Origin of the sequence: Streptococcus suis (genome assembly GCA_022354845.1) — a bacterium.
Classification (GTDB): Bacteria; Bacillota; Bacilli; order Lactobacillales; family Streptococcaceae; genus Streptococcus; species Streptococcus suis_AA.
Genome location: CP031970.1, coordinates 1,268,773 through 1,384,115, shown reverse-complemented (window position 1 = coordinate 1,384,115; position 115,343 = coordinate 1,268,773). Strand labels below are relative to the sequence as shown.

Here is a 115,343-nt window from a genome sequence, read left to right as displayed (position 1 = left end):
GGAATTTCCCGTAAGGAAGCCAAAAACTATATCGACACGTATTTTGAACGTTTCCCTGGTATCAAAGACTACATGGAAACCATTGTGCGAGAAGCCCGTGATAAGGGCTACGTAGAAACGCTCTACAAGCGTCGTCGAGAATTGCCAGATATCAACTCTCGGAATTTCAATGTCCGTAATTTCGCGGAGCGGACGGCCATCAACTCACCGATTCAGGGTTCGGCCGCAGACATTCTCAAAGTAGCCATGATCAATCTTGATAGGGCACTGACAGAAGCTGGTCTTTCGACCCGTATGCTCTTGCAGGTACACGATGAGATTGTCTTAGAGGTGCCAATGGCAGAGCTGGAAACAGTAAAAGCTATGGTCAAGGAGACCATGGAGTCGGCCATTCAGTTGTCAGTTCCCTTGATTGCGGATGAAAATGAAGGTGAGACTTGGTACGAAGCCAAATAAGTTAAAGGAAGTAAATCGATGAAGAAATCACTTGTACTGATGGGATTACTGAGTTTGTTTCTCACTGCATGTGGTGTTAAGGAACAAACGAGTTCAAGTCAACAGTCGAGTTCATCAGGAGAAGAATTCTCAGCCACCTTGCCTATTTTACAGGAGAAAGAAGATACAAGTAACGAAAAGTTAGATGTCTTGGCCAACGCAGAAATCAATGTCGTCAACCCAAATCCTCCAGCGGATGAGACGCAAAAAGGCCACAAGATTCATGCGGCCAACAATGGTGTAGCGGAACAGGATGAAAATGGAAATATTAAAGAGTATTTTCGTTATTACGATGTTCCATCAACATGGACGATTAATGTGGAAAACACCGAAGATGAGACTCTTTTGGCTGTCTATGATGTGAAAGAAGGTGCCAGTACCTTTATGGTTCAGCTTTATACTATCAACACCTTCAATCAATCTCCATTAGAAGATGGCCGCAATATGACCATGGATGAGCTGGCCGAACGCATGAAAGAGACCAATCACGATTTTTTAGAAGATACGGTTGTGACGATTGCTGGGCAAGAGTGGCAGGTTGGACGCCAGATTCTCAGTGACCAAAAATTGGCTCGTTTAACCTTTTACCGTATGGAATCTACTGGTTCTTATGATGATTCTGTTGTGGTTGGTGCAATATATTATTCGCTGGATCCTGGACTTGATACGGATCGCACTTTGTTGAAAAAAGCTATAGGTCAATTGAAGGATGTTGTGTATCAGATTTCTAAAAAGTAAGATGGCTTTGAAAGTTATTGATAATCTTTCAGATTAAGGAGAATTATATGACGTACGCATTTCAAAATCCTAGTCAGGATACTATTTTCGACTTTCTTAAAGAAGCTAAAACCATCGCAGTTGTTGGATTATCCAATCGGGAAGAAACAGCAGCCTATCGGGTTTCTAGGATCATGCAGGATGCTGGTTATCGGATTATTCCAGTAAATCCACGGTCTGCTGGAGAAACAATTCTTGGTGAGACTGTTTATGCAAGTCTCAAAGATATTCCTCTTTCCATCGATATTGTTAATGTCTTTAGACGGAGTGAATTTCTCCCAGACGTTGCTCGTGAATTCGTTGAAACAGATGCTAAGATTTTCTGGGCTCAACTCGGTTTGGAAAGTCAAGAAGCTGAGGAAATCCTTCGTCAGGCAGGTCGAGACCAGATTGTCATGAACCGATGCATTAAGATTGAATACCAAAAGATGATTGGAGAATAAATTCATACTCTTCGAAAATCAGAAAAAGACCTTGTTGACTTATTTTCGTTGAGTATCAGTTTCGGTGATAAAAATATAGTCGAATGAATTAGCTTTCAGACAAGGAACTGAGGTGCAGGTAGCTAGAACAGCCTAAAGGCTGTTCTAGGTTGGAAATAAGACTTGCGAAGCAAGTCACTTTCGCAGAGTACGGCAAACCGAAAGTGACGATGTATCAAAGTTAATTCAAAAGACTACAAAAGCTATAGAATCTTGGTGAATCCCTCTTAAGGGGAGGAGGCCAGTTCTATAGCTTTTTCACTTTTTCATTGCAAAAAACCGAGCACGTTGGGCTCGGTAGGTGGTTTATGATTGCCAGATGGTTTTAGTTGATTGCTGCAAGAAGGGCATCTGCTTGTTTTGCAAGTTGAGCTTCATCAACAGGTGCACCAATTGTTGCAAGAGTGAATTCATCAACCAAAGAAGTACGGATAAATGGAAGTAGTTTGCGGTATTCAACAGCTGCTTCGTCTTGGTGTGCAAATGATGAGATAGATACAGTAACAACTTTTTCGTTGATTGCTGAAACACCAGTTGTGTCAGAAAGATCGAGTGCACGGCTAAGCCAGTCAAGAAGGTTTCTTACTGAACCTGGAATGCCAGCGTTGTATACTGGTGAGAAAATCCAGATAGCATCAGCAGCCAATACTGCTGCACGAGCTGCTTTAACAGCTGCAGGTGCATCAGCTTCAAGATCTTGTGAGAATACGGGAACATCTTTCCAATCTAAGTAAGAAACAGTTGCTTTTCCTTCAAGTGCTTTTTCAGCAGATTTTGCCAATTCAGCAGAGAATGCACCCTCACGAAGAGAACCAACTAAAAATAATACGTTTGCCATAATGAAAATAGCTCCTTAAATAATGTGATGGTAATAGTATACATCATATATCACTAGTTAGCAATAATTATGAACCTAATTTTTAAATTTTTTTAAAATCTCAGCTAGCTGAACTTGTTCTTCTTGACTGAGTACAGAAAAGAGTTCCCCTACATGAGCATAGTGATCAGGTAGGATTTTCTCAATGGTTTCTCGTCCATAAGGTGTCAGACCAATTCGAAAGGCTCTTCTATCCTTGCAATCGATGGTTTTGGAAATGTAGCCTTCTCGAATCATATTTTTGATGACCACTGTCATGTTTCCAGATGTGCTCAGCAATTTATCGATTAGGTCCTGAATTCTCAAGTCGCCCTTGTTGTAGAGTGCCTCCAATACTCCAAATTGGGCAACTGTCAGTCCATATTTTCTGATGGTTTCCATTTCTTTTTTTGAAATAGTATTTGCTGCTCTCCGAAAAACGACAAGGCTGTGTAAGGCATGTTTATTTTCGTTTAATGATTTTTCTACGCTATTCATACGAATATTTTAGCAATATTTACATTGATTGGCAAGTGATTTCCTATAAAATAGAAAAGTATACTTGAATATTTTTTGTAAAATTTCCATTTGAATTTCTAGAAAAAATAGCATTGCAGGGTGATTTGTAGTATAATAGGGCTACTATGGAAAAAAAATTCAGCCGTCTCTTGGCATTTGCTAGTGGCCGTTTGGGTCAATATCTTATTGGTTTTTTTGTTCTTGCATTCAGTGTTATCTTTTTAATCCTCTACGTTTGGGAGCAGTCTTCTCGTCCTTTTGAGGAGGCTAGAGTTGGGGCGCAACAGATTGCACAGCAATATGCGGATGTGAGTCAGGTGGATGACTTTGCAATCTATAATGGTACGGAAACTTATTATAGCTTGAAAGGTAAGGATAAGAACGGAGATGAGGTATATGTGTTGATACCAAGTTCTTCGTCCTCTATCTATGTCTATCCAGTTGGGGCAGGGATTACAAAGGAAGAGGCGCAAGCGATTGCTCAAGAAAATGGTGCAAAAACGGCTGATCGAACTATTCTAGGCTATAGGGATGGCAAACCGATTTGGGAAGTCAAATCGGGGACAGCCTATTATTTGGTGGATTTTGAAACAGGTGACTTTGTCAAGATGGAGGGATTATGAGCAAGTTATCAAGACGTGTCTTAGAGATGGAAGAAAGTGTGACCTTGGCTGCTGGGGCGCGTGCGAAAGCACTCAAGGCTGAGGGCCGCGATATTTTAGAACTAACGCTGGGGGAACCAGATTTTGTTACTCCTAAAAATATTCAAGAAGCAGCTATTCAAGCCATCGAAAATGGCAAGGCTAGTTTTTATACAGTAGCTTCTGGTCTTCCAGAGTTGAAAGATGCGGTAAATACTTACTTTGAGAAGTTCTATGGATACTCTATTCAACGCAATCAAGTAGTAGTGGGTACGGGTGCTAAGTTTATTCTCTATGCTTTCTTTGCAGCAGTCATCAATCCAGGTGACGAGGTTCTCGTTCCAACGCCTTACTGGGTTTCATATGCAGACCAAATCAAGATGAATGAAGGGGTGCCAGTCTTTGTAACTGCGACGGAAGAGCATCATTTCAAGGTTACAGTTGATCAGCTAGAAGCAGCTCGGACTGACAAGACCAAGGTCCTCTTGCTCAATAGTCCATCCAATCCTACGGGTATGATTTATAGTCGCGAAGAATTGGAAGCTATTGGTAATTGGGCTGTAGAACATGATTTGTTGATCTTGGCGGATGATATTTACGGTCGTTTGGTATACAACGGTAATACCTTTACACCGATTTCTAGTATTTCAGAGAGCATTCGTCAACAGACCATTGTTATCAATGGTGTTGCAAAAGCCTATGCCATGACGGGTTGGCGGGTTGGTTACGCAGTAGGTAATCCAGAAATAATCGCGGCTATGGGTAAAATTACCGGTCAAACGACTTCAAACCTGACTACTGTTGCCCAATATGCGGCCATTGAAGCCTTCACAGGTCCCCAAGATACGGTAGAGACCATGCGTCAAGCTTTTGAAGAACGACTTAATACCATCTATCCCTTGCTTGCTGAGGTGCCTGGATTTGAAGTGGTCAAACCTGAGGGAGCCTTTTATCTCTTCCCAAATGTGAAAAAAGCTATGGAAATGAAAGGCTTTACAGACGTAACGGAGTTTACGACAGCCATTTTGGAAGAAGTCGGTGTGGCTTTGGTAACTGGTGCAGGTTTTGGTGCTCCTGAGAATATTCGTCTCAGCTATGCGACAGATATGGATACGCTAAAGGAAGCGGTCGCTCGTTTACATACATTTATGAAAAAATAAAAAGAGGAAATAGAATGTCTAGAAAATTGATTACGATTAACCAAGTGAAAGATTACGTGGGTCAGGAAGTGACCATCGGTGCCTGGGTTGCCAACAAGTCAGGTAAAGGGAAATTGGCCTTCTTACAATTACGTGATGGAACAGCTTTCTTCCAAGCAGTTGCTTTCAAGCCAAACTTCATTGAAAAATTCGGTGAAGAAGCTGGTACAGAGAAGTTTGATGTGGCGAAACGGTTGAGCCAAGAAACTTCTGTATATGTGACAGGAATTGTGAAGGAAGACGAACGTTCTAAGTTTGGTTATGAGTTGGATGTGACAGACCTTGAAGTGATCGGTGAGTCACAAGATTATCCAATTACGCCTAAAGAACATGGTACAGACTTCCTTATGGATAACCGTCACCTTTGGTTGCGTTCTCGTAAACAAGTAGCCATCCAACAAATCCGTAATGCCATCATCTATGCAACCTATGAATTTTTTGAAAAAAATGGCTTTATCAAGTTTGATAGCCCAATCTTGTCAGGAAATGCGGCAGAAGATTCGACAGAATTGTTTGAAACAGATTACTTTGGTCAACCTGCTTACTTGAGCCAATCAGGTCAGCTTTACCTTGAAGCTGGTGCCATGGCTCTTGGTCGTGTCTTCGACTTTGGTCCTGTTTTCCGTGCGGAAAAATCAAAAACTCGCCGTCACTTGACAGAATTTTGGATGATGGATGCGGAATACTCATTCCTCAGCCATGATGAGTCACTTGACTTGCAAGAAGCTTATGTCAAAGCTTTGATTCAGGGTGCCATCGACCGAGCTCCTCAAGCCTTGGAGACTCTTGAGCGTGATGTAGATGCCCTTAAACGCTACATTGCAGAACCATTCAAACGCTTAGCTTATGATGATGCTATTACCCTTCTGCAAGAGCATGAAGCGGATGAAGATACAGACTACGAACACATCGAGCATGGTGATGACTTTGGTTCACCTCATGAAACATGGATTTCAAATTACTTTGGTGTACCAACCTTTGTTGTGAACTATCCAGCTAGCTTTAAAGCTTTCTATATGAAACCAGTTCCTGGCAACCCAGAACGTGTGCTCTGTGCAGACTTGCTTGCTCCAGAAGGCTACGGTGAAATCATTGGCGGTTCAATGCGTGAAGACAACTATGATGCCTTGGTAGCGAAAATGGAAGAACTAGGTATGGACAAGTCTGAATATGACTTCTACCTTGATCTTCGTAAATACGGTTCCGTACCACACGGTGGTTTCGGTATTGGTATCGAACGCATGGTAACTTTCGTAGCAGGTACAAAACATATCCGTGAAGCGATTCCGTTCCCACGTATGTTGCATCGCTTGCATCCGTAAGTAATTTAATAGATATACAGATATAGACTCCTTTAATCTAATGGGGATAGACAGACTACAAATGTAGTCTGTTTTTGATTTTCATTGAGTATCAATTGACATTTTGAACGAATTGTTTTACAATGTATTACAATAAGAAAGTAGGTGGAATGATGGGAATTGTTTCTTTGCGATTAAATGAAACAGAAGAAGAAATTTTCAGAAGCTATGCCATTCATACTGGAAAAAGCCTGTCTGAGTTATTCAAATCAGCACTTATTGAACAGATAGAAGACCAGTTGGACTATGAAATTGGTATCAAGGCTTTGAAGAAATTCCAAGAAAATCCTGTTACACACTCGATTGATGATGTGCTTGCGGAGTTAGAAGATGGCTTATAAACTTGTTCTCAGCGATGATGCTTTGAAGCAGTTGAAAAAAATGGACAGGCATGTAGGGATGATGCTTGCTAAGGATTTGAAAAAAAGATTGGACGGTTTGGAAAATCCAAGACAGTTTGGAAAGGCCTTTGTAGGAGACTATAAGGGCCTGTGGCGGTATAGAGTGTGGAATTATCGTGTAATTTGCGATATTATTGATAACAAAATGGTCATCTTAGCTCTTGAAATGGGGCATCGGAAAGACATTTATCGGAAATGATTGATTATTATCCGTGTCAACTGGCACGGTTCTTTTTTATTTTTTATTTTTTATTTATTTTGAAAAGAAAACATACAGAACGAATATAGTTTGTGTATATTTATTTAAAATGATATAATATAGTTATCATCTATACACAAGAGAGGGCTTAGTTATGCCAACAGTAATAAGGGATAAACAAATCAACTTCAAAGTAAATTCAGAATACTTTGAATTAGCGAAAGTGGTCTTTCAGGAAAACGGACTGGATATTACATCAGCATTCAATGAATTTGTACAAGAGGTCGCAATTTCCAAAACACTGCCTTTTAAGACAGTAGAGGAAAAGGAGAGAGAGAAGTTAATTGCTCGACTTCAAGAAGAAGTTTCCACTAGCTATGAAGCGCTAAAAGCAGATAAAGGGTTGTCGGTTGAGGAAGCGAGAAAGGCAGTACTAGGATAATGGAGAAATATAGAGTCATTATTTCGCCAAAGCTTATTGAGCAAATCAAAAGTATTAGGGATTATGTTGCTAATGTGAAACTGAGTCCAGAAACTGCAGAGCGTTTAGTAACGGCAATTTTTGATGAAATAGAGAGCCTAGAACTCTTTCCAGAGCGTGGATTCGATGCTGATGAAAAAATTGGAGTTAAGATTGATAAGAATGGCCGTAGTAGCCGAGGAATAACCATTCAAAATGGAAAATATATTGTCATCTATACTGTAAACCAGGAAGAGCATTTAGTTGAAGTTGCTTTCCTATTCTCATCAAAGACTGATTATGCTAAACTTTTTCGATAATAGTGGATATTTATCTATCGATTATGTGGTTGATTCAAAAGAATTCGGGCAAAGTAGCCTTCCTACAACTGGTGAGAAAGAAACAAATTTCATGAATTTCATTGGATTAACGGTATTAGCGACAAGCTTTGCTTTTGCTACTCTGCTCGTCAGCGACGTGGAGAAAGAGTTGATTGATTATTGAAATTTTATAATTTGCTTACATTTCCTTTATAGACTCCTTTAATCTAATGGGGATAGACAGGGAGTGGGAAAGAACTCGACTGGTCAAAAAAAGAGTTCGTCTTCCCACCCCCGCACAGTTGATTAGGTCAGATTTGGAGTGTAAAACACGAACAAATCTGCCAATCAACCACTGCGCTGAGATGTTGACACGAACTCTGAGTAGTGGAGCTGGGCTTTTTGCCCAGCCTCTGTTTTTCTTGCAATTTTTTGTATTTTTATTTATAATAATTCTAAATAAAATAGTGGAGTTCGTATGAAAAGTAAGCGTTTAGGAAGCGAGATTATTCGCTTGGCCCTACCGGCAACAATTGAAAATATTTTTCAGACCTTGGTCGGTTTTTTCGATACCCTTTTAATTGCTCAGTTGGGCCTTGTTGCTGTTACAGCTGTGGGGTTGGCTAATACGATTTTGAATGTCTATTTGGCGGTATTTTTAGCTATTGGTGTTGGTGGGACGGCGCTTATTGCTCGAAGTCTGGGAGCGGGTCAGAAAGAGAAGGCTAGACAATATGCTCGCCAAACACAAGAATTGTCAATAGCAGGTGGTATTGTATTTGGTTTTATTTCTATCTTCTTTGGGCGGTGGATGTTACAAGCCATGGGAGCAAGCGGTAGTGCTTTGGAGGATGCTCAAGTCTTCTTTTACTGGGTAGGTGGTTTTTCCCTACTTCATGCTAGTATGACTAGTTTGGGTACGATTTTGAGGGCGACTGGCGATACGGTCACACCCATGAAGGTGGGAATTATTACCAATGTCACTAATGTTTTACTGGATTACTTCTTGATTTTTGGATTTGGTTCGTGGGATGGTCTTGGGATATTAGGTACAGCTCTTGGAACTATTTTTGCGCGACTTCTTGGCTGCTATTTGCTTACTAGAGAGGTTCAAAAGTCTGAGTTGGCTTTATCATTTCAAAAAAGTAGACTTTGGAAAGACTATCAGGAACTGGTGCATTTGACCATTCCAGCAGCCTTGGAACGCTTGGTGATGCGGTTGGGACAGGTTATCTATTTTAGTTTGATTGTTGCACTCGGAACGACCGTATATGCATCCCATATGATTGCAGGCAATATTGAAAGTTTTACCTATATGCCTGCCTATGGACTTGCGACTGCAGCGGCGGTCTTAATTGGTCAATCTTTGGGAAAAGGAGATATCTCTACAGTACGAAAAGTCGCATTTCTGAGCTCAGCCTATGGGGTAGTCATCATGTCCCTTCTTGGTATCGTTTTATACTTCGGAGCCCCGAATTTTGCTCAGCTATTCACCAAAGACCTTGAAGCAATTCATCAAGTCGTCATCGCCCTGAAAATCGATGTGTTTAACCAACCTGGGCTTGCGGTTTCCTTGATAATGGCTGGCGCACTGCAAGGGTTGGGCGATACCAAGTCGCCTCTTTATTCCACAGCCATTGGAATGTGGGGGCTGCGCGTGGTTGGGGTAATTGTTCTCGGTCAGATTTTGGGTTGGGGAATCGCAGGGGTATGGCTGTCGATTTTGATTGACCTTTTCTTGAGAGCGATCTTCCTCACATGGAGATTTATGGTAAAAACACGAAAACTAGCTGAATAGGCTGGTTTTTTGGTATAATAGTATGAGTAAATAAAAAGGAGATTGACAGATGAAAACGATTCATACAGATAAAGCACCAGCGGCGATTGGACCATATGTACAAGGAAAAGTGGTAGGAAACTTCATATTTGCTTCAGGTCAAGTTCCTCTTTCACCAGAAACTGGTGAAGTTGTTGGGGAAACCATTCAAGAACAGACGGAACAAGTTTTAAAGAATATTGGTGCGATTTTGGCAGAAGCTGGGACAGATTTTGACCATGTGGTGAAGACAACTTGTTTCTTGAAAAACATGAATGATTTTGTAGCATTTAATGAGGTCTACAAAACTGCTTTTTCAGCTGAGTTTCCAGCTCGTTCTGCTGTTGAGGTGGCTCGTTTGCCTCGTGATGTAAAGGTTGAGATAGAAGTAATAGCAGTCATTGGAGAATAGAGAAAGAACAGGAGGGACTGCCATGTCAGACAAACTCCATTTGGTCATTGTGACAGGGATGTCGGGTGCGGGTAAGACTGTAGCCATCCAATCCTTTGAGGATTTGGGTTATTTTACCATTGATAATATGCCACCGACTCTCTTACCAAAATTTATAGAATTAATTCGTCATAGTCAGGATAACAACAAGATAGCTCTAGTGGTTGATATGCGGAGCCGATCTTTCTTTTCTGAGATTCGGGAAGTGCTGGACGAAATTGAAAACGCAGAAGATCTCGACTTTAAAATCCTTTTCTTGGATGCGACCGATACAGAGTTGGTTGCACGGTATAAGGAGACACGTCGTTCACACCCTCTGGCTACAGATGGACGAGTATTGGATGGTATTCAGCTTGAGCGTGAACTCTTGGCTCCATTGAAAAATATGAGTCAAAATGTGATTGATACTTCGGAATTGACTCCACGTAATTTACGGAAGGAGATTTCCGAACAATTTGCCAGTCAAGAAAACCAACCGTCTTTTCGGATTGAAGTGATGTCCTTTGGCTTTAAATATGGCCTGCCACTAGATGCGGATTTGGTTTTTGATGTCCGTTTCTTGCCAAATCCTTATTATAAACCAGAGTTACGGCAACTGAATGGCCTTGATCAGTCTGTTTATGATTACGTGATGGAGCATGAGGAATCAGAAGAGTTTTACAAGCATTTGCTTGGTTTGATCGAACCAATTCTGCCAGGCTATCAGAAGGAAGGAAAATCTATTTTGACCATCGCCATTGGATGTACTGGTGGTCAACATAGAAGCGTAGCTTTTGCCAAACGTCTTGCCGACGATTTAGAAAAAAACTGGATTGTCAACCGTAGTCATCGCGACAAGGATAGACGGAAGGAAACGGTCAACCGCTCATGAGGAAACCAAAGATTACAGTGATTGGTGGCGGTACGGGGATTCCTGTGATTTTGAAGAGCCTTCGTGCCAAGGATGCCGATATCACAGCGATTGTGACTGTTGCTGATGATGGAGGTTCGTCAGGCGAGATTCGTCAGGCCTTACAGGTTACTCCTCCGGGTGACTTGCGCAATGTCCTTTTGGCCATGTCAGATACGCCTAGGCTTTATGAAAAGATTTTTCAGTATCGATTTGCTGAATCGGACGGTCCCTTGGCTGGTCATCCTCTGGGAAATTTGATTATCGCGGGTATTTCAGAAATGCAAGGGTCTACATATAACGCCATGCGTTTATTGACACGTTTCTTTCATACGACTGGTAGGATCTATCCATCTAGTGAGGAACCTTTAACGCTTCATGCTGTTTTTACAGATGGGACAGAAGTGGTTGGTGAAAGTAAAATTGCGGACTACAAGGGGATGATTGGTCATGTTTATGTGACGAATACGTATAATGATGGGGAACCGAAAGCCAGCCGTCAAGTAGTACAATCGATTATGGACAGCGACTTGGTTGTCCTTGGTCCGGGCTCCCTATATACGTCCATCCTGCCAAATATCATGATTCCAGATATTGGAAAAGCCCTCTGTGAGACGGAAGCTCAAGTCGTCTATATCTGCAACATCATGACCCAGCGTGGTGAGACAGAGTCTTTCACAGATGCCAATCACGTCAGTGTGTTGAATGCACATCTGGCCTGTCCATTTGTGGATACGGTGTTAGTGAATATTGAGCCTGTTCCAAAAGAATACATGAATACCCATGCTTTTGATGAGTATTTGGTGCAGGTCAAGCATGATTTTCGTGGCTTAGAGGAACAGGGCTGTCGCATCATTTCTTCAAACTTCTTGAAACTAGAAAACGGTGGTGCCTTCCATGATGGGGATTTAGTCGTGGAAGAGTTATTTAACATTCTGCAGGTGCGAACATGAGTTTCACAGTGCATGTCAAAGAAGAATTACTGCTTCAATCCAATCAAAACAAAAGTGAACTGTCCGCCATTATCAAGTTGGCTGGTAGTCTTGGTCTTGCTTTCTCAGGGCTGACTCTTTCGATTAGCACTGAAAACGCCAAGATTGCTCGTCATATCTATGAATTGTTCTTTCACTTTTACCAGATAAAAGCAGAAATTCGGCATCATCAAAAGTCAAATTTAAAGAAAAATCGTGTTTATTCGGTTTTTGTGGAAGATGGGGTCAACGAGATTCTCAATGATCTCCATCTGGCTGACAGTTTTTTTGGTTTGGATACAGGGATTTCACCAAGAGTTTTGGAAAATGATTCGTGGAGTCAGGCTTATTTACGTGGAGCTTTTTTAGCAAGTGGTTCTGTAAAGGATCCTGAAAAGGGCAAATACCAATTGGAAATTGCCTCTGTCTATAGTGATCATGCCTATGACTTGGCTAATTTGATGCAGAAATTTTTATTGGATGCAAAGGTTATAGAGCGGTCAAAGGGAACCATTACCTACCTGCAACGGGCAGAAGATATTATGGACTTTCTTTTGGTGATTGGGGCAGAAGATGCAAAGACTGAGTTTGAAAACGTGAAATTGTTACGGGAAGCCCGGAATGATTTAAATCGTGCCACCAATGCTGAAGCGGCCAATATTGCCAAGACAGTCACTGCTAGCATGAAAACCATTAATAATATTATTAAAATAATGGACAAAATCGGTATAGACCAGCTATCGGGTGATTTACAGGAAATTGCCCAATTGCGCATTCAACACCCTGATTATTCGATCCAGCAGTTAGCTGAAAGCCTGTCACAGCCCATCACCAAAAGTGGTGTTAACCATCGTTTACGTAAGTTAAATAAAATTGCAGAAGAATTATAGGTGAAATTGTGAATAATCACTTCTTGCCCTGTTTCAGTTCTCATCTAGGAAGGAGCTGTGGGAGTAGGTGATTATTTTTTTGTTTACAGTGATTTTGTATGCGCTCCCACAAATGTTAGGTTTTATCGATTCCGTATGGTAAAAGATACATAGAAGATGGTCGTGATTGGAGGTTTCTGAATGATTAGTAATGAACAGTATGATTATCTCAAAACACATCAGACATTTGCACAACTTACCAGAGAAGCTTTTGATCAGTTAGCGAGGCATATCCGTTTTAGAAAGATTGCTAAGGAACAGGTCATTTATTATGCACAGGACCCAAGAGATTACTTTTGGTCTACAATCGAGATGAAACCACACGTATTGAGGGTGGCTTCATCTCGATTTGTCTAAAGATGTATTAGCTGTCGGTATTTCGCAACGAACTGATGCTGCTTCTATTGAAAAACTACTCGTCAATATATTTGAAAGAGGCGTTGGCTTTAAGAAGGTCCTTGCATTTGAATTTGCCAATAGTCGGAAATTCATGCATTTGGACACTGTTTTCACTATGGTAGATTATGATAAATTTACCATTCACCCAGAAATTGAAGGCAGTTTGCGTGTCTTCTCCGTTATTTATGAAAATGAAAAGCTTCATATCGAAGAAGAACATGGTGATTTGGCTGCATTACTAGCTGCAAACTTAGGCGTTGAAAAAGTTGACTTGATTCGTTGTGGTGGTGAAAATATTGTAGCTGCTGGTCGGGAACAATGGAACGATGGTTCCAATACCTTGACCATCGCACCTGGGTTGTCGTGGTGTACAAACGAAATACCATTACCAATGCTATTCTGGAATCAAAAGGTCTTCGGTTAATCCAGATTAGCGGTAGTGAATTAGTTCGGGGTCGTGGTGGACCACGTTGCATGTCTATGCCTTTTGTCAGAGAGGATATCTAAATGAATGAACCAGATGTTGAACTGGTTATCGGAAGTGAGCCTTTGCATCGTGCATGTTCTATGTACGTAAGATATCGTGTCTTTGTAATGGAAAAATCCATCGCACGAGAAGATGAGTTTGATCAATATGACGAAGTTGGACGTGTCTATCCCAATCTACTCATTCATGGCGAGCCAGTTTCTACCGGCTGTTTCTTACTAACAGAATCTGGAACTGCAAGATTGACTCGAATTGCTACCCTGGCCCCACACCGTGGGAAGGAATATGCTCGGGAAATTATCCAAAAACTGGAAAAATATGCCAAAAATACGAATGTTTTATGTATAAATATACATTCTGAGTTGACAGCTAAAACATTTTATGAGATGCTTGGTTATCAGCCAACTTCCGAAATCTATTTAGAAGATGGTGAATGGTGTAAGACTCTGACCAAAAATGTAAGGTAATACTCTTCGAAAATCAAAATTATCCGTTGTCAACTTGCCTTGATGAACTCTAGTTCTATCTTCGGCTTAATGTCGCGAACACAGCTCGCAATATTTCCAGCCTTCAACTATCTCCCAGATAGTTGAAGCTAGGCTACTTTTGATTTTCATTGAGTATAAAGAACAGGAGAAGGATAATGACAAATATTTTTAAAGGCAGACATTTTTTAGCGGAAAAAGATTTCACTCGCGCTGAATTAGAATGGTTGATTGATTTTGCAGCTCACTTAAAGGATTTGAAAAAGCGCAATATCCCTCATCGCTATTTAGAAGGTAAAAATATTGCCCTCTTATTTGAAAAAACATCCACTCGTACGCGTGCTGCGTTTACTGTTGCGGCGATTGACTTGGGTGCACATCCTGAATATCTAGGCGCTAATGATATTCAGCTTAGTAAAAAAGAATCCACAGAAGATACAGCTAAGGTATTGGGACGTATGTTCGATGGGATTGAATTCCGTGGTTTCAGTCAAAAGATGGTGGAAGAATTGGCAGAATTTTCAGGTGTTCCTGTATGGAATGGTCTGACAGATGCATGGCACCCGACTCAAATGTTGGCTGACTATCTGACTGTGAAAGAAAACTTTGGCAAGTTAGAAGGATTGACCATGGTTTACTGTGGTGACGGACGCAACAATGTGGCGAATTCCCTCTTGGTAACAGGGGCTATTCTTGGTGTCAACGTGCACATCTTTTCACCAAAAGAACTCTTCCCAGACGAAACAGTGGTAGCCCTAGCAGAAGGATTTGCTAAAGAATCTGGTGCGCGTGTTTTGATTACGGACAATGCTGACGAGGCTGTTAAAGGCGCAGATGTCCTATATACAGACGTTTGGGTATCAATGGGTGAAGAATCTAAATTTGAAGAACGTGTGAAATTATTAAAACCATATCAAGTAAACATGGATTTGGTGAAAAAAGCAGAAAATGAGAATTTGATTTTCTTGCACTGCTTACCAGCCTTCCATGACACTAATACTGTTTATGGTAAAGATGTTGCTGAAAAATTTGGTTTAGAAGAAATGGAAGTAACAGACGAAGTATTCCGTAGCAAGTATGGTCGTCACTTCGACCAAGCTGAAAATCGTATGCATACCATTAAAGCAGTGATGGCAGCAACATTAGGTGATCCATTTGTACCACGTGTGTAGCTTAAATGGTCAGTGAAGTCATCATGTTTGGGGACCGGATTCAATTTTGACCCTGTCCCCAGTTTGAAAATCAAAAATGTAAGCGATTTCTTTGCAGGAAGGAGGGAAGAGAATTAATATGAATCATCGTAAAATTGTTGTTGCTTTGGGAGGAAATGCCATCCTAACGTCAGATCCATCAGCCAAAGCCCAAAAAGCTGCCCTGGTACAGACTGCTAAGCACCTTGTCAAACTGATCAAAAATAGGAATGATTTGATCATCACTCATGGTAATGGTCAGCAAGTTGTTCAAGGGGATGAATTGTTGGCAATTCTTTGTCATTTAGATGTCTTTCCAGCTGGGGACCTCTCGAATTGGGAAACTTCCTCTTTTGAAGTAACCATAAAAAATGATCATTTGGTTGGCCGATGGGTTCAATATGATAAGGGTCCTTCCATGGCAGCTTTATTTGCGGTCAAGGCCTTAATGGCAGTCTACCAGGAAAAAACGGGTGATACCCTTAGTCAGTCTATCTCATCAGGTGGTGTAACCTTTGTTCGAATTATGAAAAACTGTGTGGCCTTCGGAGCCTGTTTCCCAGATATGGAACAAACCGAGCATCAGGAAAATGAACGGATGCCGTTGAAGGATTTAGATAAACGATGGATATCTACGCAGAAGCAGTCTATCGCTTAGCTGGAGAAATGCAATAAACTGTAAAACATCTCGTGTTGAAAATACGAAGTGTTTTTTCAGAAACTGTATTCACAAGTAAAGTACTGTAATATAGGTGATGGAAATTCAGAAATGGGAATCCTGATTATTGGTAATTGGCAGATTTATCATTACCAGATGATTATTGACGTTTATCATACTATTCTTGACAAATAGCTAGAAGTGAGCTACACTAGTAGAAATTGTTGATAACTTTAAACGTGTCCCGTGAGACAAGAAAGTTAGCAGTTTACACAGAAACATCTCTTCCTAGAAATTTGTTAGAGATGATCTATTAACTACTATCGATAACAGGCGGGATTGGATATTTTTTCCAATCCTTATTTGTTTGAAGTTTTTCTCAATTTAATAAAGACATCCAGAGAGCTGTCATTAAAAGGAGATTCTTATGTTACATCTTTCACTCGATAAAAATAATCGACGTGCCCTTGCTTCTGCCATTGTTGCCTCCGGAACGGATGATTTAAATGTCATGTTCCTCTCGTTTTCCATGGCCAGTATTATCAAAGAGCTTTCTATTTCGAGTGCTCAAGCAGGATGGATAGCCACCATTACGAATTTAGGAATGCTTCTAGGAGGACTAGTCTTTGGTGTCCTAGCTGACCGTTATAATAAGTTTAAAATCTTTAAGTGGACCATTGTAATCTTTGCTATTGCAACTGGACTCATATATTTCACAACCAGCTTGCCTTATCTTTATATCATGCGCTTTATTGCTGGTATAGGTGTTGGTGGTGAATATGGGGTAGCGATAGCCATCATGGCAAGTATTGTACCCAAGGAAAAAATGGGACGGATTTCTTCGCTAAATGGGATTGCTGGTCAAGTTGGTTCCATCACATCGGCCCTACTAGCAGGTTGGTTAGCACCAACATTGGGTTGGAAAGGGTTATTTCTCTTTGGATTAGCACCACTCTTGTTGGTCCTTTGGATGCAATTTGCAATTGATGATGAAAACATTAAGGACCATACTGAGGGAGAGGATCCAGTAGATACTGAAGTTGCCCATGTAGGTCAACTCTTCAAGACACCTGATCTCGCTAGACAAACGCTGGCTCTAATGGTGATGACAACTGTGCAGATTGCTGGTTATTTTGGGATGATGAACTGGTTACCGACTATTATTCAAACTAGTTTAAAGATTAGCGTGAAAGATTCATCACTGTGGATGGTGACCACCATTTTAGGGATGTGCATAGGAATGTTAGTATTCGGACAAATTCTTGACAAATTTGGCCCTCGTCCTGTTTACAGCGCCTTTTTACTGTCGTCAGCAGTTTGTGTATTCTTATTCCAGTTTGCAAATTCACAAATAACGATGATCTTGGGCGGTATGATTGTTGGTTTCTTTGTAAACGGAATGTTTGCTGGTTACGGAGCTATGATAACACGGCTCTATCCGCATCATATTCGCTCAACAGCCAATAATGTGATCTTAAATGTTGGACGTGCCATTGGCGGATTTTCTTCTGTCATCATTGGGATGATTTTAGATGTATCCAGCACAGCTGTTGTCATGATTTTTCTCTCAAGCCTGTATCTAATTAGCTTTGCAGCGATGCTCTCCATCAGGAATTTAAAGAAAGAAGCATACAATCAATTTCGATAAAAAACAAAATATCCTAGGCAATCATGTAACCTAGGATATTTTTTTCTTATTCCTTTGATAAAAAGAAAGGTGGGGTAAATTGGGTCAGGTAGTCATAACAAGTTTGAGCTGCCTGATTATCCTGACAAATAATGAGACAGACATTGTCTCCACAAAGCGTCGCGACAATCTCAGGAATTTCCATGGCATCAAGAATTGAGCCGATGGTGCTGGCCAGTCCTGGAAGTGTTTTTAATACAACTTGGTGCTGTACTGGTTTGAGCATAATGAGAGCATCTTCCATATACAGACGGAGGCGTTTTTCCCAACGGGTTGGTACAATCGGGTTGACCATGTAATAAGAGGAGGCATCTTCATTGACCTTTACTAAATTTAATAATTTGATATCACGAGACAAGGTTGATTGGGTAACGGTGACACCGTTTAATTCCAGCAATTCTTGCAGTTCTTGTTGTGTGTGAAGTTTTTTTTCTTTTATTAAGGAAAGGATTAATTTATGGCGACTTTCAATCTTATTCATGGGGGTGTCCTCAATTAAAAAGTTTTATTGGATAAACATGGCATCTCCAAAGCTAAAAAAGCGGTAACGTTCTTCAACAGCATGTTTATAAGCTTCTAATGTAAATTCTCTACCTGCAAAAGCTGAAACAAGCATGACCAAAGTGGATTTTGGAAGATGAAAATTGGTCGAAAAGGCATCGACAATTCGGAAGGTATAGCCTGGTTTGATGAAAATATTTGTCCAACCAGAATCTGCTTCTAAACGCCCATCAAATTTGTTTCCAATGGTTTCCAGCGTGCGAATAGAAGTGGTTCCAACTGCAACGATACGTCCACCATTTTCTTTGACTTGATTGAGGGTTTGAGCGGCTTCAGAGGTTAGGTTGTAAAATTCTGAGTGCATCTCATGCTCATCAACGTTTTCGACAGAGACTGGGCGGAAGGTTCCAAGACCAACATGAAGTGTCAGATAGACTAATTTCACACCTTTGGCTTCAATTTTTTCAAGTAGTTCCTGGGTAAAATGGAGGCCGGCAGTTGGAGCTGCGGCAGAACCATTTTCTTTGGCATAAACAGTTTGGTACCGCTCGCGGTCTTCCAATTTTTCATGAATATATGGAGGGAGTGGCATTTCACCGAGGCTTTCTAAGACTTCTAAGAAGATTCCATCGTAAGTGAATTCAACGATTCGGCCTCCGTGTTCCAATTCCTCTACAATAGTAGCTGTCAAACGGCCATCTCCAAAGGCAACTGTCGTACCGACTTTCAAGCGCTTCGCTGGTTTTGCAAGAACCTCCCACTGATCACCTTGGGTATTTTTCAAAAGTAAAAGTTCTACATGTCCGTTTGTTTCGGGCTTGTAGCCGTAGAGGCGGGCAGGCAGAACGCGCGTGTTGTTCATCACAAGGGCATCACCTGGGTGAAGCTGGTCAATAATATGGTCAAAATGGCTATCAACCACGCTGTGCTTCTCGCGGTCGAGAATGAGAAGTTTTGAGCTGTCACGCTTCTCAAGCGGTACTTGGGCAATCAGTTCTTCTGGTAAATCAAAATCAAAATCTGCAGTATTCATAGACTCTCCTTGTTTCTAAAAGGCGATGGTGATTAGATAGATCAAAAGTGCTATTGGTAGAACCATTAATAGTACTCCCAGTAGCATCATTATCACTCTTAGACTTTTGGGGTGAGGGATCAGATAACCAAGGAGGCAGAGAGCAATTCCTGTAAAAAATAAGATCAATAATTCTAATATCATTCCTCCATTATATCATAATTTCAATCAAACGTGGTGTGGATCGATGAGGAAATTGGTATATATCAATTGACAAAAATTGGTATATACCATATAATATACTTAAGAAATAGGTATGAGGTGAATCATATGAAAATTCATGTTGTAAACAATCAAGCTGATGGTGCGGTACTAGCTGTAGATTTGTTGAGAGAAAAGTTGGCAAATGGTGCAAAAGTGCTTGGTTTAGCTACTGGTTCTAGCCCGTTGGAATTTTATTCGGTCCTTCGCGAATCAAATTTGGACTTTTCTGATGTGACTTCTGTCAATCTGGATGAGTACGTGGGATTGGGTGAAGATAGTGACCAGTCTTATGTTCACTTTATGAAAGAGAATCTTTTCAATGCTAAACCATTCAAACAATCATTTTTACCAAATGGCTTGGCAAACGACTTGACCGAGGAAATTGCCCGTTACAACCAGATTTTGGCAGACCATCCGGTAGATTTCCAAATTTTAGGAATTGGCCGCAACGGTCATATCGGTTTTAATGAACCAGGAGCGTCATTTGATGCTGTTACTCGTGTGGTTGATTTGGCACCATCAACCATTGAAGCCAATGCTCGTTTCTTTGCTCATTCAGAAGATGTTCCAAAACAAGCCATTTCAATGGGGATTGCCAATATTATGGCAGCCAAGACCATTGTCCTTATGGCTTATGGGAAAGAAAAGGCAGATGCGATTAAAGCTATGGTAGAAGGAGAAGTTACGGAAGAAGTTCCAGCAAGTATCCTCCAAAAACATAACGATGTAGTGTTGATTATTGATCAAGCAGCTGCGAGTAAATTAGGATAACAGAAAAATACCACAAGGGGTCGTTCTATCCGATAGAAATGCCTGTTGTGGTCTTTTGATTTTCTCCCCATCATCAGAATAGGAATGGATGCTATTTAATAATTATTATTTCTTTGCTTTGTATTGTCAAAGGCACCAGCTTTCAGACAAGGAAACGAGGTACGAGTAGCAGTAAAGTATGCGTAGCCGAATGTGAGAATATCATTAGGTTCATTTAAATGTACTCAAATAAACAACGCGACAGGATTATAGATTGCTTGCCTGAAGCAAGCAAAAAAACACCCATAGGTGGCCATCGTGGGTGTCTTCAAATGCTTTTTTTCCTGAACATTTAAGCATTCTTAGTATTATGTACTTGTTCCTTGTTTTAGATTGCCCAATCCAAGTCTGGTCCGACTGGCACAATTCCAGTTGGGTTTATGGTTTTATGACTACCATAATAATGCTGCTTGATATGGTCGAAATCCACAGTTTTAGCAATTCCAGCATGATTGTAGAGACGTTTTGTATAATCCCATAGGTTTGGATAGTCGACTAAGGCCTTTATATTACATTTGAAGTGCCCAAAATAGACAGCATCAAAACGAACCAAGGTCGTGAAGAGACGAATATCTGCTTCGGTTAATTGGTTTCCTACTAGAAATTGCTGATTTGCCAACTGTTCTTCTAATTTATCCAATGCAGCAAAGAGCTTTGTTACCTCTTTTTCGTAGACAGCTTGATTGGTTGAAAAACCTGCCTTATACACCCCATTGTTAATATTTGGATAGACAAAGTCATTCATGGCATCGATTTCAGATTGCAGGTGTTCTGGATAGTAGTCATCATAGTTGCCTGTAATGTTATTGAAAGCAGTGTTGAACATGCGCATGATTTCAGCGGACTCGTTATTGACAATCGTGTTTGTTTGCTTATCCCAAAGAACTGGAACAGTCACACGACCAGAATAATTTGGATCAGCTTTCAGGTAAACTTGATAGAGATAGTCACTGTTAAAAAGGGAGTCCTTAATGACACCAGGTCCGTCAGAGAAGGTCCAACCATTTTCCAACATGAGGGGGTGGACGATAGAAATGGAAATGTGATTTTCCAAGCCTTTCAATTTTCGCATGATCAATGTCCGACTGGCCCAAGGGCAGGCAAGAGAGATGTAGAGGTGATAGCGTCCTGATTCAGCTTTAAAACCCCCATGTCCTGTAGGACCTGCCTGTCCATCAGGCGTAATCCAATTACGGAATTGTGTCACTGTACGAACAAACTTCCCGCCTGTTGATTTGGTATCATACCATTGGTCTACCCATTTTCCTTCAACTAAAAGTCCCATAACATCCTCCTGAATGCAAAAGCAGGAAATCCGCCTATTAAAAGAGGATTTCCTTTGTAAAAAAATATATCACTAACTAGTATTATAAAGCTTTTTTAAAAAGAGTCAAGCAAAATGATTTATGGTAAAATAGTCTCATGAGATTGGACAAGTGTATGGAGGCGGCTCGGATTGGCTCCCGCAAGCAGGTGAAAAAAATATTTAAGTCCCAACAGATTGTCATTGATGGTCAACCCGCTCAAAGCCTAAGCCAGATTGTTGACCCAGAGTTGCAAACGATCCAAGTCTCGGGTAAAAAAGTTGTATTAGAAGGCGCTGCCTATTATTTACTTCACAAACCAGCAGGAGTCGTTTCAGCTGTGAGGGATAAAGACCATCAAACTGTCATCGACTTGATTACTCCACAAGATAGTAGGGAGGGGCTCTATCCCGTTGGTCGTTTAGACCGTGATACGGAAGGACTGGTCCTTATCTCCAATAATGGTCCGCTCGGCTACCGGATGCTCCATCCCAGCCATCATGTGGACAAGATTTATCAGGTTGAGGTAAATGGCTTTTTAGCAGATGATGCGCCAGAATTCTTTGCATCAGGCATTGCATTTTTGGACGGAACACGGTGTCAGCCAGCGGAATTGACGATATTGGAAGCTTCTTTGGACCATAGCAGAGCGATCATCAAGCTGGCTGAAGGCAAATTTCACCAGGTTAAGAAGATGTTTTTAGCCTATGGTGTTAAGGTCACTTATCTTAAGCGGATTTCCTTTGGTGGTTTTGAGCTGGGGGATTTGGAACGAGGTGCATACAGACAACTCACTCCGAATGAATTGGAACATTTGTTAACTTATTTTGATGAATGGAGGAAATGAGAATGAACATTTACGATATTACAGTTCGAAAACAAGATGGGACAGACCAGTCCATGCAAGATTTTCAGGGTCAGGTTCTTTTAGTAGTCAATACGGCGCCAGGTTGTGGGTTGGCACCTCAATATGAAGAATTACAAGAGTTATATGATACTTATAAAGACCAAGGTTTTGTCGTGCTAGACTTTCCATGTAATCAATTTTTAAATCAGGCTCCTGGTTCTGATGAAGAAATCAATCAGACCTGCAGTTTGAATTATGGTACAACTTTTCCTCGTTTTGCAAAAATTGCTGTAAATGGAGCTGAAACCAGTCCACTATATCGCTATCTCAAGAAAGAAAAATCTACCTTACTTGGCGGTCGAATTGAGTGGAATTTTACAAAGTTTTTGGTCGATAGACAAGGGCGCGTGGTCAAACGGTATTTACCAACGACTAGTCCATTAAAACTGAAAGAGGATATTGAACTTTACCTAGAAAAATAACAAGAAGGCTGGATTCATCTAGCCTTCTTGTTTTAGTAACCAAAGAAAATAGGGTGCACCGATAAGGGAAACGATAATACCAGTTGGAATGCCTGTTCCAACAAGTAGTACACGGCCAATTGTATCAGCAATGAGAAGTATGAGACTCCCGACAATCATGCTAGCAGGTATGATGATTCGATGATCATTTCCCAACCACTTGCGAACAATGTGACCAGCAATGAGGCCAACAAAAGTAATATTTCCCACCAAAATGACACTGAGGGAAGCAAGAGCAGTAGCCAATATCAAGACGATCCGTCTTTCGCGTTGTAAGTGGAGTCCCAAAGCCATGGCTGTCTGGTCATTGAGATTCATAATATTGAGGGAACGACAGCGACTATATGTTGCTAGCCAAACGATGAGAAGAAGTGGCGTATAGATGGCGATAGTCTTCCAATCTCCACCATTTACTCGACCGCTGAGCCACTGGACGATGTATTCCATTTTGAAATCATCCAAGCGACTTATTAGGCTGACCATGATGCCAGATAACATGCTCGAGATACCGACTCCAGTGATAATCAAGCGGGTTGGATGGATACCATATAGTTTCTTGCGAGCAATCCAGTAAACGATAAAAATGGTTAGTCCACCACCCAACATAGCAAAAAGTGGCAGAGTATTCATTAAGTCAGGACTAATCTTTGAAGAAAGGCCAACAAAGAGTGCTACAACAAGACCAGCCCCAGCATTAATTCCCAATATGCCAGAATCAGCCAGAGGATTTCGAGTTAATGTTTGCAACAAGAGTCCAGCTAAAGCCAGAGAAGCCCCTCCAATCATTGAGGCAAATATTCTCGGTAAACGAATTCTACCAATGATAAGGAGAGTTGAGGAGCTAGCTCGTCCTCTGACGACATCCATCACATCTGAAAAGGATGAGTTGGCGTATCCAATGGATAAGGAGATGAGAAAACCAGCAGAAAGGAGGATGAAGAGGAATGAAAAAATCTTAAGATAGTTATGACGTCTTATCAAAGGTGTTTCTCCTTTCGAATCAACCATAGGAAACAAGGTAAGCCGATGATACTGATTACTGCACTAATAGGTGTTTCAGCAGGTGGGTTGATTGAACGACAAACCAAGTCTACCCAGATCAGGAAACTTGCTCCAGCAAAAGCTGTTAAAGGTAAGAGCATTTTGTAATTTTTTCCTGTAAACATGCGGATAAAATGTGGAATGATGAGCCCAACAAATGAGAGGGAACCCACCAGTGCCACTGCAGCAGCTGAGAGCAAAAGGACGATACCCAACAATACCATGGTCATTAGTGCGGTTCGTTGCCCAAGATTTTTAGCAACAGTCTCGTTAAGACTCAGGATGGTCAGCTGATGTGAAAAGAGTTGGGCAAGGATGAGGCCAACAATGATAAGTGGACCAATAATAGTTAACATTTTCCAATTGACCTGTACTAAGCCCCCTGCTTGCCAACCGATGACAGCTGTTGATAGATCGAAATAGATGGTAATGGCCTGCCCTATTGCGGAAAATAAGCTGGCTACCATTGCACCCGACAAAATCAAACGGAGTTGATTATAGCCTTTTTGCACTTGATAAGACAGACCGAAGACTAGACCAGCTGCTAGGCAAGAGCCTAGTAAACAGATCACTAAAATTTGACTGTAATGCAAGCTACCAAAAATGGCATAGCCGAGGATGAGGGCGAGGCCTGCTCCAGCATTGATTCCTAATAAGCCAGGATCTGCGATTGCATTTCGCGTTATTCCCTGCATCATCGCTCCTGCTTGTGCCATAGCAGCTCCAACCAAGATGGCAGCCACCATTCGAGGCAATCGTAAATCAATGACAACATCCTGTACAGGTGAATCTGTCATCGGATGGCGTAGTGTTTCTACGAGTTGCTGATGACTGTAAGAAATAGCACCAAATCGTAAACTCAAATAGGCACCTATTACGAAAAGCAGGCTAATGATGAAAAAAATAAGAAGAGGCTGGACTAGATATCCAGCTCCTCTCCTTGAAGAATGAGAACGTATTACTCTATTCATAGTTCATTCCTTTTACTGAATCTCTTTTAATGCAGAGACAAAGGCGTCTATTTGCAAATCAAGTGACATAGGATCTGAGAAGTAGAAGAGGTTATAATCTACTTCAAGGATATGCTCATTTTTCACAGCTGGTAAATTTTTCCAAATGTCGCTTTCTTTTAGCGATGATGCGGCGTCTTTGGTTGTTTCATTGACATTGACCAGGAGGTAGTCACCAACATAGTCTGGTAGGGCTTCTTGCGAAATGCCAAACCAGCCATCTTTATTGATGACATCTTCTTGGACTTTAGCAGGAGCAGCGAAACCAAGCGCTCTGTAAACCAATTCACCACCACGGCCAAAGTTGTTTCCGTAGAGGAAGATATTTTTATCAAAGAAGTCCATTACTGTAAATGTCGCACTTGTATCTACAACTCCACTGAGTTCTTCCTTGGCTGCGGCAACTTTTTTATCCCACTGGTCAAGCCAAGCTTGAGCCTCTTTTTCTTTTCCGAAAATTTGTCCCACATCCGTCAGCATTTTCAGGTAATCACTCTTTCCATAGGTGATTTCAATAACTGGCGCGATTTCTTTTAGTGTTTCTATGTTGTCATCACCAGCAAAAACAAGGATAAGGTCTGGATTTTGAGCAGCGATAGCTTCTGTATCTGCTGTTGTTAATAATGGTAGGTCTTTTAATTGGTCACCAAATGCAGGGCTGTCTTTTTCTAGATCCAGACTATAACTGGAAACCTTGATCCCCAATTGCAGGAGATAGCCAGTGTAAGAATAGGCAAAGTTAACAACTTTCTTAGGATTTTTTGGAATATCTCCATAGTAGGTAATGCCTTCAATTTCAGGCATGCTAGACAATTCTACGTCTGTTGAAGAGGAAGAGGTAGAACAAGCTGTTAAGAAAACCAGCCCAACAAATAAACTAAAAATAGCTAAAAACTTTTTCATTTTTTCTCCTTATTATTTTTTAAATCGTAAGTTAGCAAAATAGGATACTCTTGACCAGGAGCCTGTATTAATTGAGGTTTGATGTTGAAAATATCACTCAGTATCTCAGTAGTCATGATACTGGACACGGATCCATTGTAGCGAATATTTCCCTCTTTCATGGCAATCATGTGGTCTGAAAAACGAGCGGATAAATTAACATCATGGAGAACCATCACAATGGTTTTCTGTTGGCTCAGGTTGAGGTCTTTCAAGAGCTCTAAAACTTCCAATTGATGATTGAGGTCAAGATAGGTCGTTGGCTCATCTAAGAAAATGGTATCGGTATCTTGGGCAAGAGCCATGGCAATCCAAACTCGTTGTCTCTGTCCACCAGATAAATCATCAACTGGAAACCTGGCGAAAGGAGCGGTTTGGGTCGCTTCTAGAGCCCAGTTGATCTTCTCCCTATCCTGATCGGTGAGATAGCCGAGTCCATTTTGATGGGGGTAGCGCCCATAAGAGACCAATTCATAGACAGAAATCCCTTCTGTCGCTTCCAATACCTGAGGAAGTAGGGCAAGTTTTTTTGCAACTTCTTTAGTTGGTAATTGGGCAATAGCTTGACCATCTAAATAGATAGCTCCTTCTTGAAGTGGAAGTATCCGAGTCAACGCCTTGAGTAAAGTGGACTTTCCACAACCGTTGGCGCCAATAATAGTGGTTATTTTTCCACTGGGAATTCTGGTGGATAGTTTTTCTATGATCACTCGATCATCATATGCCACTTGGATGTTTTCTGCTTGAATGGAAGACACATATTTCTCCTTTCCGATTGTATAGTCGAGTGAATAAGCTGTCAGACAAGTAACGGATGTCCAGGTAGCTAGAACAGCCTAAAGGCTGTTCTAGGTTGGAAATAAGACTTGAGAAACAAGTCACTTTCGTAGAGTAAGGCAAGACTAGAGTGACAATCTTTCAAAGCTCATTCAAATGACAGATATTGCGCGTTAAAAAAACGGTATGACTTGTATTATATCAAAAAAAGTCTTCAAAACAAAGAGTTTTCTGAAAATTTTAATTTAATAAAAATCGTTATAAAAAACCCTTGTCGGCAACGAACGACAAGGGTGGAAACTATAAGTATTTTTTGGCGATTTCTAAATCACCATCATAAGTTGTTTTTTTACCGTTCACAATCTGGTAGGCATCGGCCCCTTTACCGGCTATAATAACAGCATCTTGCGATGAAGTTGTTTGCCTCATCGCGATGCGAATAGCTTCTTCACGATCCAAGATAAAGGTGCTCGGACGGGTCATATATGAACGAATTTGCTCAGCAATAGTAGCTGGGTCTTCATGATTGGGATCATCAGCTGTTAGAAGAACATCAACCTGTGGATAGTCATTAAGTAGAAGTCCGAAGTCTTTACGGCGACTTTCTCCCTTATTACCTGGGGCGCCTAAAATCAGGATGACCTTTCCTGATTGATGTGTGAGGACAACATCAAGCAGTTTTTTTACGCTATCGCCATTGTGAGCGTAGTCAACGAAGACTTTAGCCCCGTTTTGCTGGGTCAGGACTTCCATGCGACCAGGGACATTGGTCTGGGCAATCCCAGTTTGAATATCTTCTAGGCTTGCACCTAAGCGAAGACAAGCTAGTCCAGCAGCGATGGCATTCTCTTGATTGAAATGACCAATGAGCTGAATAGCGTAGTGCCCAGCTAATTTCCCAGTCGCTGTGAAGTCGAATCCTGCTGACTGGGTAATTTCATTCTCAGAAGACGGACCATAGAAGTCATGGTCTTTGAAGATCACTTGGTCTCTCACGACTTCAAAATGATCCATTCCAGCGTTGACAATAACTGCTCTGCTATTGTCCATCAAAAGACGCTTATGGTAGAAATAGTCTTCAAATGTCGGATGCTCAATGGGACCGATATGGTCAGGACTAATGTTGAGGAAGACGCCTACGTCAAAAGTAAGGCCATAAACACGCTTGACAAGATAGGCTTGGCTAGAGACTTCCATTACAAGGTGAGTCATACCATTTTTGACTGCCTCCGCCATCATGGCAAAGAGGTCCAGACTTTCAGGGGTGGTCAGTGTTGATTTGAAAAATGTCTCCCCATCCAGTGTTGTATTCATAGTTGACAGCATGGCAGGTTTATAACTCTGTTTGAGAATATTATAAGCAAAATAAGCTGCGGTTGTTTTGCCTTTGGTGCCTGTGAATGCCAGGAGTTTGAGTTGGTTCTGTGGGTTACCGTGAAATTCCATTGCAATCAGACTCATGGCTTGTTTGATGTCTTTAACAAGAATGGCTGGAATGCTGACTTCGTAGTCTATTTCTGATACATAGTAGGCCAAGCCGTTTTCAATTGCTTTTTCTAAAAATTCCTTTTTAAAGGCTAAGCCCTTGGCGAAGAAAAGGGTTGTTGGACTTACGGTTCGACTGTCATAACTCAAAGCGTCGAATTCAATATCTGTAGGCTCATTCCTTGTAATCGAACGAAAATTTGCATCTGTCTTTAAAATTTTAATTATACGGTCAAATGTTATCATGCTTCTATTGTAAACTTATGAAAGGAATTTGACAAGTGTGGGGAAGACAACTCATCTAACAATTAGGAATATGCTTTTGCTAGTGATTGCGGATTCATTCGTTTCCTAAATAAAAATAAAGAAACAACCCATAATGGTTGAAAAAATGATCCAGATAGCTAATTGCCAATTTTTAACGAGATTATAGTTGGGGCGGAAAAAAGCATTATAATATTGAATTGGTAGTAATAGGAGGAATAGCACACCGATTGGACTACGGTCAAATTGCTTTACTGTCACAATTGACCAAACAGGTGCATGATAAAAATAAAAGTTTCTATTATACTGTAATACTGTTGATTGAATGACTTAAACATTGTAAAACCTGCTTCTGATAGTCTAAACTTACTATTATTGTAAATTATTTATATCCAAAAAGCAATGATAAATAGGTTGTCATAGTTTTTACTTATACCATTTGTTAAAAAAATTATATCAGTCATTTTGGATATTTTTTTAACAAAAGTAGACTATTCATGCTAGACTATTTAATAAGTTAGATTGGAGTTTTCGTTATGACAGATTATAAAATTGATACGATTTTAGCCCATGCAGGTATTAACAATGATGAGAAAACAGGTGCCTTGATTTCTCCTATTCACCTTTCGACCACTTATCAGCACCCTGAGTTTGGTCACTCGACCGGTTTTGACTATACGAGGACCAAGAACCCGACACGCGCCGGTTTGGAAGCGACCTTGGCAGCGATTGAAAAAGCAGATCATGCCCTTGCGACGAGTTCAGGCATGGCTGCGCTTGTCTTGCTTTTTAATGGTTTCCCTGTTGGAAGCCAAGTAGTTGCGGCGCGTGATTTGTACGGTGGCTCATTCCGCTGGTTCAACGAGCAGGAAAGTCTAGGCAGATTTCAGTTTACCTATGCGAATAGTGAAGTGGAGCTGATTGCAGCAATCACAGACCAGACGGACTATGTTTATTTGGAAACTCCAACTAATCCCTTGATGGTGGAGTTTGACATCGCTAAGGTTTCGGCTATCGCCCATGCCAAAGGTGCCAAGGTGATTGTCGATAACACTTTTTATAGCCCTATTTATCAAAATCCTCTTGAATTGGGTGCGGATGTCGTTCTACATTCGGCGACAAAATATTTGTCAGGTCATAATGATGTCTTGGCTGGTGCTTTAATGACCAATGATCAGGACTTATATGATAAGCTTTTCTATGATCAAAACACAACTGGTCCAACTCTTTCACCACTGGATTCTTATTTACTCATGCGTGGTTTGAAAACTCTTTCGCTTCGAATGGAGCGGGCGACTCAAAATGCTCAGAAAATTGTCGCCTTTTTGAAGAAGAGTCCTGCAGTCAAGCAAGTATATTACACAGGTAAAGGTGGAATGATTTCATTGAAGGTGGTTGATGAGAGTAAGATTCCACACATTCTAAATACCTTGAAAATCTTTACATTTGCGGAAAGCTTGGGTGGGGTAGAAAGTTTGATTACTTATCCAGCCACACAGACTCACGCAGACATTCCAGTGGAAACCCGTCATTCTTACGGTTTGACAGATGATCTGCTTCGCTTGTCTATCGGTATTGAGGATGTGGATGATTTGATTGCCGACTTGGAAGTAGCCTTGGAGGGATAAGATGACCAGATATGATTTTACTAGTAAACCAAATCGCTTAACGCACCATGCTGAAAAATGGAAAAAAGTGGAAGCTGATCCGGAACTCCTACCTTTATGGATTGCGGATATGGACTTTGAGCCACTTCCAGAAATTCGCCAAGTGATCCGTGACTATGCAGATCATCACATTTTTGGTTATCCCTATGCTAGCGACAGTCTTTATCAGTCTATTATTGACTGGGAAGGTAGACAGCATGGCTACAAGATTGAAAGAGAGTCCATCCTGCTCATCGAAGGTGTTGTCCCTGCCTTAACTGTGGCTATTCAATCTTTGACAGAAGAAGGGGATGCAGTCCTAATTAACACGCCAGTCTACCCACCCTTTGCACGGACTGTCAAATTAAACAATCGCCTGCTTGTTACCAATTCACTTGTAGAAGTGGATGGTGTTTTTAGGATTGATTTTGACCAGCTTGAAAAGGACATTGTAGAGAATCAAGTGAAACTCTATATTTTCTGTAATCCACACAATCCAGGTGGTAGGGTTTGGAGCAAGGAAGAACTCTTAGCTATTGGACGTCTCTGTCAGAAACATGGCGTCGTTCTTGTATCAGATGAAATTCATCAAGATTTGGCTTTATATGGTCACAAACATGATACCTTTAATACGGTAGATGAAAATTTCAAAGATTTTTCAATTATCTTATCATCTGCAACTAAAACATTTAACATTGCTGGAACGAAAAATAGCTTTGCTATTATTGAGAATCCAAGCATTCGCAAGACTTTTGCTAAGCGTCAATTGGCAAATAATCAGCATGAAGTTCCAACAATTGGTTTGTTAACCACAGAAGCCGCCTTCACTTATGGAGATGAGTGGTTGACAGAGTTAAAAAATGTTTTAGAAAAAAATATTGACTATGTTGAAGAGTATTTGACTTCCCATACTCGGATCAAGGTCATGAAGCCCCAGGGAACCTACCTTATCTGGCTTGATTTTTCTGACTATCAGCTGGGACATGACCAATTGTTCGAATTGTTGCAACATCAGGCAAAATTGATGTTGAACGATGGTTTAAGCTTTGGTAAAGAGGGCAAACATCATGCGCGTCTAAATGCGGCAGCCCCATTTGATGTCATTGAAGAGGCCTGTCAACGACTTAGAAACGTTTTTGGATAAAAGAAATAAGGACTAGGTGGAGTAAAATCACCTAATCCTTATTTTTTTGTGTTTTTCGAAATTCTGTCGGGCTCATATGAAAATAATTTTTAAAGGCCGCGCTGAAGGTGAGAGGATCTTGGTAGCCGACAGAATAGGAGATTTCAGTGATACTCCTAGAAGCATCTTCTAAGAGTTGACAAGAACGATTCATTTTTACTTGTAAAATATAATCTTTGATAGAATAGCCTGTTTCCTGCTTAAAAATCTTATAGAGATAACTTCGGCTCAAGGCCAAATAGTCCGCTATTTCAGAGACCTTAATTGGATGCGCATAGTGGCTATGTATCATTTTGATGGCCTGCTGAACATAATATTTGGTTTGTGTTTCGTGTTTCATCAGTGTTTCACTTGGAAATTCCTCGATGAGCGTAGCCAAGAGTTGATTGAGGTAGCCAATTAAGACTAGTTCAGTGATAGAGGGGATGGGATGCATCTGAACATGGTTAATCTGATGCATATAGTCTAGAATTGGGGACGCTAGACTGGAGTGGAGATAGTAGTTTTCTAGCAGTTGACTTTGATTCAGTAGGTCTTTTGCTCGTGAACCACTAAAACCAACCCATAAATAGGTCCACGGATCTATATCGTCAGCTTGATAGAAAATGGAAACATCCTTTGGCAGAATAAACAAATCACCTGCTGATAGATAAATTGTTTTTCCGTCAACAAGAATTTTCCCTTTTCCTTTTGTAATAAAATGCAGGACAAAATTATCACGGATAGTAGGACCGAAGGAATAGCCCTTGTCACATTGTTCGGCACCGTAATGGTCTACATTTAGGTCAAAATTATGACTATCCAATTCATTATAGATATTTAGAATATTCATTTCAATCCTCCTAGGAAACATTATAACATGTTTTAAATACAAAAGGTTATTAAATAAAGCGTTTACATTTTGTACAATAAGACCATAAAGAAGAAATGAGGGAGATGAATGTGATTGAGATTCATGAAATAAAACAGATTTTTCACCTGAAAACAAGAGAATTCTCTTATATCATTCAAGTATTAAAAACTGGTGATTTGGTTCATCGTTATTTTGGGAAAAAAATCGAAAAATTTAGTGATGGAAACAAAATAACATATTTAGATCGAGCGTTTTCTCCTAGTCCAATTACTGGAGACAGGACATTTTCGTTGGATGTCCTCCCTCTCGAATACTCTAGCAGTGGTCTGGGAGATTTTAGGACTACTGCATTAGATGTTCGAAATGAATTTGGAACGACCCTAGATTTAAAATTTAAATCGTATAGAACCTATAAAGGAAAAAAAGAGTTAAATGGTTTACCAGCAAGTTTTGGAAATCAAGAAGAAGTAGAGAGTCTTGAAATTGATCTTTATGATCAGTTGACAGATGTTACTGTAACACTTCAGTATTCTGTTTTTGAAGAAGCTTCCTATCTCGCACGGTCAGCTACAATTCAAACTGGCAAATATCCATGTAAACTAGAGAAGGCCTTATCTGCAACGGTTGATTTTCCACATCAAGATTTCATTGTTCACAGCTTGACTGGACGTTATGCTTATGAAAAAGAGTGGACACAGACTCCACTGACAAAAGGTCAGTATTCGATTGGTAGCATTCGAGGTGCCTCAAGTCACTCAAGAACACCTTTCTTAGCACTTGCCTCACCCGATGCAGGTGAGGACAAGGGCGATGTATATGCAGCTCACCTTGTCTATAGTGGCAATTTTTCAGCCTTTGTCGAAACGACAGCCATGGAAACCTGTCGTTTGGGACTAGGATTGGAAAGTCACTATTTCTCATGGCAATTGGATAAGGATGACCGGTTTCAAACCCCAGAAGTTCTCTTATCATATACTGATAAAGGATTTACTGGCATGACACAATATAGTCATCACTTTATTACAAAACACCTCATTCGATCATCGTTTGTAAACAAACCAAGACCTGTTTTAATCAACAACTGGGAAGCGACCTATTTTGAATTTACAGAAGAAAAGATTTTACAGTTAGCTCAGGTTGCAAGTCGAGCTGGTATTGAATTGTTTGTTCTGGATGATGGTTGGTTTGGTAAACGAAACAATGATGAAAGTTCATTGGGCGATTGGAAAGTCAATTTGGATAAGTTGCCAAATGGTTTGAATGGTTTAGCAGAGCGAATAAATGAGCTTGGCATGAAATTCGGACTGTGGTTTGAACCAGAGATGATTTCTATTGATAGCGATCTTTATCGTGAGCATCCTGATTGGGCAATTCACATAGAAGGACGCTTACCAATCTACAGCCGAGAACAATTAGTTTTGGATTTGACCAAACAGGAAGTCTGTGACTATATCATAGATAACGTCTCTTCGATATTAGAATCAGCCAACATTACTTATGTAAAATGGGATATGAACCGTAATATCACCAATATCCCTGAAGGTTTAGCAAATGACCAGTGTTTTGAGTTCCACCATCGTTACATGCTAGGTCTGTACCGTGTATTAGACCACCTTACCAAGCGGTTCCCAGATATTCTTTTCGAATCCTGTGCAGGCGGTGGAGGTCGTAATGATTTGGGAATCATGTATTACATGCCGCAAGCTTGGGCAAGTGATGATACAGATGCGATTGAGCGCTTATCTATTCAAGAAGGTACTAGTTTGATTTATCCCCCTTCCTCAATTGGCGCACACGTTTCTGCCGTTCCGAACCATCAGGTTGGTCGGATCACACCTCTTGCTACACGAGGCAATGTGGCTATGATGGGAGGAGCATTTGGTTACGAGTTGGATTTAACGAAACTTTCGGAAAAGGAATTGGATGAAATCAGTCAGCAAATCGAAACCTATCACTCCATTCGTGAAACTATACAATTCGGTCAGCTCTACCGTCTGAAAAAGACGACCAATACCTGGGCTGCCAATTATGTTAGTCAAGATAAGAATCAAGCGGTCTTTACATTTATAAAAATTCTTGCCAAGCCAGAAGCGCCTTTGCTTCATGTTCGGTTGAAGGGGCTAGACCCAGATGCCTTGTATGAATGCCCTCAATTAGGAGAAACATTCTACGGAGATGAATTGATGAACATTGGTCTCATAATGCCACATGTTCAACAAGATTATTTTAGTGTACAATATATTTTTAACAAAATCTAGGAGGATTTTATAATGAAAATGAAAACATTTTTAAAATGTGCGTCAGTGTGTGCTTTTGCTAGCTTCTTGGTTGCTTGTGGGAATGCAAGTAGTAGCGATAAGGTAGAAATTGAATATTTCTCACAAAAACCTGAAATGCAAGCGACTCTGCAGGAAATGATTGATGATTTTGAAAAAGAAAATCCTACGATTGATGTTAAATTTTCAAATGTACCAGATGCAGGAACTGTTCTGAAAACCCGTATGGCAAATAACGAAGCGCCAGATGTCATCAATATTTATCCACAAAATGCGGACTTCAAAGCATACGCAGCGGATGGTCGTTTCTTAGAAATTGGTGATGATGCAGGTCTCAGTCATCTAAAAGATGGTGCTGTAACGCCTTATCTTGTTAACGAAAAAAATTACACCCTTCCTTTGACAGCTAATGCCTATGGTATTTACTATAATAAAGATAAGTTCAAAGAATTGGGTCTTGAAGTTCCAACTACCTATGCAGAATTAGTGGCTTTGGTAGACAAAATCAAGGCTGAAGGCAGTGTAGCACCGTTTGCTCTTTCATTGAACGATGCTTGGTCATTGAATGGCTACCATCAGTTAGCTTGGGTAACTGTTGCAGGTGGATTTGATGGCGCTGAAGATATTCTGATCCGCAGTGCAAAGGGAGCAATTCAAGATGACGCTACAACAAAAGCTGTCTTAGAACGCTTGGAACTGTTGACAGATAATGGTCAAAAAGGTGCAACAGGCGCGCTCTATGCAGATGCAGTGGCAGCTTTTGCGGCAGGAGATGCTCTCATGCTTCCACAAGGTACATGGGCAGCTACAGCTGTTAACCAACAAGAACCTGAATTTGAATATGGTATGTTTGCCTTCCCTGGTGATAAAGAAGGTGGCGACTATACCATCGGTGCAGCAGACCTTGCTCTTTCAATTTCTGCTGATACAGAGCACCCAGAAGAATCTAAAAAATTCTTAGAATACCTCTCACGTCCAGAAGTGATGCAAAAATACTATGATGTAGATGGCTCACCAACTTCAGTTGAAGGAGTAGACACTGAAGGCAAGTTTGAAGAAACTGCTGGAGTTACACAATATGCCTTCACTGACAAACACGTAGTTTGGTTGCAATCTGAATGGGAATCAGAAGAAGAGTTTTGGAATATCACAGCTGAAATGGTTAAAAATCCAAATTCAGCAGAATTAGTGAAAAAACTGAATGCATTCTTTGACCCAATGAAAAAATAATTCAGAAAAACTATAAGCAGAGGCTAGTTGCAGCCTGGCCTCCTTATAGTTGCCTAGTGTCAGTTTTAGTAACCCTATGGGATTCCTTGAACTGAGACTAAGTAACTATAACTTTATCAAAAAGGAGTACCATGATGAATCAAAAAGGATTTATTGCTAAATATTGGCCCTATCTATTTGTTGCCATACCAATCGGTCTACAGTTAATCTTTTTCTTCTATCCGCTGTTTACAGGGATTTACTATAGTCTAACAGACTGGAATGGATTAACCTCTGATTTTGACCTCATTGGTTTTCACAATTATCTGGATATTTTAAAAAATCCTGATTTTTACACATCAATGACCTTCACGATTATCTTCACCATTGGTTTGGTCATTGGTGAGATAGTGATTGGGATTTGGTTGGCCACCCTGCTCAATCGTAAGATTAAAGCAGTTGGTTTCTTTAGAACCTGGTATTTCTTCCCAGCTGTCTTGTCAACTGTTACTTTGGGTTTGATTTTTGTTCAGCTCTTTAACTATGGTTTTACCCAAATTGGTGAAGTCTTAAATATTGATTGGTTGAAGGAAAACTTGTTAGTGAATGAGAAAACTGTTATTCCTTCTGTCTTATTTGTTGCTTTGTGGCAAGGATTAGCTATGCCGGTCATCATCTTCTTGTCTGGTTTACAAAGTATACCAGTAGATGTCAAAGAAGCAGCAGCGATTGACGGGGCAACACGGTCTCAGCAATTCTTTAATATTGAACTTCCATTTTTACTACCTTCCATTAGTATGGTCTTTATCTTGGCGATGAAATCAGGTTTGACCGCTTTCGACCTTATCTTTGCCCTGACAAGTGGTGGTCCAGATGGCAAGACAGAATCACTTGGTTTATTAGTCTATAACTATGCCTTTGTTGATAATAAGTTTTCGTATGCGAATGCTTTAGCGGTGGTCCTCTTTATCTTTATCATTGTGATTTCGTTGATTCAGATGAAGATTTCTAAGAAATTTGAAGTATAGGAGAATAAATATGAACAAGCACAAACAGAAAAATTGGTGGGTTTACTTAGTTCTCTTTAGTGGGATATTGTTCATGTTTATTCCACTATTGGTGACCATTATCAGTTCTTTTAAACCAACAAAGGAAATTACAGGAAATTTCTTTGGTTTGCCACAAGAGTTTACATTGAGCAACTATGAACGCCTGTTTAATGATGGAATTGTTCAATATTTTAGCAACTCAGCTATTATTACAATTGTATCAATTGCCCTCATTTTATTGGTTATTCCAATGGCAGCTTTCGCTGTAGCCCGTCAAATGAAACGCCAGACAGTATTTAACTTTATCTACTTTTTCTTGATTATTGGGATTTTTGTACCTTTCCAAGTGATTATGCTCCCAATGACCAAATTAATGTCAAGCCTTGGTTTGAACAATGTTGTCGGTTTGATTATTCTATATTTGACCTATGCAGTTCCTCAGGCCCTCTTCCTCTACGTCGGCTATATTAAGACCATTGTTCCTGAAGAAATGGATGAGGCGGCAGCTATTGATGGCTGTGATAAGTTTACCATGTATTGGAAAATTATTTTCCCTCTGATGAAACCGATGCATGCTACGGTATTGATCATCAATGCATTGTGGGTGTGGAATGACTTCCTTTTGCCACTCCTAGTATTAAACAGAGATCAAGCTATGTGGACTCTGCCCTTGTTCCAGTATAATTACAAAGGAATGTACTTTAGTGACTACGGTCCATCATTTGCTTCCTATGTTGTAGGAATTATCCCAATCCTACTTGTCTACCTAATCTTCCAAAAACATATTATTTCAGGTATGACGAGTGGTTCTGTCAAATAAATCTAAAGGTTGACTTGTTCAACCTTTTCTAACAATGAAAAAAGAAAAGGCTTACGAGGAGAAAATCTATGAAAATTAAAAATCAAGCTATGTTGATTACTTATTCGGATAGTTTAGGAAAGAATCTCAAGGATTTGAAAAATGTTCTTGAGGGGCCATTAAAGGATGTTGTGGGAGGTATCCATATTCTGCCGTTTTTCCCATCATCAGGTGACCGTGGTTTTGCGCCAATGGATTATACAAAGGTAGATCCTGCATTTGGAGATTGGTCAGATATTGAAGCATTGAGCAAGGACTATTATCTGATGTTCGATTTTATGATCAATCATATTTCTGCAAAATCTCCTTATTTCCTTGATTTTCTTGAAAAGAAAGATGAATCAGCTTATGCGGATTTGTTTATTCGCTATAAAAACTTTTGGCCAAATGGAGAACCAACACAAGAAGATGTTGATTTAATCTATAAGCGTAAACCTCGTGCTCCATATCGAATTGCAACATTTGCTGATGGTAGCGAGGAGAAGGTATGGTGTACCTTTGATGAGCAACAGATTGACTTGGATGTGACTACTGAGACAACACGCCAGTTCATCCAAGAAAATCTGGAACAGTTGGCAGAACATGGTGCTTCGATCATTCGTTTGGACGCCTTTGCTTATGCTAATAAAAAAATAGGAACCAACTGTTTCTTTGTGGAGCCTGATATTTGGGAAATGCTCCATTTTCCACGTCAGTTATTGGCACCGAAAGATGTAGAAATCTTGCCAGAAATTCATGAACACTACACCATTCAGCAGAAAATTGCGGAACAGGATTATTATGTTTATGATTTTGCCTTGCCAATGCTGGTTCTCCACGCTTTGTATTCTGGTCATGTCAATCGCCTGATTCACTGGATGGAGATTTGCCCTCGCAAGCAATTTACAACTCTTGATACACATGATGGAATAGGTGTTGTGGACGTTAAAGATTTGCTGACGGATGAGGAGATAGAGGAAACGCGTGAAGCCTTGTATGCACAAGGTGCCAATGTGAAGAAAATTTATAGTACAGAAGCCTATAATAATTTGGATATTTATCAGATTAACTGTACTTATTATTCTGCCCTTGGCAATAACGATCAAGCTTACCTATTAGCGCGTGTTCTACAATGTTTTGCACCAGGTATTCCACAGATTTACTATGTTGGTTTACTTGCAGGCGAAAATGATATTGAACTTTTAGAATCAAGTAAGGAAGGTCGCAATATCAATCGCCATTACTATGATTTGGATGAAATCGAGCAGCAAGTGCAACGTCCTGTGGTACAATCCTTGTTTAAACTCTTAAAATTCCGTAATACAAGTCCAGCTTTCGACGGAGAGTTCTCTGTTAAGATGTTGGATGAAACAAGTATGGAAATTTTCTGGAATAATCAAGATGCAGGGGTATCTGCTCGCCTAACAGCAAATCTAAAAGAAAAATCCTTTGAAATTGTTGAAATAGAAGAGGACAAAATTACTACAATTGAGTTATAATATGATTATATAGAAAGAGGGGAATTCCCCTTTTTCTTGCGTAAATTAGATTGTACAGAAAGGTTCAATACATGTCAGAAATACAAAAAACAGATTGGTGGAAGAAGTCCGTCATTTACCAAATTTACCCTCGTAGTTTTCAAGATTCAAATGGAGATGGAGTAGGGGATATTCGAGGGATTATCAGCAGATTAGATTATCTTCACGAGCTTGGAATTGATGCTATTTGGCTCAGTCCTGTTTATCAGTCCCCCATGGATGACAATGGTTACGACATCAGTGACTACCAAGGAATTGCTCCAGAATTTGGGACCATGGAAGATATGGAAGAGCTGATTGCAGAAGGCCATAAGCGCAATATCAAAATAATCATGGATTTGGTGCTCAATCATACCTCGGATGAACATTTCTGGTTTCAAGAAGCCCTCAAAGGACCAGATAATCCCTACTATGACTATTATGTTTGGGCTGATGAACCGAATGAATTACGCTCGACCTTCTCTGGCTCTGCTTGGGAATACGTTCCACATCTGAACAAATACTATCTCCACCAATTCTCTGTTAAGCAACCGGATTTGAACTGGAAAAATCCTGCTCTGAAACAAGAAATCTGGGATATGATCAATTTTTGGATTGAAAAAGGTGTTGGCGGTTTCAGGCTAGATGTGATTGATTTGATTGGAAAAGAACCGGAAAAATTAATTACAGCCGACGGACCGACTCTCCATCCTCTTATTCAGGAATTAAATGAGAAAACCTTTGGTGCTTACGACTTAGTGACTGTTGGGGAGACATGGAGTGCCGATCCAGAAAATGCTCAGTTATATTCACATCCTGATCGAAAAGAATTTTCGATGATTTTCCAATTTGAACATGTAGGACTTGATCAGCAGGAAGGGAAAGAAAAGTGGGATTTGGCACCGCTTGATCCAGCTCGTTTGCATAACGTTCTATCCAAATGGCAGACTGAACTGGTTGGTAAAGGCTGGAACTCACTTTTCTGGAATAATCATGATTTACCTCGTGCCATTTCTCGCTTCGGTGATGATCGACCTGCATTTCGTGAGCTAAGTGGTAAAATGTTGGCTATTTATCTTCATTTTATGTCAGGGACTCCTTATATCTACCAAGGTGAGGAAATCGGTATGATTAATACGCCAATTACAGATATTAACCAGGCTGATGATATTGAAACACGTCGCATGTATGCGGAACGGATTGAAAATGGCTTTACCAAGGAGGAATTGATTACTTCTATAAATGCCAAAGGTCGTGATAATGCTCGCCGTCCAATGCAATGGACAGGAGCAGAAGGAGCAGGCTTCAGTACAGGTCAAGCCTGGCTGGCTTTTGGAGATACTGTCAAAGACATCAACGTTGAAAAAGCACTTGCAGACAAACAATCGCTTTTCTATACCTATCAAAAATTAATCGCTCTTCGGAAAGAGTATCCTTGTATGTCCGAAGGAAAATATGAAGTGATGGAGACTGGAAATAGCTCGGTAATGGCCTACCGTAAATATGATGAACAGGATGATTTCATCATTCTGGTGAATTTCACAAGTGATGAGCAAGCCTTCGAAGTATCGAGCGAGGGATATTCCCTGTTTATGCATAATTACGAAGAAGATGCATTTTTGGCTGGACAATTATTGAGACCGTATGAGGCAATCGTTCTCAAAAAATAAGATAATTTTCAACATTCACGAGCTTTTTTCATGAATTTTTGGTAAAATAGAAAAAACAAAAAAGAGAGGTTTCATCATCATGGGTAAATTCCAAGTCATTTCACACCCACTCATTCAGCATAAATTGTCTATCCTCCGTAGAACAACAACTTCTACAAAAGATTTCCGTGAGTTGGTCAATGAAATTGCCATGTTAATGGGCTACGAAGTATTGCGTGACTTGCCACTTGAAGATGTGGAAATTGAAACACCGATTACAAAAACAGTTCAAAAACAAATTGCAGGTAAGAAATTAGCTATTGTGCCAATTCTTCGTGCTGGTATTGGTATGGTCGATGGTTTGCTTAGCTTGGTTCCGGCAGCTAAAGTTGGTCATATTGGTATGTACCGCGATGAAGAAACCTTACAACCAGTTGAATACCTTGTGAAATTACCAGAAGATATTGATCAACGCCATATCTTGGTAGTAGACCCAATGTTAGCAACTGGTGGTTCAGCAATTCTTGCAGTGGATTCCTTGAAAAAACGTGGAGCTTCAAATATTAAATTTGTTGCCTTGGTATCCGCTCCAGAAGGTGTGAAAGCACTTCAAGATGCACATCCAGATATCGATATCTTTACAGCAGCCTTGGATGAAAAACTCAATGATAAAGGCTATATCGTTCCAGGTCTTGGAGATGCTGGTGATCGCCTTTTCGGTACTAAATAATCTCCGTTAGAAATCAGTTAAGCTGATTTCTTTTTTTCTGGTTTTAAATCGTGTTTTTTATTTGACCAATTTTGACTATTCCTATATAATGGGAAAAGAAAATCTCGAAAAGGAGTAAATTTATGATTCCAGTAGTTATTGAACAAACTAGTCGCGGTGAGCGCTCGTATGATATTTATTCACGTTTGCTGAAAGACCGCATCATTATGTTGACAGGTCAGGTTGAGGACAATATGGCCAATTCGATTATTGCCCAATTGCTATTCCTAGATGCACAAGATCCAACAAAAGATATTTATCTCTATGTAAATACACCTGGGGGTTCTGTTTCTGCAGGTCTTGCCATCGTGGATACAATGAACTTCATTAAAGCAGACGTACAGACAATTGTAATGGGTACTGCAGCAAGTATGGGAACAATCATTGCTTCAAGTGGTACAAAAGGCAAACGTTTCATGCTTCCTAATGCAGAATACCTGATTCACCAACCAATGGGAGGCACTGGTGGTGGCACTCAGCAAACTGACATGGCAATCGCAGCAGAACACCTCTTAAAAACTCGTAACAAGTTAGAAAAAATCTTGGCGGACAATTCTGGTAAGACAGTCAAACAAATCCATAAGGATGCAGAACGTGACTATTGGATGTCTGCTGAAGAAACCTTGGCATACGGCTTTATCGACCAAATTATGTACGATACAAAGACTAAGTAATGTTGTTTCTATAAGATTATTCTTACATGCTCCGATGATCGACTTGATTGTTGGAGCTTTTCATTTTTAATTGAAAGCGGTATAATATAGGAAGAATCAATTTTAGAGGAGTTGACATGTTTGAGAAGAAAGATCGGATTAGTTTAACAGTATATTTACATTATAACCGTGATGCCCGTAAATTAAACAAATACGGAGATATCGTCTATCACTCCAAACGCTTACGGTATGTTCTTGTCTATATGGATAAAGATAAAGTAGATGTGGCCATTACAAAACTAAAGAAGGAGAAGTTTGTTAAAAAATTAGTTCCTTCATATATAAAAGAATTGGATCATAACTTTGTAGGGAGTCTATGGCGTGAATCGATTGATAAGCCAGAGCCAGCCCGCATATCGTCATAATGGTAATATGGAGTCATCAGTAATGATGGCTTTTTTTTGTGAATTATTTGGAGAATTATTAAAATTTTAATTTTTTTAAAAATTTTGTTCATTTGTATTGACAATTTTCAGATAATTCTGTATATTAGATACATGTTAAATTTAAGAAAGTTTTAAGGTATTTTCATGAAAACAAGAAAATTTGCAGTAGCAATCGCTACATTTGCTTCAGCAGCTCTCCTTGCTGCCTGTGGCAATGTTTCAACAACCAATACATCCGCAGCTGGTTCAACTGTTGGGGAAACATTTAAAATCGGTTATAACTTAGAGTTATCTGGTGCTGTTTCATCTTATGGTCAAACAGAAGAAAATGGTGCCAACCTTGCAGTAAAAGAAATCAATGCTGCTGGTGGTATTGATGGCAAAAAGATTGAAGTTATCACAAAAGACAATAAATCTGAAACTGCTGAAGCTGCAACGGTTGCAACAAGCTTGGCAAGTGAGGGTGCAAACGTCGTGATTGGCCCTGCAACATCAGGAGCTTCAGCAGCATCTATTCCAGCTTTGACTTCAGCAGGTGTTCCAATGATTTCTCCTTCAGGTACACAAACAAACTTGGTTGAAAATGATAAAGGTGAGGTACAAGAATATTTCTTCCGTACAACCTTTACAGATGGATACCAAGGTGAAATCATGGCTAAGTACGCTACTGAAAACTTGTCAGCTAAGAAAGTTGTTCTTTACTTTGACAACTCATCTGATTACGGTAAAGGTGTAGCTGAGGCCTTCAAGAAAGCTTACACAGGAGAAATTGTTTCAGAAATTACATTTGCTTCTGGTGACAAAGACTTCCAAGCTGCATTGACAAAATTGAAAGGCAAAGAATTCGATGCTATCATTATGCCTGGTTATTACAATGAAACTGGTACAATTGTGAAACAAGCACGTAGTCTTGGTATCGAACAGCCAATCCTTGGTTCAGACGGTTTCGACTCTCCACAATTTACTGAGTTGGCAACTGCTTCAGCAGCTTCAAACGTTTACTACCTTTCAGCATTTGTAACATCAGCAAGTGAAAAAGCACAAGCATTCTACGATGCATATGTGAAAGAATACAACGAAGAGCCATCAATGTTCTCAGCTCTTGCATATGACTCAGTTTATATGGCAGCAGAAGCAGCAAAAGGTGCAAAAGATTCAGCAGCTGTGAAAGATAACCTTGCAGCTTTGAAAGACTTCGAAGGTGTTACTGGTACCATGTCTATTGATGAGAATCATAACGTTGTGAAATCAGTTTATGTTGTTGGTTTGACAAATGGTGAGCAATCTTCAGTGGATACAATTTCAGTTGACTAATAAAAAGATAGAAGAGGGATTTCCCTCTTTTTTCAAATTATGTTATCTTTGCTACATCGCTTAAAAAGTGTTTATTCTTCTGTTTGTACAAATTGATCATACGAATTTTAAGGAAACAATGCAGACTTTTGAGTGGACATAACTGTTTGATTAGCTCAGATTGATTTTACCCTTTTTGTGGCTGATGAGTGGCAATCGAACTTGATTGTTTTCAGAAAATTTTGTATAATGTAATAATGCTTACTGAGCTTGAAAAATATTTAGAAAGATTGGTGAACCTATGCTTCAACAACTTGTCAATGGTTTGATTCTTGGTTCTGTTTACGCACTATTAGCCCTTGGGTATACCATGGTGTACGGAATCATCAAACTCATTAACTTTGCCCACGGTGACCTATACATGATGGGTGCGTTTATGGGGTATTTTCTATTAAATAATTTAACGTTTATTGGGGATGGAGGAACTCGTTTCTTTATTGCACTTATTCTGGCAATGGTAGGGACAGCTATTCTCGGTGTTGTACTAGAGTTTTTGGCCTATCGTCCTTTGCGAAATTCAACACGTATTGCAGCCTTGATTACAGCTATCGGAGTTTCTTTCTTCTTGGAATACACTATGATTAAGTTCTTTTCGGCTGACGTAAAAGCATTCCCACAAGCAATTGAAGCAGTAACCTTCCACTTGGGTCCAGTTTCTGTAACCAATATTCAGTTGATTATTCTTGGTGTCTCATTGTTCTTGATGATTGCTCTGCAATTAATCGTGAAGCGTACAAAAATGGGGAAAGCCATGCGTGCGGTTTCAGTTGATAGTGATGCAGCGCAGTTGATGGGGATTAACGTAAACCGTACGATCAGCTTTACTTTTGCTCTTGGATCAGCACTTGCTGGTGCAGCCGGTGTTCTTTTAGGCCTTTATTACAACCAAATCGAGCCTTTGATGGGGATGACACCAGGTTTGAAAGCCTTTGTTGCTGCGGTATTAGGTGGTATTGGTATTATTCCAGGTGCGGCTCTTGGTGGATTTGTTATCGGTATTATTGAAACCTTCACCTATGTGATAAGTTTAGATACATTCCGTGATGCAATCGTGTACGCTGTTCTTATTATCATCCTCTTGGTACGTCCGAGTGGTATCCTTGGTAAGAATGTGAAAGAGAAGGTGTAACCATGAAGCAAAATTTAAAAGTTAATGCGATTTGGTTGGCTATCTTATTAGCTGGTTTTGGTCTGATTCAAGGTCTTGTTGCAGCAGGGATTTTAAACATCTACTATATCCAAATTGTTCAACAAATCGGTATTCAAATTATCTTGGCTGTCGGTTTAAACTTGATTGTTGGTTTCTCTGGTCAATTTTCTCTAGGTCATGCTGGTTTTATGGCTATTGGAGCATATTCTGTCGGGATTATTGGTAAAATGATGCCATCCTACGGTGGATTTGCTGTTGCGTTGATTGTTGGAATGTTGATTTCAGGTGCAGTTGCTTTGTTGGTTGGTATCCCAACCTTGCGCTTAAAGGGTGACTATCTTGCAATTGCGACTCTTGGTGTTGCTGAAATCATTCGTATTTTGATTATCAATGGTGGAAGTCTTACCAACGGTGCAGCTGGTATCATGTCTATTCCACTCTTTACAAGCTGGCCTTTAGTTTATATTTTTGTTATTATCACAACCTTGGTAACAGTAAACTTCTTACGTAGCCCAATGGGAAGAGCAACGATTTCAGTTCGTGAGGATGAAATTGCAGCTGAGTCTGTCGGTGTTAATCCGACATTTGTTAAGGTTTTAGCCTTTGTCTTCGGTGCCATGACAGCAGCCATTGCAGGTGGTCTCCATGCAGGTTATGTTGGAACAATTGTTCCTAAAGACTTTGCCTTCATGACTTCAGTGAATATTTTGATTATCATTGTATTAGGTGGTTTGGGTTCAATCACTGGTACCTTTGTGGCAGCTATTGTACTTGGTGTCTTGAACGTCTTCTTGAAGAGGTATTCAGATATTTCAATGATCATTTACTCATTGGCACTGATTCTTTTGATGATCTTCCGTCCTGGTGGTCTTTTAGGAACCAAAGAATTTAGCGTAGCAGCTCTACTCAAGAAGAAGGAGGTTAAGTAATGGTATTACTTGAAGTAAAAGATTTAACCAAGAACTTCGGTGGACTAACTGCTGTTGGTGATGTAACCATGGAGCTCCATGAAGGAGAATTGGTTGGGCTTATCGGTCCTAACGGTGCTGGCAAAACAACGCTTTTTAACCTTTTAACTGGAGTTTATGAACCGAGCGAAGGTACTATCACTCTTGCTGGTACACTTTTAAATGGTAAAGCGCCATCAAAAATCGCCTCACTTGGTCTTGGTCGGACATTCCAAAATATCCGACTCTTCAAAAACATGACCGTTTTAGAAAATGTTTTGATTGGTCTTGGCAACCATGGGAAAGCAGAAGTTTTTGCAAGTTTTTTCCGTCTTCCAGCGTTCTATAAGAATGAAGAATCCTTGAAAACAAAAGCGATCGAACTTTTGAAAATTTTTGATTTGGATGGCGATGTAGATACTCTAGCTAAAAACCTTCCATACGGTCAACAACGTCGTTTGGAAATCGTTCGTGCTCTTGCGACTGAACCAAAAATTCTTTTCTTGGATGAACCTGCAGCTGGTATGAACCCACAAGAAACAGCAGAATTGACCCAACTCATCCGTAAAATCAAGGAAGAATTTAACATCACAATCATGTTGATTGAACATGATATGAGTCTGGTTATGGAAGTTACAGAGCGAATTTATGTATTGGAATATGGCCGTTTAATCGCGCATGGAACTCCTGCAGAAATTCGTAGCAACAAACGTGTCATTGAAGCATACCTCGGAGGTGAAGCCTAATGTCAATGTTAAAAGTTGAAAATTTATCGGTACATTATGGCGTCATTGAGGCGGTAAAGAATGTATCATTTGAAGTAAACGAAGGAGAGGTCGTTACCTTGATTGGTGCCAATGGTGCAGGTAAAACCTCTATCCTTCGTACGATATCTGGACTTGTTCGTCCATCTTCAGGAACGATTTCTTTCCTTGGAAATGAGATTCAAAAAGTTCCAGCCCGTAAAATTGTAGCAGATGGTTTATCACAAGTTCCAGAAGGTCGTCATGTTTTTGCAGGTTTGACCGTTATGGAAAACTTGGAGATGGGTGCCTTCCTACGCAATAATCGTGAAGAGTACCAAGCAAACTTGAAGAAAATATTTGCTCGTTTCCCACGCTTGGAAGAACGAAAAAATCAGGATGCTGCTACCCTTTCAGGTGGTGAACAACAGATGTTAGCAATGGGACGTGCTCTCATGAGCCAACCAAAACTCTTGCTCCTTGATGAACCTTCAATGGGACTAGCACCAATCTTCATCCAAGAAATTTTTGATATTATCCAAGATATTCAAAAGCAAGGCACAACCGTCCTCTTGATTGAACAAAATGCCAACAAAGCCCTCGCCATCGCTGACCGCGGCTACGTCCTCGAAACAGGAAAAGTCGCCCTCTCAGGAACAGGAAAAGAACTCCTCGCCTCAGAAGAAGTCAAAAAAGCATATCTGGGTGGCTAAAAAGGTCCGGGGGACCTTTTTAGGTTGGAAATGAGAAACGCCGGCAGGCGTTTTTCTTTATATCAAGGTCCGGGGGACCTTTTTAGGTTGGAAATGAGAAACGCCGGCAGGCGTTTTTCTTTATATCAAGGTCCGGGGACCTTTTTAGGTTGGAGATAGGAAAACCAGCAATGCATGTTGCTGGTTTGTCCCCCAACCCTGACGGGTTGTTTTAGGTAGGAAATGAGAAACGCCGGCAGGCGTTTTTCTATATATCAAGGTTCGGGGGACCTTTTTAGGTTGGAAATAGAAAAAAAAGTCTTTAGGGGCTTTTTCTTTGTCCCCCAACCCTGACGGGTTGTTTTAGGTAGGAAATGAGAAACGCCGACAGGCGTTTTTCTATATATCAAGGTCCGGTGGACCTTTTTAGGTTGGAAATAGGAAAAGATAAAGTCTTTCGAAGCTGTAATCAGTCAACGATTTCGCTCTCAACACAGTCAAGTATCATGTTTTGAAAACAAACAACGAAATAATAGGAAATTGTCGCGATTCAAAGGAGAGTATATTTTTATTTTTCTTTTATCATAAAGAAACAACCACTCGAAAACATTTTTAAAATTGTTTTTAAGTGGTTGTTTAACATTATGTAGTAGAATGCTTTTTGGGTAAGTATTGCTTGAGGCTGGGCAGAAAGTCCAGCCTCGCTTCTCAGAGTTTGTGCCAACATCTCAGCGCAGTGGTTGATTGGCAGATTTGTTCGTGTTTCACACTCCAAATCTGACCATTACGACTGTTGCGAACAAAGTTCGCTCCATTTCCAACCTCCAACAGTCACTACTCTGACTTAACGACTGATGCGAACTTTGTTCGCTATATCTCCAGCCTCCAAAGGTTCCCCGAACCTTTGGAGCTATGCGGGGGTGGGAGTTTAAAAGGTCTGGGAGACCTTTTAAAGTGGGAGATATAAGCTGACGGCAGTCAGCTCACATAAATTGAAGTCTGGGAATAGACTGTTTCAGCTCAACAACTTGAAATAAAGACTTGTTGACGAACTCTTTTTAGACCGGTCGAGTTCTTTCCCACTCCCATCGTTGTTTTTGAGAGTGTTTGGTAATTCTCCATTGTAAGAATATTTAATGTTATGATTTATGCATTTGATACCAATTCCCTTAAACAATATCTATTGACAAAAAATAACTACTGAATTTTTATGACAACTGTGCATGGAAAAATATAAAAATTTTGGTAAGTGTATTAACTTAGAAGAAAATCACTCAGTTCAGCTACATTCTTTACAATACAAGTTGCACCTGCTTTTTCAAACTCTTCAGTATTTCCATAGCCGTAAAGAACTCCGATTGCAGGAAGTTGGTTCATGTGAGCACCTTCTATATCATGCTCTCTGTCACCGACCATGACTGCAGGTTGAGGAAAATTGCCTAATTGTTTCAGCGCATATGCAATCACATCTGCCTTACTGATACGACTATTGTCCAGACTTGCTCCCGCAATCACATCAAAAAAATGATCAATTTCAAAATGTTTAAGGATTTGTTTTGCGAATAATTCGGGTTTCGAAGTAGCAATCGCAAGGGTTTTGCCGGCAGACTTTAACTTTTCAAGAAGTAGAACAATTCCAGGATAAAGTTGATTTTCAAACATTCCCTTTTCTTTAAAATAGATGCGAAAAGCATTGACTGCAGCCTGTGTTTCTTCTGGATTCAATTGATAGAACTGTGAAAAAGATTCATAGAGTGGCGGTCCGATGAACCGTCTCAAATGATCTGGCTTCGTTTCTTCAATCCCCATTTTTTTGAGTGCAAATGCAACGGAATTTAAAATACCTTGACCAGAATCTGTTAATGTTCCATCTAAATCAAATAATATAGTTTGATACATAGTTGCCTCCTTTCTTTCAGTATATCATACTCTTTTAAAATCTGATAGGAATTATTGAAAGCTTCTTTTGGGAATGGTATACTAATAATAAAAAGGAGGTTGGTCCACTATGCATATTCTCATAGCGCCAGATTCGTTTAAAGAATCTCTTTCAGCAGCACAGGTCGCTGAAGCGATTAAACTTGGATTTTCAAAGGTTTATCCTCATGCAAGCTATGACTTACTTCCCTTGGGTGATGGTGGGGAAGGTACTGTTGAGAGTTTGACAGATGCCTTATCGCTGGAAGTGAAACATACCTATGTTACTGGTCCATTTGGAGACAAAGTCAAGGTTACCTATGCGATGAAAGATGACCTTGCAGTGTTTGAAATGGCTGCAATAGTTGGCCTTGGCAGTATTCCACACGAAAAAAGAAATCCGCTTTTGCTCAAAACAGAAGGAATTGGAGAGCTAATCGTTGAACTTGTGCAAAATGGAGCTCAGAGAATTTTAATTGGTGTTGGCGGATCTGCTAGTCATGATGGTGGCATTGGTATGGCATCAGGTCTGGGTGTTAGATTTTATGACTGTGAAGGAGATGAGGTCGAGGCTAATGGTGCTCATTTGGGAAAGATAGTACGCTATTCAACAGACGAAATGTTGGTGGACTTATCCCAAGTTAGGATTGACTTGGTTACGGATGTGAATAATCCACTTTGTGGGCCTTTGGGTGCAACTTATGTTTTTGCGGGTCAGAAAGGTCTAGCGCCTGAAGAGTTTGAACGTATTGATGAAGAAATGGCTGGGTTTTATAATAATGTGAATCCCGAAATACTTGCTGTAAGTGGAGCAGGTGCTGGTGGAGGTATGGCTGCTGGATTGGTCCATTTTGCTGGTGCACATATCCAAAAGGGTGTAGATTTTGTCATGAATCAATTGAATTTTGATCACCGAGTTGCTGAGGCTGATCTTGTTATTGTGGGTGAGGGTCGGATGGATATCCAGAGTCTAGCAGGGAAAACTCCGATAGGAGTGGCTCGACGAACACCAGATGGAGTTCCTATCATTGCGATATGTGGCAGTCTCAAAGATGACCTACCTGATTTTCCTTTTGAAAATATCTGCGCCGCATTTCCTATCATTGCAAGTGTTGACAGTTTAGAACACACGCTCAAAAATGCAGAAAAAAACCTGATCCGTACAGCAGAACAGGTGGCAAGAGTCATTCAATTAGGAGGAACTGTAAGATGGAATTGATGAAATCAATGGCAACTATCTTATTTATTCTAATTTGTCTGGCAAAGCTGCAAACCCTTGTAAGTCTTTCTAAGAATGAAAGAGGGACAGAATCGAATGTATTGAAAGGAAATGATTCTATTTTCTTTTTCAATGAAAAAATGATATAGGCAGATTACAAGGAATTCTGTGTTTATTAAGTATGATTATTTGTCTTGTACTTATTTTTGTTCATTGATAAATCAGTTTATCCAAATAATTTTTTCCAGAAGGAAGGTTTTGTATCTTCCTTTTTATCTTCTATTAAGAAAATATTTGGAAATACTGATTCTAAGGTAACATCTTCTCTATCTACAGCATGGTCAGTATGAAAAATCAAAGCATATGGTGATTGACCAACTTTCTCGTCAATAATAGCTGAAGTAATGCTGTGAGTTTGTGCCACTTTCATCAGCGAAATCTGTTGCTTATCCGATAGAGAGGGGGATAGTTTAAGAAAGAGCGGTTGGTAGTTACTAACTAATTTTTGGCAAATCTGATTGAAGTCTTGAGAGACCTGTTCCTTTGCCAATTCGTCAAAAGAAAGTAGGAGAACAACCCGCTCCCGGTAGGTTCCCATGTACAGACGTTGTTCATCCGGATTTAGACGAGTTTCCCCGGAAGCCTTTCTTAAAATACTTGTATTTATATCGTTATTCATAATATTAGTATAACATAAAACTTTGTAAGAAAAAAGGAAGACGTTTACATTACTTCTTTCTGTAAAATACCGACTTTTTCTTGAAAAATAACGTATTTTAGGGTATGATAGCAATGTAACAATTTTAAACTCAAAGGAGAGTAATATAATGCCATTTATTACTGATGTTTACGCTCGCGAAGTCCTTGACTCACGCGGTAACCCTACACTTGAAGTTGAAGTTCGTACTGAATCAGGTGCTTTCGGACGTGGTATGGTTCCTTCAGGAGCTTCTACTGGTGAGCACGAAGCAGTTGAGCTTCGCGACGGTGACAAATCACGTTACCTTGGTCTTGGTACTCAAAAAGCTGTTGACAACGTGAACAACGTGATTGCTGACGCTATCATCGATTTCGACGTTTGTGATCAACAAGCTATCGACCGCGCTATGATCGCTCTTGACGGCACTCCTAACAAAGGTAAATTGGGTGCAAACGCAATCCTCGGTGTTTCTATCGCTGTTGCGCGTGCTGCTGCTGACTACCTTGAAGTGCCACTTTACACTTACCTTGGCGGATTCAACACTAAAGTATTGCCAACTCCAATGATGAACATCATCAACGGTGGTTCTCACTCTGACGCTCCAATCGCTTTCCAAGAATTCATGATTGTACCAGTTGGTGCTCCATCATTCAAAGAAGGTCTTCGTTGGGGTGCTGAAGTATTCCACGCTTTGAAAAAAATCTTGAAAGCTCGTGGTTTGGTAACAGCTGTTGGTGACGAAGGTGGTTTCGCTCCTAAATTTGAAGGTACTGAAGATGGCGTTGAAACAATCATCGAAGCTATCGAAGCTGCTGGTTACGAAGCTGGCGAAAACGGCATTATGATCGGTTTCGACTGTGCATCATCTGAATTCTTCGACAAAGAACGTAAAGTTTACGATTACACTAAATTCGAAGGTGAAGGCGCTGCTGTTCGTACATCTGCAGAACAAATCGACTACCTTGAAGAATTGGTTAACAAATACCCAATCATCACTATCGAAGATGGTATGGATGAAAACGACTGGGATGGCTGGAAAGCTCTTACTGAGCGCCTTGGCAAACGCGTTCAATTGGTTGGTGACGACTTCTTCGTAACAAACACTGACTACCTTGCACGTGGTATTAAAGAAGGTGCTGCTAACTCAATCCTTATCAAAGTTAACCAAATCGGTACTCTTACTGAAACATTTGAAGCTATCGAAATGGCTAAAGAAGCTGGTTACACTGCCGTTGTATCACACCGTTCAGGTGAAACTGAAGATTCAACAATCGCTGACATCGCAGTTGCAACTAACGCTGGCCAAATCAAAACAGGTTCATTGTCACGTACAGACCGTATTGCTAAATACAACCAATTGCTTCGTATTGAAGATCAACTTGGTGAAGTTGCAGTCTACAAAGGCTTGAACTCATTCTACAACCTTAGAAAATAAAACAGTCTGGGAGACTGTTTTATCCCCGAGCTAGAATAGCGAGGGTTATAATAAGAACAAGTCTGGAAAAAACCAGACTTGTTTTTCGCAGTACAGCGTACTAATTTATCCCCGAGTTAGTATAACGAGGGTTATAGTTAGAACAAGTCCGAAAATATTCGGACTTGTTTTACAATGTCTGGGAGACTGTTTTATCCCCGAGCTAGAATAGCGAGGGTTATAGTTAAAACAAGTCCGAAAATATTCGGACTTGTTTTACAATGTCTGGGAGACTGTTTTATCGCCGAGCTCGCCTAGTGAGGGTTATAATATGGTTCTCTTGGTTTTTCCTAGGGAGTTTTCTTTGTCTTTAAATTGATGAAATGATATTCTAAAAAGACTGATCAATTTAAGTATTCTCATGTTGAAAAGTGATGGAGAATGGGATGATAGAGTCGATATTTTTTGATTTGGGTTCGACGCTTTTAGATGAAGAGGCTGCTTATGGTTATCATATGGACAAGTGTGTGAAGAAGTTAGAGTCTCTGGATATAGAGGTTTCATCAGATTCTTATAAAAAGAAAATGGTGGAGTATGCTCATAAGTCGATGGACCCAATTCGTGCAACTTGGCAATATTTTGCACCGACCGAGCCACGTCCTCTATGGACAAATGAGGGTGTGAGCCTGTATCCTGAAACAATAGATGCTCTAGACAAGTTATCACAAAACTATCAATTGGGGATAATTGCAAATCAATCTGCTACAGTAAGGGCTTTGTTGGAGGAATGGGGAGTTGAGTCTTACTTTCAACTTATTATCCTCTCTCTCTCTGAAGAAGTTGGACTATCTAAGCCAGATTCGACTATTTTCAAACTTGCCTTGCAAAAAGCAAACACCACAGCAATTAGAATTATCTATGTTGGGGATAGGTACGATAATGACATTGTACCAGCTAAATCGCTAGGTATAAGGGCTGTTCGCATATTGACAGGAATGGGAAGATTTGCTGTTGAGGATATGGAGTGGAAGAGTGACTGGCAACTGCATTCAATCCAAGAACTTACGACTATTTTCAAAAAAAAAAAGAAAACTAGACTGAACATTCTCAGCCTAGTTTTTACATGTATTAGAACAAGCCTTTAACTTTATCTAAAAGACCGTTAACACCTTCCGAACCTGATAACAAGTCTTTTGCTTGTTCCAGATAGTCACCGAATTGGTCTTTATTGTCTTCGATAAATTGTTTTGCACCTTCAAAATCTTTGTTTGCGATTAATTCTTTTACTTGGTTGAAAAGATCAACTGGATTCATGTTGAATTCACCTCCTATGGAACTATTAAACCAAAATGGTCTCAATTTCACAATTAATAAGTCTAATTAAAATGTGACGCAAACAGCTTCAGGAACGTAGAAATCATGATATAGTTCTGTTAAACGACCGCTCTCTGTATCTCTCGCAAAGACTGTCGCATTGTCAGAATCTTGATGAACGACAATTAAGTGATTTTCATCAGGACTAAGTGTGAAGTCACGAGGAGTTTTACCATTAGTCGGAACGATTTCAACCAACTCTAAGCTAGCGTCGCCGAGGGTTTTGTATATTGCGATAGAGTCGTTCCCACGGTTTGAACCATAGACAAATTGACCATCTTTCGTGATACGAATAGCAGCAGTACCATTGAAACCAGTGTGGTCCTCTGGAAGGGTTGAGATGGTTTGCATCAGTTCAAATTGACCCCAGCCATCATAGATGAGTACTTCAATAGTAGAGTTCAGTTCACAGATGAGGTAGGCAATTTTTGCAGTTGGATGGAAAACGATATGGCGTGGTCCGCTACCCGGTGTAGCTTGATAAGTTGCTACTTTTTCTAATTTTCCTTGATTGTCCACTTTATATGTAACCACTTGGTCACATCCCAAATCACAGGCCACTAGAAATTTATCTGGTGTTAAATCAGAGAAATGAACGTGAGCAGAAGCTTGGTTTTCATGTGGACCAGAGCCCTCGTGCTGAGCAATATCTGCAAGTTCAAGAGAACCATCTGTCAAACGCTTGTAGACCAGCAATTGCCCTTTGTGGTAATTTGAACCAAAGACCAGGTCTTTTTTTTCATCAACGGAAACATAGCAAAGTGGTGCACCTTCAGCTACCACATGATTTAGTGGAGTAAAGTCAGCAGAAAAGGCAGCGACACCACCTTGGCCATTTTCAGACCCTACTGAGTAGAGATGACCAGCTTGGTCAAAAGCTAGATAGGTGGGATTTGGTTCTTCCGCAACCAATTCTAAATTGCTAAGTTGACCTGATGTTGCGTCAAATTGTGCTTTATAGATTCCTTTTGATTCGCGTTTGGTATAGGTACCGAAATAGATTGTCATGGACTTCTCCTTTTGGAAATGATTGATAGAATTATACCACTTTTTTCTGATAAAGTCGCATAAATTCTGTAGTTGATAATGACAAAATTCTTTTCTACATGATACAATAGTAAAAAAAGAATAGGGGTGGGCAAGTTGGAAGATAAAAATCAAAAATTTAATCTGAGCTGGTTTTTTCGTTGGTTTCTAAATAATCAGGGTGTCACTATATTGTTAATCACTTTACTGTCTTTCTTAACAATCCTTGTATTTAGTAAAATTAGCTTTTTATTCAAACCTGTTGGAAGTTTTTTGGAAATACTTCTTTTACCAATGATTTTAACTGGTCTTTTGTATTACCTGCTAAATCCAATGGTTGACTGGATGGAGAGACACAAGGTTTCTCGAACAGTTGGTATTTCAATTTTATTCGTTCTTATTGTCTTACTAATTGTCTGGGGGCTAGCTGTTGCAATTCCAAGTATCCAAGAGCAAGCAAGCTCTTTTGTTCAAAATCTACCATCCAATATTCAAAAAATTGAAAGTCGGATTACAGGATTGTTAGAAGACGAGCGATTTGAACAATTTAGACCAACCGCATTGGAAATGCTTGACAAAGTTAATGACCAGATAATCACTTTTGCGCAGAAATTTTCTTCCAGTGCTGTTAACTGGGCAAGTAATTTGATTTCGACTGCCTCTCAGATTGTTGTTGCTGTTCTTATCATGCCTTTTATACTCTTTTACCTTTTACGGGATGGACAATACTTGAATAAACATATTACCCAATATTTACCGACTAAGTGGAGGGTGCCTATTGGAACAGTTTTGTCAGATGTGAACAGTCAGTTATCAAATTATGTTCGTGGTCAGGTAACTGTTGCAGTAATCGTAGCATTTATGTTCTCTACTTTATTTTCAATTATTGGTCTAAACTATTCTGTGACTTTAGGAGTGATGGCCGGATTTTTAAATTTGATTCCCTACCTAGGTTCATTTTTGGCAATGATTCCAGCAGTGATTTTGGGGTTAATTGCTGGTCCATTTATGTTGCTAAAAGTATTGATTGTTTTTATGATAGAACAAACCATTGAAGGTCGTTTTGTAACGCCTTTGATAATAGGTAGCTCGCTCAATATTCATCCAATTACGATCTTGTTTGTACTCCTGACTGCAGGCCAAATGTATGGTGTACTTGGGGTGCTTTTAGGGATTCCAATTTATGCTTCTATCAAGGTTTTGGTGAAAGCAATTTTTGAATGGTACAAAGAAAATAGTGCTTTATATTATGAGGAATCTAATGAGGTAAAGAATGAACAATAGTGAAAAAATGGTGGCTTGTATCAGTCAGCAGGATTTAGAGAAAGCCAATAAGTATTTTAAACGAGCATTGGCTGAAGATGATGTTGAGACTTTATTGTCTCTAGCGGAATATTTAGAGGGAATTGGTTTTTTCCCACAGGCTAGTCAAATCTATGCTCAAGTGAAAGATGATTTCCCTGAAGTTGGCCTGAATTTGGCTCAAATTGCCTTTGAAGACGGTTTGGTCGAAGAAGCCTTTGCCTATTTGGAGGAAATTCCAGTGGATAGTCCTGTTTATGTGGAGGCTTTGTTGGTCAAGGCTGATTTGTATCAGGCTGAGGGATTATCTGATGTTGCGCGTGAAAAAATGTTGGAAGCAAGTTACTTGTCCGATGAGCCGGTTATTCTTTTTGGATTGGCTGAATTGGATATGGAATTGGAATTGTTTGACGAGGCCATTTCTTATTTTGCACAACTAGACAATCGTGACATCTATGAACTAACTGGAGTTTCTACCTATCAGCGAATTGGTATTGCCTATGCAAGTTTAGGGAAATTTGAAGTGGCAATTGAATTTTTGGAAAAAGCTGTTGAGTTGGAATACGATGATCAAACTGTTTTCGAATTGGCTGCTCTGCTATTTGAAAGTGAAGAATACCAGAAGGCAAATCTCTACTTTAAGCAACTGGATACGATTAATCCTGATTTTGATGGCTACGAGTATGCCTATGCTCAGTCGCTTCATGCCGAGCATAAGATTGATGAAGCCTTGGCTATGACGGAAAAAGGCCTGGCGAAAAATGATTTTGATGCCAATCTCTTACTTCAAGCTTCTCAGTATGCCTATGAATTACATGATGAGGCGAGAGCAGAAGACTATTTGCTCCGAGCAAAAGAGGTGGCAGACGATGGGAATGAGCTCGCTTTGCGCTTGTCTAATTTGTATCTTGAGCAGGAACGATTTCAAGAGGTTGTGGCTTTATTTGATGAAGAGGTTGAGAATGTCTTGGCTCGATGGAATATTGCAAAAGCCTATCAGGCATTGGAGCAGGAAGATGCGGCTATTCAATTGTATGATGAATTGGCACTTGATCTAGTTGGAAACCCAGAATTTTTGGCTGATTATATAGAAGTGTTGCGCCAACTTGGTCGTTTGGATGAGGCAAAAGAGCAAGCTAGTCGTTATACCCAATTGGTTCCGGATGATTTGGCCATGCAAGAATATTTGAATGAAGAGTAGGTTATGCAATTAAATCGATTATTTCAATACAATACCTTAGGTGCCTTGATGGCGGGGCTGTATGGCGGTTCTTTAACGGTTGGTGAATTGTTGGAACATGGTGATTTGGGGTTGGGAACCCTGGATTCCATTGATGGAGAGCTGATTGTTTTAGATGGAAAGGCCTATCAGGCCAAAGGAGCAGGGGAAAAACCAGAAGTGGTTGAAGTTCCTGCTGATATGAAAGTTCCCTATGCGGCGGTTATTTTTCACGAAGCAGAAGTCATTTTCAAACAACGCTTTGAAATGACTAGCGATGAATTGCATCAGCGGATTGAGTCATATTATGATGGTGAAAATCTCTTTCGTTCCATCAAAATAAAAGGGACGTTTTCGCATATGCACGTGCGCATGATTCCAAAATCGGCTTCTGATGTCCGTTTTGCGGAAGTGGCAAGTCGTCAGCCTGAGTATACCGCTGAGAATATTTCAGGCACCATTGTTGGTATTTGGACACCAGAAATTTTTCACGGGGTCAGTGTGGCTGGCTATCATTTGCATTTTATTTCGGATGATTTGGCCTTCGGTGGTCATGTTATGGACTATGTTATCTCAGAAGGAATGGTGGAAGTGGGGCCAGTAGATCAACTAGACCAACGTTTCCCTGTTCAAGATCGCCAGTATCTTTTCGCTAAGTTCAACGCTAAGGAAGTCAGAGAAGATATAGATAAAGCTGAATAGATCTAGCAATCGAGCCTAAAAAGAGAGAAGTTTCTTATTGGAACTACTCTCTTTTTTATATTTTCTTGCAATTTTACAAAAACTTTACAAAAAATAGGCAATATATTTGATAAAGAATTTGTAAAATGTATTCATAAAGAAAAGGAGTTATCTATGAAACACACATTTCGTTTTGCAAAAATTGCTGCAGTAGGTTTGGCTAGTTTGGGTCTTCTTGCTGCTTGTGGACAATCTTCAACTGATACATCTGATCAACCAATCACGGTAGTTTCTCGTGAAGAAGGTTCAGGAACTCGCGGTGCCTTTATTGAATTGTTTGGAGTAGAAGCCAAGGATGCAAATGGTGAAAAAGTTGATAACACAACAAATCAAGCTATTGTAACAAATTCAACAGCTGTTATGTTACAAACTGTAGCTGGGGACAATACTGCAATTGGTTATGTTTCACTCGGTGCCTTGGATGGAAATAGTAAAACACTTGAGATTGATGGCGTTGATGCAAGTGTTGATACCATCAAATCTGGTGAATACAAAATTGCCCGTCCTTTCAATATTGTTACACAGGCAAGTGTCTCAGAAACAGCTCAAGACTTTATCAATTTCATTTTAAGTACAGAAGGTCAAGCAGTGGTCGAGAAAACTGGCTATATTCCAGTTGATGCAAAAGGATCCTACCAAGCAAGTGTTACTTCTGGTAAGGTAACAGTTTCAGGTTCAAGTTCAGTCAACCCAGTGATGGAAAAACTGAAAGAAGCATATCAAAAAGTTAATGCTGGTGTAACTGTTGAAGTTCAGCAAAGTGATTCATCGACAGGTGTTACAAACGCTATCGAAGGTAGTGCAGACATCGGTATGGCTTCACGTGAATTAAAAGATTCTGAAACATCAGCTGGTGTATCAGGAACAGCGATTGCTATCGATGGTATCGCAGTGATTGTGAACAAGGATAATCCAATTAATGGATTAACAAGTCAAGAAGTACAGGACATCTTTACTGGTAAAAAAACTAAGTGGTCAGACTTTACTTCAAACTAAGGGGAGTTTCATGCGTCAATTCAGAGAAACCGGTATGCAAGCAGTCTTTTTTCTGGCTGCCTGCATTTCCGTTTTATCAGTTATTTTTATTTGTGCCTTTCTATTTTCAGCAGGTTTACCAGCTATTCAAGAAATTGGATGGGGCAATTTTCTATTTGGTCTAGAGTGGAGACCTTCTAATCAAATTTTTGGTATTTTGCCAATGATTATTGGGTCTGTTTATGTTACTTTTGGTGCCTTAGTGATTGGGGTTCCAATTGGTATCTTAACATCACTCTTTCTTGCTTTCTTTTGTAAGGAAAAATGGTATCCCATTTTTAAACGAGCAGTTAGCTTGATGGCAGGAATTCCCTCAGTTGTATATGGATTCTTCGGTTTGGTAGTTTTAGTGCCATTTGTTCGGAATAATGTTGGTGGGCATGGTATGGGAGTGTTGACGGCATCAATTCTCTTGGGAATCATGATTTTGCCAACAATTATCAGTGTATCCGAAGCATCGTTACGTGCTGTTCCAGAATCTTATTATCAAGGTGGGCTTGCTTTAGGTGCATCGCATGAACAGAGTATTTTTTTCGTCGTTCTACCAGCAGCACGTAGAGGTATTTTAGCCAGCGTCATTTTAGGTTTAGGTCGTGCTATGGGGGAAACAATGGCTGTCATTATGGTAGCCGGTAACCAAGCGTTGATTCCAACTTCCATTACATCAGGTGTACGGACATTAACAACAAACATTGTAATGGAAATGGGATATTCAACTGATTTACATCGTGAAGCCTTGATTGGTACAGCAGTCATCTTGTTTGTATTTATTTTAATCATCAATTTGGCTTTCTATCTCTTATATAAAAAGGAGGACTAAGTAGTGTCATTTTTTAAGAAACAAGATAGTGATGACCGCTTGTCGCTCTTTTTGAGACTGGTAGTCTATCTATCTGCTAGCCTTGCTGGATTAGCAACCGTATTTATTGTGGGCTATATTTTACTGAAAGGGATTCCTTTTCTTAGACCAGAATTATTTTCCTGGACCTATAATAGTGAAAATGTTTCAATGTTACCAGCCTTACTAAATACGATTTTGATGGCTATTTTAGCCTTGTTGATTGCCCTACCAATTGGTATCGGTGCTTCTGTTTACCTAACGGAATATGCTAAGTCAGGTAATCCACTTGTCACAGTTGTTCGGCTGGCAACAGAAACCTTATCCGGAATCCCCTCTGTTATTTATGGATTGTTTGGAGCGCTCTTCTTTGTAAAATTTTTAAATCTAGGATTATCGATTATTGCTGGTGCAGCGACGTTAAGTATTATGATTTTACCTTTGATAATGCGTACAACAGAAGAAGCTTTATTATCAGTTGAAGATGGGTATCGTGAAGGTAGTTTCGCACTCGGAGCTGGAAAGTTACGTACAATTTTTCAAGTTGTTCTACCATCAGCCTTGCCTGGTATCTTTTCAGGTGTTGTTTTGGCTTTGGGGCGTGTGATTGGTGAGTCTGCAGCTCTTATCTTCACTGCAGGCACAGTGGCGGAGGTTGCCAAGAGTTTAACAAGTTCAGGACGAACATTGGCTGTACATATGTACTTGATTTCTGGCGAAGGTATTTATGTCAATCAAACCTACGCTACAGCAGTTATTCTCTTGATTCTCGTTATCGTGATGAACCTTTTATCCGAATGGATTGCAAATAAATTAGGAAGAAATAAGCATGAGTAAATTTAGCATTCAGGACTTTGATCTGTACTATGGAGAATTTCAAGCCTTGAAAAATATCAACTTGGATATTCCAAGTAATCAAATCACTGCCTTCATTGGCCCATCTGGTTGTGGTAAGTCAACCCTCTTGAAAAGCCTGAACCGGATGAACGATTTAGTGAAAAATTGCCGTATCACTGGTAAAGTATTATTGGACCAGAAAGATATTTATACAGACATGAAAACAACAGTACTTCGTAAAAAAGTGGGAATGGTTTTCCAGAAACCAAATCCTTTCCCGATGAGCATTTATGATAACGTGGCTTACGGTCCTCGAACTCACGGAATTCACAATAAATTAGAGTTGGATAAAATTGTTGAAAAATCATTGCGTCAAGCAGCTATCTGGGATGAGGTAAAAGATCGTCTTAACAAGTCGGCTTTAGGTTTGTCTGGTGGCCAGCAGCAACGTCTCTGCATTGCGCGTGCGCTTGCTATTGAGCCAGAAGTTTTGTTGATGGATGAACCAACAAGTGCTCTTGACCCAATTTCCACAGCTAAAATTGAGGAATTGGTGCTGGAATTAAAAAAAGATTATACCATTATCATGGTGACACACAACATGCAGCAGGCTTTGAGGGTTTCAGACCAAACAGCTTTCTTCTTGTTGGGAGAAGTTGTGGAATCCAATAAAACCAGCACTCTCTTCAGTATGCCTGAAGATCCACGTACAGAAGATTACATTACAGGGAGGTTTGGCTAATGCGGTCACGATTCGAAAGTCAGTTAGAAGATTTGCAAAAAGATATGGTCTTTATGGGGGCCCTCTGCGAAGAGATTATCAATTGTTCACTCGAAGGGCTCAATGGTCCTGAAAGTCTCGATCAAGAGCGTATTCAACAAACCTACCTGCAAATTGAGGAATTAGAGCGAGATATTGAAGCACGCTGTATCAAATTGCTCTTGTGCCAACAGCCAGTTGCTAGAGACCTACGAACTGTTTCCTCAGCCCTAAAAATGGTGTATGATATGAAACGGATCGGAGCTCAATCCTCTGAAATTGCGGATTTAATCAGCCGTAACACGATTGATTTGGTGGATGAAATTCCTTTGGTTAAAAAAATGGCAGAGCAGGTTACCCAGATGGTTGTTGGTAGTTTGGATGCCTTTGTAAAGGAAAGTGATCGTTTAGCACATGAAGTGATTGAAAAAGACGATACAGTTGACCAATATTTTGGTACAATAAAAGAGAAACTAGCCAATTATTTAGGGAACCATTCTGCAAATGGGGACCAGGCCATTGACTTGTTGATGATTGCTAAGTATCTAGAACGCATTGGAGATCACGCTGTAAATATTGCTAAATGGGTTCGTTACGCTATCACAGGTCAATTAGAAGGGTAAAATAAATGATCTACTGTGTTGAAGATGATGATGCCATTCGTGAATTAATGATCTATAGCCTCAAGACCGCTGGTTTTGAGGCTAGAGGTTTTGCTGACGCTGAAGCCTTTTGGCCAGCCATTGAACAAGAATTACCAGACTTGGTTTTATTAGATGTAATGATGCCAGGACAGGATGGAATTTCCATTTTACAGGAACTAAGAAGTCAGTCCTACACACGCGATCTCCCTGTTGTGATGGCAACAGCTAGAGGAACGGAAATCGACAAGGTTCAAAGTCTGGATCTTGGTGCTGATGATTACCTGGTCAAACCCTTTGGAATGATGGAAATGATTTCACGTATTAAGGCTGTTTTACGGAGAAGTCAGCGAAATCAACCATTGGATCTTTGTTACTTTGGCGATATTCAGATGGATGTAGAGCGACATAAAGTATCGGTTAGAAAACGGAAAGTTGAACTGACATTGAAGGAGTTTGAATTGCTCCATATGCTCCTAAAAGCACCCCAGAAAGTATTTAGTCGTCAAGAATTATTGGACAGGGTTTGGGGACAGGACTTTCTCGGTGAAACCCGTACAGTTGATGTGCATGTTGGAACCTTACGTCAGAAACTGGGGAGTGCAGGTGGTTACATAAAAACTGTTAGAGGTGTTGGTTACCAACTGGAGGAAGAGGATGACTAAGAAAATTTTTCGAACAGTTTTGCTGTCTTCGATGTCCATCTTCTTAGGTACCATTATCCTTATCTTAGGCTATTTATATCACTACTTTACAAATTCACAGTTAGATCAATTAAGGCTCCAAACCAGTCTCATTGCACAAGCAGTTGAGGAGGATGGACAGACCTATCTGGATCAAATTGATTTGCAAGATTTGCGTGTTACCTGGATTGCACATGATGGTCAAGTGCTCTATGATTCTGAAAAAGATGTCAAACAATTAGACAACCACAGCAATCGTGAAGAAGTGGTGGAAGCACTCGAAACTGGTTATGGTGAGAGTATTCGACAATCAGCCACTTTAACCCAGCGATTGCTCTATACTTCTCAACGCTTAAATGATGGCACAGTGATTCGCTTAGCTATCGCACAGAAAACGATTGTTGTTTTATTATGGAATTTAGCACCATGGGTTAGTCTACTATTCTTGATTTCTGTTTTTGCAGCAATCCTCCTAGCAAGATTAACCTCAAAAAAATTACTTGCACCTTTAGAAGCAATAGATTTGGATAAACCATTAGACAATGAAGTCTACGCGGAACTCCACCCTTTGCTGAAGCGTCTGGATTACCATCAATCACAACTTGCTGAAAAAGAAACCTTATTGCAACAAAAGCAAGATGAGTTTGACACAATTATCTCCAAGATAAAAGAAGGAATGGTTATTGTGGATGCCAAGGGGCATTTGGTTAGTTACAATGGAGCAGCCAGCCAACTACTAGATTTTCAATCTGATGATTTTGGCCAATCCTTGCCTTTCTTTCAACGGAATCTTGGCCTGAAAAGTCTGATGGATACCGTTTTGAATGGGCAAAAAGTGGAGTCCATTTGTGAAATAAAAGATAGTCAGTACAAGGTTATTGCTAGACCTATTTGGACAGACAAACTCCAATCTGGAGCAGTTTTTCTATTTTTTGATGTGACAGAACAATATTATCTTGATAAGTTACGGAGAGAATTCACAGCAACAGTATCACACGAATTGCGGACGCCTTTGCATATTTTATCAGGCTATTCTGAAATTCTCAGGGCCAATGTGGTTTCTCCTGAAAATATACAATTATTTTCTGAAAAAATATATCAAGAGTCACAGCGGATGATCCAATTGGTTGAAGATATTCTTCAATTGACGCAACTAGACGAGGGGCGGACAATCAGTAAAGAGCCAATCCACTTTAAAGGAGTCATCCAACAGGTGGTTGCTAGCCTACAAGAAAAAGCAGATCAGCGAGGGATCTCAATTCAATTTAATGGGGATGAGGTTGATATTACAGGCAATCCCGCTCTCTTACAATCCATTGTGTATAATTTATGTGACAATGCCATCAAATATAATAGAGATGGTGGTCAGGTCACAATTGATCTATATCAAGATCAAGAACACATTAACCTAGAGGTTCGAGATACCGGCATTGGTATTTCGAAAGCTGATCAGGAACGTATTTTTGAACGTTTTTATCGTGTGGACAAAAGTCGTTCAAAACAAGTGGGGGGGACAGGCCTTGGACTTTCAATAGTGAAACATGCCTTACAGGTTCACGGTGCAAGTGTCCAAGTATCTAGTCAACTAGGTCAAGGCACCACAATGACTGTTCACTTTCCAAAAAATGGGTAAAGAAAAGACCATGAAAATTAATTGATTTTCATGGTCTTTATTTTTTCTTCTGTTGGGGTGACACGGAGGGTTTTCTGACCGCGATAGGTCACAAAACCAGGCTTGCCACCTGTTGGCTTATGCAATTTCTTAGCTTCAATCATATCGACTTGAACTAAGTTAGAATGCCTTGCCTTGGAGAAGTAGGCAGCTAGTTCCGCCGCATCTGTCTTGACTTCGTCACTTGGGTCCAAGTTGTCTGTGATGACCACATGACTACCTGGAATGTCTTTGGCATGGAACCAGAGTTCGCCTTTTTTGGCCATTTTGAAGGTCAATTCATCATTTTGCAGGTTATTCTTTCCAACCAGAATAATGGTTTTCCCGTCCGTCGCCAAGTAACGCTCAGGTTTCTGACGTTTATGGATTTTCTCACGGTGGCGACGCTTGAGGTAGCCTGTTTCAATCAATTCCTCGCGGATCTCATCAATTTCAGCCAGACTAGCCTGTCCCAGCATGGTGTCAACGGACTCCAGATAGACAATGGTCGACTTGGTCTCCTCAATCAAGTTGGTTAGGTGCTTGACCGCTTCCTTGAGTTTCTGGTATTTCTTGAAGTAACGTTGGGCATTCTGGCTAGGAGTAAGTGTTACGTCCAACTCAATTTCCAGCTCCTGGCCCGTATAGTAGTTGTCTAACCGCACGCTCGGCTGGTCGTTGGGTACCTGATGCAGGTATGTGGTCAGGAGCTCACCCTTTTGCCGCACCAACTCCGCCGTCTCCGTATCCGCCAATTCCTGCTCCTGCTTGATCAGCTTCTTGCGATTCTTCTCTAACTCACTGGCCACCCGCTTGATCAGCTCATTGGCCTGTTGGGCCACCCGATCCCGCTCCGCTTTGTCCTGATAGTAGAAGTCCAGCAGACTGCTCAGGCTTTCAAAGTGTGGCTGGTTTTCAGGGCTATTGGCAAATGGCAAAGCAGCATAGGACTTGTCTGTCAGGCTAGGATGTGTAGCCTGGTCAAAAAAGGCTCGGAAGTTCTTCAGACGGTCTGTCTGCAAATGACTGGCCAGTTCAGAAGCCGTATCCCGCCCCAAACCTTGAAAGACCTGTTGGAGATTTATAGGACTCAGTTCCTGAGTCGATAGGATTTCAAATAATTTCTCGTCAGATACCGTGTAAGGGTTGAGAGAATGCGTCTCCGGCGGTCGAATGTAGGTGGAACCAGGCAAGATAGTTCGGTAGGAATTTTGCGAGAAACCAACGTGCTTGATAGCCTCGATAATCTTCTGTTCAGACTTATCTACCAAGATGATATTGCTATGTTTTCCCATGATTTCTACTATCAAGGTAGCTTGGATATGGTCTCCAATCTCGTCCTTGTTGGACACCGAAAACTCTAAAATCCGATCGTTTTCTAGCTGTTTAATTTCCTCGATAACCGCACCTTGTAAATACTTCCTCAGAATCATAGTAAAGGTATTAGGCACCTTAGGATTTGTAAATTCTGTTTGAGTAAGTTGGACACGGCCCAAAATGGAATGTGCAGACAAGAGCAATTTATGGCTCTGACGGTTGCTTCGGATGTTCAGAACAATTTCCTGTTCAAAGGGCTGGTTGATTTTCTGAATCCGCCCACCTTCTAAATTTGCCCTTAACTCAGCCGTCATGTGATGTAAAAAAAATCCGTCAAAAGACATGGTTTTCCTCTTTCTAATAGCTATAACTCAGTCTAGTATATCATATTTCATAGATTTTTTGATGAGACTCAGTACGTAGCCAGAAGAAAAATTTTCAGAAAATTTAATCAAAAGCCTTGACAAAGACTTTTTGATGCCGTATAATTTTTTTAATCAGAAGAAGTAGTAAAGCAGAAGTCTTCAGGGAGCCTGTGGTACTGGGAACAGGTGGCGGAGTTTTATGAAATGGGCTGACGTGTATTTATGTCTATTTTATGACGTCGTTAGTCGGTTTTGCCGTTCCACAAGTACTGCCTTCACCCGGCTCCCTAGTCCTAAAATACCCTAAATTCACAAGGATTGTTTGGTGTAACATACTTTGCGTAGACTGTTTTGGCTGAGTACGAGGCAGGTCGACGTAGCTTATACTAGCGGTATATGAAGTTTTCAGCCAAATCAATCACGCAAATGAACTTAAAACAATGATAGTTTGGTCCGCACACCTTACAGTGCAACTCCTTGTTAGAGGAGATGAGATATGGGAGGATTCTATACAATTCCCATAAGTGAGGTGGCACCGTGTCATTGACGCCCTCGCAGGTTGGTTTTTCCTGCGGGGGCTTTTTCCTTTAGTCATTCAGTTTATCTTTTATTACGTCGACGAATGAGGAAACTTCGTTTCCATATTTCCAACTTCAAATAATTTTATCATTATTTGAACTCGCTTTGCCGTACTCTGCAGGGGTGACTTGCTCCGCAAGTGCTATTTCCAACCTTGTACAGTCACTCGACTGTACAAGCTGACTGCAGCTCGTTGCCTAGTACTAAAAGCAAACTGAAAGACTATTATCTAAATGAGGTAATCATGATGAAACGATGGCGATGGTGGAATAGTATACTGATGATGTAGGATTTGTTTATTAAAAAGGAGAATTAGATATGATGAAAAATAAGAATTTACTTGCTACAATTATTGCCCTTACTGTGATGGTGGTTGCTGCCTTGTTTTTGACGCAAAAAGAACAGAACAATTCAACGAATAGCACAGAAAAAGTTAAAATTGGGGTCCTCCAATTTGTGACGCATGATTCACTAGACGAAATTTACAAAGGAATCAAAGCAGGACTAGAAGAAGGTGGCTATACTACAACTGAGAATCTCTCCATTGATTTTATGAATGCAGAAGGTGATCAGTCACAGGTTCAAACCATGAGTAAAAAATTGGTGGACAATGGCAATGAGCTATTGATTGGTATTGCGACACCTGCTGCACAGGGATTAGCAAACGCTACGACAGAATTACCTATTATCATGGGGGCTGTAACAGATCCTGTTGGTGCTAACTTGGTAACTGACTTGAAAAATCCTGGTGGAAATATTACAGGAGTATCTGACCAAACACCAGTAGCAGATACAGTTTCTCTCATTAAAGAAATTACACCAGATGCAAAAACAATCGGTGTTCTTTACTCCTCAAACGAAGACAATTCAAAAATTCAAGTTGCTGAATTTAAGGCAGCAGCAGAAGAGGCTGGCTATACAGTTCTTGAATATGCAGTTGCATCAAGCAATGAATTGGCTTCTACTGTAGAGGTGGCAAGCAGCAAGGTAGATGCCCTCTTCACCCCAGTAGATAATACGGTTGCATCTGCATTTTCAACAGTTGTTTCTGTGGCGAATAAAAGCAAAACACCGATTTTCACAAGCGTAGAAGACATGGTCGAAGGCGGTGGTATCGCATCTGTTACCCTCAGTCAATATGACTTGGGTGTCGCAACTGGTAAAATGACTGCAAAAATTCTTGATGGTGCGAATCCAGCGGATACACCTGTACAAATTTTTAATGAAGGAACCGTTGTCGTTAACCAAAAAGTTGCTAAAGAATTAGGAATTACATTGTCTGATGATGTAATCAATCAGGCAAGTAAAGTTATTGAATAAAACAAAGGATAGTTATGATTGTATCAACAGTTTCACAAGCTCTTTTATGGGCTGTACTTGGTTTAGGAATATTCGTCACGTTTAGAATATTGAATTTTCCAGATATGACAACCGAAGGCTCTTTCCCTCTAGGTGGTGCAGTTGCTGTTACCTTGCTCACTCAGGGAGTTCATCCTGTTTTGGCAACTTTGGCAGCTGTTTTGGCAGGGTGCATGGCAGGATTAGTTACGGGCTTGTTATATACTAAGGGGAAAATCCCCACGCTTTTGGCTGGTATATTAGTGATGTCTTCCTGCCACTCTGTTATATTATTCATCATGGGTCGTGCTAATTTGGGCTTGTTGAATACGAATCGTTTACAAGATTTACTTCCTTTTTCTGATCAGGTCAATAGCTTGTTGTTAGGTTTGGGAAGTGTTGCCTTAGTGATTGCAGCTTTGATGTTCTTCCTATATACAAAACTTGGACAAGCTTTTATCGCGACAGGGGACAATCCAGATATGGCTCGTAGTTTTGGTATCTACACCAGCAGAATGGAATTGCTCGGTTTAGTACTTTCAAACGGGATTATTGCTCTTGCTGGAGCCTTAATTGCACAACAGGAAGGCTATGCGGATGTTTCTCGTGGTATCGGTGTCATTGTGGTTGGAATGGCAAGTCTCATCATCGGTGAAGTTCTTTATGGAAATCTGACCATGCTGGAGCGATTATTGGCCATTGCTGTAGGTGCTATCTTTTACCAATTCTTAATTCTCGGTGTTATTTCACTGGGAATCAATACTAGCTACCTTCGTATCTTCTCTGCTATGATTTTGGCAATCTGTCTCATGGTTCCCGAGTTGAGAAACAAAGTGTTGAAAGGAGCTAGTTTGTCAAGATGAAAGCAATTGTAGAATTAAAAAATGCTACTAAAGTAGTGACCAATGGATTTAATGAAGAGCGTGTCATCTTAGATAAGGTGAATCTGACCATCTACCAAGGGGATTTTATTACAATTTTAGGTGGTAATGGAGCTGGAAAGTCAACACTTTTTAATGTCATTGCAGGAACCTTGCCCTTGACCAGTGGTTCGGTTCATATTCTTGGTGAGGATGTAACCAATTGGCCTGCAGAGAAGCGAGCAAAATACTTGGCTCGTGTCTTTCAAGATCCGAAAATGGGAACATCTCCTCGTATGACGGTGGCTGAAAACCTGCTCATCGCAAAATACCGTGGCGAGGGACGGGGGTTGGTACCACGTAAATTATCTCAACAGATAGAGGAATTTGCTCAACTCTTACCGCGAGTTGGAAATGGTTTGGAAAAACATTTGGAAACGCCAGCAGGGCTTTTATCAGGTGGTCAACGTCAGGCATTGAGTCTCTTGATGGCGAGTTTGAAACAACCAGAATTATTGTTATTGGATGAGCATACTGCTGCACTTGACCCCAAAACCAGTCAATCCTTGATGCAGTTAACGGATGAATTGATTGCGACCAAGGGAATGACTGCGCTTATGGTAACTCATCAGATGGAAGATGCGTTGCGTCACGGCAATCGACTGATTGTCATGAAAAATGGTCAGATCATTCAGGATCAGACTGCTGAAGAAAAATCTAAGATGAAACTGGAAGATTATTATAAATTGTTTGATTAAGAATTTGTATTCATAGTTCAGTACTTCTAAGTCTAGTTTTAGCACAAAACTAGACTTAACTCAGAGCATTTCACTTGTGAATACAGGTCCTAAAGTCTGGAGCAATCCAGGCTTTTCTTTTCCTTTGAGTGATCTAAAAAATGAAGTATACTATACTTAAATATAGTCATTTGAATTAGTTTTGATATATCGTCACTTTCGGTTTGCCGTACTCTACGAAAGTGACTTGTTTCGCAAGTCTGATTTCCAACCTAGAACAGCCCACTAGGCTGTTCTAGCTACCTGCATCTCAGTTTCTTGTCTGAAAGCTAATTCATTCGACTATACATAGAGAGGTGGCGTCATGGAAAACCTTGTTTTTAATAAACTGGCAGAATTAGGAATTGATTACGAGTTTATTGAGCATCCAGCTGCTCTGACCACAGAAGATGCGGACCGCTTTACAAAAGGATTAGAAGGAGTCCGCACCAAGTCTATGTTTCTGACAAACAAAAAGAAAACAGCTTTCTATTTGTTGATCATGGATGACCAGAAACAGTTAGATATGGAGCACTTTCGTGATTTGGTTGGAGTCAATCCTATTCGGATGGCCTCCAGTGATAGTTTGATGGAAAAGATGTGCTTGCCAGCTGGAGTGGTCTCTATTTTTGGTTTGTAGCATAATGTTGAAAAGGATATTCAAGTCTATTTTGACAAAGAAATTTTAGCTAAACCCATATTAACCTTCCATCCAAATATGAATACCAAAACAATTTTTGTCAAGACTGAGGATGTTTTATGTTTTGTTGAGAAAATTGGTTTTCATGCCCATATCGTTGAATTGTGAGGAAGTATGAAGTAGTTTGTTTTTCAATTTTTAAGAGTATCTATGGATTTGGTTCGCATGGACGTCATCAAATGGGGACAAAAGAGATTTTGTTACAAATTTATTTATAGAAACTTCGTTGATTTTCAGCGGAGTTTTTGTAAATTTTCTTGAAAAAATGTATAATAGAAACGATAGCTATATAGAAATATGGATTTAGAAATAGTTTTGATGATGGATTTTTCAAACTCATTTCATAAAAATTGAAAATTCGGATATAGCAGACTGTAATTCGACTTGGGAATCCCAAGGACCGTTGGTAAGAAAAATAAAATGGACACCTGTGGGATGTCCAAAAGGAGTAAAGATGAGCACAATTAAAATTATGGCTCTTGGTGGTGTTCGGGAAAATGGGAAAAACCTCTATATTGCCGAAGTAAATGAGCATATATTTGTTTTGGATGCGGGTGCAAAGTATCCAGAAAATGAACAACTTGGTGTGGATATTGTCGTTCCGAACTTTGAATATTTGGAAGAAAATAAGCACCGTGTAGCAGGAATCTTTTTATCGCATGGGCATGCGGATGCTATTGGGGCGCTTCCATACCTTCTGGAAAAAGTGAAGGTGCCGGTATTTGGTTCGCATTTGACGATTGAATTAGTAAAATTGCTTGTTAAAAATAATAATGCAACGAAAAAATTCAATGATTTTCATGTGATCAATGAGAAGACTGAAATAGATTTTGGGGATTCGGTTGTTTCTTTCTTTCAAACAACTCACTCCATTCCTGAAAGCTTGGGAGTGGTGATTAAAACGGACCAAGGCAATATTGTATATACAGGTGATTTTAAATTTGACCAGGCGGCAGATAAATTCTACAAGACTGATTTTAGTCGCTTAGCTGAGATTGGTAATGAGGGAGTTTTAGCGCTCTTGTCTGATTCTGCCAATGCAGACAGCAATGAACAGGGTGCAAGTATGCATGAAGCAAGGGAAGAAATTCTTAATACAATTGCGGATTGGGATGGTCGTATCATTGTTGCAGCAGTTGCCAGCAATATTGTCCGTATCCAACAAATTTTTGATGCTGCGGAAAAAACAGGTCGCCGTATTGTCCTAACGGGTCATGACGTGGAGAACATTGTCCGTACAGCAATTCAACTGAAGAAGTTGCATCTTGTCAGTGAAAAACTACTTGTGAAGCCGAAAGACATTGCGAAGTATGAGGACCATGAGCTCATTATTCTTGAAACAGGTCGTATGGGGGAGCCTTTGAATGGCTTGAGAAAAATGGCTATCGGTAGACACAGGTATGTTGAAATCAAGGATGGAGATTTAGTTTATATTGTTACGACTCCAAGTATTTCAAAAGAAGCGGTGGTAGCCCGTGTTGAAAACTTAGTGTACAAAGCTGGTGGTGTTGTACAATCCATTGCGAAGAAATTGCGCGTGTCAGGTCATGGGAGTTCTAGAGATCTTCAATTGATGATGAATATCATGAAGCCCAAATATCTTTTCCCAATCCAAGGGGAATACCGTCAATTGGAGGCTCATGCAAAAGCTGCTACTGAAATCGGTATGTACCCAGAGAATATTATCATCGTCAAACGCGGTGATGTGATGTCCTTCGAAGATGGAGACTTTGTTCACAATGGTGCCGTACCTTCTGGTGATGTGATGATTGATGGTAATGCAATTGGGGATGTTGGAAATATTGTTCTGCGTGATCGTAAAATTCTCTCTGAAGACGGCATCTTTATTGTAGCAATTACAGTCAATCGTCGTGAAAAGAAAATTATTTCTAAGACAAAAGTCAATACCCGTGGATTTGTCTATGTCAAGAAGAGTAAAGATATCTTGCGTGAGTCCTCAGAGTTAGTAAATGCAACAGTTGAAAATTACTTTACAAAAGATCGTTTTGACTGGACAGAGTTGAAAACTGCTGTTCGCGATGACCTCACTAAATTCCTATTTGAACAGACTAAACGTCGCCCAGCTATTTTGCCAGTGATTATGGAAGTTAAATGAGATTAATGAATTTGTCAAGAGCCGAGGATAACTCAGGCTCTTTCCAATAAGGAGAAATATATGGCTATTATGAAAATAGAATATCACTCGGAAGTATTGGATATGTCTAGGCAGGTCAATGTCCTTTATCCAGACCGGAATCAGGTTGAAAATTCAGATGATAAAGACATTCCTGTTTTATATCTCCTACATGGAATGGGAGGGAACCACGACTCCTGGCTCAATCGGTCGACAATTGAACGACTGGTTCGCTATACCAATCTCATTGTTGTTATGGTCAATACAGATAAGGGCTGGTATACCAATACTACTTATGGTATGAATTACTATGACGCCTTTGCGATTGAATTGCCTCAGATTTTGAAACGATTCTTCCCAAATATGTCTGATCAGCGCGAAAAGAACTTTATAGCTGGTTTGTCAATGGGTGGTTATGGTGCTTTTAAATTGGCACTGGGGACAAATCGTTTTTCTTATGCAGCATCTTTGTCAGGAGCTCTCCAGTTTGATTTTGACAATCCCGCCTCAGCGTCCTTAGGAAATATGGCCTACTGGCAGGGAGTTTTTGGGGATATTTCTGACACAAAAAATCCAAATAGTTTGCTAGAGATGGTCAAACAATCGGATAAAAAAACAAAGTTCTATGTCTGGTGTGGGGAAGAAGATTTTCTCTTTGATGGCCATCAAAAGGCGATTGTTGCTTTAAAAAAAGCTGGTTTGGATATTGAAGCAAGTGTTGGTCCAGGCAAACACGAATGGTATTATTGGAACCAGCAGATTGAAAAGGTTTTAACCTGGTTACCAATTGATTTTGAATTGGAAGAAAGATTATCTTAAGTTTTAAGAAAAGATTTAGAAAATTTAGCTATACTGAAACCTATTTCTAGGTAGAGGTATAGTTTATGAATGTTATTAAAAGTATTTTTCTGTGGAGTTGGCGAACGATTTGGGGCTTAGTTTGGTTATCAATGGTGGTCATCGTCTGTGGTTTGGGATTGTTGTTCTATTTTCAAAAAGATGCGGCCCCTCAAATGCTTCAAACATTGGCACAAGAAGTTCAATTAATGGTCAATGGACAATCAGAAGTTTCTTTAGAAGAAGGTGTTGATACCATTAAACACCTCACAACTGATACGGTGAATACAGCTGATCATGGCCGTTGGGAAAGTAATACTGCGACCATTTATATCTAAACTCAGAATCCAACGTTTGTTGCTGCCTATCAGACAGCTATTGCAAATTGGAATGCCACGGGTGCCTTCACATTTGTTGTGACGACTGATCCGAGTCAGGCCGATATTATCGCAACTGAGATGAAGGATGGAAATACGCAGGCAGCAGGCGAAGCCAATTCGACAACGAACTTACTTACGAATTATTATAATTCAGTAACGGTTCGCTTAAATAGTTATTATTTGTTAAATGAACAATATGGTTATGATATGGACCGGATTGTTCACACAGCTGAACACGAATTGGGACACGCGATTGGTCTAGACCACAAAGATAATCAAACCTCTGTCATGGAGTCAGCGGGTTCCAATCATGGTATTCAGCAGGCAGATATTGATGCAGTTGTCCAGCTTTATACTACGTATTGACTGATAATTGAATCACAAAATAAATAAAGGAGTCTATCTTAACATGTTTCGCAATTTATTAAAGCGATATCCTGAGCAAGCTCTGCTATTTCTATACAATGCCGGCATTTTTGCATGGCTGAAGACAAGTGGGCAGTCAATTATGAATCAATTGGGTCTATCATCTGACTGGGTGGAAAAAATTCCTGCCCCGGTGCGTGATTTGGCGGGGAACAGCCTTGCTGGAATGGAATCATTATTGAATTCCTCTGCATGGGGATGGTTGATTGTCTCTATGATATTGCTAGTCATCATTCGATTTGTGAAAGGCTTGATTAAGTTTATGATCATGGTCATCATTATTGTTGGTGGTCTTTACCTGCTTTGGCAGAATAAGGAACTACTGAATGGCTTAGGTTAGAAAATTTGAAAATAACGTGAAAACAGCAACTGAAAAGTCGCTGTTTTTTGCGTAATTTAGAAATAGGATACCGCACGACGATGCTAATTTGTGGTACAATATTTTTATGATTATACTAAGTGGAAACAAGATTGAGCGCTCCTTTGCGGGCGAAGTTTTATTTAACAATATCAACATTCAAGTAGATGAACGGGATCGGATTGCCCTTGTCGGAAAAAATGGCGCAGGCAAGTCCACCTTGCTAAAAATCCTTGTCGGAGAAGAAGCAGCAACTAGCGGTGAGATCTCTACCAAACGGGATCTATCCCTTTCTTATCTGGCACAGGACAGTCGATTCCAGTCGGAAAATACCATTTACGATGAGATGCTCCATGTCTTTGACGACTTGCGGACGACAGAAAAACGTCTACGTGGTATGGAAGAGCAGATGGGCAGTTTTTCTGGTAGTGAACTTGACCAGTTGATGAAGACCTACGATAACTTGTCAGAAGAATTTCATCTGGCTGGTGGTTTTAACTATGAGGCAGACATCCGTGCTATTTTGAATGGTTTTAAGTTTGACCAGACCATGTGGGATATGAAAATCTCTGAGCTCTCTGGGGGGCAGAATACTCGTCTTGCACTGGCAAAAATGTTGCTTGAAAGCCCAGAATTATTGGTGCTGGATGAACCAACCAACCACCTGGACATTGACACGATTGCCTGGCTGGAAAACTACCTAGTGCATTACAAAGGAGCCTTGATTATTGTCAGCCATGACCGCTATTTCTTAGATAAGGTAGCAACTGTCACTCTGGATTTGACTAAACATTCCTTGGATCGTTATGTGGGGAATTATTCTCAGTTTGTTGAGCTAAAAGAACAGAAGCTGCAGACCGAGTTGCAAAACTATGAGAAACAACAAAAGGAAATTGCCAAGTTAGAAGACTTTGTCCAAAAAAATATCGTTCGAGCTTCGACCACCAAGCGTGCCCAGGCTAGACGCAAGCAGTTGGAAAAAATGGAGCGACTGGACAAGCCAACAACTGGTAAAAAATCTGCTAATATGACCTTCCAGTCGGATAAGACTTCTGGCAATATTGTCTTGACTGTGGAAAATGCTGCGGTGGGTTACGATGGAGAAACACTTTCTCAGCCTATTTCCATTGACCAAAGAAAGCTAGATGCCATTGCCATTGTCGGCCCGAATGGAATCGGAAAAACAACCCTGCTCAAATCCATCATCGGAGCTCTGCCATTTATCAAAGGGGAAGCCAAGCTAGGTGCCAATGTGGAAGTGGGTTACTACGACCAGACTCAGTCGGCCCTGACGCCTTCCAACACAGTCTTGGAGGAGCTCTGGTCAGCCTTTCCGACTACACCTGAAGTGGAAATCCGCAATCGCCTTGGAGCTTTCCTTTTCTCAGGTGACGATGTCAAAAAGTCTGTCTCTATGCTATCTGGTGGGGAAAAAGCCCGCCTGCTCCTCGCCAAGCTGTCCATGGAAAACAACAACTTCCTCATCCTTGATGAGCCGACCAACCACTTGGATATTGACAGCAAGGAGGTCCTGGAAAATGCCCTCATCGACTTTGACGGCACCCTGCTTTTTGTCAGCCACGACCGCTATTTCATCAACCGCGTCGCCACCAAGGTGCTGGAAATCTCGGAAACTGGCTCCACACTCTATTTGGGCGATTATGATTATTATTTGGAGAAAAAAGCAGAGCTGGAAGCAGAAGCCCAGCCTGACCAGATAGAAACCGCTAACCAATCAGCCGGAGCCATGGACTACCAAGCTCAAAAGGAAAATCTAAAAGAGCAACGCAAATTGGCCCGTCGCATCGAGCAAATCGAGGTAGAAATTGAGAATATCGAAAACCGTCTGAGTGAGCTCAACCAAGCCATGCTAGAAACCAATGACATTGGTTCGCTGACCGATTACCAAAAAGAAATCGACCAACTGACAAACCAACAAGAAAGCCTCATGGAAGAATGGGAAGACTTATCCGATCAGTTAGGCTAGATTGACAGGAAATTGACACTAGCCTAATACCTTGATAGAACAGGCTTGCAAGCAGGACTTGCGGAGTTAGCAAGACCACCTTTCGCTAAAAAAGTCCAGAGCAAGCCAGCCATTCTTGGAAAACATCGACCGACAAGCTAAGATAAGTATAGAGATTAGCATCTCTTCTCGAAGTTGGTGTCAACATCTCAGCGCAGTGGTTGATTGGCAGATTTGTTCGTGTTGCACACTTCAAATCTGACCTAACGAATGTTGCGAACTTTGTTCGCTTTATTCCCAACCTTAAACTGTCCCCCTGACAGTTTAAGCTGTGCGGGGGTGGGAGTTTAAAAGGTCTGGGAGACCTTTTAAAGTGGGAGATATAAGCTGACGGCAGTCAGCTCACATAAATTGAAGTCTGGGGATAGACCGTTTTAGCTCAACAACTAGAAATAAAGACTTGTTGACGAACTCTTTTTCATTTTTCGAGTTCTGTCCCGCTCCCGAAAAGGAGAACGAAATGAACTTTGGACAACAAATCAAAGACTTACGCAAGAAGGAAGGCTTGACCCAAGAACAGTTTGCCCTCAAACTCAATGTGAGACGGCAGGCTGTTTCCAACTGGGAAAATGACAAAAACCTACCCAACTTGGAACTCTTGATTCTCATGTCCTCTGTCTTTTCAATCTCCCTAAATCATCTTATCTTAGGAGGAACTGCCATGAACAACATGACAGAAAAACTAGTCAAGGACGGTCGCGAAGGCCGTCGTACCCAGATGCACCTGACCATTACCATTATGGAAGCTTTCTCATAGTTTTAGGCCTTGTCTGCTTTATCATCAAGGCTAATTCCGTCGAATATGTCGATTCCAATGGCATTCTACACGAAAACTTCTACCTGCTCCCAATTGGCTACTTGCTAGTCATTACAGGAGCCGTTGCCTCGCTCCTATCAGGACTAGCCCTGCACCACTTTAGAAAAGAAAATACTTAACATGACCAAACACCCACGTTTTAGCAATAGCGACCAATTTTTCGCTTGTCCACATTGTGGGCAGGCTCTTGGTCTTGACCAGAACATTCTTCGCTGTCCCAACCGCCATACTTTTGACATTGCCAAGCAGGGCTATGTCAATCTGGCCCCTCAAGTCAAGCAGTCTGCCAACTACCACAAGTCTAGCTTTGAAAATCGCCAGGCCTTTTTAGAGGCAGGCTATTACAATCATCTCTATGAGGCTTTGGAGGGAAAAATAGCAGAGCTGGGCTTGCGGTCTGTCTTGGACATCGGCTGTGGAGAGGGCTTTTATTCTCGCAAATTAGCAGAGAAAATGGACTTGGACATTCTTGCTTTTGATATTTCTAAGGATTCCATTCTCTTGGCAGCAAGGACAGACAGCACCAAGTCGGTCAAATGGTTTGTCGGTGACTTGACCAAGTTACCTATTCAAGATCAAGCAATTGAAGGGATTTTGGACATCTTTTCCCCAGCCAATTATCAGGAGTTTGCCAGAGTGCTGAAAGCTGGTGGGGCTATTCTCAAGTTGGTCCCAGGACCCAATCACCTCAAGGAGCTCCGCCATTTAGCCAAAGACCAACTCCGCAAGGAGTCCTATGATAATCGTGATATAGTGGAGCATTTTAAGGCTTATGTGGGACAGGTTGAAGAGGTCTTTGTCAGTCGTACCCTGCCGATTTCTGCCGATCATGCTCAAGTATTGGCAGATATGACACCCCTCTTTTTCCAAGTGGACCAGTCTAGGCTGGACTTAAAGCAGTTGACTGAAATTACCATTGAAGGTGTGCTTTTGGTTGGCCGGAAGTGAAAGAAAGGATGATTAATGGTTAAAAAGTGCACATTAACTGTGTATTTAAAGCATTGTTAATATGAATTTTTCGGTTTCATCCAAAAATAGCTAGTCGGCACCACGCAAGAAGCACAGGCAGAGCTGACAGCTTTTCTTGAAAAATGGAAATAGTGGTTTAAAATAGTAATTGATAAATTTTTCTTCAATTCAATTTGAGGTAAGTTCAAAGAAGTGTTTCTTGCTATGTTCTGATTCTTATGCTAGACTGTCATAGTAGAAAAGGAGTTATGATGAAACAGAAATTATCACTTATTGGTTTATTGCTCGTGATTATTTTGACAGTTGTTCTTTCATTAGTCAATCGTCAAGACGTTATTGTCCATTATTTGTTCGGTCAATTTCGTATGCCTTTGATTTTGGTAATAATTGGTTCGCTTCTCATTGGAATAGTCATCCAATACTTAATAGGCTTAACCAAAAATCTTTCGTTAAAGAGTGAAATCAAGAATTTGAAAAAAGAGTTAACAGAATTACCTGCACTACAAAACAAAGAAAATACAGACTCACATAAATAGAGTGAATCGAATGTGGCCAGTATATCAGCTTGCATTTGAACATAGTTTGAGGAGAATTCATGTTTACAAAAGAATTTGGTTTGATGTTGTACGTAGAAGACGTTGCTACTGAGAAGGCTTTTTGGAAAGCAGCTGGCTTTACGATTTTGAATGAAGCTGAAATGATGGGCTTTGAAACATTCGACATGAAACTCCATGCTGAAGCATCTACAACTATTACAGTCTATGCAAAAGAATTTATTCGTCAAGTATCGCCTGAAGTCGTTGACATGACACCAAGTGTGTTATTTGAGTCAAATGACATTCAAGCATTGCAAGAGCGAATAGCTGCTTTGACGGATACATGTAGCCCAGTGAATGCTGAGCCATTCCCTAACTTCAATTTTACTAGCCCAAGCAGACACTATTTTGCTGTAAAAGGCTAATCGTGTTCATATGATTTGTGTACAAATACTTCTAGAGTAGAAGGTGGATTCTATCCACTCGCAATTCTAGGAGTATTTTTTTGTTTGGATAGAAGTTTAAAAATTTCCTGAAAATATCAGAATCATCATTCAATTAAAGTTAATATGAAACTTCGAATGTTCATCATTAAATATTTTTTGTATTTTTATGCAATGAAATATTGACAATTGTATAAAAATGCGATAAACTAGTCAGCATAATTACTATTGGGGGTATGGAATGAAAGTTTCGATTGTTGGTGTTACTGGATATAGTGGACTGGAATTGCTTAGAATATTGAAAAATCATCCGCATGTCGATGTTGTTTCTGTCCATGCCAGTAAAGAAGTTGGCCAAAGAATATCGTATATTTATCCACATGTAACGGATGTTTTCGATCACCTTATCGAGGAGTTTAATGCAGAACGTATCATGGAAATTGCTGATTTAGTATTTTTTGCAACTCCCAGTGGGATTTCCAAAGATTTAGCTACTGTCTTCGTTCAAAATCAATTTCCAGTCATCGATTTGTCAGGGGATCATCGTTTACCTGCGAAAACCTATAAACAATGGTATGGAAAGGAACCAGCTAGTGAGGATGTGATTGCACAGTTTTCTTACGGACTAACAGAATTTTCTAATTTGACCTCACAAAAATTTGTGGCAAATCCAGGTTGTTATGCGACTGCCACGGAGTTAGCATTGATTCCTTTATTACAGAAGAAAATTGTGGATCCAAGTAGTGTGATTGTTGATGCCAAGAGCGGTTTGAGTGGTGCTGGTAAAGTTCCAACCTCAGCAAGTCATTTTGTTCATATTCAGGGGAATTATGTGACTTATAAACTAAATAAGCACCAGCATATTCCTGAAATTGTTCAAATGCTTCAACAATTCGATGAGCGAGTGGAGCATATTCAATTTTCAACGTCACTTTTGCCTCTTTCTCGTGGAATTGTCGCTACTGCATATTTGAAATTGGAAAATGAGTTGAGTGAGGAAGCCTTGTTTGAGATCTATCAAGAGGCATATCAAGATAAACCCTTTGTACGTGTCCGACGACACTTACCTGATTTACATCATGTGATTGGATCCAATTATACAGATATTGGTTTTGCTTACAACCCCACAACAGGTATTTTAACGGTTGTAGCAGTCTTGGATAATTTGATAAAAGGTGCAGCTGGACAAGCTGTTCAAAATATGAATCAATTATTTGGCTTTGAAGAAACAGCTGGTCTGCTCAATTTACCAACGTTTATCTAGAAAGGATTGAAAATGAAGATTATTGATGGCACGATTGCGAGTCCCGAAGGGTTTACAGCTGATGGAGTCCACGCAGGTTTTAAGAAAGAAAAACTAGATTTTGGCTGGATTGTTTCCAAAGTTCCTGCCAGCGTTGCAGGTGTTTATACAACCAATAAAGTTATAGCAGCCCCGCTACTTGTTACCAAACAATCAATAGCGACTAAGCAACAGATGCAAGCAATTGTAGTAAACTCTGGGGTTGCAAACTCCTGTACTGGTCAAAAAGGCTTTGAAGATGCCTTGTTTATGCAAGAAGCAAGTGCAAACCAACTGGGGATTGAGAAGGATTTAGTTGGGATTGCTTCAACTGGTGTGATTGGGGAATTTTTACCTCTCCAGACTGTTGCATCAGGTTTAAAGCAGCTAGACCTAGATGGTCATGCGGAACAGTTTGCTCAAGCTATTTTAACGACAGATACTGGAACCAAAACCATCACAGTTCAAGAAGAGATTTTTGGTTCTACGGTGACCATGTCTGGTGTTGCCAAGGGATCAGGTATGATTCACCCCAATATGGCAACCATGTTAGCCTTCATTACTTGCGATGCATCTATTTCAAGTTCGCTTCTGCAAAAAGCTCTGAGTGAAGAGGTCGAAACGAGTTTTAACCAGATTACAGTGGACGGGGATACTTCTACCAATGACATGGTCTTGGTCCTTGCGAATGGTTGTGCTACGTCCGCAGAAATTCAGGAAGGCTCACAAGAGTACGCGCAGTTTGTTTCCATGTTGCATCTTGTGATGACAGAATTAGCTAAAATGATTGCCAAGGATGGCGAGGGAGCAACAAAATTAATTCAAGTAGATGTGACTGGAGCCACAACTCCACTTGCTGCACGGATGGTGGCTAAGAGTATAGTAGGCTCAAGTTTAGTCAAAACAGCCATATTTGGTGAGGATGCAAACTGGGGTAGAATTATTGCTGCAATTGGTTATGCAGGTGTTGAGATTGATCCTACCGCAATTGATATTGAGCTATGTGGTATTCCAGTCATGGTAGACTCAAGTCCTTTGTCGTTTGATAGCCAGCAAATGCAAAAGGTTCTCAAAGGAAGCACTATTGATATCCAAGTTCATCTAAAGATGGGATCGGCCAGCGGACGTGCTTGGGGATGCGATTTATCCTATGACTATGTAAAAATTAATGCTTTGTATCGGACCTAATTAGTGAGGTGTAATATGAAAAACAGTATCGTTATAAAAATTGGTGGATTGGCCAGTCAACAACTATCTCAGAGTTGCGTGAAGCAAATCAAACAGTGGCACAAAGAAGGTAAACAGATTGTTGTTGTGCACGGTGGTGGCTTTGCGATTGATAAATTAATGGCAGAGCAACATCTCTCAGTCGAGAAGATTGATGGTCTACGTGTGACGAGCAATGATGTCATGAAATTAGTGGAATATAGCCTATTTCAAATCGTTGGCCCAAGCATCACCAGTAGCTTAAACAATGCAGGATGCGATAGTATTCAAATCAAATCAAGTCTTGGTAAAATAATTGAGGCTGATTATTTGAATCAAGAAAAGTATGGCTTTGTGGGTCAGATTACAAAGGTCCATACACAGCCATTAGAAGCGATTATGTCAGAAGGTATGATACCAGTGATTGGCTCAATGGGTGTTTGTGATGAACAATTGTTAAATATCAATGCAGACTACGTAGCCACAGCAATAGCGGTTGCCTTAAAAGCAGAACGATTGATATTAATGACAGATGTACCTGGTGTGAAAGAAGATGGTGCAATCCTACCAACTTTAAATACTACTCAAATTGAAGAAAAAATCCAATCGGGGATTATTACTGGTGGAATGATTCCAAAAATAAAAGGAGCCAGTCAAACGGTTCAAGCGGGGGTTGAGACAGTACTCATCAGTGACAATCTGAGCAGGGGCACCTTGATTTGTCTAGCGTAGGAGGTTCTATGACAAAACTATTTCAAAATTACAAACGTGAATCCATTGAATTTATCAAAGCAGCTGACAATTACTTGGTGGATAAGGAAGGAAATTTCTATCTGGACTTCTCTTCTGGAATTGGGGTCACAAATTTAGGTTTCCATAAGCAAGTCAAGCAAGCAGTCTCGGAGCAATTGGAAGCCATTTGGCATAGTCCAAATCTCTATCAAAATAGTCTCCAAGAAAAAGTCGCAGACTTATTGATTGGGGATGAAGATTATTTGGCATTTTTCTGCAATAGTGGAGCAGAGAGCAATGAAGCTGCCATAAAATTAGCTCGTAAATTCTCAGGTAAATCGGACATTATTACTTTTAAACAATCCTTCCATGGAAGAACCTTTGGTGCGATGTCAGCTACAGGGCAAGAAAAAATACAACTTGGTTTTGGACCACTTGTTGAAGGATTTCACTATGCGATTTACAATGATCTAGAGTCTGTAAAACAATTGGTTACCGAAAACACTGCAGCTGTTATGTTAGAATTGGTTCAAGGTGAGGGAGGTGTCATTCCAGCTGAGAAGGATTTTGTTGCGGAATTAGCCCACTATTGTAAAGAGCAAGGCCTCCTCCTTATTGTCGATGAAGTACAAACAGGAATTGGGCGAACTGGAACGCTTTTTGCATATCAGCAATACGGTATTTCACCAGATATTATTACCTTGGCCAAAGGCTTGGCCAATGGTCTACCCGTTGGAGCCATGCTTGGAAAGTCAGCTCTAGGTACGGCCTTTACCTACGGTAGTCATGGTACGACTTTTGGGGGCAATAAACTAGTACTATCCAGTAGTAAGGCAGTGTTGGAAATCCTGACCGAAGATTTTCTTGCCAAAGTTCGTGTTAAGGCTAGCTACTTACAAGATCAATTGGCAAAACAGCTTGGTAACTTACCAACAGTAGTAGCCATCCGCGGGCTTGGTTTGATGCTGGGAATCCAAGTTACTGGTGATTTGGGCACAATAGTCACACAGGCACGTAAGAATGGTCTAATCGTCTTGACGGCTGGAAGTGATGTGATTCGTCTCTTACCCCCATTAACCATTACAGAAGAGGAGATAGAAAGGGCCGTTTCTATTTTAGCCGAGTGTTTATCTTGAAAATTGTCTGGAAGAATGAGAAAAGAAAACACGAAGTATTTTCAATTATTTTTACAAAACATTGAAATCGTTTTCGCTTTTGTGTTATAATGAATCCATAGGAAACTAAGGAGGTATCTCATGTCTGTTAAAGATTTTATGACTCGAAAGGTTGTTTACATTTCTCCAGAGACAACGATTGCTCATGCTGCTGATCTCATGCGTGAACAGGATTTGCACCGTCTGCCTGTCATTGAAAATGATAAATTGGTCGGCTTGGTGACTGAGGGAACTATTGCAGAGGCAAGTCCTTCTAAAGCTACTAGTTTATCTATCTATGAGATGAACTATCTACTCAATAAAACCAAGGTCAAGGATGTCATGATCAAGGATGTGATCACTGTTTCAGCTTATGCCAGTCTTGAAGATGCTACCTATTTGATGTACAAAAATAAAGTGGGTATTCTTCCTGTCGTTGACAATGACCAATTATATGGTGTGATTACCGATCGCGATATATTTGCTTCATTTTTACAAGTCTCTGGTTACGGTGAAGAAGGAGTTCGTGCTCGTTTCATCGTTGACAATAAAGCTGGGGAATTGGGAAAAATTATTCGTCTGGTTTCGGACAAAGAATATAATATCGTCTCAACTGTACAAATTGCTACTAAATCAGGAAAAGTAGTCATTGAAGTACAAATTGAAGGGAAGGTTGATCTAGAAGAAGTTAGGTCACTCTTTGAAGATGCAGGAATTGAAGTTGACAGCCTCGTTCCAACAGTCGCAAAAAATATCTAAAGGTCAAGATTTTTCTTGGCTTTTTCTTTTGGTATATTTCTAGTATTTTAGAGGAATGTGATATAATAATGTATATCGTGTATGTGGAGGCATTATGGGTCACAATCATAAAAAATACAATTGGTTTTTGCTACTTTTGGCGCTAAGTTTTATTATTAATTATTGGTATATTCTAGTGCCAATAGGATTATTGGTAGGATATGTTTATAAACGAGATGACATCCACAGATTCTTGAATAGTGACCAAATAAAACGAATACAAACCTTGATATTTTCAATTCGTTCTGGCTATGAAAAACACCAAGAGTTGCTAGCAGAAAAGGGAGAGAATCAGTCAGTCCTGCAGTTGCGTAAACGCCTGCTAGGTCAATTGTTCGAACTGGATCAACTGTATCAAAAGGTTGGAAAATACCTTGACACTTATGCAAGCAAAGAAGCTGTTGATACTTTGCAACTGAAATACCAATTGAAATTACCAGAAACTAAGGTAGAAAAAGAAACGAGTGAACAAGTTTCACCTAGTGGTGGTAAGGTAATGGATGAAAAAGCAATGATTTCAGAAATTGCGCCAGAGATTTTAGAAACCTATTGCAATATCCAAAGAGACAATCTTGTTATTCTTGAAAAGCTAGAAAATACAAGCGATAAAAAGGAAGAGTTGACAGCTATTCATGAGGCCAACATGCAACGATTTAACGATATTTTACAAGGATATGTAAAAATAAAGAAATCGCCAAAAGATTATTTCAACGCAGAAGAACGCTTGACACAGGCAAAATTGGCCATGGAAAGTTTCGATAAGGATTTGGACGATACCATTAAGAAATTTAATGAAGCTGATATGCAAGACTTTGAAGTCAGTCTACGTATGATGAAAAGGGAAGAGGAGTAAAGAAGATGTCAGGATTTAATTTTGATATTGATCAGATTGCAAGCAATAGTTTGAATGTAAAAGATAAGACGACAGAAATCATCCAAGCTACGCCTGCAGGAGATAGTCAAAAAGTATCGTTTTTGGCTCAATTAACGCTAGAGCAACAGACGGGTATTCGTGCAAAAGCACCTCAGTTGGTTGATAATTTCTTGGCTAATCAAAATGCGCTCTTGGATTTTGGTAAGGAAGCAGTAGAAGAAGTCAACGCGACGGTCAATCACATTTTGTCAGAACAGAAGAAGATTGAAATTCCACAGGTAGATGAACTGTTGGCCAATACCAATCGTGAATTGAATGGATTTGTGGCGAAATATAAAGATATTTCCACTTCGGTGGAATTGGAAAAGAAACCTGGTTTCTTCCAACGCTTGTTCAAACAAGCCAAGAATGATTTACAGGAATTCTACTTTGATTCTCAGACAATTGAAAAGAAAATGGATAGCATGGCAGCCAGTGTGGTCAAGCAGGAAGAAGTGTTGGCACGTAATATTGTCTCTGCTGAGCTTTTGATTGAAAATAATACCAAGTCGATAGAGAATTTAGTCGGAGTTATCGCTTTTATTGAAGCGACTGGTCAGGAAGCGGCTGAACGAGCGAAACAAGCACAAGAACAGATTGCGAACCTAGCACCGACTACTGTTGAGTATCAAGTTGCTTCTGAGAAATTGGCGCGCGTGACCGAAGTGGCAAATATCCTTGAACAGCAGCATTCTGAGTATATGAGCCGTTTGTATGTTGCTTGGACAACGACTCCCCAAATGCGTAACCTAGTAAAAGTATCGTCAGATATGAAACAGCGCTTAGGAATGTTGCGTCGCAATACCATTCCTACAATGAAACTGTCCATCGCACAGTTGGGTATCTTGCAACAATCTATCAAGTCAAGTCAAACGGCAGATGCGATTGTCAATGCTAATAATGCGGCACTTCAAATGCTAGCGGATACATCAAAAGAAGCTATTCCAATGATGGAACGTATAGCCCAAAATCCGACTCTTTCAGTAGCATCTGTTACCAAATTAGCAGAAAGTTTGGTTGCCCAAAATAATGGTATCATCGCAGCTATTGATGAAGGACGTCAGAAACGTCGTGAGTTGGAGGCAGCTATCGTACGTTCTGCTGAGACCATCAATGACTCAGTGAAATTACGCGACCAAAAAATTATTGCAGCCTTGTTAGACCAAGGAAAAGAAGCACAAACAGAGGCAGAGCAACCATTGGAAAACCCACAATAAGAACCAAATATCGTTTGTGTGATGACTCAACTTCTAATTAACAATTTGAAGTTAGCCTAGAGAATATAAAACACATAGTACCACATTATACCCAATGTAGTGCCGTGTGTTTTTATTTGTAGTAAAATGACTGGAAAGAATGATATTGTGCCCAAATGTTTACAAAAGTTACCTCTTTTTGATTGACTTAGGTATACATACTTGCTATTATAAAATTATAAAGTTGCATTCAGAATTCACTTACATTACATTTATTAATCCATCATTTTTTATAATTGACTTATTACAAGAAGGATATCCTATGAAATCTGATTTCTTCAATATTTGTCTAGCTATCAGTTGATCTTCTTTAGCGATTATCTTGTTCATTGACTCATACCTATCTTACGATAAAGAATATTTGAGACCTCTGTCTTACATTGTAATTATATCTTATATCTTTTTCTTAATCGTCACTAAAATATCTGAAAAAAGAAGTAAGTAAGGATAGATTAAAATGAATATTGCACTTATTGCCCTATCGCTCGGTGGTTAAGAAGAGCCACAGTATATTTATTTTATAGAAAAGTCTTAGCATAAAGCTAGTAAAAAACACATAAAATCTTTGTTGCTACAAGCATTGATTTCATGTGTTTTTTATATTAACCATTTTTAACTTATGTTGTTTTATTAATCACGTTGCAAAGGTTGTTTATTCTTATCTAAAGTAAACCCTTCGCCAAGTACCTCATGTGCGTCAGTAATGGTGATAAAGGCATGCGGATCTATTTGATGAATCAGCTCTTTCATTTCTTGTAACTGACTTTTATAGATTACAGAATAAATCATATTGATATTGGTTTTGCTATAAAAGCCTTGCGCCTTTATGAAGGTGATACCACGTTCGATTTTTTGGTCAATCGCTTGCGCAAGCTCTTCTGATTTCTCAGAAACAATCATAACACCCTTGCTACCATATCCACCATCTGCTACCATGTCTATCATTTTAGAAGCGATACCAACCATCATAAGTGTGTATAATACCAGACGAATATCTTGGAAAATAAGGACAATCAATGTTAACACAATGGTATCAATTGCGAAAATAATTTGGCCAATAGAATAGGGGAGGTATTTGTGACCAATACGTGCAACAATATCACTACCACCAGTTGTCCCACCAGAGCGGAAAATAATGCCCAGACCAATTCCAATGAGCAATCCCCCAAGGATGCTTACAAGGATTAGGTCTTCGTGTAAATCAATTGCAAATGGAACCTTTTCAAATAAGGCTAACCAAACGGTTACACTAAGGGTTCCAAGAATGCTCAGATAGAGTGTTTTTCGTCCCAGAATTTTCCAACCAATGATGAATAAGGGTATATTGATGACAATGTTCATTACCCAAGGCTGTACCTTAAAAAGATAGTAAACAATCAAACTTAATCCTGTCGCACCGCCTTCAAATAAATGGTTAGGCATGATCAGATAGTTCAAACCAAAGGCAAATAAACCAGCACCGAATACAATCAACAGAATATTTCTGAAACGTAGCATACTTTTTCACTCTCCTTAGAAATCTATATTGACATTGTACGGTATTTGGTGAAGAAATACAAGTCAATTTTCAAGTGCTTTTTTGGCTAGATTTTGGTAAAATAAAAAGAACTATGAATGAGCAAATCGAAAGGTAGAGACAGTGAAACAAGGAATGTTTATTACATTTGAAGGTCCGGATGGAGCTGGTAAGACTACGGTATTACGTGAATTATTACCAGCTTTACAAGAGCTGGGACCTGAAGTGGTGACAACTAGAGAGCCAGGAGGTGTAGCCATTGCAGAGGAGATTCGTAATATCATTCTCAATCCTGCAAATACCGAAATGGATGACAAAACGGAGCTGTTATTGTTTATTGCAGCTCGACGTCAGCATTTAAAAGAGAAGATATTGCCACCATTGGCTCAAGGAAAATTACTATTGATTGACCGTTTTATCGATTCTTCAATTGCATATCAAGGTTTTGGTCGTGGTCTCAATGTGGCTGATATCAACTGGCTCAATCAATTTGCGACTGATGGATTAAAACCTGATTTGACCCTTTATTTTGATATTGATACAGAAGAAGGATTGGCACGAATTGCCCGCAATGCGGATCGTGATGTGGACCGCTTAGATATGGAAAAGGCAGATATGCATCGTCGGGTACGTCAAGGCTATCTCAGCTTATTGGAACAAGAACCTGAGCGATTTGTAAAAATTGATGCCAGTCAACCGTTGGAAGCAGTCGTTGCGGATGCTCTGGCGGTCATTAAGAAACGGTTTTCGGAAAGAGTATGAATATTCAGGAACTAAAAGATCTTCAACCACTGGTTTATCAGCAATTTGTCACGATTCTACAACAAGGTCGTTTGGCACATGCTTATCTATTTTCAGGTGATTTTGCGAGCTTTGAAATGGCCCTTTTTCTAAGTCAAGCTTTGTTTTGCCAAGAAAAAGTTGGTGTCCATCCTTGTGGAAAGTGTCGCTCTTGTCGGTTGATTGAATCAAATGACTTTTCGGATGTGACCATTGTGGCGCCCCAAGGTAATTTCATTAAAACAGATACGATACGGGAGTTGGTCAAGAACTTCTCTCAGTCTGGTTTTGAATCTAGCCAGCAAGTATTTATCATACGTGATGCTGAGAAAATGCATGTGAATGCTGCAAATTCTCTGCTCAAAGTTATTGAAGAGCCTCAGTCGACGATCCATATTTTTCTTTTGACCAATCAAGAAGAAGCTGTTTTACCAACCATAAAGAGTCGTACTCAAATTATCTCATTTCCCCAAAATCTTCCATATTTAGAGAGATTTCTAGAGGAAGAAGGCTTATTGAAAACACAAGCGAGTCTTATCGCACGGCTGGTTTCTAGTCAAGAGGAGGCCAAAAGACTGGCTACAAACAAATCGTTTATTGACTTGCTGGATCAAGCGAAAAAGTTTACAGAATTGCTTTTAACTGATTCTAACCGCGCTTATTTACAAGTAGGAGTGCTGGTTCCTTTAGCGGTGGAAAAAGCAGAGCAGGGGCGCTTGTTTGATGTGTTGAGCTTGTTACTTGCAGAAAGATTAACAGAGATGATAGCTCGTGAAAAAATGGACGGAGTCCTGAAAGCCAAGAAAATGTGGCAGGCAAATGTCAGTCTGCAAAACTGTTTAGAATACCTTACCATGTAAAGCGAATCAGTGAAAGGACAGGAATGGATAAAAAAGAACTATTTGATGCACTTGATGATTTTTCACAAAATTTATTGACAACCTTGGCTGATGTGGACGCCATTAAAAAACATCTTCAAAGTGTTATTGATGAAAATACACGATTACGCTTGGAAAATTCTAAGTTGCGTGAGCGTTTGGAGAAAGAAGATAAGATAGGACACAAGCCTTCAAACTTTGGTAAGGAGAATTTGGAGAATATCTATGAGGATGGTTTCCATATCTGTACGTATGAATACGGCAAACGTAGAGATAACGATGAGCCATGTATGTTCTGTATTGAATTATTGAATCGAGATTAGAATGAAACTACAAAAATCATTTAAGGGTCAGTCGCCCTTCGGGAGCCTCTATCTGGTCCCCACTCCGATTGGAAACTTGCAGGATATGACCTTTAGAGCCATTCAGACCTTGAAAGAAGTTGATGTCATTGCATCGGAAGATACCAGGAACACAGGTTTACTTCTCAAACATTTTGAGATTGATACCAAGCAGACCTCCTTTCATGAACACAATGCTCATGATAAAATTCCTGTCTTGCTCGATTGGCTCAAATCTGGTCAATCAATTGCTCAAGTATCTGACGCTGGCTTGCCTTCCATATCAGATCCTGGTCACGATTTAGTGCGTGCAGCAATTGAAGAAAATATTCCTGTGATTTCCCTACCAGGTGCTTCTGCAGGGATTACAGCTCTCATCGCATCTGGATTAGCCCCACAACCACATATTTTCTATGGTTTTTTACCGAGGAAAGCAGGACAACAAAAGGAATTTTTTCAAGAAAAAAGAGCCTATCCAGAGACTCAGATTTTCTATGAATCGCCTTACCGTGTGGCTGATACCTTGGAAAATATGTTGTCGGTTTATGGTGATCGTCAGGCTACGATTGTTCGGGAGTTAACCAAGCTGTTTGAAGAATACCAAAGAGGTTCAATCTCAGAACTCCTCGCGTATCTTGAAGAAAACCCGCTTAAGGGAGAATGCATGATAATTGTAGCAGGAGCTGGTGAAGAAGACCGCCCATCAGCTGAAGAAGTGGATTTAAAAGCTGAGGTAGAAAAGGAAATTGCAGGTGGTCGGAAACCCAATCAGGCCATCAAAGAAGTAGCCAAACGTTACCAACTAAAAAAACAAGAAGTATACGATATCTATCATGGACTAGGCTGACGCCTAGTTTTTTATATTGTATTGATTTTTGAATTCGCTTTGATACATCGTCACTTTCAGCTTGTCATATTTCCAACCTAGAACATCCTAGTAAGCTGTATCTCATTTCCTTGTCTGAAAGCTCTTCATTCAACAATGTGTTTTTTAAGCATAAAAAACAACCTAAAAACCATTTTTAAAATGTATTCTAAGCTGTTTATGCAGTTGTATGTGGTGTCAAACTCAGCTTAATTTCATCAATAAAAGAGAAAGTAATATCTGTGATATTCTTCTTTTTATTTGTCACGTAACCCAAAGTATGGGTTGGACTATTCTTTAAAGGTATGAGGACAATTTGTTCTTTGATAAAACTATTTACAATTCCGAGACCCGAGGCATAGGCATTGCTTGCACATAGTAGATTCATTACAGTACCTCTGTCATTACTATAAATGATTGTTTGATTTTTATGGATTTCAAGAGGATCTTCATCAAAAGTGATGCCCGATTTATCCTGTCGGAATCGTACTTGCTGATAGCCAACTAAATCTTCCTCAGATATTTCAGATAGTTGAGCTAGCGGGTGCTGTTTCCCTAAAAACACACGTGTAGGAAAATCTCCTAATGATGTAAATTCTAAATCTTGATTTTGGATGGACCGCTCTAGAATATCTTTATTCTCTTGATTGATAAAGATAATTCCTACATCTGATTCGAAATTTGCAACACTCTCTATGATACGTTTTGTAGTAGTTTCAATTAATTGAAAATCTTGATAGTCCTCTTTATACTGCTCTGCCATTCTGGCCAAAGGGATGGATAAAAAATCATAATGATGAGATGCAACGGTAAAACTCTTCTTAAAAGTACTATTATACCGGTGTTCAAGTAGGCTGAGCTCGCCTAAAATCCTTTTAGCATACTTTAGAAAATCATGTCCCTCCTCAGTGAGGCGAACTCCTTTATTGGACCTCAAAAATAGTTGAACCCCAAGTTGACTCTCTAAAACTTTGATAGAGCTTGACAGATTTGGTTGAGTCACAAACAGTTCTTTTGCTGCTTGGCTAAAAGAACCTGCTCGTGCCACTGCTTCAACATACCGACATTGTTGTAAATTCATGTAGCATCTCCTTTACCATTTCTAGTGTTATTATAGCAAAACCAACCCTGTATTTTCGGTAAAACTCCAATACAAATAAACTATGATGTGATAGTCTTTATCTATGGGTAAAAAGAAAACCAATGAAAACACAACATTTTTTATCTCAAAAATACATTTTCTCAAATAATGGTCATGTAAATCGTTCTAAAATAGATAAAATTCATCGAAAATGACGGTATTATGTCAAACGATATTATTAAAAACTATAGCAATGGATAGTTGGTTTTTATAATAAATTTTTCTTATAGCTAACGATAAAAAATATAGATTTTGCAAGTATAAATTGTGATGGTAAGATAAGAACATGTCAAATCGAAAGGAAAAAATACAATGACAAATAAGCGAGAATTAGTTTTAAAAGCTTTTAAAGGTGAAGAGGTTGATCGAGTACCTGTTGGATTTTGGTACCACTTTGCCAGTGAAAATGAATTTTTTAAAGGTTTTAATCAACCAGAAATTTTTTCAAAAAATGTTGCTGGACATAAAAAATTTGTGGAGGATGTCAATCCTGATTTTGTAAAGATTATGAGCGATGGTTTCTTTTCTTATCCAAATCCATTAATAAAAGAAGGAATTGCTTCCATCAAAGAATTAGCGACGATTGAATCAATTGGAGAGAATCATCCGTGGTTCGATCAGCAAGTGGAATTGGTGAAGCAGGTACGTTCAAATTTTACAGAGGATATTGTTTCTGTTTATAATATTTTTGCACCATTAACTCATTTGAAGTGGCAAGTTTCCAATAAAACTGACGGTGGTGATGAGCAAGTAGCTTCTTTTTTGAAAGAGGATCCTGAGACATTAAGAGAAGTATTGAAAGTGATTGCACATGACATTGCAACTCTGGCGAGAAAAGTTATAACGGAAGCGGGTGCAGATGGTATTTACTACAGTGCACAAAATATTCAATCAGAGACTATTGAAAGTCAAGATTACATCAGCTATATTTCTGAAAGTGATTTAATTGTACTTGAGGCGGCAGATAGTGTTGGTGGAAATAATATTCTTCATATTTGTGGGTATGAGGGGGCAAGAAATGATGTGACGGTCTTTACTGATTATCCAGTACAGGTGGTGAACTGGGCGGTTAAACCAGAAGGAATTTCACTGAAAGATGGGCAACGATTATTCAGTGGAAAAACCGTTTTAGGTGGCTTTGAAAATACCAAAAATAGCTTACTCTATACAGGAAGTAAAGAGGAGATCCAGGCAGAAGCCAAGCGATTAATAGCGGAGAATGGGAAACAGGGTATCATAATTGGAGCAGATTGTACCATTCCAGGTGATATTAGCTCAGAGAGGATTGAATGGGTGCGTGAAGCTGTAGCTCAAGCATAACGATACGGTATGAAGGAGAGAAGAATATGACAAAGAAAAAATGGGCAATTACAGGTGGTGTGGCTATTGCAGTAATTGCAGCAACAATCATAGGTAGACAATTAATAGGTAAGTCCGAAAGTGCATCGAATACAACAGCTAGTAGTACTAGTGATGGTGTCATTACATTAAAAGTAGCACATACACAGAGTTATGCTCCGTATGATTTTATTAATGAAAAAGGTGAAAGTGATGGATTTGAAGTTGCAGTACTAAAAGCAATAGATGAGAAACTGGATGCCTATCAATTTGAGTATGTTGGAACGAGTGATGAAGATCTGTTAATTGGTCTTGAATCAGGTAAGTATGATATTGGTACAAAGGGGGCGTGGTATACTGCTGAACGTGCTGAAAAATTTATCATTCCTGAAAATGCTATTGGAGCAAGTATTATTGGATTCACAATTCGTAAAGAAGATAGTTCTAAGTACACAGATATTGACTCTTTTGCAGTAGCAGGTGGAAAATTAGTTCCAATTTCACCGCAGAATGCCCAATACAATGTTATTCAAGAATATAATAAGGATTCATCAACTCCGATAAAGTTGGCAGAATCTGAAAGTTTCACAGTTGCGGATGCATATGCCTGGGTATTGGAAGGACGCTATGATGCATTTTTTGATATCAAACTTTCATTTGAAAAGGCAGTGACAAATGAAGATGGGGCTTACCATCAATATGCAGACAAGCTTACATGGTTCCCGTATAAGGGAATTGAAACCTACCCACTCATTCACAAGTCGTCTACAAACGAGGAATTCGCTAAAGCGTATGATGAGGCGATTCAAGAATTGCAAGAAGATGGAACAATTTCGAAATTGTCAACAGAGTATTTTGGAGAGGATGTCTTCTCATACGTAACGAAGTAATATAAATAACTGAGGGAAAGCTCAGATGGTATACTGAGATCTTTCCTTTTTGTTACAATTTTGGAGGTGTTTATGGTTTCGTATGACTTATCTTATGTTTTTAAATTTCTGCCTGAAATTCTTTATGCACTTCCATTAACACTATGGATATTAATCGTAACAATTGTGATTGGAAGTTTATTGGGTGCACTTTTAGCATGGGGACAGTTATATGGAGATGAGGTGATTGTCTCCATCTCCAAAGGCTATGTTTTTGTATTGAGATGTACACCACCCATTGTATTACTATTCATGGTATTTTATGGTTTACCAGAGTTCTTAGAATGGTGGTTAGGTTTAGATGTGAACGGATGGTCACGTACAGTTTTTGTCATAACTGCTATGACACTCTTATATGCTGCCACGATCTCGGAGGTATTTAAATCAGCATACCTAGCTGTACCGAATGGACAGATGGAAGCAGGTTTAAGTATCGGTCTGACAGAATTTCAAACTTTTCAGAGAATTTTACTGCCACAAGCTTTCCGTTTTGCTCTTCCAAATATCAGTAATGCGATTTTGAATTTATTAAAAGATACAGCTTTAGCCTATACAATTGGATTGGCAGATATCATGGGGGCAGGAAATCTCTTGATTGGACGAAATTTAGGAAACTATTCCTTAGAAACCTATACAGCAGTAGCCGTGGTATATTGGACTTTAGCATTACTTTTAGCACTTGGTAATCAATTCCTTGAAAATGCTTTGGAAACAGATAGATAGAAGGAGTTAAATATGGATATTCAATACATCATTTCTACGTATTTGAAGACGCTTGCAGGTGTTCCAGTCACTCTGGGAATCATGCTTGTTTCCATTATACTTAGTTTCTTTCCGGCTCTTTTTTTAGCTTTGGGACGTCACTATAAGGTTAAAGGGGTAACTAGTTTTTCAATTATTTATCTTGCATTTATTCGCTCAACACCACAAATATTATTGATATTATTTTTTTACAGTCTTTTTCCAAGTTTACTGAACAATCTTTTCAAGGGAACTGGGATTAATGTATTTAATATTCCTCCTATAGCATATGCGTTTGTCATATTTAGTCTTATGACCATTGGAAGCCTATCAGAAATAATTCGCTCAGCCATTCTAACAGTTGATAAAGGTCAATTAGAGGCTGCTCAAGCCATTGGATTAACAAACAGTCAAGCCTACATTCGGATTGTTTTTCCTCAAGCTTTACGCTCAGCCCTTCCAAATTTATGTAATTTAGTCATCAATCTTGTGAAAGGAACGTCGTTGGTTTTTGTCATGACGGTAAAAGATATTACAGCTATCGCAAAAGTAGAGGCAGCTTATGGTTATCAATATTTTGAATCGTATCTTGTCATTTTCTTAATGTATATTCTCATTTGTGGCCTCATTCAATTTCTATTTAACAAACTTGAAAATTATGTATAACTTGTATAGGAGAATTTATGTTAGAAGTTAAAAATATTGAGAAATCCTTTGGTGATAAAAAGGTTTTGGATGGTGTTAGTTTAAGGGTTGATCAGGGAGATGTCGTTGTCATTCTCGGTCCATCTGGTTCTGGAAAGACTACCTTTTTGAGGACGCTTAACTACTTGGAGAAGGCTGACGCAGGGAAATTGACTCTGGATGAAAAAAACTATGATTTGGCCAAAATCAGCCGAAAAGAAGTATTAGAGATTCGTCAAAAAACAGCCTTTGTTTTTCAAAATTATAATCTATTTGCCAATAAAACAGCTATTGAAAATATCTTAGAAGGATTAGTGATTGCAAGGAAAATTCCAAAAGCTGAAGCCTTAGAAATTGCGGAAAAAGCCCTAGCGAAGGTTGGTTTATCGGACAAACGAGATAGCTATCCGAGTCAGCTTTCAGGTGGGCAGCAGCAACGGATAGGTATTGCGCGTGCTATTGCGGTAAAACCACATGTCATCCTGTTTGATGAGCCAACTTCTGCGTTAGACCCAGAGTTAATTGGTGACGTCTTGTCGGTCATGAAAGAATTGGCACAGGAAGGGATTACGATGGTAGTGGTTACGCATGAAATGAGTTTTGCTAGAGATGTCGCCAATCACGTCATCTTTATGGAAGGAGGCCATATTATCGAAGAGGGCGAGCCCAAACAGTTTTTTGCTCGACCGAAAGAAGAACGAACCAAGCAATTTTTAACAAGAATCATACCAGAATTAAATATTGACCCAGTCATCTAAAATGATTAGCAGTGCTAGTCATTTTTTTCATCCTGAAAAGTTGTATTTTCTCATTATTTGTTAATGTATGGTGTATAAATTTGCATTTTTATGAACTATGTGGGAGAATATAAAAGAAAAAACATTGAAATCGGGATAAATAGTCTAGTTTTGTAAGTATATTAGGCCTAAAACCGAATGTTTTTTATGAAATTAAAACATTTTATTGAATTGTCTGAATATTTGTGATACAATGAACAGACTAACATATTGGAGGGATTTTATGACAATCTACAACTTTTCTGCAGGTCCTGCAGTATTGCCAAAACCAGTACTTGAACGCGCCCAAGCTGAATTCTTGGACTACAATGGTTCGGGAATGAGTGTTTTGGAGATGTCGCATCGCTCCAAGGACTTTGATAATATTATAAAGAGTGCTGAGGCAACACTTCGTGAATTGATGGCGATTCCTGATAACTATAAAGTTATTTTCTTGCAAGGGGGAGCATCATTAGAATTCACAATGATTCCGCTCAACTTCGCTCAAGGCAAAAAAGCTTACTATCTTGCAGGTGGTTCATGGGGGAAAAAAGCGTATACAGAGGCAGTGAAGTTGTCTAAAACTATTGCCTTTGAACCAATTTTGCTTGGTTCAACTGAAGATATTACCTATGCAGAATTGCCAACTTTCGATAAACATGATATTGATCCAAGTGCAGCCTATGTGCATTTGACAACAAATAACACTATTGAAGGAACAGCAGTATATGATATTCCTGACACCAATGGTGTGCCAGTGATTGCTGACATGTCTTCAAATATTTTAGCAGCTCGCTATAATGTTGAAGATTTTGCCATGATTTATGCTGGTGCCCAAAAGAATATTGGCCCTGCAGGTGTGACTGTGGTGATTGTTCGTGAGGATTTCCTCAATGATCAGCCAATGCTTTCAAGCATGTTGGACTACCGTATTCAAGCTGAAAATGAGTCTCTATATAATACCCCGCCAGCATACTCTATCTATATTTCTAAACTTGTCTTTGATTGGGTGAAAGAAATTGGTGGTGTTGATGAGATGGAAAAAATCAACCGTGAAAAATCTGGTTTGCTTTATGACTATATCGACCAGTCTGATTTCTACACAAATCCTGTTCGCAAAAAAGAAGAGCGATCAGTATCCAATATTCCTTTTGTTTCACCAAGCGAAGAATTGGATGCAAAATTTGTCAAAGAAGCAACTGCAGTTGGATTTAAGAATATCAAAGGTCACCGTTCAGTTGGCGGAATGCGGGCATCATTATACAATGCCTTCCCACGTCAAGGAGTGGTTGATTTAATCGAATTCATGAAGAAATTTGCTGCGGAGAATGCTTAATGGAAATTAGATTAGCGCATCCAAACGAGATAGAGGCTATTGTCAATGTTCTTGAAGAAGCTAGGGATTTTCTAGCATCTTCTGGTATTCATCAATGGCAGGGAGAGTATCCCAATAAAGACAATGTCTTTGACGATATCCTTTCCGGACGTGGGTATGTTGGTTTAGTGGACGGAAAAGTGGCTGCTTATGCAGCGGTTAACCGTGGCCAGGAAGAAGAGTATGAGGCAATTTACGATGGAAAATGGCACTATAACAATCCTATCTATACCACTTTCCATAGAGTAGCAACTTCGAATGAGTTTCGTGGTCAGGGAGTTATTCAAACTTTTTTGCAAGGCTTAATTGAGGGGCAAAAAGGACCAGATTTCCGCTGTGATACTCATGAGCAAAATAAGGTAATGCAACATATATTACAAAAACTGGGCTATGTCTATTGTGGAAAGGTTCCAATAGATGGAGAACGGTTAGCCTATCAAAAAATCAAACACAAGAACGAACGTAGTCTTTATCAAGAGATTGATGAAGACGACCGTTGGTTACTTGGAAAAAATTAATGAAATATAGAAAGAAAAGGCGGTAGCTATTCCGCCTTTTTAGGTAAAAATAAATGGTATTTAGCGTACGTACTTTTAATAATATCAACCAAGTTGGCCTGAAAGAATTGGGCAATAAATTCCAGATTGATGGAGATCATGCAAATAATCCTGATGCCTTTATTATTCGTTCTGAAAACTTGCATGGATTTGATTTTCCTGAAAATCTTAAAGCGATTGCTCGTGCAGGTGCTGGAACCAACAATATTCCAATTGAAGAAGCAACTGAGAAGGGAATTGTGGTTTTCAACACTCCTGGTGCCAATGCCAATGCGGTAAAAGAAGCAGTTATTGCTTCCATCCTCTTGTCAGCTCGTGACTATATCGGTGCGACTGCATGGGCTAACACCCTTTCAGGAGACGATGTGCCAAAGCAAGTTGAAGCAGGTAAGAAACAATTTGCAGGAACAGAGATTTCAGGAAAAACCTTGGGTGTCATCGGCTTGGGTGCAATTGGTGCCCGTATTGCTAATGATGCACGTCGTTTGGGAATGAATGTTCTTGGTTATGATCCCTATGTGTCTGTTGAAACAGCTTGGACGATTTCAAGCCATGTCAAACGTGTGGATGATTTAAAGGAAATTTTCACCAACGCCGATTACATTACTGTTCATGTACCATTGACAGATAAGACTCGCGGACTTTTCAATTCAGATAGTTTTGGACAGATGAAAAAAGGAACAACCCTCATTAATTTTGCTCGTGGCGAATTGGTTGTCAATGCAGACCTTTTCGAGGCAATTGAAGCGGGTGTGATTAAGAAGTATATTACCGACTTCGGTACTGAGGAAGCTCTCAACAAAGAAAACATTATCGTCTTTCCACACGTTGGTGGATCAACAGAAGAGGCTGAACTGAATTGTGCTATTGCTGCTGGTCAGACCATTCGTCGTTTTATGGAAACTGGTGAAATCATTAATTCAGTTAACTTCCCGAATATGAAACAGTTCTTGGATGCACCGTACCGTATTACCTTGATCAATAAAAATGTGCCAAATATTGTTGCAAATATTACAACGGCTGTATCTGAATTGGAGATTAACATCGATAACATCATTAACCGATCTAAAGGTGATTACGCCTATACATTGTTGGATTTAGATGAATCTGATGAAACAAAAATTGCTAAATTGGTCGAAAAATTCAAGGCGACAGATGCGATTACAAAAGTGCGTGTAATTAAACATAAATAATGCTATATAAGCAAATCTATAAGAGTCCCTTAGGCTCAATTTCCCTTATTGCTAGTGATAAAGGCTTGATAGGCGCATGGTTTGAGGGACAGAAGTATTATGAAAAAGGAGTGACGGAAGAGGTATCTGTCACTTCTCATCATGTCTTAGAGCAAGCATGTGACTTGTTAACAAGCTATTTTTCTGGGGAAAATCCAGATTTTAGTCCCTTGCCACTTGATCTAAGAGGGACAGCATTTCAGTTAAGAGTTTGGAAGATATTGCAAGAAATTCCTGCAGGTCAAACGACTACTTATGGGCAAATTGCCAAGGAACTTGGTATTCAATCAGGTCAGGCGATTGGTGGCGCGGTTGGTCGTAATCCCCTATCCATTATTATTCCATGCCATAGAGTATTGAGTGGGGATGGAAAATTGACAGGTTATGCTGGCGGTCTGGACAAGAAAATCTGGCTCTTGCAACATGAAATTCCAGGATTTGAGGTTAAGAAATGATTTTATTTTATGAATACCCAAAATGTTCTACTTGTCGTGCAGCTAAGGCTGAGTTAATCAAATTAGGTGTGGAATTCGAAGCGATTGATATCAAAACGACCCCACCAAGTGCAAGTCAATTGAAAGACTGGATGGAGGCGACAGGATTTGAATTGAAAAAATACTTCAATACCTCCGGAAATAGCTATCGCGAGTTAGGTTTGAAGGATAAATTTGACAGTCTGACTTTAGAAGATGCACTTGGTTTACTAGCAAATGATGGTATGCTTATCAAACGCCCTTTGTTGATCAAAGACGGTAAAATTCTACAAATTGGTTACCGAACCAAATATGAAAATCTCGACCTTTGAAAGATCGAGATTTTTTTATAATGCGTATTCGACGGAAATGTATTCGTGCTTCTTCTTTAGTAAATAGATCATTTGCTGCTTATCTTCGAGCAGTTTTCTCACAATTTCATGTTGAACATTGTGCAGGTTAATCTTTACTCTTATATTTATTCCCTGCTTGAAAATATGTATTTCAATATTGTCCGTATGGTCATCTAAATAGGTTTCTAAAATTTGATAAATGGAATCGTGAATTTCGGGTGCTTGTATGGTTCCATTTGCTAATTCTTTAAAGGAAACAACCAGCCCATCCCATGGTTCTTTAAAGGAAATGAGAGCTAGTACCACAGTTAGGAAAAAGTCCCCTGTGTAATGTAAAAAACCGAGTGGGCTGCTGATTGGGATGAAGTGAAGAAGAATGACAGCCAAACCGATGGCTCCTGAAATAAGTCCATCAACTAAATTTCCCTTAGACTCTGCTTGGATAATGATGGACATGTGGTTTAATCTTGCACTCATGTGGCGATTATAGAAATAGAGTCCCATACAAACAAGGAACATGGTTATTGTGTAGGGAACAACTGGGCCGGTGGTCATTGTATGACCAATCCCGTTGACGAAATAGGCAAAAGCAGTAGCACTTGTTTCTAATACTGCAAATAATAATAATAGCAGGGTTGCGAGTGATTTCATAATGGCATATAGAGGTTCTAAAAAGTAGAGTCCCTGTGGAAAAGTAGTTGTTTTCCGATGGCTATTTTTTGAAATATAAAAGGCCACCATGGAGGAAACAAAAGCAATGAGTGAAAAGACACCATCTAAGAGCAGTGCATTTAATCCTGTCATGATGTACACAGCAAGACCCGCTGTTCCGCTCAATCCATTTACGATTGAGGACACGATAAGAGATTTTCTTTCGATTTTTTTATGATTCATAACTCCTCCTTTACTAGTTTATATATATATTATACCATACTTCGCAACCGTTTACAAATCTGTAGATTTTAAAAACCTAGCTTTTGCTAGGTTTGTAAGGGGATTAAACGTTAATTTCCATCACAATTGGTGTATGGTCTTGACGAGCACCAGAATCAATCATGTACGATTTGGTAACCTTATCAGCTACTCGGTCACTAACTAGCCAGTAATCAATTCTCCAGCCAGTATTGTTAATTTTACTGGTACGGCTACGTTGTGCCCACCAAGTATAGGCGTTAAGAACATCACCATGCAAATGACGGAAGGTATCTGTAAAACCATGGGCTAATAGATTTGTAAAGCCTTGACGTTCTTCATCTGTAAAACCTGGGGACTGACGATTGCTTGCTGGATTTGCAAGGTCGATTTCCTTATGCGCAACGTTGTAATCGCCTGTTGCGAGAACAGGTTTTTGGCGATCTAGTTGTGAAAGGTAGGCAGCATATTGAAGGTCCCAAATTTGGCGGTCAGCCAATCTCTTCAAACCATCGCCTGCATTTGGTGTATAGACCTGTGTAACAAAAAAGTCATCAAACTCAAGCGTGATGATGCGCCCCTCAGCATCCATGGTGGTTGGTGCCCCAATCTCAGGGAATGTTATCGTAGGAGTGAGGTGGTTCTTATAGAGAAAGAGTGTTCCTGCATAACCTTTGCGAGCGGGCTCCACTGATGAGCGCCAAGTATTGAAATAGTCAGGGAAATAGGATTTTAATATTTCGAGATGCTTCTTAGTAGGTCCTTTATCAGATAGCTTGGTTTCCTGAATTGCAATGATGTCAGCGTCCTCTGCTACAAGAGTTTCGATGACGGCGCGTGACAGCAATGCACGAGGAGATTCAGCTGTAAGAGCGGCATTTAGGGAATCAATGTTCCAAGAAATAAGTTTCATATGGTTCCTTTTCTAGTTTGTTCTGACTAATATTATATCAAAAATACTGACTCCGAGCGAATAGGGAGTTTGGAAATATGTTTTAGTTACTTGTATGCAAATACCAAAACTATGTTATAATATAACCAATAAATTAATGTTTGTGGAGGTATATATGAAAAGAATATTGATTGGTTTTGTCTGGCTTGCTCTCATTTTGGAAATCCTTGTTTACTATTGGTTTCAGCTACCAGCTTTCAATTTTCTGAGTCTAGAATTTTGGTTTTTCATACTTCAGTCTTTTGGCTTGCTGTGGATTGTACTCGCAACCACTAGCAAAATTAGTCCGATTCGGAAAGTTACCAAGGTTTCAGGTCGTAATCGTCAAGTGGAGTCTTACCAATTTTCGTCGGGGAAATTGCCGACCTATCTCAGTTGGTTGGGCCGTGTTTGGGTTGTATTTGTTTTGCTGATTATAGTTCTAGGGATCATCAATTCTCATATTTTTCGTGCGAAAGATTATGCTTCAGTAGTGACTGTGGAAGAAGCGGATTTTAAGACAGATTTTCCTGAGACAGATATTTCAAAATTGGCACTTTTAGATCGTGCGTCGGCTGAAAAGATTGGTGATACCTATCTGGGTACCATCGATAAGGTTTCACAGTTTGGTATTTCGAATGATTACCGCCAAATTACAATCGGACAGCAACCGTTTCGTGTGTCTCCATTGGAGTATAAGAGTTTTTGGAAATGGCTGAGCAATCACCAAGATGGTATTGGCTACTATGTAAAAGTTAATCAGACGACAGGTAAGGCAGAACTTGCCAAGTTGAACGAAGCCATGCATTACTCTGATTCTGAGTTTTTACTTAATGATACTCTGCGACATCTTCGTCTCCAGTACCCAACAACTATTTTTGGTAAGCCTTCGTTTGAAGTGGATGACAAAGGGAATCCCTACTATATTGCAACGATATACGAGCCAAAATTTGGACTGTCCTCACATGATCCAATTGGTGCTATTGTGTTAGATGCAGCTACAGGAGAAAGTAAGAAGTATCGTCTTGAAGAGATTCCTGAATGGGTGGACCGAGTTTATTCTGCTGAAAATGTCATCAGTCGTGTTGATGATCATTACACCTACCAGAATGGTTTTTGGAATACCATTTTCAGCCAAACAGGTGTGAAAAATACTACGGACAGTTATAATTATATTTCCATCGGTTCAGATATTTATCTCTATACCGGTATTACCTCAGCGACAGCGGACTCATCAAACCTTGGTTTTATCCTAGTCAATATGCGTACTCGTGAAATTACTAATTACAAATTGGCTTCGGCAACAGAGTCAGCTGCTCAAGAGTCAGCAGAAGGGGAAGTGCAGGAAAAAGGCTACAAAGCAACCGCTCCAAGTTTAGTCAAATTAGCGGATACAGCTTACTATTTGGTATCCCTAAAAGATGATGCTGGTTTGGTTAAATCTTATGCATTGGTAGATGCAGAAGATTACCAACAAGTCACAGTGAACAATGAAGTGGCCAGCTTAATTTCACAAGTTACTGGTAGGGATGCTTCTAGTCTAGCTGGACTTGCAACTACGACAAATGGAGATTCGAGTCAACCTACTGAAGTGGTAACGGGCAAGGTGGAAGCAGTTGCCAGCCAAATGATCGGTGGGTCAACGGTATATTATATCCAATCGGAAGGCAAGATTTATAAGGTTAAGGCTACTGAAGACAGTACAGACCAGTTGCCATTTATCAAGGTAGGCGATCAGTTTACTGGTCAATTGGATAAAAAGAATTACTTGCAACAGGTTGTCATCAATCCTGAATAAGAAGAAGTGGAAGTTTGTCTGATGATGTCAGACAAACTTCCACTTTTTTTATTTTCGTGCGAAATGCTGGTTTTTATTGTATAATCGAGTGTTGTGATTTTTTCTAGTGATACTCAATGAAAACGTGTACCTAGGATGATAACTTATCAACAATCTATGGTTTAGGAGTTGTTTATGAATCTGTTGAGGAAAAAACAGGTAGGGGAGCGTAGTAATCAAATGCGGCGTCACTTGAGTTTGGTTGATTTGATCTTTTTAGGGATTGGTTCAATGGTGGGAACAGGTATTTTTACAGTGACGGGTTTGGCTGCTGCCCAATATGCTGGTCCTGCCTTAATTATTTCTATCGTCATAGCAGCAATTTCAGTTGGTTTGACAGCATTATTCTATGCTGAATTTGCCTCACGAATACCTACGAACGGCGGAGCTTATGGGTATCTCTACACGGTTTTCGGAGAATTTCCTGCTTGGATTGCTGGTTGGCTGACCATTATGGAGTTCTTGACAGCTGTTTCGAGTGTTGCATCGGGATGGGGTGCATATTTGAAAGGACTCTTAGCTCATTTTGGTATTTCAATGCCAACTGCATTGAATGGTACCTTCGACCCTGCTGCGGGTACTTATGTAGACCTTTTACCAGTTCTGGTCTTGTTTTTCGTAATAGGGGTTGTTTTACTAAATTCTAAGGCGGCACTTCGTTTTAATTCAGCCTTAGTTATCTTAAAATTCTCTGCCTTGGTCTTGTTTGTGATTGCTGGTATGTTCTTTATCAAACCGTCCAATTGGGCTGATTTTGCGCCCTTTGGGTTTGGAGCGATTTACGGTGGCCAAGCAGGTATAATGGCAGGAGCTTCTCTCATGTTCTTTGCCTTTCTTGGCTTTGAATCCATTTCGCTAGCTATAGATGAGGTAAAAACACCTGAAAAGAATGTGCCAAAGGGAATCGTCTTATCCCTCTTCATTGTCACAATATTGTACATTATAGTGACATTAGTCTTAACAGGAATGGTGCATTATTCTAAGTTGAATGTGGCAGATGCGGTTGCTTTTGCTTTGCGAGAGGTTGGTTTAGGTTGGGCAGCAAGCTATATTTCTGTTGTGGCCATTCTGACCTTGATTACAGTATGCATCTCGATGACTTATGCTCTCTCACGGATGGTGTATTCGATTAGTCGCGATGGATTATTGCCGAAATCCTTGAGTCAATTGACCAAAACCAGTAAGGTTCCTAAGAATGCGACGATACTGGTTGGAATATTTGCGGCGATCTGTGCGGGTATTTTCCCCTTAGCAACCATTGCTTCCTTTCTGAATATTTGTACCTTAGCCTATTTGATGATGTTAGCAGTCGGAATCATTCGTCTTAGACAAATAGATGGGTTGCCAAAAGAAGGTCAGTTTAAAACACCGCTGGTACCCTTATTGCCTATTTTATCAATTCTGATTTGTCTTTCCTTTATGTTCCAATACAGTCTTGATACTTGGTTAGCTTTTGGAATTGCCTTAGTAATTGGTATGTTCATTTATTTCTTCTATGGCTATGGTCATTCTGAAGCAAAATAATGTTTATCTCTTCTTTATTTGAAGGGATTTTTTCTACAATTTTTTTATAGAAATACTAGAAAGTTAAAAAATAAGATAGTATAATATATTTAATGAGAGACACAAATATGGAAGGAGAAGTGCGATGTCAAATCGAGACATTCGTGCTAAAGCAACAGCCATTCGTGAAAGTACGGATGGGATGATGACCTTATTTTTAGCACCTGTTCTCATTATGGTTCTATCAGATGTTTTAGATCGGATGTGGGGACAGGCAGGTATTGTTTTATGGGGAAATACTTTTGTGAAAAATGGTGTGACACGCACTATTCATTATATTTCACTTGGTCCGTCACCCTTCTTTGATTTCTTAGTACAATGCTTGCTTGTAACAGCTTATTTTCAATTGATTAGGGTGGTCCGTAATGAGAAAAGTATCGTTTCGTTCAAAGATTGCTTTTCTCTGCTTGATGGTAAAAATTTTTTACCGATTGTAGTGACTATTTTATTGAAACAAATTTTTCTCTATGTTGCTGCATTTCCAACTACAGTCGGAGTTGCATTGATATTACTTTCCTTTTATAATTCAATTTTTATTCTTGAAGCGCCTGTTGGATATTCTCCAGATTTTTCGAGCCTTTTCAATTCGACAAATTTGTATTTGGGCCTCATACTTATGCTAGTTGGGATTGTTTTGAATTTATATATTAATTATGGGCTCAGTCAGGTCTCCTTTTTGCTATATGACTATTTGGATAAGGATATGTACACATCACCTTTCAAGATATTTAAACAAAGTTGGCAATTGATGAGTGGGAATAAATGGCGTCGATTCTTGTTAGATCTTTCTTTTATTGGCTGGTTTATTGGCGTCATCTTGACGTTAGGACTCCTAGGGCTCTATGTATTCCCTTATTATTGGACCTGTCAAGCGCTGTTTTATGAAGATTTAATAGCTAAGAATCCTTTGGTTTTTTCCGATGAAAAAACACTCGTTACCTCAACCCCTACTTAAGTTGTGAGTGTCACAAGCACTTTAATCGATAAACCGCAGCGAATCCCTTTAAATCGAAGGGATTTTAGCATGTTTCGATAGAAATTAATGGAAAACAGATGAAAAAAGTAATATACTATAGTTAAAAGTGCGTGTTTATCAAATACGTAGTAGTGTATAGAACGATGATTTCCAATATGAAAACAGATGCATAAGGAACGAAAATGGAAGGGAGATGGAAATGACGACGAACAATATCGTATCTAGAGCGATGGCTATTCGTGAGCGAACCAAGGGGACAACGATCCTGTTCTTACCATCCATTTTGCTAGCTATATGCTATGCCTTATCAACGACTATTTTTCGTCTATTTACTTTTCTGAGTCTACGACAAGATAGTGCATTGGTAGAGAGTCGCTTAGTTTCATCTGTTACATTAGCTTATTTTTCTCGTGAAGGAATCCGTCTTTTATTACAGCTTTTGATCGGGCTTGCTTGTTTTCATCTGCTGGAATTATTCAGAGGTGATAGACAGGAAGTTACTCTGAAAGATTACTTTTCACTACTCAAATCGGATTGGGCAAAACCTATTTGCATGACCTTACTCTTTCAGTATTTGATTCTCATGGTAGCAGGTGTACCCGCCACGATAGGTTCCACCTTATGGCTTAGCGGTCTTACTATGAGGAGCTTGATGGTGCTTTCTCCTGGGGCAATGGCAGAGCTGGCTTCTCATCAGCCTGATCAATTGATGGCTAGAGGAGCGATTCTATTTATAGTTGGCATCGTCTTGTATTTTCTTGTTTACTATGCCTATTCTCAGACTGTTTTTGTCCTGTTTGATCATTTAGATAATGCAAGTTACACCAACCCACTGAATGTATTAAGAGAGAGTCGTCTCTTAATGAAAGGAAACTATTGGCAACGAATTCGTCTAGATCTATCGTTTCTAGGCTGGTTTGTCGGTGAATTGGTAACTTTACATTTGTTGTCTATTTTTGTTCAACCATATTACCATATAGCTAGGACAATTTTTTACGAAGCTATAAAAGCAAAAATAAAGACTGTTAGCGAGTGAATCGTCAACAGTCTTTTGTTGTTTATAAGGATTTTCTTTTATGTTTATAATAGAGGTCATAGACAAGCCAAGCTATCATTCCACTTTGAACAAACAAGCTAATTACAGAACCTTCGACCCCGAAATCACCGCCAGATAGCCATTCAGGTCCTGTGATACCAACTTGTATAAAGGCATGTCCAGCTTGTGTACCGCTAACTGGGAATGCAAAGACATTTCCTTGGAAACAATTCCAGGCAGCATGCAAGCCACCAATTGTCCAAATATTACCTGTTTTGAGCATCATCAAACAGGTTAAAACACCAAACAATGTGAGATCCAAAAGCGGTATGAGTGAGATAGCATGGTTTCCTAAATGAAGAAATGTGAAAAAGAGCGAGGAAATGAGGATACCAACAGGAATAGTGTGTTTGGCTGAAAGTGATGAAAACATCCATCCTCTTGATAATACCTCTTCTGTTGTACCTTGGATTGACCAAGCTAGGATTAGTATAAAGAATTCTCCGAGTAATTTTATAGAGAACTGGGTGCTAGTAAATTCAATCGCACCCATTCCCCACATGATGAGTGTACACGTGGTCAACATTGTAGCTCCGATTCCCCAACCGAGTAGAAAATCTTTTCCAGCACCTTTTTTAGTAAACCCGAGTCCTAACCACGGGCTTTTTTCAACACAGCGAGACCAGAGAATCACAACCAAACTAATAAATATAAAAGCAAATAAATCTAAGCTAAGCGAAAGAAATGGACTGTTATCATACGGAATAAATGGAATGATCGGAGCATACACAATTAATCCAAGCATTTCCCCTACAATCAACAAAATCATCCCCATTAATGGTGAAGTAAACGCATTAAGGTTAAACGCTGATTTAGCTTTTTCTTTGATAAACTCTGTTTTCATATATGGTCCACCTCACAGATGCTTTACTAGTTTACTATTTTACCATATTAATTTAGAATATTCTAGGCTTATTTTTATGTAAAAGATTGAACGTTTCAAAATAATACACGGAGAATGGTAAAATTCAAACAAAAAATCCACAGTAAAACCTGTGGAAAATATGGTAAAATTGAACAGTAGAAAAGTGCTCCTCTATCCATGAATGGATGTAGGAGAAAGACGGTGGTTACTTTCTAAGTGAGAGGCTAACCTAAACTTGATGGCAAGTAAACTTGCTCATCAAGTAACGACAAATCCTAAGCGATTTGTCTAAGGTTCGCACTAGTTCAATTTTTGAAAAATATCGTTTCAAAAATTGAACGTCGGAGGCTGAGTTATCAACATTTGAAGTGGTACAAACGCTATTGAGTTTTGGTGGTTTCACCATCGCCTTAGTAGGTTTGTGCTATAAAATCTTCAAAGATTACAAAAAATAATCCGTCCCCATTTTTGAGCGAGTAGGACGGAGTATTTCCGTAGTATGAGCCACCGTCTTTATAATGCTCAAACAGTCTGCGAGACTGTTTGAGGTCGTTTCCCCCAAAAAACAGAAGGAAACGAACATGGCGGATTGAGTTGGCGCTCAATCCCTTTTTCAAACTTATTATACAATAAACTAAAATTGTTTGACAATTTTTTATCTACATCATCAAAAAAGTGTTACTCCCGAGTTTATCAGTTAAAAAACAAAAAAGCTCTCTAAACGCTGTCAAATCAACGTTTTGGGAGATTTTTTGAGTTATAAATTGTGTTGTGTATGCAGTTTTTCCCTAACTTTTGAATATCTTCATATCTGACAGTTCGACGATCCCAAGTGATTCCTAATAAATGAAGTAACTCACTTGCTTCATGGTTCTGCTTGACTCTATATATATCCCTTGTCCCATATCTGCAGCTAACATACTGACTAAGCCTTTAACCAATCTAGTAGGCCTCATTTTCTTACCGACAATGTAATAATGCGAATCATCAAAAATTTGATAAAGCACTTTAAAAAACTAGTATACGATGTTTTTCTATCTAGACATAAATAAGATGATTTCCAATTCTATTTTAGATTCTAGAAAATAAACCTCAACTTTCGCAAATCCTTGTATGAAGCAATTTGCAATTATATTAGCCCCAAAAGAAAGATTCAGTTTTATCAAACGTCGAAGTTCAATCGAAAATAACAGATGAGAATACTTATGAAGACTGGCTAATAAAAAGTATAGTGGAGCTTAACAAGGCCAAGCGCGACTGGATAGAAGACATACTTTCAAGGTATGGAGACTTGGATGAGGTTGCGACATGTCAGAGACAGATAAGTGAAGTTGATAAAGAAGGTGGTAGAAAGATTCTTAACCCTTATCGAAATATGTTATTAGATATTGAAAAGCTTACAGATTCGGATCAGAAAAACTATTATTTGGATTCTCATCAAGAAATAATTTCTGATTTGGAAGATATTTTTCCACAACCTCATATCGAATAAAGTAAAACGGAAGCAGCTGTTCAAAACTGTTTCCGTTTTTTCTTTATTCATCAATCGCAAAGACCAGAACCATAATTTGGATAAATGTAAATCCTAAAATAAATGGCAGAGCTGCCCATGAAATAACATCGATCATTTCATTGACAACGACAGTTGGTCGTGTAAAAATGTCCCAGGAATTCAGTCGAGCATAGCGACCAATATGGATTGCAAAACTAGAGAGAAAGGACAGGCCACCAATTATGACTAGGCGGAGCCAATAGGATTTGATGGCAAAGGCGGAGAAGATAAGTCTTAAACTCTCCACACCGCTCATGACCCCAAAGAAAATACTTGGGACATAAAGCATAAATAGAATCATACTTTCTCGTTGCCATAGAACTGTGTTGGCAAAGTGTATATGAACAATATCTGTCACCATGTAAAATGTATTTGGATAAAAGAAAAGCCAAAGGACAGCGGTGATGAATTTGATGAATCCGTTTTTAGAAAAATGGGTCAGAATGGCAAAATCTAATGAAACCAAGGCCAAAAACATATTCCAAGTTAAATCAGGTGCCTTGATACCGTAACGATAGAGTCCAGCAGCGATAACAATGAAGAAAAGGTGGATAAGATAATTTTTCTTAGTAAACATAGCATACCTCTTTCTATTTGGATTACAGTATAGTATAGCATGATGGAAGAAGAATAACAATGAGAACCATTTTGTGATTTAGCTGAAAATATGATAAAATGAAGTATTGTCAATAACAGAGTTTCATTTGCTCTGAATTTGAAAGGAAAAAAAGCATGACAAAAACACCGTTTTATATCACCACACCGATTTATTATCCGTCTGGAAAACTCCATATCGGTTCAGCTTACACGACCATTGCCTGCGATGTATTGGCTCGTTACAAACGCCTTATGGGGCATGATGTCTATTATTTAACAGGTCTTGATGAGCATGGTCAAAAGATTGAAGAAAAGGCAAAAGATGCTGGATTAACTCCACAAGCTTATGTAGATGGCATGGCGGTCGGCGTGAAAGAACTTTGGAAACTTCTTGATATTTCATATGATAAGTTTATTCGCACAACAGACGATTACCATGAACAAGTGGTGGCAGATGTTTTTGAAAAATTGCTGGCTCAAGATGATATTTACTTGGGTGAATATTCTGGTTGGTACTCTGTATCAGACGAAGAATTCTTCACTGAAAGCCAATTGGCAGAGGTATTCCGTGATGAAAATGGTAAGGTAATAGGCGGGATTGCTCCAAGTGGACATGAGGTTGCTTGGGTATCAGAAGAATCTTACTTCCTCCGCCTCAGCAAATATCAAGATAAATTGGTTGAATTCTTCAATGCTCACCCAGACTTTATCCAACCTGATGGTCGAATGAATGAAATCATGAAAAACTTCATCGAGCCAGGCTTGGAAGATTTGGCAGTATCCCGTACATCCTTTACATGGGGAGTACCTGTTCCGTCTAATCCAAAACACGTTGTTTACGTATGGATAGATGCTCTGCTTAACTATGCGACTGCTTTGGGCTACGGTCAGGAAGAGACAGCCAACTATGATAAGTTCTGGAATGGAACTGTTTACCACATGGTTGGAAAGGACATTCTTCGCTTCCATTCCATTTACTGGCCAATCATGCTTATGATGTTGGATATGAAGCTGCCAAATCGCTTGGTTGCTCACGGCTGGTTTGTCATGAAAGATGGCAAGATGTCTAAGTCTAAGGGAAATGTTGTTTACCCAGAAATGTTAGTCGAGCGTTACGGCTTGGATCCACTGCGTTACTACCTCATGCGTAGTCTACCAGTCGGTTCTGACGGAACCTTCACGCCAGAAGACTATGTTGGTCGTATCAACTACGAACTGGCCAACGACCTTGGAAACTTGCTCAACCGTACGGTCGCTATGATAAACAAGTATTTTGGTGGTCAGGTGCCAACTTTTGTTGCCGACGTGACTGATTTTGATGCAGACTTGGCGGCAGTAGTAGCTGACAACTTGGCAAGATACCACAAGTATATGGAAGCAGTTGACTATCCACGCGCTTTGGAAGCTGTTTGGAATATCATCTCCCGTACCAACAAGTACATTGATGAAACTGCACCTTGGGTCTTGGCAAAAGAAGAAGCTGACCGCGACAAGTTGGCAGCGGTTATGGCTCACTTGACAGCAGGTCTTCGTGTGGTGGCGCACCTCATTCAACCATTCATGATGACGACGTCTAATGCCATTATGGAACAGCTTGGTTTGGGTAGTGTATTTGACCTTGAAAACCTTGACTTTGCAGGTCTTCCAGCTGGTTTGACAGTGGTCGCAAAAGGCACGCCTATCTTCCCACGACTGGATATGGAAGAGGAGATCGCCTATATCCAAGCCCAAATGGGTGGCAGCTCTGCTATTTCCCAAGAGGAAGAAAAAGAGTGGGACCCAGCTGACGTGGAACTCAAAAATAAGAAAGCTGCGATCAAGTTCGAGGACTTCGACAAGGTAGAAATCCGTGTGGCCGAAGTCAAAGAAGTAGCCAAAGTAGAGGGATCTGACAAGTTGCTCAAGTTCCGTCTGGACGCAGGTGACGGTCAAGACCGCCAAATCCTGTCCGGTATCGCTAAATACTATCCAAATGAGCAGGAGTTGGTCGGTAAGAAAGTCCAAATCGTTGCCAACCTCAAGCCGCGTAAGATGATGGGCTTGCTCAGCCAGGGCATGATCCTCTCAGCCGAACATGGTGACAATTTAACACTCTTAACAGTCAATCCATCTGTGCCAAACGGCAGTCAGATTGGGTAAGATAACTCAAACACTCAGTGAATCTGGGTGTTTTTTTGCGAACTAATTGCGAACTAATATAGAAAGGAGGTACTATGTTAATTGCACTTGATGAAGATGGGCAAGTTTTTAATGTCTTGGAAAATCCTGCGCCACAAGGTCGATATTTTTGTCCAGGTTGTGGAGGCCTAGTCCGGTACAAATCCGGAAAAGTTCTGCGTTCGCACTTTGCCCACGTCACCCTGCGGGACTGCCACTATTTTTCCGAGAATGAGTCCACCCAACATCTGTCCCTCAAGTCTTGTCTGTACAGGTGGTTAGTCAATGCCGAACGAGTTGAACTTGAAAAATGCCTGCAGGAGTTAGGTCAGATAGCGGACTTATTTGTCAATGATTGTTTAGTCATGGAAGTCCAATGTTCCAGTCTGCCGATTTCTCGTTTGCAGCTGAGGACGCAAGCCTATCGTGAGGCTGGTTATCTGGTTCTTTGGTTGCTTGGCAAGGATTTGTGGCTCAAGGAACGACTGACCAATTTGCACAAGCAATTTCTCTCTTTTAGTATGAATATGGGTTTTCACCTCTGGGAATTGGATGAGGAGAAAAAAGAATTGCGGCTCCGTTACCTTATTCATGAAGACTTACGAGGTAAGGTCCACTGTCTGACAAAGGTTTTTCCATTTGGCGAGGGAAATTTATTGGAAATCTTGCGTCAGCCCTTTGCAAAGCAAATCCTATCTAGCATGACTTGTCCTATGGATGAGGATTTGCCTCGCTACATTGCTCAACAGCTTTATTACAAATCCCCCAAATGGCTCGCTCTGCAAGCGGAAGCTTATGGACGTGGAGAAAATCTACTGACCAAGACAGTATTTGACTGGTTTCCCCACATCCGACTGCCCCGCTCTGCCATTGGCTTTGCCCAGATACAGGTAAATTTGAACTCGGTTTACCAGGACTTTGATGGCTATTATGCTAGGGTTAAAGACAAGAGAAATCAAGTCCTTTATCCACCGGTTATTTACCTTAAAAAATAATGCAATCGTTCTCACCTCCCGTTGGAAAGTGGAGCATTTTTATGTTAAAATATGGAATACGGAGGATTTATTATGTCTAAACAACGTCATGAAATTGAAGAAAAATACCAGTGGGATTTGACCACTATTTTTCCAACCGATGAAGCTTGGGAAGAAGAATTAGCTTCATTACAAGCAGAAACAGAAACGGCAAAGGATTTTGCTGGCCACTTGCTTGATTCGGCTAAAAGTCTCTTAGATATTAGTGAAACACAACTCGGTCTCATGCGTCGCATTGAAAAACTCTATGTCTATGCGTCTATGAAGAACGATCAAGATACTCGTGAAGGTAAATACCAGGAATTTCAGGCTAAAGCCATGGGCTTGTATTCGGCCTTTTCACAGGCTTTTGCCTTCTATGAACCTGAATTTATGGCTATTACTGAGGAACAGTTGAAAGCATTCATGGATGAAGAGCCAACTTTGGTGCAGTACAGCCATCAATTTGAAAAACTCTTAGCAACTAAGGACCATGTTTTGTCACAAGAAATTGAAGAAGTATTGGCTGCTACGAGTGAGATTTTCGAATCTCCAGCTGAAACTTTCTCTGTTTTGGATAATGCAAGTATCCTATTCCCTGAAATTGCGGATGAAGAGGGACATTTGGTACCACTTTCTCACGGTAACTACATCCACTTTATGGAGTCTAAAAACCGCGACGTCCGTCAAGAAGCATATGAGGCTATGTACGGAACCTATGAGCAGTTTCAGCATACCTACGCTAAGACTCTGCAGTCAAACATTAAGGTCAATAACCTGAAAGCACGTTTGCGGAAGTACGACTCAGCCCGTCACGCATCTCTTGCAGCCAATTTTATTCCAGAATCTGTTTACGATACATTAGTTGAGGCAGTCAACAAGC

At 39.9% G+C, this 115,343-nt stretch carries 116 protein-coding genes and 9 pseudogenes (2 of these 125 only partly in view); 100 read left to right on the top strand and 25 right to left on the bottom strand.

Annotation, left to right across the window (positions count from 1 at the left end; genetic code table 11):
* The 3 genes in view from polA to D2A30_07270 are tightly spaced (at most 47 nt apart) and all read left to right on the top strand, a layout consistent with a single transcriptional unit that may run on beyond the window.
* Positions 1–456 carry the end of a DNA polymerase I gene (gene polA, locus D2A30_07280; GenBank protein ULL21386.1) on the top strand. It extends 2,181 nt beyond the left edge of the window, so 456 of the gene's 2,637 nt are visible here — the last part of the coding sequence; the start codon falls outside the window, past its left edge; it ends in the stop codon at positions 454–456.
* Between the two features lie 18 nt (positions 457–474).
* Entirely contained in the window at positions 475–1,233 is a 759-nt protein-coding gene (locus D2A30_07275; protein ULL21385.1) for a glucose-6-phosphate isomerase, read from the top strand.
* Positions 1,234–1,280: 47 nt separating this feature from the next.
* Positions 1,281–1,715 carry a CoA-binding protein gene (locus tag D2A30_07270; GenBank protein ULL21384.1) on the top strand — a complete coding sequence of 145 codons (435 nt, stop codon included), beginning with the start codon at positions 1,281–1,283 and terminating at the stop codon, positions 1,713–1,715.
* A 364-nt stretch (positions 1,716–2,079) separates the two neighbouring features.
* Here D2A30_07270 and D2A30_07265 read toward each other — a convergent pair whose 3' ends face one another.
* Both D2A30_07265 and D2A30_07260 read right to left on the bottom strand, forming a co-directional pair.
* Positions 2,080–2,592, bottom strand: a complete 513-nt coding sequence (locus D2A30_07265; protein ULL21383.1) for an NAD(P)H-dependent oxidoreductase — start codon at positions 2,590–2,592, stop codon at positions 2,080–2,082.
* Positions 2,593–2,667: 75 nt separating this feature from the next.
* Entirely contained in the window at positions 2,668–3,108 is a 441-nt protein-coding gene (locus D2A30_07260; GenBank protein ULL21382.1) for a MarR family transcriptional regulator, read from the bottom strand.
* 146 nt (positions 3,109–3,254) lie between these two features.
* Between D2A30_07260 and D2A30_07255 the strand changes: the two genes are divergently transcribed.
* The 16 genes and pseudogenes from D2A30_07255 to D2A30_07180 all read left to right on the top strand — a co-directional run bounded on the left by D2A30_07255 (position 3,255) and on the right by D2A30_07180 (position 14,119).
* Entirely contained in the window at positions 3,255–3,752 is a 498-nt protein-coding gene (locus tag D2A30_07255; protein ID ULL21381.1) for a peptidase, read from the top strand.
* A complete protein-coding gene (locus D2A30_07250; protein ULL21380.1) occupies positions 3,749–4,930 on the top strand; it encodes a pyridoxal phosphate-dependent aminotransferase in 1,182 nt (393 codons plus the stop codon). Before D2A30_07255 ends, D2A30_07250 begins: the two co-directional genes overlap by 4 nt.
* 14 nt (positions 4,931–4,944) lie before the next feature.
* Positions 4,945–6,291, top strand: coding sequence for an asparagine--tRNA ligase (locus D2A30_07245; GenBank protein ID ULL21379.1), 1,347 nt, complete (start codon positions 4,945–4,947; stop codon positions 6,289–6,291).
* 152 nt (positions 6,292–6,443) lie between these two features.
* Entirely contained in the window at positions 6,444–6,671 is a 228-nt protein-coding gene (locus D2A30_07240; protein ULL22012.1) for a translation repressor RelB, read from the top strand.
* Positions 6,661–6,930 (top strand): type II toxin-antitoxin system RelE/ParE family toxin, encoded by a 270-nt coding sequence (locus D2A30_07235; GenBank protein ULL21378.1) that lies wholly within the window; start codon positions 6,661–6,663, stop codon positions 6,928–6,930. Before D2A30_07240 ends, D2A30_07235 begins: the two co-directional genes overlap by 11 nt.
* A gap of 154 nt (positions 6,931–7,084) precedes the next feature.
* A complete protein-coding gene (locus D2A30_07230; GenBank protein ULL21377.1) occupies positions 7,085–7,372 on the top strand; it encodes a toxin-antitoxin system antitoxin subunit in 288 nt (95 codons plus the stop codon).
* A complete protein-coding gene (locus D2A30_07225) occupies positions 7,372–7,710 on the top strand; it encodes a type II toxin-antitoxin system RelE/ParE family toxin (protein ULL21376.1) in 339 nt (112 codons plus the stop codon). Before D2A30_07230 ends, D2A30_07225 begins: the two co-directional genes overlap by 1 nt.
* Entirely contained in the window at positions 7,691–7,894 is a 204-nt protein-coding gene (locus tag D2A30_07220) for an LPXTG cell wall anchor domain-containing protein (GenBank protein ID ULL21375.1), read from the top strand. The genes D2A30_07225 and D2A30_07220 overlap by 20 nt, the downstream gene beginning before the upstream one ends.
* Before the next feature lie 46 nt (positions 7,895–7,940).
* Positions 7,941–8,192, top strand: coding sequence for a hypothetical protein (locus D2A30_07215; GenBank protein ULL21374.1), 252 nt, complete (start codon positions 7,941–7,943; stop codon positions 8,190–8,192).
* The gene (locus tag D2A30_07210; GenBank protein ID ULL21373.1) at positions 8,189–9,508 is read left to right on the top strand and encodes an MATE family efflux transporter; all 1,320 of its coding nucleotides are present in this window, start codon (positions 8,189–8,191) and stop codon (positions 9,506–9,508) included. Before D2A30_07215 ends, D2A30_07210 begins: the two co-directional genes overlap by 4 nt.
* Before the next feature lie 49 nt (positions 9,509–9,557).
* On the top strand, positions 9,558–9,938 hold the full coding sequence (locus tag D2A30_07205) for a RidA family protein (GenBank protein ID ULL21372.1): 381 nt from the start codon (positions 9,558–9,560) through the stop codon (positions 9,936–9,938).
* Positions 9,939–9,960: 22 nt separating this feature from the next.
* Positions 9,961–10,848, top strand: a complete 888-nt coding sequence (gene rapZ / locus D2A30_07200) for an RNase adapter RapZ (protein ID ULL21371.1) — start codon at positions 9,961–9,963, stop codon at positions 10,846–10,848.
* A complete protein-coding gene (locus D2A30_07195; GenBank protein ID ULL21370.1) occupies positions 10,845–11,819 on the top strand; it encodes a YvcK family protein in 975 nt (324 codons plus the stop codon). Before rapZ ends, D2A30_07195 begins: the two co-directional genes overlap by 4 nt.
* Complete coding sequence (gene whiA, locus D2A30_07190; protein ID ULL21369.1) at positions 11,816–12,727, top strand: DNA-binding protein WhiA; 912 nt, start codon at positions 11,816–11,818, stop codon at positions 12,725–12,727. The genes D2A30_07195 and whiA overlap by 4 nt, the downstream gene beginning before the upstream one ends.
* A 326-nt stretch (positions 12,728–13,053) precedes the next feature.
* Positions 13,054–13,672 (top strand): annotated as a pseudogene (locus D2A30_07185) (arginine deiminase).
* On the top strand, positions 13,673–14,119 hold the full coding sequence (locus D2A30_07180) for a GNAT family N-acetyltransferase (protein ID ULL21368.1): 447 nt from the start codon (positions 13,673–13,675) through the stop codon (positions 14,117–14,119).
* Here D2A30_07180 and D2A30_07175 read toward each other — a convergent pair.
* Positions 14,072–14,269: pseudogene (locus D2A30_07175) on the bottom strand (hypothetical protein). The gene D2A30_07180 and the pseudogene D2A30_07175 sit on opposite strands and share 48 nt — an antisense overlap.
* Before the next feature lie 26 nt (positions 14,270–14,295).
* Here D2A30_07175 and argF point away from each other — a divergent pair.
* From argF to D2A30_07160, 3 genes and pseudogenes are all read left to right on the top strand, one after another.
* Positions 14,296–15,309, top strand: a complete 1,014-nt coding sequence (gene argF / locus D2A30_07170; GenBank protein ID ULL21367.1) for an ornithine carbamoyltransferase — start codon at positions 14,296–14,298, stop codon at positions 15,307–15,309.
* A gap of 202 nt (positions 15,310–15,511) precedes the next feature.
* Positions 15,512–16,002: pseudogene (locus D2A30_07165) on the top strand (M20/M25/M40 family metallo-hydrolase).
* 410 nt (positions 16,003–16,412) lie between these two features.
* Positions 16,413–17,633 carry an MFS transporter gene (locus D2A30_07160; GenBank protein ULL21366.1) on the top strand — a complete coding sequence of 407 codons (1,221 nt, stop codon included), beginning with the start codon at positions 16,413–16,415 and terminating at the stop codon, positions 17,631–17,633.
* A gap of 46 nt (positions 17,634–17,679) precedes the next feature.
* Here the strand turns inward: D2A30_07160 and D2A30_07155 are convergent, their stop codons facing one another.
* The gene (locus D2A30_07155) at positions 17,680–18,153 is read right to left on the bottom strand and encodes an arginine repressor (protein ULL21365.1); all 474 of its coding nucleotides are present in this window, start codon (positions 18,151–18,153) and stop codon (positions 17,680–17,682) included.
* A 24-nt stretch (positions 18,154–18,177) separates the two neighbouring features.
* The gene (gene queA / locus D2A30_07150; GenBank protein ID ULL21364.1) at positions 18,178–19,206 is read right to left on the bottom strand and encodes a tRNA preQ1(34) S-adenosylmethionine ribosyltransferase-isomerase QueA; all 1,029 of its coding nucleotides are present in this window, start codon (positions 19,204–19,206) and stop codon (positions 18,178–18,180) included.
* Between the two features lie 309 nt (positions 19,207–19,515).
* On the opposite strand from queA, the gene D2A30_07145 reads away from it, so the two are divergent.
* The gene (locus D2A30_07145) at positions 19,516–20,220 is read left to right on the top strand and encodes a glucosamine-6-phosphate deaminase (protein ULL21363.1); all 705 of its coding nucleotides are present in this window, start codon (positions 19,516–19,518) and stop codon (positions 20,218–20,220) included.
* 367 nt (positions 20,221–20,587) lie between these two features.
* Here the strand turns inward: D2A30_07145 and D2A30_07140 are convergent, their stop codons facing one another.
* Positions 20,588–21,544: a glutathione S-transferase family protein gene (locus tag D2A30_07140; protein ID ULL21362.1), complete on the bottom strand. Its 957-nt coding sequence runs from the start codon at positions 21,542–21,544 to the stop codon at positions 20,588–20,590.
* Positions 21,545–21,681: 137 nt separating this feature from the next.
* Between D2A30_07140 and D2A30_07135 the strand changes: the two genes are divergently transcribed.
* The gene (locus D2A30_07135) at positions 21,682–22,410 is read left to right on the top strand and encodes a 16S rRNA pseudouridine(516) synthase (GenBank protein ULL21361.1); all 729 of its coding nucleotides are present in this window, start codon (positions 21,682–21,684) and stop codon (positions 22,408–22,410) included.
* Between the two features lie 2 nt (positions 22,411–22,412).
* Complete coding sequence (locus tag D2A30_07130; protein ID ULL21360.1) at positions 22,413–22,892, top strand: glutathione peroxidase; 480 nt, start codon at positions 22,413–22,415, stop codon at positions 22,890–22,892.
* Positions 22,893–22,910: 18 nt separating this feature from the next.
* Here the strand turns inward: D2A30_07130 and D2A30_07125 are convergent, their stop codons facing one another.
* The 5 genes from D2A30_07125 to murE form a co-directional block, all read right to left on the bottom strand.
* Positions 22,911–23,912: an iron ABC transporter permease gene (locus D2A30_07125; GenBank protein ULL21359.1), complete on the bottom strand. Its 1,002-nt coding sequence runs from the start codon at positions 23,910–23,912 to the stop codon at positions 22,911–22,913.
* On the bottom strand, positions 23,909–24,943 hold the full coding sequence (locus tag D2A30_07120) for an iron ABC transporter permease (GenBank protein ULL21358.1): 1,035 nt from the start codon (positions 24,941–24,943) through the stop codon (positions 23,909–23,911). Before D2A30_07120 ends, D2A30_07125 begins: the two co-directional genes overlap by 4 nt.
* A gap of 12 nt (positions 24,944–24,955) precedes the next feature.
* The gene (locus D2A30_07115) at positions 24,956–25,885 is read right to left on the bottom strand and encodes a ferrichrome ABC transporter substrate-binding protein (protein ID ULL21357.1); all 930 of its coding nucleotides are present in this window, start codon (positions 25,883–25,885) and stop codon (positions 24,956–24,958) included.
* Positions 25,882–26,682 carry an ABC transporter ATP-binding protein gene (locus D2A30_07110; GenBank protein ULL21356.1) on the bottom strand — a complete coding sequence of 267 codons (801 nt, stop codon included), beginning with the start codon at positions 26,680–26,682 and terminating at the stop codon, positions 25,882–25,884. Before D2A30_07110 ends, D2A30_07115 begins: the two co-directional genes overlap by 4 nt.
* A 319-nt stretch (positions 26,683–27,001) precedes the next feature.
* Positions 27,002–28,432 (bottom strand): UDP-N-acetylmuramoyl-L-alanyl-D-glutamate--L-lysine ligase, encoded by a 1,431-nt coding sequence (gene murE / locus D2A30_07105; GenBank protein ULL21355.1) that lies wholly within the window; start codon positions 28,430–28,432, stop codon positions 27,002–27,004.
* A 554-nt stretch (positions 28,433–28,986) separates the two neighbouring features.
* Between murE and D2A30_07100 the strand changes: the two genes are divergently transcribed.
* Together D2A30_07100 and D2A30_07095 are read left to right on the top strand one after the other, a co-directional pair.
* On the top strand, positions 28,987–30,078 hold the full coding sequence (locus tag D2A30_07100; GenBank protein ULL21354.1) for a cystathionine gamma-synthase: 1,092 nt from the start codon (positions 28,987–28,989) through the stop codon (positions 30,076–30,078).
* 1 nt (position 30,079) lies between these two features.
* Positions 30,080–31,240 (top strand): pyridoxal phosphate-dependent aminotransferase, encoded by a 1,161-nt coding sequence (locus D2A30_07095; GenBank protein ULL21353.1) that lies wholly within the window; start codon positions 30,080–30,082, stop codon positions 31,238–31,240.
* Between the two features lie 31 nt (positions 31,241–31,271).
* On the opposite strand, the gene D2A30_07090 is transcribed toward D2A30_07095, so the two are convergent.
* Positions 31,272–32,111, bottom strand: a complete 840-nt coding sequence (locus tag D2A30_07090) for an AraC family transcriptional regulator (protein ULL21352.1) — start codon at positions 32,109–32,111, stop codon at positions 31,272–31,274.
* A 104-nt stretch (positions 32,112–32,215) separates the two neighbouring features.
* Here D2A30_07090 and D2A30_07085 point away from each other — a divergent pair, with 104 nt between their 5' ends.
* The 14 genes from D2A30_07085 to D2A30_07020 all read left to right on the top strand — a co-directional run bounded on the left by D2A30_07085 (position 32,216) and on the right by D2A30_07020 (position 47,444).
* Entirely contained in the window at positions 32,216–34,390 is a 2,175-nt protein-coding gene (locus D2A30_07085) for an alpha-galactosidase (protein ULL21351.1), read from the top strand.
* A 12-nt stretch (positions 34,391–34,402) separates the two neighbouring features.
* Entirely contained in the window at positions 34,403–35,638 is a 1,236-nt protein-coding gene (locus D2A30_07080) for an extracellular solute-binding protein (protein ULL21350.1), read from the top strand.
* Positions 35,639–35,769: 131 nt separating this feature from the next.
* Complete coding sequence (locus tag D2A30_07075; protein ID ULL21349.1) at positions 35,770–36,645, top strand: sugar ABC transporter permease; 876 nt, start codon at positions 35,770–35,772, stop codon at positions 36,643–36,645.
* Between the two features lie 10 nt (positions 36,646–36,655).
* Positions 36,656–37,486 (top strand): carbohydrate ABC transporter permease, encoded by an 831-nt coding sequence (locus D2A30_07070; GenBank protein ULL21348.1) that lies wholly within the window; start codon positions 36,656–36,658, stop codon positions 37,484–37,486.
* A gap of 68 nt (positions 37,487–37,554) precedes the next feature.
* Positions 37,555–39,003 carry a sucrose phosphorylase gene (gene gtfA / locus D2A30_07065; protein ULL21347.1) on the top strand — a complete coding sequence of 483 codons (1,449 nt, stop codon included), beginning with the start codon at positions 37,555–37,557 and terminating at the stop codon, positions 39,001–39,003.
* A 71-nt stretch (positions 39,004–39,074) separates the two neighbouring features.
* The gene (locus D2A30_07060) at positions 39,075–40,691 is read left to right on the top strand and encodes an alpha-glucosidase (GenBank protein ULL21346.1); all 1,617 of its coding nucleotides are present in this window, start codon (positions 39,075–39,077) and stop codon (positions 40,689–40,691) included.
* Between the two features lie 79 nt (positions 40,692–40,770).
* Complete coding sequence (locus tag D2A30_07055) at positions 40,771–41,400, top strand: uracil phosphoribosyltransferase (GenBank protein ULL21345.1); 630 nt, start codon at positions 40,771–40,773, stop codon at positions 41,398–41,400.
* Positions 41,401–41,522: 122 nt separating this feature from the next.
* Positions 41,523–42,113, top strand: coding sequence for an ATP-dependent Clp protease proteolytic subunit (locus tag D2A30_07050; protein ULL21344.1), 591 nt, complete (start codon positions 41,523–41,525; stop codon positions 42,111–42,113).
* Positions 42,114–42,229: 116 nt separating this feature from the next.
* Positions 42,230–42,517 carry a DUF2129 domain-containing protein gene (locus D2A30_07045; GenBank protein ID ULL21343.1) on the top strand — a complete coding sequence of 96 codons (288 nt, stop codon included), beginning with the start codon at positions 42,230–42,232 and terminating at the stop codon, positions 42,515–42,517.
* Between the two features lie 165 nt (positions 42,518–42,682).
* Positions 42,683–43,852 carry a branched-chain amino acid ABC transporter substrate-binding protein gene (locus D2A30_07040; GenBank protein ULL21342.1) on the top strand — a complete coding sequence of 390 codons (1,170 nt, stop codon included), beginning with the start codon at positions 42,683–42,685 and terminating at the stop codon, positions 43,850–43,852.
* A 280-nt stretch (positions 43,853–44,132) separates the two neighbouring features.
* Positions 44,133–45,020 carry a branched-chain amino acid ABC transporter permease gene (locus tag D2A30_07035; protein ID ULL21341.1) on the top strand — a complete coding sequence of 296 codons (888 nt, stop codon included), beginning with the start codon at positions 44,133–44,135 and terminating at the stop codon, positions 45,018–45,020.
* Between the two features lie 2 nt (positions 45,021–45,022).
* Positions 45,023–45,970 (top strand): branched-chain amino acid ABC transporter permease, encoded by a 948-nt coding sequence (locus D2A30_07030; protein ID ULL21340.1) that lies wholly within the window; start codon positions 45,023–45,025, stop codon positions 45,968–45,970.
* Positions 45,970–46,734: an ABC transporter ATP-binding protein gene (locus D2A30_07025; protein ULL21339.1), complete on the top strand. Its 765-nt coding sequence runs from the start codon at positions 45,970–45,972 to the stop codon at positions 46,732–46,734. The genes D2A30_07030 and D2A30_07025 overlap by 1 nt, the downstream gene beginning before the upstream one ends.
* Complete coding sequence (locus D2A30_07020) at positions 46,734–47,444, top strand: ABC transporter ATP-binding protein (GenBank protein ID ULL21338.1); 711 nt, start codon at positions 46,734–46,736, stop codon at positions 47,442–47,444. Before D2A30_07025 ends, D2A30_07020 begins: the two co-directional genes overlap by 1 nt.
* A 547-nt stretch (positions 47,445–47,991) precedes the next feature.
* Here D2A30_07020 and D2A30_07015 read toward each other — a convergent pair.
* Positions 47,992–48,198, bottom strand: coding sequence for a hypothetical protein (locus D2A30_07015; protein ULL21337.1), 207 nt, complete (start codon positions 48,196–48,198; stop codon positions 47,992–47,994).
* Between D2A30_07015 and D2A30_07010 the strand changes: the two genes are divergently transcribed.
* On the top strand, positions 48,168–48,266 hold the full coding sequence (locus D2A30_07010) for a hypothetical protein (protein ID ULL22011.1): 99 nt from the start codon (positions 48,168–48,170) through the stop codon (positions 48,264–48,266). The two genes, D2A30_07015 and D2A30_07010, sit on opposite strands and share 31 nt — an antisense overlap.
* 32 nt (positions 48,267–48,298) lie before the next feature.
* Here D2A30_07010 and D2A30_07005 read toward each other — a convergent pair.
* Together D2A30_07005 and D2A30_07000 are read right to left on the bottom strand one after the other, a co-directional pair.
* Positions 48,299–48,478, bottom strand: a pseudogene (locus D2A30_07005) (hypothetical protein).
* A gap of 199 nt (positions 48,479–48,677) precedes the next feature.
* The gene (locus tag D2A30_07000; protein ULL21336.1) at positions 48,678–49,322 is read right to left on the bottom strand and encodes an HAD family hydrolase; all 645 of its coding nucleotides are present in this window, start codon (positions 49,320–49,322) and stop codon (positions 48,678–48,680) included.
* Between the two features lie 109 nt (positions 49,323–49,431).
* On the opposite strand from D2A30_07000, the gene D2A30_06995 reads away from it, so the two are divergent.
* Complete coding sequence (locus D2A30_06995) at positions 49,432–50,559, top strand: glycerate kinase (GenBank protein ID ULL21335.1); 1,128 nt, start codon at positions 49,432–49,434, stop codon at positions 50,557–50,559.
* A 226-nt stretch (positions 50,560–50,785) separates the two neighbouring features.
* On the opposite strand, the gene D2A30_06990 is transcribed toward D2A30_06995, so the two are convergent.
* Positions 50,786–51,238, bottom strand: coding sequence for a DUF1694 domain-containing protein (locus D2A30_06990; protein ULL22010.1), 453 nt, complete (start codon positions 51,236–51,238; stop codon positions 50,786–50,788).
* A gap of 148 nt (positions 51,239–51,386) precedes the next feature.
* Between D2A30_06990 and D2A30_06985 the strand changes: the two genes are divergently transcribed.
* Together D2A30_06985 and D2A30_06980 are read left to right on the top strand one after the other, a co-directional pair.
* Entirely contained in the window at positions 51,387–52,694 is a 1,308-nt protein-coding gene (locus tag D2A30_06985; protein ID ULL21334.1) for a phosphopyruvate hydratase, read from the top strand.
* A gap of 425 nt (positions 52,695–53,119) precedes the next feature.
* On the top strand, positions 53,120–53,818 hold the full coding sequence (locus tag D2A30_06980; protein ULL21333.1) for a haloacid dehalogenase: 699 nt from the start codon (positions 53,120–53,122) through the stop codon (positions 53,816–53,818).
* Here the strand turns inward: D2A30_06980 and D2A30_06975 are convergent.
* A complete protein-coding gene (locus D2A30_06975) occupies positions 53,802–53,987 on the bottom strand; it encodes a hypothetical protein (protein ULL21332.1) in 186 nt (61 codons plus the stop codon). The two genes, D2A30_06980 and D2A30_06975, sit on opposite strands and share 17 nt — an antisense overlap.
* Before the next feature lie 66 nt (positions 53,988–54,053).
* On the bottom strand, positions 54,054–55,055 hold the full coding sequence (locus D2A30_06970; GenBank protein ID ULL21331.1) for a lactonase family protein: 1,002 nt from the start codon (positions 55,053–55,055) through the stop codon (positions 54,054–54,056).
* 135 nt (positions 55,056–55,190) lie between these two features.
* Between D2A30_06970 and D2A30_06965 the strand changes: the two genes are divergently transcribed.
* The 10 genes from D2A30_06965 to D2A30_06920 all read left to right on the top strand — a co-directional run bounded on the left by D2A30_06965 (position 55,191) and on the right by D2A30_06920 (position 64,762).
* Positions 55,191–56,357 carry an AI-2E family transporter gene (locus tag D2A30_06965; GenBank protein ID ULL22009.1) on the top strand — a complete coding sequence of 389 codons (1,167 nt, stop codon included), beginning with the start codon at positions 55,191–55,193 and terminating at the stop codon, positions 56,355–56,357.
* On the top strand, positions 56,347–57,576 hold the full coding sequence (locus tag D2A30_06960; protein ULL21330.1) for a hypothetical protein: 1,230 nt from the start codon (positions 56,347–56,349) through the stop codon (positions 57,574–57,576). Before D2A30_06965 ends, D2A30_06960 begins: the two co-directional genes overlap by 11 nt.
* Positions 57,577–57,579: 3 nt before the next feature.
* Entirely contained in the window at positions 57,580–58,296 is a 717-nt protein-coding gene (gene budA / locus D2A30_06955; protein ULL21329.1) for an acetolactate decarboxylase, read from the top strand.
* 153 nt (positions 58,297–58,449) lie between these two features.
* Entirely contained in the window at positions 58,450–59,331 is an 882-nt protein-coding gene (locus tag D2A30_06950; GenBank protein ULL21328.1) for an extracellular solute-binding protein, read from the top strand.
* A 10-nt stretch (positions 59,332–59,341) separates the two neighbouring features.
* Complete coding sequence (gene pstC, locus D2A30_06945) at positions 59,342–60,190, top strand: phosphate ABC transporter permease subunit PstC (protein ULL21327.1); 849 nt, start codon at positions 59,342–59,344, stop codon at positions 60,188–60,190.
* Positions 60,191–60,193: 3 nt separating this feature from the next.
* Positions 60,194–61,045, top strand: a complete 852-nt coding sequence (pstA, locus tag D2A30_06940) for a phosphate ABC transporter permease PstA (protein ID ULL21326.1) — start codon at positions 60,194–60,196, stop codon at positions 61,043–61,045.
* Positions 61,038–61,787 carry a phosphate ABC transporter ATP-binding protein gene (pstB, locus tag D2A30_06935; GenBank protein ULL21325.1) on the top strand — a complete coding sequence of 250 codons (750 nt, stop codon included), beginning with the start codon at positions 61,038–61,040 and terminating at the stop codon, positions 61,785–61,787. The genes pstA and pstB overlap by 8 nt, the downstream gene beginning before the upstream one ends.
* Positions 61,787–62,428: a phosphate transport system regulatory protein PhoU gene (gene phoU / locus D2A30_06930; protein ULL21324.1), complete on the top strand. Its 642-nt coding sequence runs from the start codon at positions 61,787–61,789 to the stop codon at positions 62,426–62,428. The genes pstB and phoU overlap by 1 nt, the downstream gene beginning before the upstream one ends.
* Before the next feature lie 5 nt (positions 62,429–62,433).
* On the top strand, positions 62,434–63,111 hold the full coding sequence (locus D2A30_06925) for a DNA-binding response regulator (protein ULL21323.1): 678 nt from the start codon (positions 62,434–62,436) through the stop codon (positions 63,109–63,111).
* Complete coding sequence (locus D2A30_06920; GenBank protein ID ULL21322.1) at positions 63,104–64,762, top strand: PAS domain-containing sensor histidine kinase; 1,659 nt, start codon at positions 63,104–63,106, stop codon at positions 64,760–64,762. The genes D2A30_06925 and D2A30_06920 overlap by 8 nt, the downstream gene beginning before the upstream one ends.
* Before the next feature lie 17 nt (positions 64,763–64,779).
* Here D2A30_06920 and D2A30_06915 read toward each other — a convergent pair whose 3' ends face one another.
* Positions 64,780–66,441 carry a fibronectin/fibrinogen-binding protein gene (locus D2A30_06915; protein ULL21321.1) on the bottom strand — a complete coding sequence of 554 codons (1,662 nt, stop codon included), beginning with the start codon at positions 66,439–66,441 and terminating at the stop codon, positions 64,780–64,782.
* Positions 66,442–67,071: 630 nt separating this feature from the next.
* Between D2A30_06915 and D2A30_06910 the strand changes: the two are divergent.
* The 22 genes and pseudogenes from D2A30_06910 to D2A30_06805 all read left to right on the top strand — a co-directional run bounded on the left by D2A30_06910 (position 67,072) and on the right by D2A30_06805 (position 86,943).
* Positions 67,072–67,264, top strand: a pseudogene (locus tag D2A30_06910) (hypothetical protein).
* 95 nt (positions 67,265–67,359) lie between these two features.
* Positions 67,360–68,361: an ABC transporter substrate-binding protein gene (locus D2A30_06905; GenBank protein ID ULL21320.1), complete on the top strand. Its 1,002-nt coding sequence runs from the start codon at positions 67,360–67,362 to the stop codon at positions 68,359–68,361.
* Positions 68,362–68,375: 14 nt separating this feature from the next.
* A complete protein-coding gene (locus tag D2A30_06900; protein ULL21319.1) occupies positions 68,376–69,242 on the top strand; it encodes an ABC transporter permease in 867 nt (288 codons plus the stop codon).
* On the top strand, positions 69,239–69,997 hold the full coding sequence (locus D2A30_06895; GenBank protein ULL21318.1) for an ATP-binding cassette domain-containing protein: 759 nt from the start codon (positions 69,239–69,241) through the stop codon (positions 69,995–69,997). Before D2A30_06900 ends, D2A30_06895 begins: the two co-directional genes overlap by 4 nt.
* Before the next feature lie 343 nt (positions 69,998–70,340).
* Positions 70,341–70,823 (top strand): annotated as a pseudogene (locus tag D2A30_06890) (prolyl-tRNA synthetase associated domain-containing protein).
* Positions 70,824–71,169: 346 nt separating this feature from the next.
* Positions 71,170–72,831: a ribonuclease J gene (locus D2A30_06885; GenBank protein ID ULL21317.1), complete on the top strand. Its 1,662-nt coding sequence runs from the start codon at positions 71,170–71,172 to the stop codon at positions 72,829–72,831.
* 60 nt (positions 72,832–72,891) lie between these two features.
* Positions 72,892–73,668 (top strand): esterase family protein, encoded by a 777-nt coding sequence (locus D2A30_06880; GenBank protein ID ULL21316.1) that lies wholly within the window; start codon positions 72,892–72,894, stop codon positions 73,666–73,668.
* 65 nt (positions 73,669–73,733) lie between these two features.
* Positions 73,734–74,432 (top strand): annotated as a pseudogene (locus D2A30_06875) (protease).
* 43 nt (positions 74,433–74,475) lie between these two features.
* Complete coding sequence (locus D2A30_06870; GenBank protein ID ULL21315.1) at positions 74,476–74,832, top strand: hypothetical protein; 357 nt, start codon at positions 74,476–74,478, stop codon at positions 74,830–74,832.
* Between the two features lie 106 nt (positions 74,833–74,938).
* Positions 74,939–76,837: an ABC transporter ATP-binding protein gene (locus D2A30_06865; GenBank protein ULL21314.1), complete on the top strand. Its 1,899-nt coding sequence runs from the start codon at positions 74,939–74,941 to the stop codon at positions 76,835–76,837.
* Between the two features lie 45 nt (positions 76,838–76,882).
* A complete protein-coding gene (locus tag D2A30_06860) occupies positions 76,883–76,978 on the top strand; it encodes a hypothetical protein (GenBank protein ULL21313.1) in 96 nt (31 codons plus the stop codon).
* Between the two features lie 358 nt (positions 76,979–77,336).
* Positions 77,337–77,812, top strand: a pseudogene (locus D2A30_06855) (DUF3955 domain-containing protein).
* A gap of 1 nt (position 77,813) precedes the next feature.
* Positions 77,814–78,641 carry a methyltransferase domain-containing protein gene (locus tag D2A30_06850; protein ULL21312.1) on the top strand — a complete coding sequence of 276 codons (828 nt, stop codon included), beginning with the start codon at positions 77,814–77,816 and terminating at the stop codon, positions 78,639–78,641.
* Positions 78,642–78,880: 239 nt separating this feature from the next.
* On the top strand, positions 78,881–79,198 hold the full coding sequence (locus D2A30_06845) for a LapA family protein (protein ID ULL21311.1): 318 nt from the start codon (positions 78,881–78,883) through the stop codon (positions 79,196–79,198).
* A gap of 59 nt (positions 79,199–79,257) precedes the next feature.
* Positions 79,258–79,623 carry a glyoxalase gene (locus D2A30_06840; GenBank protein ULL21310.1) on the top strand — a complete coding sequence of 122 codons (366 nt, stop codon included), beginning with the start codon at positions 79,258–79,260 and terminating at the stop codon, positions 79,621–79,623.
* A 259-nt stretch (positions 79,624–79,882) separates the two neighbouring features.
* On the top strand, positions 79,883–80,905 hold the full coding sequence (locus D2A30_06835) for an N-acetyl-gamma-glutamyl-phosphate reductase (GenBank protein ULL21309.1): 1,023 nt from the start codon (positions 79,883–79,885) through the stop codon (positions 80,903–80,905).
* 12 nt (positions 80,906–80,917) lie between these two features.
* Positions 80,918–82,111 (top strand): bifunctional glutamate N-acetyltransferase/amino-acid acetyltransferase ArgJ, encoded by a 1,194-nt coding sequence (gene argJ, locus D2A30_06830; GenBank protein ULL21308.1) that lies wholly within the window; start codon positions 80,918–80,920, stop codon positions 82,109–82,111.
* A 15-nt stretch (positions 82,112–82,126) separates the two neighbouring features.
* Positions 82,127–82,861: an acetylglutamate kinase gene (gene argB / locus D2A30_06825; GenBank protein ID ULL21307.1), complete on the top strand. Its 735-nt coding sequence runs from the start codon at positions 82,127–82,129 to the stop codon at positions 82,859–82,861.
* Between the two features lie 8 nt (positions 82,862–82,869).
* Complete coding sequence (locus tag D2A30_06820; protein ID ULL21306.1) at positions 82,870–83,997, top strand: acetylornithine transaminase; 1,128 nt, start codon at positions 82,870–82,872, stop codon at positions 83,995–83,997.
* 120 nt (positions 83,998–84,117) lie between these two features.
* Positions 84,118–84,774: a CBS domain-containing protein gene (locus D2A30_06815; protein ULL21305.1), complete on the top strand. Its 657-nt coding sequence runs from the start codon at positions 84,118–84,120 to the stop codon at positions 84,772–84,774.
* 127 nt (positions 84,775–84,901) lie between these two features.
* Positions 84,902–85,666, top strand: a pseudogene (locus D2A30_06810) (hypothetical protein).
* Positions 85,667–85,671: 5 nt separating this feature from the next.
* Positions 85,672–86,943: a toxic anion resistance protein gene (locus D2A30_06805; GenBank protein ID ULL21304.1), complete on the top strand. Its 1,272-nt coding sequence runs from the start codon at positions 85,672–85,674 to the stop codon at positions 86,941–86,943.
* A 669-nt stretch (positions 86,944–87,612) separates the two neighbouring features.
* On the opposite strand, the gene D2A30_06800 is transcribed toward D2A30_06805, so the two are convergent.
* A complete protein-coding gene (locus tag D2A30_06800; protein ID ULL21303.1) occupies positions 87,613–88,479 on the bottom strand; it encodes a YitT family protein in 867 nt (288 codons plus the stop codon).
* A 142-nt stretch (positions 88,480–88,621) separates the two neighbouring features.
* On the opposite strand from D2A30_06800, the gene D2A30_06795 reads away from it, so the two are divergent.
* Genes D2A30_06795 through rsmI form a run of 4 tightly spaced genes read left to right on the top strand, consistent with a single transcriptional unit; the run spans position 88,622 to position 91,344 of the window.
* Positions 88,622–89,260, top strand: coding sequence for a dTMP kinase (locus tag D2A30_06795; GenBank protein ID ULL21302.1), 639 nt, complete (start codon positions 88,622–88,624; stop codon positions 89,258–89,260).
* Entirely contained in the window at positions 89,257–90,138 is an 882-nt protein-coding gene (locus D2A30_06790) for a DNA polymerase III subunit delta' (GenBank protein ULL21301.1), read from the top strand. The genes D2A30_06795 and D2A30_06790 overlap by 4 nt, the downstream gene beginning before the upstream one ends.
* Before the next feature lie 23 nt (positions 90,139–90,161).
* Positions 90,162–90,479, top strand: coding sequence for a DNA replication initiation control protein YabA (yabA, locus tag D2A30_06785; protein ID ULL21300.1), 318 nt, complete (start codon positions 90,162–90,164; stop codon positions 90,477–90,479).
* Between the two features lies 1 nt (position 90,480).
* Positions 90,481–91,344, top strand: a complete 864-nt coding sequence (gene rsmI, locus D2A30_06780) for a 16S rRNA (cytidine(1402)-2'-O)-methyltransferase (GenBank protein ID ULL21299.1) — start codon at positions 90,481–90,483, stop codon at positions 91,342–91,344.
* Positions 91,345–91,540: 196 nt separating this feature from the next.
* On the opposite strand, the gene D2A30_06775 is transcribed toward rsmI, so the two are convergent.
* A complete protein-coding gene (locus D2A30_06775; protein ULL21298.1) occupies positions 91,541–92,443 on the bottom strand; it encodes a LysR family transcriptional regulator in 903 nt (300 codons plus the stop codon).
* A 372-nt stretch (positions 92,444–92,815) separates the two neighbouring features.
* On the opposite strand from D2A30_06775, the gene D2A30_06770 reads away from it, so the two are divergent.
* The 10 genes from D2A30_06770 to D2A30_06725 all read left to right on the top strand — a co-directional run bounded on the left by D2A30_06770 (position 92,816) and on the right by D2A30_06725 (position 100,940).
* Positions 92,816–93,823: a uroporphyrinogen decarboxylase gene (locus tag D2A30_06770; GenBank protein ULL21297.1), complete on the top strand. Its 1,008-nt coding sequence runs from the start codon at positions 92,816–92,818 to the stop codon at positions 93,821–93,823.
* Positions 93,824–93,849: 26 nt separating this feature from the next.
* On the top strand, positions 93,850–94,731 hold the full coding sequence (locus D2A30_06765) for an amino acid ABC transporter substrate-binding protein (GenBank protein ID ULL21296.1): 882 nt from the start codon (positions 93,850–93,852) through the stop codon (positions 94,729–94,731).
* Between the two features lie 72 nt (positions 94,732–94,803).
* Positions 94,804–95,493: an amino acid ABC transporter permease gene (locus tag D2A30_06760; GenBank protein ID ULL21295.1), complete on the top strand. Its 690-nt coding sequence runs from the start codon at positions 94,804–94,806 to the stop codon at positions 95,491–95,493.
* Positions 95,494–95,505: 12 nt separating this feature from the next.
* Positions 95,506–96,177, top strand: coding sequence for an amino acid ABC transporter permease (locus D2A30_06755; GenBank protein ID ULL21294.1), 672 nt, complete (start codon positions 95,506–95,508; stop codon positions 96,175–96,177).
* Positions 96,178–96,194: 17 nt separating this feature from the next.
* Positions 96,195–96,953 (top strand): amino acid ABC transporter ATP-binding protein, encoded by a 759-nt coding sequence (locus tag D2A30_06750; protein ULL21293.1) that lies wholly within the window; start codon positions 96,195–96,197, stop codon positions 96,951–96,953.
* A gap of 262 nt (positions 96,954–97,215) precedes the next feature.
* Positions 97,216–98,307 (top strand): 3-phosphoserine/phosphohydroxythreonine transaminase, encoded by a 1,092-nt coding sequence (locus D2A30_06745; GenBank protein ID ULL21292.1) that lies wholly within the window; start codon positions 97,216–97,218, stop codon positions 98,305–98,307.
* Positions 98,307–98,864, top strand: a complete 558-nt coding sequence (locus D2A30_06740; GenBank protein ULL21291.1) for a GNAT family N-acetyltransferase — start codon at positions 98,307–98,309, stop codon at positions 98,862–98,864. Before D2A30_06745 ends, D2A30_06740 begins: the two co-directional genes overlap by 1 nt.
* Positions 98,865–98,917: 53 nt before the next feature.
* Positions 98,918–100,096 (top strand): phosphoglycerate dehydrogenase, encoded by a 1,179-nt coding sequence (locus tag D2A30_06735; protein ID ULL21290.1) that lies wholly within the window; start codon positions 98,918–98,920, stop codon positions 100,094–100,096.
* Positions 100,096–100,590, top strand: coding sequence for a methylated-DNA--[protein]-cysteine S-methyltransferase (locus tag D2A30_06730; protein ID ULL21289.1), 495 nt, complete (start codon positions 100,096–100,098; stop codon positions 100,588–100,590). Before D2A30_06735 ends, D2A30_06730 begins: the two co-directional genes overlap by 1 nt.
* Positions 100,587–100,940 (top strand): arsenate reductase family protein, encoded by a 354-nt coding sequence (locus D2A30_06725; GenBank protein ULL21288.1) that lies wholly within the window; start codon positions 100,587–100,589, stop codon positions 100,938–100,940. Before D2A30_06730 ends, D2A30_06725 begins: the two co-directional genes overlap by 4 nt.
* Positions 100,941–100,955: 15 nt before the next feature.
* Here D2A30_06725 and D2A30_06720 read toward each other — a convergent pair whose 3' ends face one another.
* Both D2A30_06720 and xth read right to left on the bottom strand, forming a co-directional pair.
* A complete protein-coding gene (locus D2A30_06720; GenBank protein ULL21287.1) occupies positions 100,956–101,855 on the bottom strand; it encodes a cation transporter in 900 nt (299 codons plus the stop codon).
* Positions 101,856–101,958: 103 nt separating this feature from the next.
* On the bottom strand, positions 101,959–102,786 hold the full coding sequence (xth, locus tag D2A30_06715) for an exodeoxyribonuclease III (protein ID ULL21286.1): 828 nt from the start codon (positions 102,784–102,786) through the stop codon (positions 101,959–101,961).
* Positions 102,787–102,940: 154 nt separating this feature from the next.
* Here xth and D2A30_06710 point away from each other — a divergent pair, with 154 nt between their 5' ends.
* From D2A30_06710 to D2A30_06695, 4 genes are all read left to right on the top strand, one after another.
* The gene (locus tag D2A30_06710; GenBank protein ULL21285.1) at positions 102,941–104,602 is read left to right on the top strand and encodes a hypothetical protein; all 1,662 of its coding nucleotides are present in this window, start codon (positions 102,941–102,943) and stop codon (positions 104,600–104,602) included.
* A 174-nt stretch (positions 104,603–104,776) separates the two neighbouring features.
* Complete coding sequence (locus D2A30_06705; GenBank protein ULL21284.1) at positions 104,777–106,165, top strand: amino acid permease; 1,389 nt, start codon at positions 104,777–104,779, stop codon at positions 106,163–106,165.
* Positions 106,166–106,289: 124 nt separating this feature from the next.
* Positions 106,290–107,159: a DUF975 family protein gene (locus D2A30_06700; GenBank protein ULL21283.1), complete on the top strand. Its 870-nt coding sequence runs from the start codon at positions 106,290–106,292 to the stop codon at positions 107,157–107,159.
* A gap of 220 nt (positions 107,160–107,379) precedes the next feature.
* A complete protein-coding gene (locus D2A30_06695; GenBank protein ULL22008.1) occupies positions 107,380–108,216 on the top strand; it encodes a DUF975 family protein in 837 nt (278 codons plus the stop codon).
* A gap of 22 nt (positions 108,217–108,238) precedes the next feature.
* On the opposite strand, the gene D2A30_06690 is transcribed toward D2A30_06695, so the two are convergent.
* Positions 108,239–109,120, bottom strand: coding sequence for a CPBP family intramembrane metalloprotease (locus D2A30_06690; protein ULL21282.1), 882 nt, complete (start codon positions 109,118–109,120; stop codon positions 108,239–108,241).
* Positions 109,121–109,509: 389 nt separating this feature from the next.
* Between D2A30_06690 and D2A30_06685 the strand changes: the two genes are divergently transcribed.
* A complete protein-coding gene (locus D2A30_06685) occupies positions 109,510–109,596 on the top strand; it encodes a putative holin-like toxin (protein ID ULL21281.1) in 87 nt (28 codons plus the stop codon).
* Between the two features lie 836 nt (positions 109,597–110,432).
* Positions 110,433–110,633, top strand: coding sequence for a hypothetical protein (locus D2A30_06680; GenBank protein ID ULL21280.1), 201 nt, complete (start codon positions 110,433–110,435; stop codon positions 110,631–110,633).
* A 43-nt stretch (positions 110,634–110,676) separates the two neighbouring features.
* On the opposite strand, the gene D2A30_06675 is transcribed toward D2A30_06680, so the two are convergent.
* Positions 110,677–111,270, bottom strand: a complete 594-nt coding sequence (locus tag D2A30_06675) for a DUF1361 domain-containing protein (GenBank protein ID ULL21279.1) — start codon at positions 111,268–111,270, stop codon at positions 110,677–110,679.
* Positions 111,271–111,425: 155 nt separating this feature from the next.
* On the opposite strand from D2A30_06675, the gene D2A30_06670 reads away from it, so the two are divergent.
* From D2A30_06670 to pepF, 3 genes are all read left to right on the top strand, one after another.
* Positions 111,426–113,429, top strand: a complete 2,004-nt coding sequence (locus D2A30_06670; GenBank protein ID ULL21278.1) for a methionine--tRNA ligase — start codon at positions 111,426–111,428, stop codon at positions 113,427–113,429.
* A 74-nt stretch (positions 113,430–113,503) separates the two neighbouring features.
* On the top strand, positions 113,504–114,442 hold the full coding sequence (locus D2A30_06665) for a competence protein CoiA (GenBank protein ULL21277.1): 939 nt from the start codon (positions 113,504–113,506) through the stop codon (positions 114,440–114,442).
* Positions 114,443–114,514: 72 nt separating this feature from the next.
* A protein-coding gene (gene pepF, locus D2A30_06660) for an oligoendopeptidase F (protein ULL21276.1) crosses the window boundary here: on the top strand, positions 114,515–115,343 show its 5' portion. 980 nt of this gene lie beyond the right edge of the window; the window shows 829 of its 1,809 coding nt (coding positions 1–829); it begins with the start codon at positions 114,515–114,517; the stop codon falls past the right edge of the window.

Coding starts and splice junctions, on each gene's coding strand:
- D2A30_07255 (ULL21381.1), top strand. CDS start 3,255: ATGGAAAAAAAATTCAGCCGTCTCTTGGCATTTGCTAGTGGCCGTTTG.
- D2A30_07180 (ULL21368.1), top strand. CDS start 13,673: ATGAATGAACCAGATGTTGAACTGGTTATCGGAAGTGAGCCTTTGCAT.
- D2A30_06880 (ULL21316.1), top strand. CDS start 72,892: ATGGCTATTATGAAAATAGAATATCACTCGGAAGTATTGGATATGTCT.
- D2A30_07270 (ULL21384.1), top strand. CDS start 1,281: ATGACGTACGCATTTCAAAATCCTAGTCAGGATACTATTTTCGACTTT.
- D2A30_06840 (ULL21310.1), top strand. CDS start 79,258: ATGTTTACAAAAGAATTTGGTTTGATGTTGTACGTAGAAGACGTTGCT.
- queA (ULL21364.1), bottom strand. CDS start 19,206: ATGAATACTGCAGATTTTGATTTTGATTTACCAGAAGAACTGATTGCC.
- xth (ULL21286.1), bottom strand. CDS start 102,786: ATGAAACTTATTTCTTGGAACATTGATTCCCTAAATGCCGCTCTTACA.
- gtfA (ULL21347.1), top strand. CDS start 37,555: ATGAAAATTAAAAATCAAGCTATGTTGATTACTTATTCGGATAGTTTA.
- D2A30_06700 (ULL21283.1), top strand. CDS start 106,290: ATGTCAAATCGAGACATTCGTGCTAAAGCAACAGCCATTCGTGAAAGT.
- argB (ULL21307.1), top strand. CDS start 82,127: ATGAAAAACAGTATCGTTATAAAAATTGGTGGATTGGCCAGTCAACAA.
- D2A30_06870 (ULL21315.1), top strand. CDS start 74,476: ATGTTTCGCAATTTATTAAAGCGATATCCTGAGCAAGCTCTGCTATTT.
- D2A30_06765 (ULL21296.1), top strand. CDS start 93,850: ATGACAAAGAAAAAATGGGCAATTACAGGTGGTGTGGCTATTGCAGTA.
- D2A30_06740 (ULL21291.1), top strand. CDS start 98,307: ATGGAAATTAGATTAGCGCATCCAAACGAGATAGAGGCTATTGTCAAT.
- D2A30_07100 (ULL21354.1), top strand. CDS start 28,987: ATGACAGATTATAAAATTGATACGATTTTAGCCCATGCAGGTATTAAC.
- D2A30_06865 (ULL21314.1), top strand. CDS start 74,939: ATGATTATACTAAGTGGAAACAAGATTGAGCGCTCCTTTGCGGGCGAA.
- D2A30_06895 (ULL21318.1), top strand. CDS start 69,239: ATGAAAGCAATTGTAGAATTAAAAAATGCTACTAAAGTAGTGACCAAT.
- D2A30_07135 (ULL21361.1), top strand. CDS start 21,682: ATGAGATTGGACAAGTGTATGGAGGCGGCTCGGATTGGCTCCCGCAAG.
- budA (ULL21329.1), top strand. CDS start 57,580: ATGCAATTAAATCGATTATTTCAATACAATACCTTAGGTGCCTTGATG.
- D2A30_07035 (ULL21341.1), top strand. CDS start 44,133: ATGCTTCAACAACTTGTCAATGGTTTGATTCTTGGTTCTGTTTACGCA.
- D2A30_07055 (ULL21345.1), top strand. CDS start 40,771: ATGGGTAAATTCCAAGTCATTTCACACCCACTCATTCAGCATAAATTG.
- D2A30_07205 (ULL21372.1), top strand. CDS start 9,558: ATGAAAACGATTCATACAGATAAAGCACCAGCGGCGATTGGACCATAT.
- D2A30_07090 (ULL21352.1), bottom strand. CDS start 32,111: ATGAATATTCTAAATATCTATAATGAATTGGATAGTCATAATTTTGAC.
- rapZ (ULL21371.1), top strand. CDS start 9,961: ATGTCAGACAAACTCCATTTGGTCATTGTGACAGGGATGTCGGGTGCG.
- D2A30_06975 (ULL21332.1), bottom strand. CDS start 53,987: ATGAATCCAGTTGATCTTTTCAACCAAGTAAAAGAATTAATCGCAAAC.
- D2A30_07195 (ULL21370.1), top strand. CDS start 10,845: ATGAGGAAACCAAAGATTACAGTGATTGGTGGCGGTACGGGGATTCCT.
- D2A30_07050 (ULL21344.1), top strand. CDS start 41,523: ATGATTCCAGTAGTTATTGAACAAACTAGTCGCGGTGAGCGCTCGTAT.
- D2A30_07120 (ULL21358.1), bottom strand. CDS start 24,943: ATGAATAGAGTAATACGTTCTCATTCTTCAAGGAGAGGAGCTGGATAT.
- D2A30_07265 (ULL21383.1), bottom strand. CDS start 2,592: ATGGCAAACGTATTATTTTTAGTTGGTTCTCTTCGTGAGGGTGCATTC.
- D2A30_07080 (ULL21350.1), top strand. CDS start 34,403: ATGAAAATGAAAACATTTTTAAAATGTGCGTCAGTGTGTGCTTTTGCT.
- D2A30_06695 (ULL22008.1), top strand. CDS start 107,380: ATGACGACGAACAATATCGTATCTAGAGCGATGGCTATTCGTGAGCGA.
- D2A30_06725 (ULL21288.1), top strand. CDS start 100,587: ATGATTTTATTTTATGAATACCCAAAATGTTCTACTTGTCGTGCAGCT.
- whiA (ULL21369.1), top strand. CDS start 11,816: ATGAGTTTCACAGTGCATGTCAAAGAAGAATTACTGCTTCAATCCAAT.
- D2A30_06720 (ULL21287.1), bottom strand. CDS start 101,855: ATGAATCATAAAAAAATCGAAAGAAAATCTCTTATCGTGTCCTCAATC.
- pstB (ULL21325.1), top strand. CDS start 61,038: ATGAGTAAATTTAGCATTCAGGACTTTGATCTGTACTATGGAGAATTT.
- D2A30_07025 (ULL21339.1), top strand. CDS start 45,970: ATGGTATTACTTGAAGTAAAAGATTTAACCAAGAACTTCGGTGGACTA.
- D2A30_06745 (ULL21292.1), top strand. CDS start 97,216: ATGACAATCTACAACTTTTCTGCAGGTCCTGCAGTATTGCCAAAACCA.
- D2A30_06900 (ULL21319.1), top strand. CDS start 68,376: ATGATTGTATCAACAGTTTCACAAGCTCTTTTATGGGCTGTACTTGGT.
- D2A30_06925 (ULL21323.1), top strand. CDS start 62,434: ATGATCTACTGTGTTGAAGATGATGATGCCATTCGTGAATTAATGATC.
- D2A30_06675 (ULL21279.1), bottom strand. CDS start 111,270: ATGTTTACTAAGAAAAATTATCTTATCCACCTTTTCTTCATTGTTATC.
- D2A30_06750 (ULL21293.1), top strand. CDS start 96,195: ATGTTAGAAGTTAAAAATATTGAGAAATCCTTTGGTGATAAAAAGGTT.
- D2A30_07070 (ULL21348.1), top strand. CDS start 36,656: ATGAACAAGCACAAACAGAAAAATTGGTGGGTTTACTTAGTTCTCTTT.
- D2A30_06920 (ULL21322.1), top strand. CDS start 63,104: ATGACTAAGAAAATTTTTCGAACAGTTTTGCTGTCTTCGATGTCCATC.
- D2A30_07275 (ULL21385.1), top strand. CDS start 475: ATGAAGAAATCACTTGTACTGATGGGATTACTGAGTTTGTTTCTCACT.
- D2A30_06995 (ULL21335.1), top strand. CDS start 49,432: ATGCATATTCTCATAGCGCCAGATTCGTTTAAAGAATCTCTTTCAGCA.
- pstC (ULL21327.1), top strand. CDS start 59,342: ATGCGTCAATTCAGAGAAACCGGTATGCAAGCAGTCTTTTTTCTGGCT.
- D2A30_07030 (ULL21340.1), top strand. CDS start 45,023: ATGAAGCAAAATTTAAAAGTTAATGCGATTTGGTTGGCTATCTTATTA.
- D2A30_06730 (ULL21289.1), top strand. CDS start 100,096: ATGCTATATAAGCAAATCTATAAGAGTCCCTTAGGCTCAATTTCCCTT.
- D2A30_07020 (ULL21338.1), top strand. CDS start 46,734: ATGTCAATGTTAAAAGTTGAAAATTTATCGGTACATTATGGCGTCATT.
- D2A30_06770 (ULL21297.1), top strand. CDS start 92,816: ATGACAAATAAGCGAGAATTAGTTTTAAAAGCTTTTAAAGGTGAAGAG.
- D2A30_06760 (ULL21295.1), top strand. CDS start 94,804: ATGGTTTCGTATGACTTATCTTATGTTTTTAAATTTCTGCCTGAAATT.
- D2A30_06950 (ULL21328.1), top strand. CDS start 58,450: ATGAAACACACATTTCGTTTTGCAAAAATTGCTGCAGTAGGTTTGGCT.
- argF (ULL21367.1), top strand. CDS start 14,296: ATGACAAATATTTTTAAAGGCAGACATTTTTTAGCGGAAAAAGATTTC.
- D2A30_07155 (ULL21365.1), bottom strand. CDS start 18,153: ATGAATAAGATTGAAAGTCGCCATAAATTAATCCTTTCCTTAATAAAA.
- D2A30_07215 (ULL21374.1), top strand. CDS start 7,941: ATGGGGATAGACAGGGAGTGGGAAAGAACTCGACTGGTCAAAAAAAGA.
- D2A30_07160 (ULL21366.1), top strand. CDS start 16,413: ATGTTACATCTTTCACTCGATAAAAATAATCGACGTGCCCTTGCTTCT.
- D2A30_07115 (ULL21357.1), bottom strand. CDS start 25,885: ATGAAAAAGTTTTTAGCTATTTTTAGTTTATTTGTTGGGCTGGTTTTC.
- D2A30_06815 (ULL21305.1), top strand. CDS start 84,118: ATGTCTGTTAAAGATTTTATGACTCGAAAGGTTGTTTACATTTCTCCA.
- D2A30_06835 (ULL21309.1), top strand. CDS start 79,883: ATGAAAGTTTCGATTGTTGGTGTTACTGGATATAGTGGACTGGAATTG.
- D2A30_06850 (ULL21312.1), top strand. CDS start 77,814: ATGACCAAACACCCACGTTTTAGCAATAGCGACCAATTTTTCGCTTGT.
- D2A30_07145 (ULL21363.1), top strand. CDS start 19,516: ATGAAAATTCATGTTGTAAACAATCAAGCTGATGGTGCGGTACTAGCT.
- D2A30_06735 (ULL21290.1), top strand. CDS start 98,918: ATGGTATTTAGCGTACGTACTTTTAATAATATCAACCAAGTTGGCCTG.
- D2A30_07075 (ULL21349.1), top strand. CDS start 35,770: ATGATGAATCAAAAAGGATTTATTGCTAAATATTGGCCCTATCTATTT.
- D2A30_06970 (ULL21331.1), bottom strand. CDS start 55,055: ATGACAATCTATTTCGGTACCTATACCAAACGCGAATCAAAAGGAATC.
- D2A30_06905 (ULL21320.1), top strand. CDS start 67,360: ATGATGAAAAATAAGAATTTACTTGCTACAATTATTGCCCTTACTGTG.
- D2A30_06845 (ULL21311.1), top strand. CDS start 78,881: ATGCTAGACTGTCATAGTAGAAAAGGAGTTATGATGAAACAGAAATTA.
- D2A30_07250 (ULL21380.1), top strand. CDS start 3,749: ATGAGCAAGTTATCAAGACGTGTCTTAGAGATGGAAGAAAGTGTGACC.
- D2A30_07245 (ULL21379.1), top strand. CDS start 4,945: ATGTCTAGAAAATTGATTACGATTAACCAAGTGAAAGATTACGTGGGT.
- D2A30_06775 (ULL21298.1), bottom strand. CDS start 92,443: ATGAATTTACAACAATGTCGGTATGTTGAAGCAGTGGCACGAGCAGGT.
- D2A30_06690 (ULL21282.1), bottom strand. CDS start 109,120: ATGAAAACAGAGTTTATCAAAGAAAAAGCTAAATCAGCGTTTAACCTT.
- phoU (ULL21324.1), top strand. CDS start 61,787: ATGCGGTCACGATTCGAAAGTCAGTTAGAAGATTTGCAAAAAGATATG.
- D2A30_07095 (ULL21353.1), top strand. CDS start 30,080: ATGACCAGATATGATTTTACTAGTAAACCAAATCGCTTAACGCACCAT.
- D2A30_06710 (ULL21285.1), top strand. CDS start 102,941: ATGAAAAGAATATTGATTGGTTTTGTCTGGCTTGCTCTCATTTTGGAA.
- D2A30_07240 (ULL22012.1), top strand. CDS start 6,444: ATGGGAATTGTTTCTTTGCGATTAAATGAAACAGAAGAAGAAATTTTC.
- D2A30_06820 (ULL21306.1), top strand. CDS start 82,870: ATGACAAAACTATTTCAAAATTACAAACGTGAATCCATTGAATTTATC.
- D2A30_07085 (ULL21351.1), top strand. CDS start 32,216: ATGAATGTGATTGAGATTCATGAAATAAAACAGATTTTTCACCTGAAA.
- D2A30_07000 (ULL21336.1), bottom strand. CDS start 49,322: ATGTATCAAACTATATTATTTGATTTAGATGGAACATTAACAGATTCT.
- D2A30_07045 (ULL21343.1), top strand. CDS start 42,230: ATGTTTGAGAAGAAAGATCGGATTAGTTTAACAGTATATTTACATTAT.
- yabA (ULL21300.1), top strand. CDS start 90,162: ATGGATAAAAAAGAACTATTTGATGCACTTGATGATTTTTCACAAAAT.
- D2A30_06705 (ULL21284.1), top strand. CDS start 104,777: ATGAATCTGTTGAGGAAAAAACAGGTAGGGGAGCGTAGTAATCAAATG.
- D2A30_06805 (ULL21304.1), top strand. CDS start 85,672: ATGTCAGGATTTAATTTTGATATTGATCAGATTGCAAGCAATAGTTTG.
- D2A30_07230 (ULL21377.1), top strand. CDS start 7,085: ATGCCAACAGTAATAAGGGATAAACAAATCAACTTCAAAGTAAATTCA.
- D2A30_07130 (ULL21360.1), top strand. CDS start 22,413: ATGAACATTTACGATATTACAGTTCGAAAACAAGATGGGACAGACCAG.
- argJ (ULL21308.1), top strand. CDS start 80,918: ATGAAGATTATTGATGGCACGATTGCGAGTCCCGAAGGGTTTACAGCT.
- D2A30_07225 (ULL21376.1), top strand. CDS start 7,372: ATGGAGAAATATAGAGTCATTATTTCGCCAAAGCTTATTGAGCAAATC.
- D2A30_06670 (ULL21278.1), top strand. CDS start 111,426: ATGACAAAAACACCGTTTTATATCACCACACCGATTTATTATCCGTCT.
- D2A30_06960 (ULL21330.1), top strand. CDS start 56,347: ATGAACAATAGTGAAAAAATGGTGGCTTGTATCAGTCAGCAGGATTTA.
- rsmI (ULL21299.1), top strand. CDS start 90,481: ATGAAACTACAAAAATCATTTAAGGGTCAGTCGCCCTTCGGGAGCCTC.
- D2A30_07260 (ULL21382.1), bottom strand. CDS start 3,108: ATGAATAGCGTAGAAAAATCATTAAACGAAAATAAACATGCCTTACAC.
- D2A30_07060 (ULL21346.1), top strand. CDS start 39,075: ATGTCAGAAATACAAAAAACAGATTGGTGGAAGAAGTCCGTCATTTAC.
- D2A30_07235 (ULL21378.1), top strand. CDS start 6,661: ATGGCTTATAAACTTGTTCTCAGCGATGATGCTTTGAAGCAGTTGAAA.
- D2A30_06800 (ULL21303.1), bottom strand. CDS start 88,479: ATGCTACGTTTCAGAAATATTCTGTTGATTGTATTCGGTGCTGGTTTA.
- D2A30_06665 (ULL21277.1), top strand. CDS start 113,504: ATGTTAATTGCACTTGATGAAGATGGGCAAGTTTTTAATGTCTTGGAA.
- D2A30_06990 (ULL22010.1), bottom strand. CDS start 51,238: ATGAATAACGATATAAATACAAGTATTTTAAGAAAGGCTTCCGGGGAA.
- D2A30_06790 (ULL21301.1), top strand. CDS start 89,257: ATGAATATTCAGGAACTAAAAGATCTTCAACCACTGGTTTATCAGCAA.
- D2A30_07140 (ULL21362.1), bottom strand. CDS start 21,544: ATGGGACTTTTAGTTGAAGGAAAATGGGTAGACCAATGGTATGATACC.
- D2A30_06985 (ULL21334.1), top strand. CDS start 51,387: ATGCCATTTATTACTGATGTTTACGCTCGCGAAGTCCTTGACTCACGC.
- D2A30_07220 (ULL21375.1), top strand. CDS start 7,691: ATGCTAAACTTTTTCGATAATAGTGGATATTTATCTATCGATTATGTG.
- D2A30_06915 (ULL21321.1), bottom strand. CDS start 66,441: ATGTCTTTTGACGGATTTTTTTTACATCACATGACGGCTGAGTTAAGG.
- D2A30_06885 (ULL21317.1), top strand. CDS start 71,170: ATGAGCACAATTAAAATTATGGCTCTTGGTGGTGTTCGGGAAAATGGG.
- D2A30_07040 (ULL21342.1), top strand. CDS start 42,683: ATGAAAACAAGAAAATTTGCAGTAGCAATCGCTACATTTGCTTCAGCA.
- murE (ULL21355.1), bottom strand. CDS start 28,432: ATGATAACATTTGACCGTATAATTAAAATTTTAAAGACAGATGCAAAT.
- D2A30_06980 (ULL21333.1), top strand. CDS start 53,120: ATGATAGAGTCGATATTTTTTGATTTGGGTTCGACGCTTTTAGATGAA.
- D2A30_06755 (ULL21294.1), top strand. CDS start 95,506: ATGGATATTCAATACATCATTTCTACGTATTTGAAGACGCTTGCAGGT.
- D2A30_07210 (ULL21373.1), top strand. CDS start 8,189: ATGAAAAGTAAGCGTTTAGGAAGCGAGATTATTCGCTTGGCCCTACCG.